Below are 115,343 nucleotides of genomic sequence, written 5' to 3'. Positions count from 1 at the left end.
AAGACCGAAGAAAACGGCTGCTCTGTCTGCACGCAGTGGCGGAACAGATATTTGGTATTGTCCATGAAGCGCCCGCCTATGCGCCCGATGAACACTGCAAGATTTTCCTTGGGTGCACGCTGCGATAGCGCCGTAAACAGGCTGCCGATATCGGTTCCCATCTGTTTCCCCGCAATTACGCGTCAGTTACGGGCAGAACGTCACGCACCTTCGTTAAAAAGACGGCGCGCCTCGTCCAGATCCCCTTTAAAGTCCACCTCAATGCACCGGTAATCGGAAATATCAACGGCCCGGTAAGGCGTTTTTTCCACCAGCATTTCCAACGCCCGTTCAAAGTAATCGTCGGGGCGGCAGGATTCCAGCGCCGCAACCAGATCGGGCAGGCTTCCGCGCGAAACAAGATTAAGTCCCACGGCCTCACCTTCCGGATTCTCGACCTGCTTTGAAATGGCGGTTATGAAGCCTGCGGCATCCGTGCGGTACTTCACTTCCTCTTCTCCGCATTTTTTGCGGTCCACCGCCACGGCATTGCCCCCGGCCTGCATCAGACGCAGCGCCACCTCGGGGTCAAAAACCACATCACCGTTGGCCCACAGAATATCATCGTCCAGATCTTCTATGCCCGCAAGCAGACTCTTGGAAGTGTTGGTGATGTAAAACACCGGATTGTAGCGGAAGCACACATTGGGAAATTCTTCCATGAGCAGCGACTTTTTAAAGCCCACGACCACATGCACTTCTCTGATGCCTATCTCGCGCAGAATGCGTATCTGTCTGCCCAGAATGCACTCGCCCGAAGGCAGACGGGACAACGATTTGGGAAACGGTCTGCCAAGACGGCTTCCGACGCCGGCGGCAAGGATGACTGCTTTCATGTCATACGCCCCTGTGGCTAAAGGTAAGAAAAACGGCCCGGCCTGCGCAGTACCAAGCAAGTTACATGCCACGTCCGGGCACAGTCTGCCCGGCACGACCTGACACAGCCTGAAACTGCCAGAAACTGCCGGGAACTGCCCGCCGTGCGGCCCGTGACTGACTGACCGGCATCTGATATACAACCGGCAGACGGGAGTCGCTGTCAAAACCCCGTCAGACCTCATACACCGGCCGCGGGCGGCTTGTTCCGCAGCGCGGCAGCAAGGAGCATCATGATAACCGTCACCGTACACATACCCGTCAAACCGCAGCATGCGGCGGACTTCATCAGCCATATGCATGCGCTGGCACCGGTGGTACGCGCCGAACAGGGCTGTCTGACGTACAACCTGTACACCGACCCGTACCGGCCTGATATGCTTTTCATGTACGAAGAATGGCAGGACATGGATGCGCTGCGCGCCCACCTTGAACAGCCCCACATGAACGAGCACCGCCGCACCACAAAAGACTGGCTTGCCGGCGATGTAACCCTGCACACAACCCGGAGCACTCCGGTAACGCTGTAGCCGGCGCGGCGCCTTCAGGCGGCAGTCTGCCTGCCGGAGCGGTTCCGGCAGACTGCGTCCGTGCTGTCCCTGCCACTGTCATGCACCGCGGCGGCATGCTGCGGCGTGCAGTGTCACAGCCAGCGGCGCCAGCGGAAATACACCAGCATGCCCCCCGCGACAGCCACCATGACGCCCAGCAGCACAAAATAGGCATACTCCACGTGCAGTTCGGGCATCACGTCAAAGTTCATTCCGTACACACCGGCAAGAAACGACAGCGGAATGAATACCGTGGAAAAAATGGTCAGAAACTTCATGATGTCGTTCAGTCTGTTGCCCACCGCCATGTTATAACTGTTCTGATGGTCGTTCAGCAGTTCGCGGTACACCTCCACGGCATCGGCGGTCATCTCGGCCATATCGGCAAGGTCGCGCAGAAAAGGCTGAATGCCCTCGCCCACAAGGCCGTTTTCCACCCGCGCCATGCGCAACGCGATTTCCCTCGCGGGGCGCACCGCCTTGCGTATGTAGGCCATCTCGCGGCGATAATGCGTTATCTCCTGCAGCAGTTCAGGCGTGGGGTCTTCAAAAATTTCGTCGTCCAGCTCTTCTATGCGCTCGCCCAGTGCCTCAATGGTTTTCAGATACCCCTCAAACACGCAATCCAGCAGCGCGTACAGCAGATAATCCGGCCCGTACCGCCGCAGTCTTCCTGTCTGCCCTTTCAACCGCTCGCGCACCGGCTCAAAAACCATTCCCGGACGTTCCTGAAAAGTAAGCAGACAGCCGTCGCTGAGCACGGCACTCAACTGGTCTGTCGTCACTGCCGAACGGTCCTGACTGAGTGAAGGCATTTTGATGGAAACAAAGACAATGCCGGGAAACTCTTCAAGCTTGGGGCGCTGGCCTGTGTTCATGATGTCTTCAAGCACCAGCGCCGGTATGCCGAACAGCCCGCCCAGCGTTTCCATCAGTCCGGCATCGTGCACGCCGTCCACGTTGCACCACAGCACGGTATCGGGCCGCGTACGGCCGGCAAGCTGACCGGGGTGCTGCACAAAATCGTCGCGTGCCATGTCCGCATCGTATTCGATGACACGCAGACGCGGCGTATCTATTTTCTGTCTGCCTACAAAAACCAGAGCACCCGGCGGACGCCCCGCCCTTGTGTCCATCTTTTTCAGAAAACGGGCCATGATTCCTCCGTGGCAGGGCCGCCGGTGTTCACCGTGCGGGTGTGCCTGCGCCTGTGCCCTTCAGCATACACAACGATGCAGAAAAAAACAGTCCGCGCGGAAAACCGCGCGGACTGAGCACTCTCTGTTCTGCAGTACCGCTAACCCCGCCCGTCCGGCACCAGCCGCTGGGGCATGTCCGTGATGATGCAGCGCGCTCCGGCATCATGAAAACCGCGGGCTGCGGCGGCGTCATTCACCGTCCACACATTGACGGTTATGCCCAGCGCCGCCAGCTCGCGCACCAGCCCGGCATCGGTTACCGTATGGTCGGGATGGTACGACTGCGCCCCTATTCCCCGCAGGTATCCGGCTATGCCGCTGGCAGTGCCGTCCGCCGGGTGGGTTTCTTCGGGCGTTGCGCCTTCGCTCAGCAGCGCCAGAGGCACCTCGGGCCACTGGCGGCGGACTTCGCGCAGATACTCATGGCTGAACGAAGACAGCAGCAGTCCGGCGCAGTCTTCGGCCTGTATGATGTCAAGCACCTCTGTGATGATGCGCATGTCACCCGGGGAATGCACCTGTTCCTTTATCTCTATGTTGACGGGAAAACTATGTTCACGGGTGAAGCGCAGTGCTTCCGCCAGCGAGGGCACGGGCTGTCCTTCCATGGCTGCCAGCGCTCCGCGGGTCACTTCGCCCGACGCCACCGTACCGAAAGGATCCTTGCGGCCGAACCAGCTGCCCGCGTCAAGACTGCGCAGCTGCGCAAAATCATGCAGCGCCGTTTGCAGCACCGGGGCAGAACCGCCGTGCGAAAACAACCGCGCCGCATCGGTGGTGCGCGACAGGTCGTGGTCGTGAAAGACCACCGGCACACCGTCGCGCGAACGCTGCACATCCAGTTCCCAGCAGTGCGCGCCGCATGCAAGAGCCTTATGTGCGGCCAGCATGGTATTTTCCGGCGCAAGAGAACGTGCGCCGCGATGTGCGCACACAGCGTGCGCGGGAATCAGTTCATAAAACATGGTCACCCTCTGGCCTGATTTCCGGCATGGCAGTACGCCGCGCAACAGCCGACAACCGGCCGGTTTGCGGCAGCGCAGCCCGCCGGTGATTCTTTGTAACCGCCGCATATGCGGGGGCTGTTTCAGTGTATGGCCCCCTTCCGGTAAAAACAAGGGCTTATCGCGTAAAACGCCGTATACGGCATTCATGTGTTGTAAAAATCATGGGGGCGGAAGGCCTGTCCTGTTTACAGTATACAGCACCCTGATTTTTTACAGGGTCATATCTGCCACCGGCAACCGCGAGGGAACGATGTCTTTTTACACACGCATGAACACCGTTTTACTGACAGCCGGAATCTGCATTGTGCTTTTTCCGGTGTGCTCATGGCTCATCCTGCCCGTACAGGCGCACACAGGCACGTTTATAACCGTGTACGGCGTACTGACTCTCACGGGCTGCGGTTTCATTGCCGCGGGGCTGTATCAGCTGCATGCGGGGTTCAGCCGCCCCCTTGAAAAGCTGCACGCCTATACGGCCGCCCTGCGTGACAGCCCCGCCACTGTAACGCCACAGCTTGCAGGCGCGGCGGAACTGCACGCGCTGGCAGAGGAAATACACCGCACGGCAACGGCGCTGGTGCAGAATGCCGACAGCTACAGCCCCGCAGCGCAGGCTGCCGGCACCCTGTCGGAAAAATTCGAACAAAGTACCCGTGAGGCACAGGCCTACCGCACCGATGTGGAAATTATGCTCTCTTCGCTGCACAAAGCCACACAGAAGGCCGGCGACATATCCGGAGAACTTACCGGTTCGCTCAGAACCGTGACGGCGGACATAGACCATGTGACCGGCGGCATAAGCGTGCAGAACAGTAAAACACAACAGATAGCCATTGCCATGAACGAAATGAACACGGCGGTGCTTGAAGTGGCACGCAACGCGGCATCTGCGGCATCACAGGCTGCCCGGTCGCAGGAAAAGGCGCAGGCCGGATCGCGCGAGGTGCACAAGGCACTGGAGCTTATAACCGATGTCGAGGAAAACATAGGCGCCCTGAAAACAACCATGGACGAACTGGGCGCGCAGGCCGAATCCATAGGTGTGGTGCTTAATGTCATCAACGATATTGCAGACCAGACCAATCTGCTGGCGCTTAATGCGGCCATAGAGTCGGCCCGCGCAGGTGAAGCGGGACGCGGTTTTGCCGTGGTGGCCGACGAAGTGCGCAAGCTGGCGGAAAAAACGGTATCCGCCACCAAGGAAGTGAACGAGGTGGTGCACGGCATCCGGCGCGTGGCCAGAAACAGCATGGATGCCGTGGACGAAGCTGCCGGCAAGATAGGCCATTCCGCCACAGCCGCGGCCGAATCAGAACGCTACATGACCGATCTTATCGATATTATCTCTCAGGCATCCTACATGGTGCAGAACATGGCCGCAGCATCCGAGGAACAATCAGCCACGTCGGACCAGATCAACGCGGCCATCGCCGGAATAAAAGACACGGCAGAAGAAACGACCGCAGGCATGACCCGTTCGGCAGAAGCTCTGGCACGCATTACAGGGCTCATCGCGGAGCTGGAATCCATTCTGGCAGCTCTGGCAAAAGCCGAAACCGGCAAAACCGTATCAACGGGCGACGGGCAGTTCCTCAACTGGACGGACGACCTTTCCGTCAATATAGGGCATCTGGACAGCCAGCATAAAAATCTGGTGGCGCTCATCAACGAGCTGGCCGCCGCCATGAAGGCCGGTAAGGCAAAAAGCGTCATGCTGGATACACTGGGCAGGCTGAAGGAATACACGCTGACCCATTTCAAGGAAGAAGAGGATCTTTTTGACAGATACGATGTGCCCGGTGCCAGAGATCACAAAAAAATACACCAGAGTCTGCGTGAAAAAGTGCTCAGCGTGGAGCAGGACATTGTTTCAGGCCGAATAACCGTCTCGCTGGAACTGCTGGAATTTCTCAAGGAATGGATACTGAACCACATTCAGGTGGTGGATAAGCAGTACTCCGCGTTTCTGAACAGCAAAGGGGTGCGCTGACGTCCCGCGCCTGCCCCCCGGCACTCCCGCACAGCCGCATGCCGCCTGAACAGCCTTGCCGCCGCATACGCCCGCAGATGCCGCTCCGGACACCGGTGCGGCATTTTTCTGGCGCACGGCATCCCTGACGGAACCGCCCGTATTGCGCGGGTATGCATCATGCCGCAGTACCGGCATATATCCCGCTGCGGCATTCTTTATGCTATTGTCACGGTGGCAACTACGTTGTATGTCCAGAACCTGACAATACCGCATAAAAAGCAACACAAACTTTCCGGAACGTCATGAAAAAAGCACTCATCACAGGCATCACCGGACAGGACGGTGCCTATCTTGCCGAATTTCTGCTGAACAAAGGCTACGAGGTGCACGGTATCAAGCGCCGCGCTTCCTCGTTCAACACCGACCGCATCGACCACCTGTATCAGGACCCGCATGTGGACGGGCGGAAGTTCATTCTGCACTACGGCGACCTGACCGATTCCACAAACCTGATACGGATCATTCAGGAAGTGCGGCCGCATGAAATATACAATCTGGCCGCACAGAGCCATGTAAAGGTCTCATTCGACTCTCCGGAATACACGGCCAACACCGATGCGCTGGGTACTCTGCGCATTCTCGAAGCCATCCGCATACTGGGACTGGAAAAGCATACCCGTTTCTATCAGGCTTCCACTTCAGAACTATTCGGGCAGGTTCAGGAAATTCCGCAAAAGGAAACAACGCCGTTCTACCCCCGTTCTCCCTACGCCTGCGCCAAGCTGTACGCATACTGGATTACCGTTAACTACCGTGAAGCATACGGCATTTACGGATGCAACGGCATTCTGTTCAACCATGAATCGCCCGTACGCGGCGAAACATTTGTCACCCGCAAGATAACCCGTGCTCTGGCCCGCATAGCGCTGGGACTGCAGCAAAAGGTCTATCTGGGCAACATGAACGCCAAACGCGACTGGGGCCATGCCCGCGACTATGTGGAAATGCAGTGGCTCATGCTGCAGCAGGAACACCCCGAGGACTTTGTCATCGCCACGGGCAGACAGCATTCCGTTCGTGATTTTGTCAATATTTCTGCAGCTGAAGTCGGTATTTTTCTGGACTGGCAGGGCAGCGGTGCCGAAGAAAAAGGTGTGGTACGGGCCGTGGACGAAACCCGGCTTGCCGCATGCCTGAACGGTAAAAGCGGCACGGCACGCATGCCGTCGCCCGGTGATGTCATAGTTGAAGTAGACCGGCGTTATTTCCGCCCGACGGAAGTGGAAACACTGCTGGGCGACCCCTCGCGGGCCAAGGAAAAACTCGGCTGGACGCCGCGCATCAGCTTTGAAGAGATGGTCCGTGAAATGGTGCAGACAGATGTGAACATCGCCGCGCGCGACCGCGTTTGTCTGGACAGCGGCTTCACCGTTTTTGAATACAACGACTAGACGCGCCGCAACGTACGCCCGGCGCACGCTGAAGACACATCCGCAACTTTTTTCTGTTTTTCCGGCACGGCCGCATGCAACGACGGGCAGGATGCACCGCATCCTGCCCGCTTTTTTACATCCGCTTTTTTACATCCGCCTCATGCATCAGGCCGCCGCAAAGGCCTGCACATTGCCTGCACCGCGCCTGCAATCACGAACGGGCGGTTATGGCGTCAAACACCCTGCGGCAGCTGCCGCCGTCCCTCAGGGTAAAAAACTCACCGGCACGCTTCTCGTATTCTGCGGTCCGGACACACCCCCGGTGTATGGCCGTCTCCAGCTCGTGCGCCAGCATTTCAAAGCTGTCCGCCTGCGGGCCGAAGCCGTCACGCGCATAGTCAAAGTATCCTTTTGTGTACACATGCCCGCTGAATATCGAACGCTTTTCCGGAAAATGATAATACAGCAGGCTTCTGCCCAGAAAAGCCGCCTCCGCCGCCAGCGAGGAATAATCCGTCACCAGCATGCGGCTGCTCAGCAGAATATCCTGCACGGAAGCAAGGTCGGCATAACTCATGAACGTAAACGCTTCCGTTTTTTCAAACAGCGGCAGATACCGCGACACTTCGGGATGGGGCAGAAAAATGAAGCGGTAGCGATGCTCCGCAGCCAGCCGTTCCAACCGCCTGCTGCCGGTCACGGCATTCCACGCCCTGAAGTAGCAGCTTGCTGTAAAAATCCGGCCTTCCTCCGTCGTCAGGGGGCTTGTCAGGTCGGCGGTCTGCCGCAGATGCATACGCCATGTGGGACAGAACAGCACTACCCTGCCCGGCCTGCGCTGACGGGCACGATGCAGCAGGGTGTCATGGCGGGGCAGACCGGTAAGCACCACTTCACGGGGGGTGAATTTGTAATCACCCTCCACTATGGAATCATATTCCCTGCGGCATGATGTCACAAAAAGATCAAGCTGCTTTTTATTAAGCCAGCGGGACAGGTCCTGCGTAATGATACCATGCTGCAGAAAAGCCACTTTGTATGCAGGTACGCCGAAATTTTCGCGCACTTCCAGCGGGTCCACCACCGGCGGGTCCACCTGAGAACTGACAAGCCATGCGGCACCCGCCAGCGCACTGAAATGCGCCTCGCTGCCGTATGCAAGCAGGCGCACTCCGGCGTGCGCCAGACGCGTCCAGTCCGCACAGCGGCGCGACAGCACAAAGTAGACGGGAATATGGGGGGCGTGTTCGCGCAGCCAGAAATAAAAATGTTCGGCGTTATCATCCGCCTTGTGCACGCGGTCCATCAGCAGCCAGCAGCCTGCATATTCCTGCGCACCGGCACAGGCGCGGTCGTAACGGGCACGCAGCGGTTCCGGCATGGCAGACAGCGGCAGATACCGGGCGGCGGCCACCGACGCTGCAGAGACCTCATCGGACAACTGCCCGCCGCACAGCACCTGCACGGGGTTGCCGTTTACCGTAAACCGCAGCTTCCGCCCATGCTCCGGCCGGAACCAGACGCGCTTTTCCACCAGCATGTCTTCGCCGCCGCAGGCATGGCGGATAACCGCGGACCATGCAGGCTCCAGCGTCCGGCCCGCTTCTTGCCCTGCCGTTTCGGCAGACACGGCACTGATAACGGCCGAAGCTCCTCCGTAACAGGACACGGCAAATGCACCGCGGTCCGCGGCCACTTCCTGCACCACCAGCGGAAACGAAGACAGATCGAGCGACTTGAGTGCATGCAGCATGACCAGCCGCTCAAAAAGGGGAATCATGGGCAGCGGGCTGTGCAGCATGGTCTGCACGTCCACAAAACGGAACGCCGTGCGCAGCAGACCGAACATCTGCGCGGCCTCGCCGTCGGAAAAAGCATACTCCAGCGTACTGTCCAGCATTTTACGGAAATACCAGTACACATCGTAAAAAACCGTATTCTGGATAAATTCCGGCACGGTCCCTGTTTTTGCAGCGTATGCCCGCAGCAGGTCCAGATAACCGAACACTATCTGATCACGATATTTTTCCGGCCGTTTCCAGCCGCTGTCCACCAGACTGTCCTGTGTGCCCCGCTTGCGGTAAAAATACACGGCGTCACGCAGAAAACACACCGTGCTCATGCCGGTATGCAGAAAGTATCTGTTAAGAAAATGGGCATCTTCAAAGGAAGGCCTGACCCGGCTGTCAAAAAGCACACCCGACTGCGCCAGACGCTGCCTGTCCAGAAATACCGCATTGACCGCCAGCTGAATGTATTCCGGCTGTTTCTGCAGGTTCACGACGGCCGCAGACCGGGCATATTTATACCGCAGCGGGTGGGTGTCGTGCAGGGTGTTGTCGTCAAACAGATACACCGGACGGCAGGACACCGCCGCCAGACCGTCCTCATTGTTTTTCAGCGCTTCCCGCACGGCGGCGAAATAGTTTTCGCTCACGCAGTCGTCGGCGTCTATAAAAGTCACCCACCGGCCCCGCGCATGGGGCAGCCCCGTATTGCGTGCGGCAGCCACACCGCCGTTTTCCGTACGCAGCACCAGAATATTATCCGGATACCGCGCGGCCCAGCGTCCGGCAACAGCTGCCGTGCCGTCCTGCGAACCGTCATCCACCAGCACCAGCTGGATGTGCTCTTCAAACCCCAGTGACTGGGAAGCAAGCGAAGCAATACAGGCATCCAGCCACGGTTCACAGTTATACGCGGCCGTCACCACGCTGAACAGAAAGTCCCGTGCACCGCCGCCGACAGCACATGAACAGATGTCAGCAGTCTGCCCGCAGTCATGCAGGCCGGGACTGCCGTCGCAGGTCTGCAGCGGTACAATCTGCTGAGCCACCTCTTGCCAGCGGCTGCGCAACCCAGCAGGCATGGACAGGTCTGCGGCCGGTTCGCGCCCCTGCACCAGATCCATGAATACCGGAAACGAACGCGCCCACGTAAAGCAGCGCTGCCAGTGTTCGCGCCCCAGCGCCGCCAGCAGACGGGCTTTGTGCGGCCCGCGGAGCAGGGCCTGCATGGCGGCGGGAAAAGAATCCAGCGGAACAATGAGCCCGCCCGCCTCGTCCTGTACGGAATTGCACTGCGGTGTGGCTATCCAGGGTGTCCCCATGGCCATGGCCTGCAGCACCACCAGCGGGCCTGCACTTTCTCCCAGCGAGGGAAGCAGCAGAACATCCGCCTCGTAAATCAGAGCGGCCGCCTCCTCTCTGGGCAGCGTCCCCGTCATGCGGACTCTGGGATCGCGCTCCGCAGCCGCGCAGCATTGCATAAAATACTCACGCAACGAAGGCCACGGCGCGGGCCCTCCGGCCAGCACAAGCTGCCAGCGTCCCTGCGCCGCCGTCATGGTGCGCAGCAGCTCCAGCTGATTTTTCACCGGCCAGAAATTTCCTACACAGACCGCCAACGGCACGTCCTCATCCAGACCCAGACGCTGCCGCATGTTTATATCGGCCCGCCGCGTGTCCACGGCATGGGGAATAAACGTGTGCGTCAGCCCCAGACCATCCAGCACCTCCGCATCCACTCCCCGTTCCGACACGCTCACATGCCTGTCTGCCGCACGCAGCACGTCATGGATGCTGTCCATTTCGTTCTGCTGCCGCCATGTACGCAGGTTATCGGCGTTCATGCTGGGCATCATGATAATGCGCGGACGGCCTTTGCTCGGTAAGCCGCGCAGCAGACAGCAGACCCAGCTGTCAGGATGGGCCAGCGCTATGACGGCATCGTAGCCCCCCTGCATCACCAGCGTGCGGTACGCCGGAGCATCAGGCCCCATGTCATCGCGAAACCCCTTCCAGCAGTGCAGAGGAATAATGCGCATGCCCTTATGCGTCAGCGCGGGACGGGTATCCATGTGCCGGCAGGCCACATCCACAGCATAACCGGCCGCCACAAACTGCTCACCCAGCTCTTCCACCACCACTTCGGTGCCGCCCACCATGGGCCAGAAATAATTGCAGGCCAGCAGAATTCTGCCCTGCTGCGCGGTCTGCATGGCAGGGGCGGCGGCAGAGTCTCCGGATTCTGCCAGCGCACCGCAGGCGGAAAGGTGCATGACCTCATGCAGCCGCCGTAACAGGTACATGGCGGAAAACCAGTCGGCAGACACATTCCGGCCGGTCCCGCACGCACCGCCGACATTCAGGACAAACGCATCCAGTCCGGTACGGGCATTTTCAAGCAGTGCCAGCACATCGCGCGTGCGCAGGGCGGCCAGCCCTTCTGCATGACAGGAAACCGCCTGCTGCGACAGCATGTGCGCAAAAGAAGGCAACGGGCATATCTGCCGCTCCAGTCCTTCCAGCACGGCAGTCATCTCTTCCACGGCACGCAGCAGCCGCGCAGGGGGCTTGGCCCAGTACGCCCTGTCCGCGGTGCTGAAGTGCTCCTGCCGCAGAAAAGGCCTGACATCATCGCCGGCGGCTCCCTGCACAAAATCACGCGCCCCGCCGTTCTGCCGACGGCGGATGCGGCACCCGTCCAGATAGACCACTCCCGCAGGCAGCGACTCAAGATGGGCCGCCAGCGCACCGGCAGCTGCACCCGCAGAATCTCCGGACAACGGCAGTGCCGCCAGCAGGGTTCTGCGCGGCAGGCTGAAGTTGACGGCGGAAACACCCTGCGCGCCGTACAGCCTGCCGGTTTCAAACGGCCCGCCGCGCTGCACCGCGTTCCAGCGCGCAAGCATATGACACCAGACAGTATCCTGCGGACCGCACACGGCATCCACCCTGCCGAACACACCGAATTCCTCATCGGGAACCGAATCATGCGCACGCACATGCAGCAGCAGACAGGCAGGGTCTGCCACCGCATCCGGCGGCAGAAAAAGCACTATACGCCCCGCCGCTGCCTGCACGGCCGCCGTCAAGGCTCTGCCACATCCGGCCATGTCCGCACCGCGCAGCACACGCAGCCGCAGTCCGGCCGTTTCAGCCAGTCCGGCCGGATTCTCATCGGGCAGATCGCCGGCCAGCAAAACTTCATAATGCTCCGCAGCCAGCCGCTGCGCCTGAAGACTGCGCAGACAATCCGCCAGCTCCGGCGTAAAACGCCGTGCCGGAATAATTACGGAAATATGCGGAATGCCGGTTCGTTCCGGCGCGGTAGTGGTCATGGTCATACCTGTGTTTCTGGTCCGGACGCCTGCGGCTCCTCAGCGGGGCGGAGTTTCGGGACACATGTTCCGCGGCAGCAGCGCCTGCAGGTCCAGTTCGCGATATCCGCTGAACAGCGGAGCCAGTTCGGGACGGCGCAGAACGGCCTGCACCGCGGCGCCGTGCGCCGCTTTTTTCCGGCCCAGCCGCAGATTGCACATAAAAAGACGCAGATGCGGCTGCCACTGCGCATACGGGGCATGCGCGGCGGCATGCATGTACCCTGCAACGGCTTCCGCCGTACGGCCCGCGGCCTCGTGCACCAGCCCCTGCCAGAAGGCGGGCATGGCCGCACGGGGATGCCGTGTGCGTATGTCCGCTATGACACCGGCCGTATCCGCATCCATACCGGCCACAAGGGTATGGTCCTGCAGCAGTGCCGCGGCAGGATACAGGGCGGGCAGCAGAGTGCGCAGACAGGCGCGCACCACATCCCACCGTTCCATCATGCGGGTGTACATGGAACCGTGCGGATGGGTACGGTACAGAAAAAGCGGCTCTTCTATTCTGTGCGGGCACAACCCGAACGGTGCACAGGAAAGCCAGAAAAGCCAGTCTTCGGCCCCCCACGGCATGGAAGGGTCATACCCGCCGCTCTGTTCCCACAGCTCTTTCCGGTACAGCGAAGCGTACGGAAAGGTATTGCGCCGCATGAGTTCCTGCAGAGAGTACGGTTCAGGATTCCAGCGCCCCTGACGGGCTCCGAATTCCTGCATATTGGCGAATACCAGATTCACCCCGGGCCGCTGCGATATTATTTCAGCCGCCCGGCCCACAAATTCCGGCGCAAAACAATCATCGCAGTCCAGCGGCAGTATCCAGCCGCCTCCGGCCTGACCTATACCGGCATTGCGGGCCGATGCCAGCCCGCCGTTATCCTTGTCCGCCACCCGTATGCGCAGGGCGGGATACTGCGCTGCCAGCGCCGCGCCGACGGCAGAAGAATCGTCTGTGCTGCCGTCGTTGACTATGATGACTTCCATGGGTTCGTAGCGCTGCCGGTGAAGGCTGCGCACGGCATCGGGCAAAAACGACGCCCCGTTGTACACAGGGATGACCGCGGAAATAAACGGCCTGTCCGTAACTGACAGATGCTCCGGCTCTGCGGGCACAGACCGCAGCCGCAAAGGCATTTCGTAATGTGCCGCGTCAGGCAGGGCGTCACCGTATGCCGCCACATCCAGCATCTGTCCGCGCGCGTACAGCTGCGCCAGCGCCTGCGCGTCCACCGGCTCGTCCGCAACCCGGTTTGCAAAGGTATCCTGCACCCTGTTCAACGGGTTGCAGAAAGTCACTGACCTGTCGAAAAACAGCAGCTGCGGAAACGAATCTTCCACCGCACCCGTCCGGCGCGAGAGCCCCGCTTCCAGCAGGTTGGGGTTGGTGAACGGCATATCATGCAGCAAAGCCAGCATGTGCGCTGTACGGTACACCGAGCTGGAAACTTCGAGCGGATACCCGAAGTCATGGTCGGCCCCGCGCCACCGGCAGCAGAGCACGTTGTCACGCAGTACCGTACAGCCGGGAACGCGCTGAGGTGCATCCTGCGTGTGGCAGTAGGTGGTGTTGCGCCCCAGCCGCAATGAAAACCCCACAGCCCCGGGGGCGGCTTCCAGACATTCCAGCACGCCGCCCAGTGAAAAATCGCGGTAAAAAATATTGTCATCCACCAGAAACAGCACGTACGGCGTGTCCGCCAGCAGACGCAGCAGCTGGATGCGGAAATCCGTCTCGGCCACAAATTCCACCTGCGGAAAGCTCTCTTTGAGACTGTTGTACTGCCGCCTGTGCATCTCGCCGCAAGCCTTGTACAGCACACGCACACGCAGTTCCTCCGCGGCATCAGTGCACCGCAGCAGCAGCGATTCGAGGGTGGCGCGCAACTGCAGCGCCCTGTCCTTGCTGAATACGACGGCCTGCGTCCTCACGCTTTCACTCCTTCCACAAAATATCCCACAGTGAAATCTTCCAGCATGTATCTGTCATCCATCCCTGCAAGATAACGGGGCAGCATTTCGCCGAAAAACGCACGCAGTTCTTCTGCCCGCCCGTCGGCAAGTTCCGGTTTTTTATCGAGCAGCCACGATACTCTGGCGCATTCCTGCGCAAGATGACGGAAAAAACCGCCGTTGGGCCGCAGCTCCGTTATCCTGATGCCCAGAGGCGGCAAAAATTTTTCATAAAAATGCCTAGTGAATCCGCCATAATAGTGGAACGGCTCCTGATGCAGCCCCGACCCGAGAGGGGCCGTAAGCAGCAGCCTGCCGCCCGGACGCAGCAGCCGGACCATCTCGCGCAGGGCTGCTGCCGGATCAGGAACATGCTCCAGAACCTCCGTGCACAGCACCACGTCAAACGACGCATCGGGAGCCGGTATGGCGGTAATGTCGCCCACCAGATCAATATCGCCGTAGTCCGTGCCGCCACCCAGCTTTTCGCCCTGATACTCTTTGAAATCATGAGCCACATAACGGCAGTGTGAAAAAAGCGGACGGTACGGACACGTTCCCGCCCCCACGTCCAGCACGCGGGCGCCGTCCGGTACCGCGGCCGCCTTTGCCGCCATCCAGCTGTCGCGCCCGCGCTGATTGAAATCATGTATGTCCTTCAGCGGGGCGGCGCAAAGCGGCGGCAGCACAGTACCGGCAGTCTGCTGCTGTGCAGGCTGTCCGGCAGCAGGGTGCACAGGGCGGTAGGCCATAAATTCGCGCAGCTGTTTTTTCCACACCTCATAGGTGGGAATTTCCGCCGGAGCCACGGTACTCAGCCACAGCAGTTCATCAGCAGCCTGCAGCAGTTTTTCCAGCGGTATATCAGCCTGTTTGACAGCCACGGCGGTAACATTGGCAAGGTGCGGAGGCTTCTTCCACCGATCTGCTGTTATACGCAGTTCACCATACCCCAGATGACTGAGCGTGGTCTGAAACCGCTGAGGAAACCAGTGATCGATGTGATACGCCCATGTCTCTGTCTGATCGCCCGCCAGATGCCGCACCGCGGCGGTTTTTTCCTTCAGGGGCACGTCCGACAGCACCGTGCGGGCGCTTCCTTCAAGGTCAGGCGTTTCGATGTGCAGCACTCCGCCCGTACGCAGCCACCGGTGCCAGCGCACCAGAAGTCCCAGCGCCTCCACACGGTTAAAGTGCTCAAACACATGATGCAGCCTGATTTCATCCACACTGTTGTCGGGAAAACGCAGCTGCTTTATCTCCGCGCAGATGTCGGCCTTTGTCCGCATCACGGCATGCCTGTCCTGCGGGTAATCTATATTCACATACCCCTCAAGATGCGTCTCGCCGCATCCGAGATGCAGCCTGAGCGGAGTACCCGCCCTGTACAGACCTGCCTGATGCAGTGCCCACAGTGCGTCGCTTTCTGCGGGTATCAGCAAAGAGCCGTCCGTCTGCTGCTCCGGCGCAAGCGCACGCCCCCGGGGCATCAAAGGTTCGGAATCTGCATCGGCAGCAAACAGCCGTTTGACACGCTGCACGTCATAGTAACTGCCTGTCCAGGCAGCACGGTATGCAGCAATATCCTGTTCTGCCAGATTATTATTATTTTGTTTTGACACATCCAGAACATTATCATGCAGAACGTGTGCTTCCGGACATGCAACTATTTCGTATCCGGCCTGCAAGATACGTAGGCAAATGTCGCCATCTGCGCAGTAAAACCGGTACGCGTCTGAAAAGCCCCCCAGTGATTTCACCAGAGGAGTGCTAAGCAATCCGTAATTGACCAGTACCTGATCGCCAAGAGTCAGATCGACACCATATTGTTCCCACTCTGGCTGAGCAGCGTGCACATTGCGATATCCCATGGCCACCCCCGCAGCCAGTCCCTGCCTGTCCTGCAGAGCCTTCAGGGCCAGCAGTACAGCATCAGGTGCAAAAACAATATCGTCAGAGGCATACATAAACCACGGGGCATCCGTCTGCCGGAGCAAAAACTGCATCATGGACGGCCATGACGGTCTGCCCGGCAAAAAATGCTCTGCCTGATCATACACTTGCACCTGTGGAAACCGCTGCCGCAATGCCGCCGCTTTCTGCGCCACGTCTTCACCCGCGTACAATACTCTTGCCTCCCATGGAATACGGCCTGCGGCCTTTTCCATGGAGGCAAGCATGCGCACCAGCATTTCATGCCGGTCCTTTGTCGGCAAAAGCAAAGAAATCACAGGCGACGCATCTGGTGCAGTCTGCTGCAGAATGTTCATATATTCCTCGGAAGGTTATAACGTTCCGCACGGCGCTAGCGCATGCGCACTGCAAAGCCCACACCGTATCCCACTTCGGAAAAGGTGAAGCCGCTCATTTCCGGACGCGAAAGCACCACGTCCTGCCATACCTGCATGAGTTCGGGATGGGCGGGATGAGCCACGTCGTCAAAAACAATGGCTCCGCCCACACGCAGATGCGGCAGCACATCCGTAATATCCTGCTCCGCGCCCTGCGGGGTATGGTCGCCGTCCACGGTTATCAGATCAAACGCCGCCTGCGGGTTGCGGGCAAAATATGCGGGCAGAGTCTCGTGCGAGTTTCCGTCCACAAACTCCAGCTTTCCCGTATGTCCCAGCGCCTGCATCCGTGCGCGCACAAAGTCGGGGCCGGGATTGTCCATGCCCGCATAACCGGCGCACCACATATCAAATGCGGCTATGTCGACCTGAGGCCGGCGCGCGGCCACCATGGCCATGCTGCGGCCCTGACGCACACCTATTTCCAGATAATGTCCGGCACCCAGCATGCCGGCAAGCGTGTACAGCACGGTGCAGATATCGGCATATTTCCAGTGCGGGCCGAAACGGCGCATACCGCTGGACATGAATCCCTTGAGATAGCGCAGATAGTCGTCCTGCGGCAGCCTGCGCAGCACCTCCAGTGTGCCCTCGTAAACCGGGGCCTCGAACAAGGCCGCCGCAAACGTGGCCGCACCGGCAAGCGGCGGCGCATACCACTGGGTGCCTTTCACCCGGTAGCTGTTTCTGCCCGAAACCTCGTCCGTCACGGAGACTCCCCCGCGAACCGCTGCGTCCTGCCGCTGTGCCGGACCTGCGCACACGGCGGCAGACCCTGCGGCGGCTTTCTGCGCCTGTTCCATCATACCGGCCACCTCCAGACCGAAACGCACGCGGGTTTCATACGAATCCTGCAGCGCTTTTTCTTCCACCTCGGTACCGGCAGCTGCATGCCAGCTTTGCCAGTGAGTACCCAGCACATCGGCCAGCGCGGCGGCATCTCCCGCACGGAAGGGAATGCCCGCGGGCACGGCCTGTTCCAGATGTACGGGAATGTCGGAATAAACCACACTGGTACCCAGCAGACGGCAGTCTTCAATGACGGTGCTCCAGCCTTCAAACTGCGACGGCTGCACCACTGCTCTGGCGCCGCGCAGCAGCTGTATCTGATCGCTGCGGGGGATAAGCCCCAGTATGGCGACCTGACCGGAAAGTCCGTTATCTTCCAGCATACCGCGCAGCGAAGCCATATACTCCGGATGACGGGAATCTTCGGCGGCTCCCGTGCACACCAGCGGCAGTTCCACCCCCTGCCGCCGCAACAGGGCAAGAGCGGCAAACAGGGTTTTATGATCCTTGTGCACCCAGAACTGGTTGCAGCACATCAGATACGGGCCGCTGATACCGTAACGGGCCTGCACCGCCCGCGGGTTTCCGGAAAACCAGTCCGGTTCCGGCGATGTGGCAAAGCGCAGCACATGGGTGGGGCACCGGACATCAAAATAACGGCAAAAATCATCCAGCGCCGCACGGCTGCTCAGCACCACCATGTCGGAACCGGCAGCCAGCGCGGCAAAATGCCTGTTACGCCACGCAAGATCCGCTTCGGAAAAAAGATGCGGCAGGTGGCAGTGCTGAAAATCAGGAATCCAGTGCACCCGCGTGACTCCGGCGGGGGCTTGTCCCTTGCCGGGAAAAGGATACAGCACATCGATATCGTCCATCTGTGCGGCAGGATCGAACACACGCACGTCATGAGCCAGCGGAATGATGTTCCTGTACTGCTCAAGATGGTCCACCTGATCGGGGCTGACAAAAAAAACCATGCGGGGGCGCCGGGCCTGCGGCACGGAAGCCACGGCAAGCGCGAGGTTTTTAAGATAATTGGGACCGCCCTGCCAGCCGTCACTGCCCCATTGAATGACAAGTCCGAGTGTGGACACTGCCGCCTCCTTGAATCGTGTTGCGTATTGCGCGGCGCGCACGCCGTCAGCTGCCGTTGCGGCGGGCCCCTTGCTGCCTGAACCAGCGGGCAAAGCGGCGCACACCTTCTTCCAGAGAAATATGCGGCTCAAAACCAAGCGACTGCATGCGCGCAACATCGGCCTGCCAGCGCAGCGGGTCGCCCTGCCGCTGTGCGCCGCTGAACAGCACAGGCACATCGGCCTCGAGCCCGCGCATCAGCAGACCGGCCAGCTCTTTTACAGAAACCTGTCTGCCGCTTGCGGCGTTGAGCGTAACGCACGACACATCACGCAGCATCAGCAGTTCAGCCAGCCGGGCCAGATCGTGCACATGAATGAAATCGCGTGTTTCTTCGCCGGTGCCGCTCAGTTCCACCCTGCCGGCACAGGCCTTCACCGCCGCATCCCACAACAGCTGTTTTGAAAGCCCCTCGCCGTAGCAGGAAAACACCCGCAGAACCACGTACTCAATGCCGTACAGGCTGTGATACTGGCTGATAAGTTTTTCGCTGAGGACCTTGTGACAACCGTAGGGCGAAACAGGGCACAGCGGGGCGTCCTCGGATACGGGCAGGCGCTCCGGATTACCGTACACCGCAGCGCTGGAAGGAAAAAAGAACCGCGCAGGCACTGCCGCACGGCGCATGCTGTCCAGCACATGGGCAACAAGACGCGGTCCCGCGTCAAAGTCCTCTGCAGGATGGTTGACGGAAAACGGTATGGAGCCGCGACCGGCACAATGGACGACCACATCGGGCCGCACCTGACGCATGAACGCGGCCAGCTGCGGGTCGGGCAGAACCATCTGCCTGTATCCGGCCAGCGGCACGGAACAGGCAGGCGCGCCGCCCGTGCCGTATACACGGTGACTTTTGCCCAGCAGCGCGGCCACATGGCTGCCGATAAAGCCGTTGACCCCTGTCACCAGAACCGTTTTAACCATCATGTCTCCTGCCGCCCGGCCGGGGATTCCTGATTCTGCGCCGCTGCGCACAAGGACTGTCCCGCCTGTCTCGAAGCCTGACGCTCGGCCTTGCGGGCCGCGTATTCGTCAATCCACGGCGAACGGGAAATGCCCACAGTGTCGTACCGCCATTTAAGAAAAGAGCACACCTGATACAGCGCGCCCATATCGCCGGCGGAAAGTTCTCTGCTTTTCAGCAGCGGCACCATATCCGCCAGTGCCTGCTGCGCCTCGCGCTCCACGGCGCGCGGCGGCATGCGCCACTGGTCATGCGCGCTGTACCGCAGCGGCACGCCCCGCCACGGAATGTCCTGCGGCGCCACATCTTCGCCTACGGCAGCACGCCGGTGCAACGCGTGTACGGCATCTTTCAGACGCAGCACCGCATCCTCGGCCCTGTGCAGCCCCCTGCGCAGCCGTTCCAGCGCGGCTGTGTCCATGTCATCGTAATGAAACACCTGACTGAAATCATTCATGCAGCGCACCACTCCGCCGCCGCCTCTGCCTATCTGCGAACGGCAGAAGTCATGCACGGTAAGTCTGTGCTCGTGCACGGCAACGCATTTATCCAGATACACCACCATATTGCCCAGCTTCGCCAGCCTGTCGCCCAGTTCCATGTCTTCGGCACCGGCACCGGCGTATCCTTCATCAAAATACCCTGCTTCGGCCACGGCTTCGGCATAAATGCCAAGATTGCAGGAATAAAACGCGTTGGCACCGTAAAAGTTACCCGGCGTGAACAGCGGAAAACGGAAAGACAGGTCTGTATGTTCCAGCAGACAGCCGAAAGGCGTGCGCTGGTAATCGGCAGGAAAGGAAAAACGACCCAGCACCGCTATGCGCTCGCCTCTGGTCATTTCAAGCGCCGCCGCGTGCATGGCCAGTCCGGCAGGTGTCAGCAGCGCATCATCGTTAAGGATAACCAGCGCTTCTGCGCGCGCCTCGCGGATAAGCAGATTTCTGGCCCTGCCCGGCCCCCCGCATTGCGGCAGGCGGAACAGACGCAGCGCATACGGGGTGGACAGCGACTGAAGCGCTTCCCATGTGCCGTCCGTCGATGCATCGTCACAGACCAGCACCTCAAAGCTGTCCGCCGGCAGCGTCTGCCGTGCAAGGCACAGCAAATTTTTCACCACGATATCCATGCGGTTATGCGTGGGAATAATTACTGACAGCTTCAGCCCGCCGTATTCCTGTGTCATCGGATTCTCCGTTGCGGCCTGCACGGCAGCCCGTCTGCGGCATGCCTCATGCCGCGCTTTCCAGCCGGTCAAGATACCAGCGGTACACCTGTGCAATGCCCTGACGCAGCCCGATGGAAGGCCGCCAGCCCAGCGAATGCATCCGCGAGACGTCAAGCACCTTGCGCGGTGTGCCGTCGGGTTTTGCAGCATCAAAAACCAGCGGCGCATCCACACCCACCACACTGCGGACAAGTTCCGCCAGTTCACGGATGGTAAGGTCTTCGCCCGTACCTATGTTCACAAGGTCCGTTTCCTGCGTGCGGAACACCAGATGCACGCACGCCGCCGCCAGATCATCCACATGCAGAAACTCACGAAGCGCATTGCCCGATCCCCACACGGCGATGCGCGGCGCAGTCCCCGCAGCGTCCAGCCCCAGATGCGTCCGCACGTCGACGGGCAGCGGACCGAACACCTGCTCATCCCGTTCCACGGCCTGTATATCGCCCTGCATGACCATCCGCGCCAGATGGCATTTGCGCAGCAGCGCAGGCAGCACATGCGACGACTCAAGACTGAAGGAATCGCCCGGCCCGTAAAGGTTTGTCGGCATGACAGGCACAAATGACGTACCATATTGCCGGTTATAGGCGCGGCACATTTCAATGCCCGCTATTTTGGCCACGGCATAGGCGGAATTGGTCTGCTCCAGCGGTCCGGTCATCAGGCTTTCTTCGCGCAGCGGCTGCGGAGCAAGCCGCGGGTAAATGCACGAACTGCCCAGAAAAAGCAGCCTGCGCGCCCCGTGCACATACGCCTGATGCAGCACATTGTTCTGAATTGCCAGATTGATGTGTATAAAGTCAGCAGGATATGTATCGTTTGCCAGAATGCCGCCCACTCTGGCCGCCGCCAGAAACACCACCTGAGGCCGGTGACGTGCAAAAAAACCGGCAACGGCATGCTGGTCGGTCAGGTCCAGCTCGGCATGAGTCTTCAGCAGCAGATTGCGTGCACCGTGCCCCTGCAGACAGCGGACAATGGCGCTGCCCACAAGTCCCCGGTGGCCGGCTACAAAAATCGAAGCATCCATATCAATGGTCATGACATACCCTTACATATACAAAAGCCCAAAAAAATGACGTCCGCACACCCGGCGCCGCGGCTGCGTCGGCCGCACCCCTGTGGCAAGCAAAAACCGGTCCAGCAGCAAACACGGCAAACCGCTTCCGGTGTGTCCGCCGCAGCATCCTGATACCGCAGCCCCCGCAACCCTGCATCAGTACGCAGCAAAAAACAATAAACCACGGCGTGTTCCATGCAAGATGCAAAAGCAGGAGGTACACAGACGCCATGCCCCCTGTTGCTTTTTCCCAAGACACGGTAAGAGAATCTGCACCGCGCACGGCGCGCCGCCGCACCGCACCGGCGTGCATAAACACACGCCCCCGTCAGCACGGTGACGGTATGGCGCAACAGCCGCAAAGCCGGAGATACCACATGCAGCCGTATTTCATTGCAGAAGTTTCCAGTAACCACAACCGCGATCTGGACCGTTGTCTGGCATTTATCGAAACAGCCGCAGGCTGCGGATGCGATGCAGTCAAATTCCAGCTCTTCCGGCTGGACGAGCTGTTTGCGCCGGAAGTCTTTGCCGCCATGCCGCAGGTAACCGGACGCAGAGCATGGGAACTGCCTGAAGACTACCTGCCCGTGCTGGCGCAGTCCTGCCGCAGACACGGTGTGGCATTCAGCGCCACCCCTTTTTCGCTTCAGGCGGTACATGCACTGCAACCTCATGTCGATTTTTATAAAATTGCATCCTACGAACTGCTCTGGGATGCCCTGCTGCACGCCTGTGCCGGCACGGGCAAGCCCGTTGTGCTTTCCACCGGCATGGCAGCTCTGCAGGAAGTGGCCCATGCCGCGGACGTGCTGCGCACCGCCGGCTGCCGTGATATGACGCTGCTGCACTGCACGTCCGGCTATCCCGCCCCGCCGGAACAATGCAATCTTGCGGCGGTGGAGACCCTGCGCAGGCAGTTCGGCTGCGCCGCAGGCTGGTCCGACCATACCGTGCATGCCGGTGTCATTCACCGCGCCGTGCACCGCTGGGGTGCTCAGGTTGTGGAATTTCATCTTGATCTTGACGGCGACGGTGCGGAATACGCCAGCGGCCACTGCTGGCTGCCCCATCAGATAGCACCGGTCATCAGCCAGATACGGCAGGCTTTCAGCGCCGACGGCAACGGTGTGAAAGAGCCTGCGCCATGCGAGGAGCAGGAGCGCAACTGGCGCGCCGACCCGCAGGACGGTCTGCGTCCGCTGCGCGCAGTGCGCGCCGGTCTGGAGGCGGAACATGCATGACAGCCCGTTTGCCGTCCGTCTGCTGGCGGACGAGCCGGCCTTCGGCCCTCTGGCCCTGCAATGGATTTATGAACAATGGGGGGCCGCCCCCGGCGTGACGCTGGAAGAAGCCTGCGGCAGAACAGCCCGGTACGCAGGCAGAACAACGCTGCCCATGATGCTGCTGGCATTTGCCGCAGGCACACCGGCAGGCTGTGTGGTGCTGCGCACCTGCGACTGCCCCGCGCGGCCGGAACTCACCCCGTGGCTGGCCAGCCTGTATGTGCATCCTGCCCGCAGAGGCAGGGGCGCAGGCACCGCGCTGGTCTGCGCCGCACAACGCAACGCCGCACGGCTGGGCTATTCCCGCCTCTACCTTGTCACGGAGACCGCTGCACCTTTTTACCGGCGGCTGGGCTGGGCAACGCTGGAAGAAACACCCGATACGGGGGAAATCATCATGTATGCAGACCTGCGGCAGGAGGCAGCCCTTGGCAAACGCTGAGACAGGCCGGACCATAGCCGTGGTTCAGGCCCGCATGGGTTCTGCGCGGCTGAAGGGCAAAATGCTGCTGCCTCTGTGCGGTCGTCCGCTGGTGGATTATGTGCTCTGTCACCTCACGGCGCTGCTGCGCGGCAGGCGCCCGACGGAACAGGCCGTGCTGGACGGTGTGGTGCTGGCCACATCGGACCGGCCGCAGGATGATCCGCTGGCCGCGCACATACGCAGACACTGGCCTGCGGTACACCTCGTGCGGGGGCAGGAAGACGATGTTCTGGGCCGGTTTGTGACCGCGCTGGATTCCATGCCTGCTGAAAACGTCATCCGCGTCACGGCGGACTGTCCGGTCATCAATGCCGGCGGGCTGCGCCGCATGCTGCACGAGCTGCAGCATACCGGCTGCGACATCGTCAACTACCGTCCGGGAGCGGAATACGCCGATAAAGGCGTTGAAGCGGTTAGCGCAGAGGCGCTGCGGCGGGCGTGGCATCATCCTTCAGCCACGGCGCATGACAAAGAGCATGTCACCGCGCTGATGTACCGCCTGCCCGCAGAATTTGCCGTACGGTACATAGACGGCGATCCCCTGCTGAAAAAAGGCGGGGTACGGCTTACCGTGGATACCCCCGCAGACATGGAATTTTTCACGGGGCTCTGCGCTTCCATGGGGCGCACGCCGGACAGCCTCACCGTGCACGACATCATGCGGCACCTGCAGCGGCACCCGCAGCTTGCCGCCGTCAATGCCTGTGCCGGAGCCAAGACAACCCTGCACGAATCGTTGCGGGCCGCTTTTGTATGTCACGGCAATGGCCGGACAGGGTACGGGCACATATCCGGTGCCCTGCGGCTTGCCCGTGTGATGACACAGGACCTCGGTGCCGGAGTGGAATTCATCATGCGTCCCGATGAGCGTTCGCAGCGCCTTGTGACAGAAGCGGGATTTGCCGTTTCCCTGCTGCCGCAGGATGCCGCACCGGAAGATGAACTGCGCTTTGCCGCCCGCCGCTATGCGCTGGCTGACCATTCCTGTCTGGTATTCAATTGCTGCAAGGCAGACCTTAAACGGTATCAGGACGGCTTTGCCGCTCTGAAAAAAGAAGGCTGCCGGCTGATATTTCAGGATAACCCCCTGCCGCCCGGATGGCGGCAGGGGGACCTGCTGCTTAATGCGCTGCCCCATCCTGATTATCAGGGATACTCACCCCATGAACACCCCGCCTGTTACGACGGGCTGCAATACCTGCCGCTGCCCTCCGGATTCGCCCGTGCGGGAGCACGCAGAATCATATCGCCGTCTCTCAGGCGGGTGCTTGTGGCGCTGGGCGGCGGAGACCGCGGCACAGTGCTTGAACCGGTGCTGCTGGCCCTGCACGCAGCAGGCTGCACGGCGGCCGTACAGGTGATATGCGGCACGCGGCAGCAGGCACGCACCGCACAGCACATCATGAAACACTGCGGGCTGCGCGGCAGTGCCCTGTGGGATGTGCGCCGCATGGACAAAGCCATGGCACAGGCCGATGCAGGCATTTCCGCGCTGGGTGTGACCACGTATGAAATGGCCGCCACCGGCCTGCCGGTACTGCTGGTGACGGACAACGACCTGAACAGTGCCGCTGCGGCACAATTTGCCCGCATCGCAGGCAGCCTGCCGGCCGGAGATGTCCGTTCCATACGCGGCGGGCATGTGCTCGAAAGCCCGTTCTGCAGGCAGTTCATCAAATCTTTTCAAGAAGTTAGCAAAAGTGATGTACGCGCGGCCATGTCAGTTGCGCACAAACAGGCCGTAGACGGTAAAGGTGCGTTGCGTGTGGCCGGCATTTTGCACGATTTTTTCTCCGGAGGAAAAAAATCATGACCCCATGCCGCTGGAATGAACAGTGGACACGCAACGGCGTCACCGTGGTCCGCTGCGAAACATGCGGATTTATCCATCAGATACCGTTTCCCCCTGCGGCACACAGCACCCGGCTGTACCACGAAGGCTACTACGAAGAAATGAAACCGGACTACAGCCGCATTGTGCAGGAAGACGCCGGGCATTTCGCTTTCTGGGCGCGGGAAAAAATGGAACAGGCTGCGGCGCTGCTGTCCGCAGGCGGCACACATATCCCGGGCCGCGTACTGGACGTCGGGGCTTCGTTCGGCCAGTTTCTGCGTCACTGGGCAGCTGCCGGATGGCAGTGCGCAGGCATCGAGCCTTCGTCACTGGCTGCCGCGCAGGCCGCGCAGATTCCGGGCGTGCACGTGGTAAACGCCCTGCTGGAAGACACGTCCCCCCATACGCTGGGTGGCCCGTTTCATGTGGTGCACATGGGCGAGGTGCTCAACCACATGCGTTCCCCCCGTGAGGCACTCACCCTGATTCATGATGCGTTTATGGCATCGGGCGGCGTGCTGATAATTGAAACAAGCAACGACTTCAGTCAGCTGCAGTATGCTGCGCTGCAACAGACCCGTCAGGCTGTGCGGCAGCAGGACATGTGGTGGATAACGCCTGACCATGTAAGTTATTTTTCCATGGACAGCCTGTGCGCACTGCTGGAAAAGTGCGGCTTCCGCATTGCCGTGCGCGATGCCACGTTTCCCATGGAGCTTTTCATCATGCAGGGCGACAATTATCTGGACGCCCCGCAAACCGGCAGGCAATGCCATAAACGACGCGTGGCCGCCGACCTGAATCTGGGCCGCGGACCGCAGGGCGGACTGCGCAGGACGCTGTACCGTGCCCTTGCGGAACAGGGAGCGGGCCGCTCACTTCTTGTTTACGCGGTAAAAGGAACTACCGAATGACGCCCACCATTGTGTTTGACGGCGGCTACACCCTGTGGAGCGCCGGTGACGACGCGCCGCTTGCCTTTATGACCGACGGACTTGCCCGCCGTCTGGGCTCCCCCGTGTTCAAGGCGTTTGTCCGGCATCCCCATGCCTCTTTTGACAGACGGTTCGGCGTGCAGACACTGCCCAATCTGGAGCATGAATCCAAAGCCGGAGCCGCGGGACGCTGGTTCCGCGGGCTAAATTTTACCGATCCGCGCGGCGAACTTGCGGCTGTTGCCGACACCGTTGCACAGGCTGATCTTCTGATCATGGGAGCTGGCAACTTCATCACCGAAGTGGGTATGGACGTGCTGCGCGGCCATCTTCCGCGGTTCTGCACCATGGCTCTCATGGCCCAGATGGCCGGAACGCCGTATATGCTCTTCGGACTGAGCGCCAATGTGCTGCACAATCCGTGGGCCGTCCGCGCAGCAGGCTGGCTGCTGCGGGGTGCCGCCGCTGTCACCTTCCGCGAGCGCATGGCCGTGGAAAATCTGCGCTCCTGCGGCGTGGCCCTGCCGGAGCATACGCTGCTGCCCGATGCCGCTCTGGGCGCACCCCGTGCACCGCAGGGACGCGGAGACGAAATACTGCGGCAGGAACAAATTCCTTCCCGTACTGCTGGACTCAGACTGGCACTGGCCGTACGCGACCTGTCGTGGATGGGCAGCCATGCCGCCGCACTGTACGAATGGCATCAGACAGAACTGATAAACCTGTGGTGCGCCCGCAAGGACAACGACGTGCTGCTGGTGCCGCAGTGCTGCTACCATGCCGATTCCGGCATCACCGACGACAGAGTTCTGGGCCGCACCCTGCGCGGACGCAGCCGGTTTTCTGACAAAGTGCATGTAATTGAGGGCTGTTACCATTACGACGACATAGAATCGCTGTACACACAGGCTGACTGTGCCGTGGCCACGCGCCTGCACGGCAGCGTGTTTGCCGCACGCATGGGCATACCCGTTGTGGGGCTGGCATACGAAGACAAGGTGCGCGGATTTTTCGGACAGCTGCAGGCGGAAGACCAGTGCCTGCCGTGGGATGCACCGGCAACGGATATTCTGGCCCTGCTGGACAGCCTGATGCTACGGGCGCAGGCCGTGCGCGACCACATGCTGCACCGTATAGAACAGCTGCAACAGCAGCTTGCAGGCTACATCGACATTGCGGCAGCACTTGCCGCCCCTGCCGGAGACCACACTCCATGAAACCCTGCATACTGATAGTGGGCGCGGGCCCCAACCAGCTGCCCGCCATAGAAAAAGCCCTTGAGCGCGGATACGAGGTGGCCGCGACGGACATGAATCCGCAGGCACCGGGGCTGCGCAAAGCCACATATGCAGGCATCGCCGACACACGCAGTCCGCAACAGACCGTGGCGTTCGCCCTCAGCCTGCATGACCGCAGACCGCTGAACGGCGTGATGACCATCGCATCGGAAAGCGCCGTCACCGTGGCCGCCGTGGCCGAAGCCCTCGGCCTGCCCGGCACAGGTACCGCGGCCGCCATGAAGGCCACCAACAAAGTACTGCGGCAGGAAGCTTTTGCCGCGGCGGGCGTACCCGCCCCCTTGTACGCGCGGGCACAAAACGCCGCACAGGCATGCGCTGCCGCGCAAAGACTGGGCTGGCCCGTGGTGGTCAAACCGGCCGACAGTGCCGGAGCACGCGGCGTGCGCAAAGTGCCGCACCCGGATGCCATGGACGATGCCGTGGCGGAGATACGCCGCATTTCGCAACGGCCTGAATTTCTGGTGGAAGAATTTCTTACCGGCACCGAACACAGCATCGAAGGCATTGTACTGGACGGACGCATACGCTGGACGGGTTTTTCTGACAGAAACTATGACCGCAAGGAACTGTATCCGCCCTATTTTCTGGAAGACGGAGACACCCTGCCGACCATTCTTGCCCCGCAGACTCTGGCAGCGGTGCACCGCGCCGCAGACATGGCGGTACGCGCACTGGGTATCACCTGCGGCCCTGTCAAAGGCGATATTCTTGTCGATGCCGCGGGTCCGCGTGTTCTGGAAATGGCTGCACGTCTTTCCGGTGATTATTTCTGCAGCGAAACCGTGCCGCTGCACAACGGAGTCCGCCTGCTGGACATGGTGATGGATCAGGCGCTGGGGCTGCCGGTGGATTCCGCACGCCTGATACCGGACCGCTGCAACGGCGTGGCCCTGCGGTATGTCTGGCCGCGTCCGGGCAGAGTGACCGCGGTGACAGGTCTGGAAGAGGCCCGGAGCATGCCGGGCGTATACGCCGTGCGCTTTGAACCGCACTGGCAGAACCTGACCACCGGCACTGTGATTTCTCCCGCCACATGCATGGGAGAGCGTGTTGCCTCCGTCATGGCCACGGGCGATACACGGCAGCAGGCCGTCAGCCGCGCCGAAGCGGCCGTGCGGTGCATCCGCATTGAAACAGAACCGGTGTGACCGGACGCAGAATCCCGCACCGCAGCACCACACTTTTTTTGAACAACGGACGGTACCGCTGCCGTCCTCAGGAGAACATATGGCCCCGCAATTCTGCACAACCCCTGTGCCGGTACCGCCTGTACACACAGGCTACAGACATATCGCCACACCGCTGCCGGTGCCGGAATCCCTTGCACTGCTGGAAGAAATGCGCGCCTGCGAACCCCGTTCGGTTGACTGCCAGCCGCCGCTGGTCTGGCACGGCGCACAGGGCGTGCAGGTATACGACCCCTACGGCAACATCTGGCTTGATTTCACCTCGGGCGTGCTTGTGACCAACATCGGCCACTGCCAGCCCGAAATGGTGCAGGCCGCCCGGGCAGAACTGGATGCACACCGTTTTTTTTCGTACTGCTTTGCCACTGAACCGCGTATCCGGCTGGCCCGCAGACTGGTGGACATGCTGCAACCGCACATAGGTACGGCATGCAAAGCCTTCATCATGAGCACCGGTTCCGAGGCAACGGAAAACGCCCTGAAACTCGCACGGGCGCACGGCCTCAGCCTGCATCCCGAAAAAAACGTCATCGTCAGCTTTGACCGCGCCTTTCACGGACGCACGCTGGGCGCGCAGCAGATGGGCGGGTACCCCGCAGCCAAAAGCTGGATAGGCAACCTTGATCCGGCATTTGTACAGGTGCCCTTTCCCGACGGACTGCACTGCACGGACACGTCATTCAACCTTTTCAGCCGGCGGCTGGCGCAGCTGGGCATCGCCCCGCAACGCGTTGCCGGTGTTATCATGGAAAGCTATCAGGGCGGCGGGGCCAGTTTTGCCCCCGAAGAATACATACGCGAACTGCGCAGTTTCTGCTCCCGCCACGAGGCACTGCTCATCATGGATGAAGTGCAGTCCGGATTCGGCCGTACCGGCAGGTTGTTCGCCTTTGAACATTACGGCATCGCGCCGGACCTTGTCTGTCTGGGCAAGGCCGTAAGCGGCGGGCTGCCCGTTTCCGCCGTGGCAGGCAGGGCCGATGTGCTGGACATGCATGCCCCCGGTTCCATGACCAGCACGCACGGCGGCAACCCCGTCGCCTGCGCATCGGCAGCGGCCAATCTGGAGGTGCTGCTGCGTGACGGACTGACAGAAGCTGCCGCCGCCACAGGGCACATTCTGCGGCAGGGTCTGGAAGGTCTGCGGCAGCGGCATGCGGGGCACATAATGGCCATACACGGCAGGGGCATGGTACAGGGCATCCACGTGGGCCGGACAGAACCGGACGGCACCCCCTGTCCGGACGGGGCGATGGCTTTTGACGTGACAGAGCGGGCATTCCGCAAGGGCCTGCTGCTGTTCGCTCCCGTGGGCACAGGCGGCGCAACCATCAAAATATGCCCCCCGCTGATCATGCAGCCGGACGCCGTGCTCGAGGGGATCGACGTACTGACACAATGCTTTGATGAAGCCCTGTCCGCCGGGACAGACCGCTGAGGAACATTCATGCATCCACAGACAGAAAACAGCGGCAGTTTGCTGTACCGCGGCTGCGGGCGTGCGGGTCTGCACTGGGCCGTCACTCCGCAGAACGCGCAGCTGGAATTTATCAGCGCGGGCACCGCAGTGCTGGCGCGGCAGGAAACATTATCTGCCGGCAGCCCTGAAGACGAGTGGGCAGTCATACCGCACAGCGGCCGGTTGCTGGTTTCGTGCACGGGGCTGCCGCAAGGAACCGTCATTGGCGGCAGGAAAGACGTCTTTGCAGGGCAGGCCCACGCGCTGTATCTGCCCCCCGGACACACCGCCGTGCTGACAGCGCTGGATGCGGCGGAATGCGCCGTGGTACGCGTGCCTGCCCATGCCGACCGCTGCAGTCCGGTGCCGGTGGTCATCTCTCCTCAGGACAACGGACGCCGCATAGTGGGCCGTGAACAATGGCTGCGCAACGTCTATGATGTCATTCCGCCGGATTTTCCCGCACACCGGCTGGTGCTGGGAGAAACGTACAACCTGCCCGGCAGGTGGTCCAGTTATCCGCCCCACAAGCACGATACCGACGCCCCGCCGCATGAAACGCAGCACGAAGAGGTCTATCTGTTCCGGCTGGACAAGCCTCAGGGGTTCGGAGTGCAGCATGTGTACGCTCCCGCGGGCATCCGCGGGCCGCAGCTGGACGAATGTTACGCCGTGCGTGACTTTGATGTGACAGTGCTGCCCCGCGGCTATCATCCCGTGGCGGCAGCTCCGGGGTACAGCCTGTATTATCTGTGGGTGCTGTGCGGTACGCAGCGGTGCAGCATCATTGCCGACGACCCCGCCCACGCCTGGATACACGGGCTGACCTGATCGCCGCCATGAACGTCTACATTTTTTTCCACATGAATCTCATGTTCTCTTCCGTACCCGAATCCATGCGTACGGAGCTGGTCAGGCGATGCTATACGCCGCTGCTTGATCTGGCGGAAGAGGGCTGCTTTCCGCTGGGCATCGAAGCTTCCGGGCTGACCCTTGAGCTGCTGCACGACTGCTGCCCCCGATGGGTCAGCCGGTTGGCGGGACTGGTCCGCGACGGCGCGTGCGAATTCATCGGCTCCGGCTATGCCCAGATCATCGGCCCCCTTAATCCGGCCAGTGTCAACATGCACAACCTGCGTCTGGGCAACAGCGTCTACAGCTCGCTGCTGGGCGTAACGCCGCGGCTGGCGCTGGTCAACGAACAGGCCTTTTCTCCGGGGCTTGTGCCTTTGTACCGTGCAGCCGGCTACACGGGCATCATCATGGAATGGGAAAACGCACGGCAGGCGCACCCGCACTGGGAGCACCATCTGCAGGCCGCCCCCCAGCGGGTTGCGGGCACGCGGGGTGAAAGCATGGATCTGCTGTGGAATCATTCACTGCCCTTTCAGCAGTTTCAGCGCGCCGTGCACGACGAAGTCACGCCGGAAGAATATCTGGAGGGCCTGCGAAACCGGACCGGTACGGACGCCGCCTTGTGTCTGTACGGCAATGATGCGGAAATTTTCGACTTCCGTCCGGGAAGGTTCTGCACCGAACCCGAACTGACCGGACGCAGCGAATGGCAGACCATCCGGGACCTGCTGTGCGCCGTGCGCGCCCTGCCGGGCGTCCGGCCCGTGCTGCCCTCGCAGGCGCTGAAAAACACCATGCCGCAGCGTCCGGCACTGCTGCATCTGGAAAGCCCCGCACAACCCGTCCCTGTAAAAAAGCAGGCCAAATACAACATCACCCGCTGGGGTGTGACCGGCGTGGACGACACCGGAGCAAACACGCTGTGCAGACGCCTTGCACGGCATTTCGCCGCCTGCGAAGGCAAAAACGCATCAGAACGGCCGGACAGCCCTGCACAAAGCGGGCATGACAGCCTCTGGAAAGAGCTTGTCTACCTGTGCTCAAGCGACTTCCGCACGCACATCGTACCGGAACGGTGGCAGGCATTCCGCCAGCGGCTGCTGGCATTTTATGAGACCCACATGCCGCATATGCCCGCCGGAGACGCGCTGCCCGCCACCTGTGCCGTGCCCCCCCAGCGCGTGCCCGCCGCCAACCGCCTGCTGAAACTGGAAACACCCCATACAGCCATCACGCTCAACCGCAACCGCGGGCTGGCCGTACAGGCGCTGCGGTTCGGCGACGTAAATACACTGCCCGCAGCGGGCACGCTGGCACTGGGCACATATGACGACATGGCGCTGGGGGCTGATTTCTATTCGGGACATGTGACCTTTGAAATGCCCGGCGAACCCAAAGCCACTGATCTTGTGCCCGTGGTGCCCCGCATAACTGAAACAGCGCGGACAATCCGCGTGGAAACGCAGATCAGCCGCGCTCCGCTGCTCCTGCATAAAAGCATCACGCTGTATAAAGACACCCCCCGTGCGGACATACGCTACCGCTTCGGCGCTCCACTGCCTGCGGGCAGCCTGCGGCTGGGGTACATCACCCTTACGCCGCAGTCCTATGACCGGCGCACGCTGCGTTATGCCACCCACAACGGCGGAACCGAACCGGAAGAACATCTTTTGTACGGCAGCAGCACAGACCACGGCAGAGCTGTATCGTTTCTGGTTTCGGCGTCATGCGCCGCCGGTATGACAGAAGGTACGGCGGAATTCGGCGACGCCCGCCACGGACTGCGCATCACACTGACCGGAGATTCGGCCGCTGCGCTGTGCATGGTGACCTACCGCGAAGCTTCTCCGTCTTTTTTTGCCAGAATCATGTTCTCGCTGCAGGAAGTGGATGACACGTCACGTTTCGGCAACGGTGTGCGCAAGGTCATACCAGCTCCCTGTTTTTCATTCAGCATAACCCCTTACAACCGCTGAACAGCACAAGCCCACCGCTGCGCCGCAAAAAAACAGGCATCAACAGCGCCCGCAGCACACCGGAAAGCAGGTCGGCAGTCACACGAGGATCACACGAAATCAGCGGGCAACCGGAGCAAACACGCCACCCGTCAGTGCGCACAGGTCTGACGGTGCCAGCTCGATATCAAGCCCTCTGCGTCCTCCGCTGACAAAAACACTGGCATGTTCCGCCGCGGAAGCGTCCACCACGGTGGGCAACCGCTTTTTCTGTCCCAGCGGGCTCACGCCCCCGAGCACATAGCCTGTAGCTCTCTCCACCTGTTTCACATCAGCCATGGCCGCTTTTTTCACACCCAGCGCCTTTGCCGCCAGCTTCAGATCCAGCTGGTGCAGCACAGGCACCACCATCACGGCCAGATCACGCTCCGAAACAGCAACCACCAGCGTTTTAAACACCCTCGCAGGGTCCGTTTCCAGCTTTTCCGCGGCTTCCTTACCGAACGACTCCGCGGCGGGGTCATGCTCGTATTCGTGCACCGCAAACCATATTTTCGCTTTTTTTGCTGCTGCAATAGCCGGTGTCATACTTCTTCATCCAGATTGTTGCAGTTACCGGAAAACACGGGCCCGCGCCCGCTGACATGGCGCATGGTCTACCGCCGGCCGGGCGCATATGCAAGAACCATGAGCCGGAGGGACGGCCCTGCACAGCACAAATCCGCCGAAGGGTAAAAAAACGGACTTTTTTCTGCTTTTTTACCGGCTGGCCAATAACCTGCCGGAGATTCTGAACATATCCTGACACACAAACAGAAAAAAACAGCTGCCCCGTTATCTGACCGTTATCTGCCGGATGCTGTTTATCTTCTGTTTTTCAAAGTGTTACCGGACTCAAAACATTTTGAAACACCATCCTTTTTTTCATTGCGCTCAGCCTCATGGCTGTTACGGTGCGCTCGTCGTAGGGTTTTTACAGCGATTACGTATTGCGCCAAATGCAATACGACATATGCATAACTGCATTAAATCGCCTTGTTCCGTGAACCTGAATTCCTGTTATACGGGAAAGGATGTCAGTTTCCATGAAAAATTACGCTATCGGATTCGGAGTTATGTACGCTACTGTTTTTGCTTCTTCTTTCTACATCTGCACTTTGTGGTAGATAAAAAGAAAAAAAACATAAAAGGCGGTCTCAAGACCGCCTTTTTTATTTATCATACACATTATACAACGCTGAAACACTGTATAACAGTCACCATGCTGTGCATCCGCATGCAGAGCAGCGGCCCTTTATCCTGTGCAGAAAGCCACAGCCGCCGGAGAGCACGACACAACAATCCCTGCTATAAATCCCGCAGCGCTGAAAGCACATGGGGCAGCATTTTTTCCACAATCACCTGCACGCCCTGCGCATCGGGATGTATGCCGTCCGGCTGGTTCAATGCAGGATCAAGAGCCACGCCTTCAAGAAAAAAAGGGTACAGCGGCACATCATACTGCTGCGCCAGTTCCGGATACACCGCATCGAACTGTGCGGCATAATCTGTTCCCATATTGCGCGGTGCCTGCATACCTGCCAGCAACACCCGCGCCCCTGCATCCAGACACTGTTCCAGTATCCGGGCCAGGTTGGTGCGCATCATTGCCGGATCAAGCCCCCGCAGCGCGTCATTGGCCCCCAGCGCCACAATGACCAGATCCGGCCTGCCGCCGGGCACGGCGTCCATTGCCCAGCCGAGACGCGCCAGCCCGCCTGCGGAGGTATCACCTGACACACCGGCGTTGATCACCCGGACAGAAAGGCCCGCCCCGCGCAGTCTTTTTTCCAGCACGGCGGGAAAGCTATCCGCGGATTCGAGGCCGTATCCCGCAGTCAGGCTGTCGCCTAATGCCAGAATATACGTTACTCTGGCTGCTGACCCTGCAGAACCGTTGCCAGCCGGCGCAGGCTGCTTACCATCTGAAGCAGGGGCCGCCGTTACGGCGGCCAGCACAAAACACCAGCACAGCAGCACCGGCAGATACCGCAAACCGGACATTGCCGGACGCATAAGGACCTCGACCATGGATAACCTCATGACAGACAACCTCATGATTGAACTTTCGGACATACATCTGACTCTAGAAGGCGGTTCGGGCAAGGTCAATATACTGCGGGGTGTCAACCTGCAGGTGGACAAGGCAGAGACCCTCGCCGTGGTGGGGCCTTCCGGCTCGGGCAAAACCACAACGCTTATGATCATGGCCGGTCTGGAAAGGCCGTCATCAGGCTTTGTGCGCGTTGCGGGGCAGAATCTTACCGGCATGCACGAAGACGCGCTGGCCCGTTTCCGTCGCAGCAATCTGGGCATTGTGTTCCAGTCGTTTCATCTGGTGCCCACCATGACCGCACTGGAAAACACCGCACTGCCGCTGGAGTTTGCCCACCGCCCCGATGCACGCGACAGGGCCATGCACGCACTGGCCGCCGTGGGACTGCAGGGCCGGGCCGGTCACTACCCCGCGCAGCTTTCCGGCGGCGAGCAGCAGCGGGTGGCGCTGGCCAGAGCCTTTGCCGGTGAACCGCGGGTCATTCTGGCCGACGAACCCACCGGCAACCTTGATTCCGAAACAGGGCGCCGCGTCATGGAACATCTTTTCAGCATGCAGCAGAAGCTGGATACCACGCTGGTGCTGATAACCCACGACAAAACGCTTGCAGCCAACTGCTCGCGGCAGGTGCACATGGAAGACGGCATGCTGCACGACGGCTGCCCCCGGTGTTCCGCCGCGCCGGAACCCGCAGACAGCGCAGAGACCGCCCCCGCACGCTGACCCTGCGCAGCACGGCGTTACAAAGGCCCCATACCCACCGGAAAGCAGCACCACCGGAGCCGCATATGACATACCGCGACCTGCATCTGGCGTTCACACTGGCAATACGCGAACTGCGATCAGGCAAACGCAGATTCACCGTTTTTCTGTCCTGCCTCTTTCTGGGCGTTTTCGCCATAGCCGCCGTGGGATCCATTTCCGAAGCGGCACGTTCGGCCATATCACGCGACGCCCGCATGCTCATGGGCGGCGACGCCAGCATCAGACTGCCCGCGCCCTTTATCGAGGCAGATGAACGCAACTGGCTGGAAACCCGCGGCGCAGTCAGCCACACCATAACGCTGCGCGGCATAGCCCGTAGCTCTGCGGGCGAATCGGCGCTGGTCTCAGTCAAAGGCGTGGACGCGGCATACCCGTTATACGGCACTGTGGAGACCAGTCCGGCGGTCCCCCGTGAAACATCTTTTGCAGCCATGCTTGAAGAACCGGACAACGGACATCCGCCTCTGGTGGCGGACGGGCTGCTGCTGACCCGTCTTGGCATCGGTAACGGCGACACGCTGCGCATCGGCAACCAGACGTTCACCGTGCGGGCCGCGCTGCTGCGCGAACCGGACAGGGCGTTTCAGGGGGTGACCTTCGGGCCGCGGGTAATCATGAGTCTGTCTTCGCTGCGCAAAACAGGCCTGATACTGCCGGGCAGCCTGCTGCACAGCCGCATGCACATCAGGTTGCATACCGACACCGGACGTCCGGCACCGGAAGCGCAGGTCAACGCGTTCACAGCTCTTGCGGGCGAACGGTTCGACGGACAGGGCTGGCGGGCGGAACCTTATACCAAAGCCGCACCGCGCATCCGTTCCATTCTCGACAGGCTGGACATGGATCTGATGCTCATAGGGCTTGCCGCGCTGCTGGTTGGGGGGCTGGGCATAGCCGAAGCCGTGCGCGGGTATATGACAAGCCGCATCCGGCACATGGCCACCATGAAATGTCTGGGCGGCAGCGTGGGCACGGTGCTGTGGACCTATTATTTCCAGATACTCATCATCGGCGCCGCCGGCATAGCCGCCGGATGTCTGGCAGGAGCGCTGGTGCCGCCGGCCGCCGGCCGCCTGCTGGAAACGCTGCTGCCCGTCCCGCTGGACACGGCGGTGCATCCGGCGCCTCTGCTGCGTGCGGCACTGCTGGGCTTTGCCATCATCACGGCATTTTCGCTGCGGCCTCTGCTGCAGGCCGGCGGTGTTTCTCCCGCAGTGCTTTTCCGCGGCTACACTGCAGACAGCACGGCGGGCAGCGGCACGGCAGGCAGGCTGCTCACCGTTGCGGCGTTTGGCGTTCTGGCCGGGCTGGTACTGCTGTATACACCGGACAAACGCATGGCCTGGGGGTTTCTGGGCCTGACAGTGCTTTGCGCACTGATATTCAGAGGTGTGGCGCTGGGGCTGCAGCATATCGCCCGCAGACTGCCTGTTGCGGGTCATCCCAGCATACGGCTTGGCCTGTCGGCCGTTCACAGACCGGGGGCGCCCACCGTGCATCTTGTGCTGGCGCTGGGGCTTGGGCTTACCGCACTGGTGGCCATCGCCCAGATAGAACAGAATCTCAGCGCCACGCTGGAACGCGACCTGTCCCGCGACGCTCCGGCCTTCTTTTTTGTCAACGTGCTGCAGAACCAGCTGGAGCCGGTAACAACGCTCGGAACCGCCAGTGGTGTGACCCGCATGGAAAAAGGCCCCATGGTGCGCGGCCGCATTGTGCGCATTGCCGGTGTTCCCGTCGGGCAGGCCGAGGTGGCGCAGGACGTGCGCTGGGCTGTCCGGGGTGACAGGGGGCTCAGTCAGGCTGCGGCCCGTCCTGAAGATACTGAAATCATTGCAGGTGAATGGTGGCCCGAAGATTATGACGGCCCTCCGCTCATCTCGCTGACGGCTGATCTGGCGCGCGGTTTCGGGGTGTCTGTGGGCGACACGCTGACCTTCAACATTCTGGGCCGCGAAACCGAAGCCACCATTGCCAACATCCGCAATGTGGACTGGATGACCTTTCAGCTGCAGTTCGCCGTACTGTTTGCTCCGGGGCTGCTGGACAAGGCCCCTGTCACGTGGATCATGACCGCATACGGCAAAGGCGAGGCCATGGACAGGCTGTACCGCACGGTAACATCGGAATATCCCAACATCACGGTATTCAGCATGCGCGAGATACTGGCCGATGTGCGCGGCATCATGGAGCGCATGGGCACTGTCTTCCGCGCCATGGCCGGAGTGCTGCTGGCAACCGGCCTGCTGGTGCTGGCGGGTGCCATACTGGCAGACAGACACCAGCGTATCTACGACGCCGTCATTTACAAGGTCTGCGGCGCCACCCGTACCGACATAGTGCTGGCGCTGGTGACGGAATTCGCTGTTTCCGGCACAGCCACAGGCATCTTCAGCGCGGCCACGGGCACACTGGCCGCCTTTGTGGCCGTTGAAGGGCTGCTGGGGCTGCATTTTACCGTGCAGCCGGACGCCGTGGCCGCCACCATCGCCGCAGGCACCCTGTTTTCACTGTGTTTCGGACTGGCAGGCACAGTCTCGGCACTGGGCAAAAAACCGGCACCCTACCTGCGGGATGAATAACCCCAATAATACGGCACCCCCGCCCTGTTGCGGACGGGGGTGCCTGCACTTTCATGGCACGCCGCTGCGGACGCACCGTATGGTCATATCAGTACGCGGCGGTTAGTCTTCCGCCCACTCCTTGGAACGTTCCACGGCGCGCTTCCAGTTGTAGACCAGCTTTTCACGCACTTCGGCGCTCATGTTCGGCTCAAAACGACGGTCAAGCTGCCACATGGCGGTGATTTCGTCTTCGCTCTTCCAGAAGCCCACGGCAAGACCTGCCAGATACGCAGCGCCCAGCGCGGTGGTTTCCGTCACTTTGGGACGCTCGACAGGCACACCGAGCACATCTGCCTGGAACTGCATGAGCAGGTTGTTGCGGGTGGCACCGCCGTCCGCACGCAGGGCAGCCAGATTGATTCCGGCGTCCTTCTGCATGCAGTCCATGATATCCAGCGTCTGCAGTGCTATGGATTCCAGCGCGGCACGGGCTATATGCGCCTTGGTGGTACCGCGGGTGACGCCCACCATGGTGCCGCGTGCGTACTGGTCCCAGTGCGGTGCACCCAGACCGGCAAATGCAGGCACAAGCACCACACCGCCGTTGTCCGGCACACTCAGTGCCAGCTGTTCCACTTCGGGAGCGCTCTGGATAATCCCCAGACCGTCACGCAGCCACTGCACCACGGCACCGGCGATGAACACGCTGCCTTCAAGGCAGTAGTAACGGCCGGAAGGCGTGTTCCAACCGGTGGTGGTCAGCAGGTTGTTTTTGCTGATGTGAGCCTGCTTGCCGGTGTTCAGCAGCATGAAGCAGCCTGTACCGTAGGTGTTTTTGGCCATCCCTTCGGTAAGGCAGGCGTTGCCGAAGGTGGCAGCCTGCTGGTCGCCGGCGATGCCGGAAACCGGCACAGCCTTGCCGAGGAACTCGGGATGCGTTTCGGCCACCACTTCGGAAGAACCGGCCACGCGGGGCAGCATGGAACGCGGAACATCCAGAATCTTGAGTAGTTCTTCATCCCAGTCACCGGTGTGGATGTTGAACAGCATGGTACGGCTGGCGTTGGATTCGTCGGTGACGTGTTCCTTGCCTTTGGTCAGGTTCCAGATAACCCACGTGTCGATGGTGCCGAAGCACAGTTCGCCGCGTTCCGCCTTTGCACGGGCGCCGGGCACGTTATCCAGAATCCATTTGACCTTGGTGCCCGAAAAGTAGGCGTCGATGACAAGGCCGGTTTTTTCGCGGATGGTTTCCGCCAGTCCGCGTTTTTTCATTTCATCGCAGATGGAGGCGGTACGGCGATCCTGCCACACAATGGCGTTGTGCACGGGAGCGCCGCTTTTTCTGTCCCACACCACGGTGGTTTCACGCTGGTTGGTGATGCCTATGGCGGCCACTTCGCTGGCGTTGACGCCGGCACGCTGCAGGCATTCGGTCATCACCCACGACTGGGTGTCGAATATTTCGTTGGCATTATGCTCAACCCAGCCGGGCTGGGGGTATATCTGCGTGAACTCTTTCTGGGCGATCTGCTTGATGTCGCCCTCGCGGGTGAACAGAATGGCGCGGGAGCTGGTTGTGCCCTGATCGAGTGCCAGAATGTATTTGCTCATTTCGTCCTCCTTGCGGGAGATTACACGTTGTTAGTTCTGAGCCTTATGCACGGCGCCGGTGGTCCAGTCGTACACCACGGCACCCACGGCACCGCCGATGAAAGGACCGATGATGGGCGTGAGCACGATGGAAATATCCATCAGGTTTGCCTGCGTGAATCCGGCAACCAGCGCGAAAAGACGCGGACCGAAATCACGGGCGGGGTTGATGGCGTACCCGTTCATGGCGCCCAGAGCCATACCGATGACGGTAACCAGCAGAGCAACGATGAAAGGCACGGACCAGCCGGCATTATTTTTTGCGGCAAAGTCACCGGCAGCCAGAATGCCGAAAAGCAGAATGGCGGTGCCGATTATCTGGTCGATGAAGCCGGGCATGAACGAATCGGGAATGGCGGGGAAGGTGCAGAAAATACCGGCAGTACTGGCCAGATTGGGGTCCACGAGCAGCCACTTGGCCTTGAAGTCGATAAAAACCAGAGCCGCACCCACAAATGCGCCTGCGGTCTGGGCAAGGGTGAAGGGCACCACTTTGCGCCAGGGGAATCGGCCCGTCACAGCCAGCCCCAGAGTGACCGCAGGGTTGATGTGTGCACCGGAAGGCAGACCGGCCATGACGCCCAGAAGCACCGCAAGACCCCACCCGAGGGTGATGTTTGCCCAGGTGATGTTAAGGGCTTCGCCGAACAGCACGGTCATGGCTACCGTACCGGTACCGAAAAGAATGAGCACCAGTGTGCCCATGAACTCGGAAACGAGTTCCTTACCCAGAGACAGTTCCTTCATACATCCTCCGCAATCCTTGAATCATGTTGGTGCGCCGCCCATTGCGCCGCATTTTCCGAGTCACAGATACAATCCCCGTTGCTACCCTTCGCTGCCCTGCGGCATATGCCAGCTGTGCAGCATGGCTATGGCGGCATCCGATTCCTCCTTGCACCGGGCCGGGTCCCAACTCAGCTCGCTGCCCATGATTTCCGCCACAACGGGGGCGACTTCGACGGCATGGGCAATATTCACAAGTCCCAACGGCAGGCGCCGCACCAGCACATCGCTCACATGCGAGGCCATTTCGTGCCGCACCTGATACACAACCTCCGCCCCGATATACGGGTGGTCGGGATGCAGAGGTTCGGTGAATCCAGTTTCGCGGGCCACCTGCAGCACCGCGCAGGCTTCATCGCCGTATGTGGTGTACAGCGCTGCTGCCAGCTCTTCTGACACCGCGTATTCTCGGGCCAGTTCGGCATGGGCGCCGGGCACATACCCGCGTGATCCCAGCACCTTCAGCTTTTCCGTCACGCACGGACGCCGCAGATTGAAACCGAACAGCGAATCGGCCCTGTCCACGGTGTCTTCGGCCATACGCCGGTAGCTGGTCCACTTGCCGCCGGTAATGGTCAGCAGCCCGCCGGGTGATACCTCGATGACATGCGTACGGGCCAGTTCCTGCGTGCTTGATTTGCCCGATGCAAACACCAGCGGCCGCAGCCCGCTCCACACGGAAAGCACATCACTGCGGTCCACGGGGCGGTTCAGATATCTGCGCGCATATTCCAGCAGGTATTCCACATCCTTTTCAACGGGTACCGGGCTGTATTCCGGCGTGGCGGGTTCATCTGTGGTGCCGAACACCACATGTCCCATCCACGGAATCATAAAGAGCACACGCCCGTCCTCTGTTCTGGGAATCATCAATGAAAGATCGGGGGGAGTGAATCCGGCATCCAGCATGATGTGGATACCCGAGCTCACTTTAAGGATATCGGGCAGCCGGGTGTCGTCCATATGTCTGAGCCTGTCTGCCATGGGGCCGGTGGCATTGACCACACCGCGCGCCCTGATGGTCCATTCGTCACCTGTCAGGTTGTCGCGCACCACGGCTCCGCGTATTTTACCGTGCTCGCGCACAAGGGCGGTCACTTCCACATGGTTGGCGCAGGTGGCACCGTGCAGGTTGGCCGTACGGGCCAGAGTAACGGCCATACGGGCATCATTGAACTGACCGTCATAATATATGACCGCCGCCTTGTAGCCATCCAGATTAAGCGTGGGAAAAAGCTGCTGCGCCTTTTTACGCGTCACAAGCCTGCTGCGCCCCAGCCCCAGCCTGCCGGCCAGCAGGTCATACATCACCAGTCCGGCATACATGTACCCGGCCTCGCGTGCCGTGTGCACCGGTGTGATAAGCCGCAGCGGATGCGCCAGATGAGGAGCGTTCTTCAACAGCAGCCCGCGTTCCTTCAGCCCTTCGCGCACCAGATCAAACTGTTCCTTATCCAGCTTGAGCACAGCCTTTTCAAGATAGCGTACGCCGCCGTGCACCAGCTTTGTACTTTTGCTGCTTGTCCCCTCGGCAAAGTCAGCCCGTTCCACCAGCGCCACATCCAGTCCGCGGGTGGCTGCGTCCAGCGCAACGCCGCAGCCGGTGGCTCCGCCGCCGACAACAAGCAGGTCGAATTCCTTATCGGCCTTCAGGCGGTCCAGTAATTCTTCTCTTTTCATGATTCACCTCCGGTTTCTGCCATAAGCAGCGTCCCTGCCGTGGTTTCGTCCGTCACAAGCACATCTGCAAAGCCGCCCACCAGAGCAGCTCTGAGGATGGCCGTTTTGCTGGGACCGCCCGCCGCGGCAATGCGCAACGGAATGCTGCGCACCTCTTCCAGAGTGGGCCCCATGAAACAATGGTTCTTGGGATGATCCACCGGTTGGCCTGCGGCATCCACAAACGCACCGAACACTTCGCCCACGGCACCGGCATCCACCAGCGAGCGGAAGTCTTCGCGGGTGATGGCGCCCAGAACGATGTTGGTCGCGTTCACCGCCAGTTCACCCAGACCGATGAGGGCGATATCAACCTGTATGGCGCGTGCATAGACAGAGCGGAACAGTTCCTGTGATTTCAGGAGCCGGCAGGACTCTGGACTGGGCGCAAACATGGGCGCCGCGATATAGTAGGTTTGCGAGGCTTTCAGCCTGCGCGAAAACGTTGTCACGATTTCATAAGGATTGACCACAATGCTGTAGGGCAGCCCGCCGTACATGGAAACGACGGTAAGCCCCTGCGCCGGCTCCACCGGCACGGATGAGGCCGCAGCGGCCACGGTGGTGCCCCAGCCCAGTCCCAGCGAATTACCGTCGCGCAGCGCGCCCGAAAGATAATGCGCCGCCGCCTGTCCCAGATTATGGTTAAGCTGCCGCGGATTGGCAGGGGCAGGAATGACGATGGCCCGCCGGAGACCGAATGCAGCCTCGAGCTGCCGCTCCAGTTCATTGCACACGGCTCTGTCCGTATTGACGATAATCTGGACAAACCCCTCGTCGCGGCAGACCTGCAGCAGCCGGACAACCCGTGCTCTGCTCACGCCCAGCCAGTCGGCCACCTCGGCCTGCGTCATGCCGTTCACATGGTACGCCCATGCAATCCTGCTCAGCAGTTCGCGTTCTTCATGCGAATATCCGGACATCGTCCACCAGCCTTATGCGTATGCCGGCCGCAAGGCATGCCTTACGACCTGCAACAGACATTGAGTGAGTGTACAAACGGCATGAAAAAAGCCCTTGGTTCCGCAACAGGCGGCTTCAGGGCTGTTCTGCATTACTCCTGCATGTGAGCATATGCCGGGAGGAGAAAGATACACACCGGCAGGCCGGAATGCGGAGAGCTTTTTCCATAGCCCGGCAGGCAGCGGGACACGGCAGCCGCACACGCCGGAGCGACAGAAACATGCTGCCTCTGCCTGACTGACTATGCTATGGTGCTGCCTTACTGCGTACATTGCTGTGACCGCCGCGTTTAACATATGTTCACAGTATGAACATATGTCACCCCGTGTGAATTATGCAATACAAAAGTCACATTTTCTTGACAAGAATTCATAATACACCGCCATAAAAAACTTTTTATCTGCAAAGGCCCGTTTGCGCACGCAGCCGCAACGGCTGTCTGTCGGAACTCATTACACGCCCCTTATCCTGCTGCCTGCATACATCACGCTGAAACAATTATTTTTTACTGCATGGAATGGCATTCAGGCCGGAATCCTGCCTGATTTGTCGACTTATCTGACAGCGGATTACCCCCCTCAGGCAAAGCAGTTTTTTTAATATCTTGATATATAAAATTTATTTTCTTCGGCACACCTAATGCATCACGACAGGCAAATGAAGTGGCACCACCTTTGCCACCATCAAAGGCTACTGCCGAGGAGGATACCTCTATGGCAACCCGAATCTCCCGCATTATCGCAACCGCACTGGTTCTGGTAGCAACGCTGGCTTTCAACGCCTCGGCTGCCATTGTCACTGACTGGACCTATACCGTGGACGGCGCCTTCATCAGCTGGGACACCACGGTAGGCACCACAGGCACGGCTGACGCCCCTGCTCTGGGCATCACAGGGGCAGATCCGGTCGCTCTTTCGTGGGTGTTCGAGGGCGGAGTCTTTTCGCCCGGCATCCAGAACGCTTACAGAAACATCTCGTGGGGCAACATCGCGGACGGAACCGGATTCGGTGAAGATCTGGGTGATGTTCTGCCCGGAGCAACAACCAGCTCGCTGTTTATCACCCCTGCCGGCGGCACGCTGACCACCAACGGTCCCGCCGAAGACGGGCTTGTGCTCAACCATAACAATCAGGCCATCGACGCAGGCAGCATCCAGCTGGAGCGCGGCGTGGTGCGGGCGGTGCTCACGCTCACTCCCGCAGGCGATCCTTCGCTGCCGCCGTTCTCCACCACTCTCGACTTTGTCTTCTATGAAACTCCCAACTCGGGCAGCATGCCGGATGACCTGTTTGTACTGCTCAATCCCGAAGCGACAACTGAATCTTTCGTCTATGGCGGTCAGGAATACAGATTCTCGTTCGAGGGCGGATTTGATCCCATCCCGGCGGGCTATCAGCAGTTCCTTGCCAACGACCCTGACTACTTCGGTGACCCGTCGCTGGCAGTGGGCTGGATAACCGGTGAAGGCGGCCTTAACTCGCGGCTGACACAGGTGGCCATTGTGGCCACGCCGGAACCTTCCACCCTGCTGCTGCTCGGCGCAGGACTGGGCCTGCTGGGCGTAGCCGGACGTCTGCGCCGCCGTTCTGCATAGCCACAAAACTCCAAAGAACAAGGCGGGCATCTGCCCGCCTTATTTTTTTGTGGAAATTTTAAATACAATCATGCATGTTATAGCGCCCGCAGCCATAAACATACACCAGTGTCGAATTATGTGTATTGACATTATTTGAAAACAGACATACTTCGCTCCATCGAATTATTTATTTTACAGGAGCCTGATCATGAGCAACCTCCAACGCCATCCCATCTGGAAGCGCCATTTCAAATCCGCTGCCGCACTGGGCGATTACAGCACCCGTGAGCTTTCGCGCAGACTGGGCAACGACCCCATAAGCAACCTTACCCAAAGACAGATACGTATGGTAATGATCATCCGTGACCATACCGAATCGGGCCGTCCGGGCATGCTGCTTAAAGAACTGGCCGAAAAAGCGGAGGTTTCCCCTTCTTCCGCCTCCACCATGGTGAACGCGCTGGTAAGAAAAGGCATCCTTGAACGCCGGAACTGTCCGGAAGACAGACGGGCGGTACGCATCTCGCTTTCCGGCCCGCTGCAAAGTTATTTACTGGCATCCGATCAGCTGCTTAATGAAAAGCTTGCCGGCATTTCATCCATCATCGGAGAAGAACGCATGCGCTGCTGGTCAGAAGTGGTGGATATCATCATCAGAGAACTGGAAACGACCCGATAGACGGGCACTCGTCGGGATTCCACAAACTTTTTTTATGGATTTACGTATGCATAACCATTGTCATCTGCGATCCGGTCATCCTGCACCGGCAACATCGCGCACAGTTCACGTCTCCGCGGTATTCACGGCATCGGTACTGCTGTGGTTCACCGTGCTGGCCACCTTTGCCTATGCGGCGCCCGGCGCCGGAGCACAAGGCCCTGCCCCCGCCGTCACCGTGGAAAAAGTTCAGGTGAAGGACGCCAACCCCCCGCAGGCATATGTGGGCAGGGTTGAAGCCATTCAGGCAGTGGACCTGCAGCCGAGAGTCGAAGGATATCTCACGGCAGTAAACGTCACCGAAGGCGGCATGGTAAACGCCGGTGACGTTCTTTTTGTCATCGAGCAGACAACCTACCGTGCCCGTGTCAACGCCGACGCCGCCGCCGTGGACAAGGCACAGGCTTCGCTGGACAGGGCCGAAAAATACTTAAAGCGCCTGCGTTCCACCCGTAAAAGCGGTGTGGCCGCGGCAGACATGGACGCGGCAGTCAGCGACCAGCTGCAGGCAAAGGCCCAGCTGCAGGAAGCCATGGCCGCGCTTGAGCAGTCCAGACTTAATCTGGGGTACACCACCATCACTGCTCCCATTCACGGACGCATCGGTCGTGTTCAGGTGACCAAGGGCAACCTTGTGACTCCCTCCACGGGAGCGCTGGCACGCATCGTACAGGTAGACCCCATCCGTGTGGTCTTTTCGCTGAACGAGCAGGATTATCTGGCCATGAGCCGGCAAGTGTCTCCGCTGCCTTCGGGCGAGGTTTCATTTTCCGACGTGGTTGTGCCGCGCCTGCGCCTTTCCGACGGAACGGTCTACCCCGCACAGGGACGCATAGATTTTGTGGATAACGAAATAGATGCCCGTACCGGCACCATTGCCGTGCGCGCGGTGTTTGACAACCCGGGCCAGCTGCTGCTGCCGGGCGGTTATGTAACCGTGGAACTGACCAAGGCCGCCGCAAAGCCGCGCCCGGTGGTACCGCAGGCAGCCGTGCAGGAAGACAAGGACGGCCGGTTTGTACTGGTAGTGGGAGAAGGCAACGTGGTGAGTGTACGCCGCATCGTCACCGGAGCAACCGTCGGCGCCAGCTGGGTTGTGGAAGACGGACTGCAGGGCGGCGAAACCATCATTGTGCACGGACTGCAGAAAGCCCGCGTGGGCCAGCCCGTGGAACCCAAGCTTGACGCCACCCGCGGTCAGGAGTAGCCCATGATCGCCAAACTGTTTGTAAGCCGCCCGCGGCTGGCGATGGTCATATCACTGGTCATCACCATTGCCGGTCTGGTGACCATGTTCACCATTCCCGTGGCGCAGTACCCTCAGATCAACCCTCCGGAAATCGTGGTTTCGGCCGCGTATCCGGGTGCCAGCGCACAGGTTCTGGCCGATACCGTGGCAGCGCCCATCGAGTCGCAGGTCAACGGCGTCGAAGGCATGGTCTACATGTCGTCCAGCAGCGATAACAGCGGCAACTACTCACTTACCGTGACCTTCGGGCCTGATGTGGACCCCGATATAGCACAGGTCAACGTGCAGAACCGCGTCGCGCTGGCAGAACCTGTTCTGCCCACGGAAGTCAAGCAGCAGGGGGTTTCCATCCGTTCGAAATCCTCAAACATGCTTGCTGTATACTCGTTTATCTCCCCTCAGGGATCGCATGACTCGCTCTATCTGAGCAACTACGTCAGCATAAACATCAAAGACGCGCTTACCCGCGTGAACGGCGTCAGCGACGTCACGGTGTTCGGTGCCAAAGACTACAGCATGCGCATCTGGCTTGATCCGGACAGAATGGCCGCGCTCAAGGTAAGCCCCGAGGAAGTCATTGAAGCCGTCGGCTCGCAGAACATTCAGGCTGCCGCGGGCAGTGTGGGCTCCGCCCCGTCTTCGCCCGACCAGCAGCTCACGTTCACCGTACGCGCCAAAGGCCGTCTGACCACGGTGGAAGAGTTCCGCAACATTGTCATCCGCAGCAACGACACAGGCGGCCTGCTGCGTCTGGGCGATGTGGCGCGCGTGGAGCTGGGCGCCAAGGACTACGGCACAGAGGCCACATTCAACGGACACCCCGCCATTGCGCTGGGCGTGTACCAGAGCCCCACAGCCAACGCTCTGGATACCGTTGAAAACCTGAACAAAGAACTCGACCGGCTTTCCAGATTCTTTCCCGAAGACGTGGAATACCGGCTGATGTACGACACCACGGACTATGTGCGTGCCGCGCTGTGGGAAATAATCCTCACCCTGCTCATCACCTTTGCGCTGGTCATGGGCGTGACATACATCTTCCTGCAGGACCTGCGGGCGACGCTCATTCCCACGCTGACCATCCCTGTTTCGCTGCTGGGCACATTTGCGGTGCTCATGGCGCTGGGGTACAGCGCAAACACGTTCACCCTGTTTGCGCTCATTCTGGCCATCGGCGTGGTGGTGGACGATGCCATTGTGGTGGTGGAAAACGTACAGCGCATCATGTACGAGGAAAAACTGCCCGCGCCTCAGGCCACCATCAAGGCCATGGAACAGGTGACCGGGCCGGTCATCGCCACCACGCTGGTGCTGCTGGCCGTTTTTGTGCCCATTGGCTTCATCTCGGGCATCACCGGCAACATATTCCGGCAGTTTGCGGTCACCATATCCACGTCGGTGCTGCTGTCTTCGGTCAACGCGCTGACGCTCAGCCCCGCGCTGTGCGCCATTCTGCTGCGGCCGGTGCGCATGCATCAGCACGGACCTCTGGCCGTGTTCAACACGGTGCTCAACAAGTGCCGCAACAGCTTTGTTTCCGGCACGGCATGGCTCATCCGCAAGATGGTCATCTCCGGCGTGCTCTTTCTGGCAGTGGCCGCGGGCACGTACTACATGATGAACAGCATCCACACCAGTTTTGTTCCCGATGAAGATCAGGGCGCTCTGTTTGTGGATGTGCAGTTGCCCGACGGAGCCGCAAAGCCCAGAACAGGCAATGTGATTGACGAAATCGGCGCACAGATGGAAACCATGGACGGCATGCAGGAAGTGCTGGGCATCAACGGCTTCAGCTTTCTGAGCGGCCGCGGGGCAAACTCCGGTCTGCTCATCGCCAACCTGCTCCCGTGGGACGAACGCAGCGATGCTTCGCTGCACGCAACGGCCCTGCAGGCCAAAATGACCGTGGCCTTCAACGCCATCCCTTACGCCAACACCCGCGTACTGCTGCCGCCGGCCATTCCCGGTCTGGGCATGGCGGGCGGCATAGACTTCCGCGTGCTGGCCACGCAGGGTCAAAGCCCTCAGGAACTGGCCGCCGCAGTGCGCTCCATGCTCATCGCGGCCAACAGCGACCCCAGAATAATGGCCGCGTTCAGCTCTTATTCCGCCAACGTGCCGCAGGTGTTCATCAAGCTGGACAGGGCAAAGGCGGAAAGCATGGGTGTGGCCGTCAGCAACGTATTCGCCACGTTGCAGACACAGCTCGGTTCGCGGTATATAAACGACTTCAACATGTTGGGCCGCGCGTTTCAGGTCAACATTCAGGCCGAAAACGACTACCGCAATGCGGTGGACGACATCAGCCGCCTGCACGTGCGCAGCGGTGACGGACACATGGTGCCGCTGGGCAGCATAGCAACCATAGAGACAGTGCTTGGACCGCAAAGCTACTCGCGCTACAACCAGTTCCCCTCGGCGCAGATAATGGCCATACCTGTTCCGGGCTTCAGCTCCGGTCAGGCCATGGACCTGTTCGAGGAACTGGCGGACAAAACACTGCCCGAAGGCTACACCTATGAATGGTCCGGCCAGAGCTATCAGGAAAAGCAGACGCAGGGACAGACCGGCATTCTTGTGGGACTGGCACTGCTGTTCGGCTACCTGTTCCTTGTGGCACAGTACGAAAGCTGGACAACGCCGCTGCCTGTCATGCTCTCCATTCTGTTCGCCTCCGGCGGCGCGCTGGCGGGGCTGATGATAGCAGGCATGCCGCTGAGCATATACGCCCAGATAGGGCTTGTGCTGCTGGTGGGGCTGGCGGCCAAAAACGCCATCCTCATCGTGGAATTCTCGCGCGACAAACGGCTTGAGGGCGCCTCCATCATGGAAGCCGCCACCACCGGCGCGCGTATCAGATTCCGTGCGGTGCTCATGACGGCGTTCTCGTTCATTCTGGGCGTGTTCCCCATGGTCATCGCCCAGGGTGCCGGTGCAGGCAGCCGTCAGTCCATCGGCACCACGGTGTTCGCGGGCATGCTGGCATCCACCATGGTGGGGATATTCTTCATCCCGCCGCTGTATGCCGCCTTTGAAACCATGCGCACCAGAACCATGGACTGGGTACACCGCAGGCGCGACGCCGCGCACGCAGAACTGACCGATACGGGGAGCAACAATGACGCATAACAAGGCATACGCCACGCCGCGCAGAAACGGGCTGCTGGCCTCCGCTCTGCTGACCATAGTGTTTGCAGGCGGCTGCGCCGTGGGGCCGGATTATACCGCACCGGAACTGGATTCGCCCGCCGCATGGCGCACGGAGGACGTTTCCGGCCTGCGGCAGACCAGAAACGCCACCACCGCGCTGTCGCAATGGTGGAAAGTGCTGGAAGATCCCATGCTGGACAGCCTGATGCAGCGCGCCGTGACCGGCAACCTTGACCTGAAGGAAGCCCGGGCCCGCGTCCGCGCCGCACGGGCCCGTCTGGGCATCAGCGAGGCGGACCTGTACCCCACGCTGGATGCCTCGGGCAGCCTGTCCACCGGCCAACAGTCTGAAAACGCGGGATACGACGGCAAGGAACGTGACCTGTACAAAGCCGGATTTGATGCCGGATGGGAAATAGACATCTTCGGCGGCACGCGCCGTGCCGTTGAAGCCGCCGGAGCCGAACTGGAAGCCAGCGAAGCCGACCTGCGCGATGTATACGTATCCATGCTGGCGGAAATAGCATCCACCTACGTGGACGTGCGCACCTACCAGACCCGGCTTTCCGTGGCTCAGGCCAACCTTGAAGAACAGAAAGAAACCTATGAAATCGTCGCCTCGCGCTACGATTCCGGCCTGAGCGATGCGCTGGGTGTGCAGCAGGCGCGCTACAGCCTTGAAAGCACCCGCGCCGAGATTCCCGCACTGCAGTCCAAGCTGGATGCCGCCATCAACCGGCTGGCATTGCTGCTGGGGCAGCAGCCCGACACGCTGCATGCCGAGCTTATCACCCGGCGCCCCATACCCATGCCACCGGTCAGTGTGGCCGTGGGCATACCTGCAGACGCGCTGCGCAACCGGCCCGACATCCGCATGGCGGAACGCACGCTGGCAGCCAGAACCGCTGAAGTGGGGGTGGCCACGGCTGAACTGTACCCCAAATTCCGGCTGGTCGGCTCCATCGGGCTGGAATCGTTTGCCCAGAGCAGCCTGTTTGAAAGCGGCAGTCAGGTCTACAGTTTCGGGCCGGGCATCAGCTGGCCCATTTTCCGCGCCGGAGCCATACGCCGTAATATAGATGTGGCTGAAGCCGTGCAGGAACAGTACCTGCACCGTTACCAGCACACGGTGCTGGCCGCGCTGAATGAAGCCCAGACGGCCATGACGGACTACGCCAAAGAACAGAACCGCCGTGACGCGCTGCAGGCAGCCACACTGGCAGCCCGCGAAGCGCTTGAACTGGCGCAGGACAAGTACCTGAACGGCCTTGTGGACTTCAGCGACGTGCTGGAAGCCCGCCGGTCGCTGCTCTCGTACGAAGACCAGCTGGCAGTAAGCAAGGGCGCCGTGGTGGACAGCCTGGTACGCATCTACAAATCCATGGGCGGCGGATGGCAGACCATGGAAGCACTGCAGCAGACGGCGCAGGACGCCGGAAGCAGTCAGCGCTGACCGTTGCAGGCAGTCTCAGACGCACAGACACAGAAAGGGCCGGAATATTCCGGCCCTTTTTCTGTCATGCACCCCGCAACGGCATCCGGCCGCACAGCGTCACGAAACCGGTTCAGAAACCGCAGGCCGCTCATACACCGCATCACCGGTTTCCCACGCGGCAACACAGGATTCCAGACGGGCAAAAGCAGCTCCGTCAGCCGGAAAAGGACGCACTTCGCTCACGTCCTGCAGTTTGGCCGCCTGCCTGATCATCTGCTCCAGACGGGCATCATCGTGTACCAGCAGCCATATGCGGCTTATGGAACCATCGTCCACCGGCGTGCACAGAATGCCTTCCACGTTGAACGCGCGGCGGGCAAAAAGACCGCACACATGCGACATGACACCGGGGTGGTTACGCACGGTAAGGCGCAGGGCAATAAGCCCCGCGGCGCTGTCAGGCTGCTGCTTCTGTACGGTCATGGCCGTCTCCTTCTATCATTTCTGTGTTGGCGGCGCCGGGGGGCACCATGGGAAAAACACTTTCCGAAACCGCCACGGGAATGTTCACAAGACAAGGCCCCGCCGTGGTCAGTGCGGCCTCCAGCATGCCCAGCGGATCACGGCTGGCGCCCAGATCAACGGCAGGCATGCCGAATCCTTCCGCAATACGCACAAAATCAACCTGTACCGAATAATCCGTGGCGAAAACCCGCCGCTCGAAAAACAGGTTCTGCAACTGCTGCACCAGTCCCAGAGCGTTGTTATTGGCAAGAATTATTTTGATGTTGCAGCGCTGCTCCACGGCGGTGGCCAGTTCCTGAATATTCATCTGCAGGCTGCCGTCACCCGTGAAGCAGACCACCGTTCTTTCCGGACAGGCAAGCGCGGCCCCGATGGCGGCGGGCAGACCGAACCCCATGGTGCCCAGCCCGCCGGAGGTAAGCCACTGCCGGGGTCTGCTGAAAGGATATGCCTGTGCCGTGCGCATCTGATGCTGGCCCACATCGGTGGTCACCACGGCTTCCGGACCCACTATTTCCGCCGTCCGTAAAATCATGCCGTAAGGACTTACGGGGTCGTCGGTGCGCGGCAAATCCAGTCCCCAGCCGTTGCGCAGCTCTTCCACGCGGTGCAGCCAGTTTTCGCGGGCGCACGGGGCAACCAGCGGCTCCAGCGCCTCCAGAGTTGCCCGCACATCGCCCTGAATACCCAGATGGGCAGAGCGGATTTTATCCAGTTCGCTTGCATCGATGTCGATATGAATCACCCGCGCCCGCGGGCAGAAGCTGTCCACACGCCCTGTGGCCCTGTCGTCAAAACGGGCACCCGCCACAATAAGCAGGTCGCACTCTTCCATAGCCATGTTGGTGCAGCGCGCGGCGTGCATGCCCAGCATGCCGAGTGAAAGAGGATGCTCCGAAGGAACGGCCCCGAGTCCCATAAGCGTCATGGCCACCGGTATGCCCGCCTTTTCGGCTATGCGCCTTGCCGCCGGTGCGGCACCGGAACTGATGACCCCGCCGCCCAGATACATCAGCGGACGCTCCGCCTCGTCTATCATGGCGGCGGCACCCACCACGTCTTCCATATCCGGCATCAGGGGAGCATCGGGCAGCCCCGGTCCGGGCCAGCTGTCTATCTCCAGCGTGGCCAGCTGCACATCACGCGGAATATCCACAAGCACCGGCCCCGGACGGCCGGAAGCCGCAATGCGGAATGCTTCGGGAATGACCGTGAGCAGTTCCTGCGCCGTGCGGACCAGAAAATTATGTTTGGTCACAGGAATGCTCATGCCATAGGTATCCACCTCCTGAAAGGCATCGGTACCTATGAGTGTGGTGGGTACCTGCCCCGTGATGCAGACAACCGGAACCGAATCAAGCTTGGCATCGGCCAGTGCGGTAAGGATATTGGTGGCGCCGGGACCGGAAGTGGCAAGACATACGGCAGGAACACCTGTGGCACGGGCCATGCCCTGCGCAATGAAGCCGGCAGCCTGTTCATGACGGGTGAGAATGTGCCGGATGCTGCCGCGTGCTGCCAGTGCATCGTACAGCGGCAGGCTGGCACCGCCCGGAATGCCGGCCACATGCCGCACCCCCTGTCGCTCAAGCATCCGCACAACGGCTGCTGCACCTGTCATGCGCTCCGGCCGGGCGGCAGGCTGCTGTTTTTCCGGCGCCGGACACTGCGTTTTGCTGCCGTGCATGGCAGCCTTTCCGGCAGACGGCCGCGCTTCGGCGGCATGGTCGCGTGATCGGGAACGGCTCATGGAGACTCCTCCTTCGCTTTCCCCGGGCGGCTTCCGGCGACCGGCTGCAACAAGACAACCCCCGCCGGCTTGCGCCGGCGGGGGTTGGACTGAATACTGTGTATGTGCTCCTCCGCTACGGCGCGCTTATAACGACGCGAACGACGACGACTACGACAGAGACGACGACGGAAACAACGGCGCAGAGACCCAGTAGGGTCTGGGAAGAAGCAGCGTTGTCAGCGTAACCGTAAGTCATTCGTAATCTCTTTTTTTCGCGTTGCCGCGTTCACGGAGCAGTGAAGCTGAAAAACCCTAATCCCGGCTTGACGTTTTCGTCAACAGGTTATTTGGAGCCGCATACAGTCTGTGAAAGACTGTACAGCACCCTTTCATCACCTGCCGGAATGCAGATGACGCCCCGCCGCAGATACGTTATCCGACATGCCGCGCCCGTACCGTGCCGCGGCCGGGCCGCTGCCGCAGAAATACCGGAAGAGCGTTCTGCCGGCAGCCGTAACGGCATGCCACGGCCAACGCCGCTGCTGTCCGCCGGGAAGGCCCGCCATACGCGGGTGGCGGATATGCCCTGCCGTCCCACTGCCCGCCGCGCGGTGCGGGTGTCTGCACACTCAGCCACCGCACCGCGGGGGGCATTGCCGCACCGCGGGTCTGCGCATCTACAACCTTACAGGCCCGCAGCCCCGCCGCCGTTCCAGCCCCCTGATGCACAGCGAAAGACCAATGGTCATCACCAGATACAAAAAAGCCACAACATTGTACGTTTCAAAAAACATGAATGTGGATGCGGAATACACCTTGCCCAGCTGCGTGATATCCTGAACGCCCAGAGCCGAAACCAGAGCCGAATCCTTGAGCATGGCCACAAAGTCATTAGCCAGAGGCGGCAGCACATTGCGCAGCGCCTGCGGCAGAACTACCTTGCGCATGGCCTGCCAGCGGCTCAGTCCCAGAGAACGCGCCGCTTCCATCTGCCCTGCGGCCACAGACTCAACACCTGCGCGCACTATTTCGGCAATAAATGCAGAATACCCCACCGTAAGCGCCAGGATGGCCCGCCATGTAAAATCCAGCGAGCGCACACTGATGCGGGCGGTCAGACCGGCTTCAATCAGCGGCGAAAGCAGCCAGTTGAGTGCATCCACCAGACCGGGGGCACCCACAAAGGCAATGTAGTACAGAATGACCAGCATGGGGATGCCGCGCACTATTTCAATATAAAACGTGGCCGCCTCGCGCAGCAGCCTGCAGCGCGAAACGCGCCACAGCCCGAGCACCAGCCCTGCCAGCAGAGACAGCGCATATGCGATGAATGATACATAAAGGGTAACGGCCACGCCTTTGCGGACCGTCACGAAAATAGCGGTGTAGTCTGCATCGGCGGCCATGTTCCAGCATATCAGCACGGCAATGAACAAGGCGGCCAGCAGCCACAGAGGCAGGCGTTCAAACAGGCCCCCGCGGCGGCCTGCGGCAGTACGGGATGATGACATCGTTCTCTTACGGATACAGCGGAACGGCTTTGCCCGGGCAGAACCGGCCGCTGCACGTTGCGTTACCTGTATTCGTAAAACCACCGCCGGCTCAGAGCGTCCAGCGTGCCGTCCTTCTTCATGCTGCCTATGGCGGCGTTGAACGGTTCCACAAGATCCGAGCCCGGCGTCATGATAAAGCCGAACTGCTCCGAACCAAGCGGACCACCCACAACCTTGAGCTTGCCGGGGCGTGCGCCTATGTAGCCGCGTGTGGACGAGGCATCCATCAGCACCATATCCACATCGCCGTGGATGAGGGCCTGCACGGCCGGTCCGAAGGTTTCAAAAAGCTTGATACGGGGGTTGGCCTCGTCGCCGTCCAGCACATCGTACACGGCCACATAAAAATTGGTGGTGCCCGGCTGCGAGCCGATGAGCAACCGCTCGTCGGCGCGGAAGGTCTGCGCATCGGCAAAACGCTGCTCGTCGGCGCGCACCAGCATAAACTGCTCACTGGTCAGGTAGGGTTCGGTGAACTCAACCTGCTTTCGGCGTTCATCATTGATGGTTATGCCGTCCATGCCCACGTCGTACTGTCCGCCGCGCACGGCGGAAATCATGGTATCCCAGGATGTGACGTGCCACTGCACCGTACAGTTGAGGCGACGGCATATTTCATTCACCGCATCATACTCAAACCCGATGCCGTTGCCGGTCTGCGGATCGATGAAATTGAGCGGCCGGTAGTCGTTGCCGGTCACGGCATGCACCGTGCGCCCTGCGAGATCGGGCAGCCCCTGTGCCGCACATACGCCGGCTGTCCCCGTCAGCACGGCGCACAGCAGCACCAGAACAGTCTTCAGCTTCCGGATGGCTGTCTGCATACAAGCGTCCTCCTGCGCGTTGATGGTCTGATGAAGTATGCGGGCGCCGCCATGCTTGTCAATGCCGTGCCGCCATGCATGTCAAAGCCATACCGCAGGATACACGCCGCGGCGTTATACTATGCACGGCCGCATGAATGCTGCTATCGTCGGTCATGCGCATCGCCCTGCTTGACAATGCCGCGGGCTGCCCGCCGCATACCGCCCCCTGTACGGGCCCCATGCCCGCGCTGGCTGATGCCTTGCGGCAGATGGGTCATGCCGTGGCGCTGTATGACAGTCAGGGGGTGCTGCACCAACCCTCCGCAGAACCGCCCCGCAGAGCAGACCCCGGCGCATGTCCGTGCCCGCCCGACACACAGGCCGCCGCAACGCCTGCACCAGAACAACCTGCCGCAAAGCCCGCCGGAGAGGCCTGCTCCTGCGTACTCTCCGAAAGCACCCGCTTCCTGCCGCCACAGCAGGCAGAAGACATGCTGCGTCTGCCGGACGGCGCCGATGTGATACACGCACTGCAACCCTTTGCACCGGTGCAGGGCAGCATCTGTCTGCACCACGTCATGTCCTGCACCACGCACCCCGCGGCACAAAGCGAACCGGTATACGCCAGCGCCGCGCTGGGCCGTTTTTGCAACCATCCTGCAGGGGCCGTGGTACACTGCGGCATTGATCCGCAGCAGTACTTTTTCAGGGCGGATAATGACGGGTACCTGCTCTATGCCGGTACCCGCGGCACGGGGCAGACGGCACAGGAGCACATGCAGGACTGCCTTTTGCCGCAGCACAGTTTTCTGCTGGCCGCCGGTCTGGCCCGCGCAGCAGGACTGCCGCTGGTGGTTGCAGCTCCCGCAGAGCAGTTTGCCAACACTGCCGGCAACGCGCACGTCAGCTTTGCCGGCAGTCTGACACACGCAGAGTATGCACAACTGCTGGCGGGAGCCAAAGCGCTGATTCACCCTGCGCTCACCCCCGACTGGACCGGCATGGCCGTTCTTGAGGCGCTGGTTTCCGGCACTCCTGTGCTGTGCACGGCCACCGGCGCATTGCCCGAAGTATGCAGCCACGGGGTGACGGGATTTTTTTTCCGCTGCATGGACGACGCCCGCGTGCAGCTGCGGCACATGGACAGCATAAACCCCTATGACTGCCGGATGCATGTGCTGTGCGGGTTCACGCACAGACATATGGCAGAACGCTGCCTGAGCCTGTATGCACAGCGTTTCCGGCAGGCATGCGAACGCGCCCGCGATGCCGCACTTTCCGCAAGTACAGGGCGGCCATCCTGCACCGGCAGCTTTGCCGTTTAGCCCGTTTTCCTCCCCTGCCGCGCCTTCCGCGCCGCATTGACGAACCCGCCTTCGTAGGCCTAGAAGAGTCTTTCACCCGCGCTGCACACAGGCAGCGCATTTCAGTTTTACGAACCCGAGACATACTCACATGGAACCGTCCGAGAATACCACAGAGGCCCTTGTCAGGCAGCTGACAGGGAGCATCCGGCCCGCAGGCTTTTTTTCCAGTGCAGGCAACAAAAACACGCAGAACGGCGCCGCCGCCGCATCGCCGCGAGCTATTCTGTGGGCTGCGCGTACACTTGACGGCGGAGCCGTGGAAGTGACTCCGCTGTTCAACGGCCTTCCGGCAGACCCGGCGCTCAAACTTGCCAAGCGCGTGGAGCGCATGCGCTTTCTTGCCCAGTACTGGCCGGAACCGGCCCTGTACCAACGCGATGCCATGCCCACAGTGGCCCTTCAGGGCGCAGCCACGGGCTATCCGCAAAACAAAGCCGAAAACATGCGTGCCTATCTGCCGCTTATTCCCGCCTATCTGGCCACAGGGCAACGCCCGAAAGCGGAAACCGTGGTGGAGTATCTGGTGCAGAACGGCGCGGGGCTGAATGAAAAGCTGCGCATGCTGCTGAACAAGGTGGCTGTTTCGCTGCGTAAAGGCGGCGAACCGCAGAATGCGCTGGACTGTTACATGGTGCTGCGCAAATTTCACGGCGAAGACGAACATCTCGACTTCAACATCGCCCGCACACTGTTTGATATGAAGCGATACAAAGAATGCCAGGCGGTGCTGCAAAAAGCTGTCAGCACCAACCCCGGTTTCCGGCCCGCAGCCGTGTTCCTGCAAAAACTGGAACGGATTCCTGCTCTGCGGGGCTGACCCCCGTCAGGATAACCGCCTCCGGGCGGTTTTTTTCATCTGCCGCTTGCCACCTGCGGCTTCAGCTGTCAGGCTGCGGATATCCATGCCACGCAACCGCCGCTGACCGTCACTGACTGCCTGCAACAGCCGCCCGAGCCCGGCCCCCCGCGAGCCACGCCGCAGACGATTTTCCGGTACGGATGCAAAAACACCCGAGGGCATCATGCCACATTTTTCCTGCCAGCATGGCACCGCACCGGCAGAATTCGACTCCTGCCAGCCGCGTCCGGCGGCATTTCATGAATTCGCGGCACCGGCGCCCGCCGTTTCCACCCGCGCCTGCACTCCCTGCAACGGCTGCGGGTGGTGCTGTCTTGATCATCCCTGTGATGAATCCGTTTACCTGCACGGCTACACAGACCGCTGCCCCGAACTTTGCTGGAGCAAAAGCCGGAACCGGTACCTGTGCCGGCTGGCGGCCGATGCGGTGCGCGGCCGGAGGTTCCGCGACAATCTGCGCATGGGCGAAGGCTGCTGCGCCCCCCAGAACCCGTGGCGGCAGAACGTGCGGCAACGCTAGCCCGCCATATGCATAAAAAACACCCCCGCGGCTGCCGGAAGCAACTGCGGGGGCGTGTGAAAGACAATGTTCCGAATTGTTATTCCGTGCCGATGGCCTCGATAAGTGCCTGTGCACGGCGGGCGAGGTGTGTCACCTCAGGCTTGGAAATCTGGTCGTCGGCCCCCACCGAAGTGCCCTTGTGCCGCAGCTTGTCTGTAATCAGCGATGAGAACAGAATAACAGGCAGCATGCGCAGCGCGGGGTCATCCTTCACGCGTTTGCACAGATTGTGTCCGTCCATGCTGGGCATTTCAATGTCGGTGACAAGCACCTGCACATAGTCGGTGACAGGACGGCCCTCTTCTTCGCCTTTTGCTTTCAGTTCCACCAGCCGGTCCCATGCCTCGCGGCCGTTGTTCACGGCCTCCACCTCAAATTTAGCTTTTTGCAGCAGGTCCTTGAGCATCTCGCGGATCAGACCGGAATCATCGGCGATGAGGGCTCTGTAGCCGGTGTTCGCCTCCCAGTCCACGGCTTCATCAAGCTTCAGGGCAAGATCGGGGTTCATGCTGGCCACAATACGCTCAAGATCAAGAATGAAGATGATGCGCCCTTCCATCTTGACCACGCCGGTAATGGAATTGTTGGACAGGCTGGCCACATACCTGTTGGGCGGTTCCACCTCTTCCCAGCTGATGCGGTGAATGCGGTTCACCCCTGAAACCTGAAATGCCGTGGTGACATTATTGAATTCCGTCACCACAACCTTGGGGGGTTCTTCTCCCGCACGCTGTTTACCCAGCCACATGCTCAGGTCCACCAGCGGAATGATCTGGTTACGCAGGTTGAATGCCCCCAGCACCGAACGATGCTGCACCTCGGGCATTTCCGTCACCTTGGGCATACGGATTATTTCCAGCACTTTGGCAACGTTTACACCGTAATACCCCCTGTAAGGCGGCTCATCCGGATTGTTCGTCACTTCATCCAGATAGAATTCGACGATTTCCAGTTCATTGGTGCCCGCCTCAAGCAGGATATTTGTCTGCGACATGGTTTCCTCCGGATGAAATCAGCAGCGGGGCTGTCAGCCCTTTTACAAAGACTCCAACAATTTCTGGGTCTCGTCAATAATACTCTTGGGTGTGGAAGCCCCGGCAGTAAGTCCGGCCGCACCATACCCGCGTATGGCGTCCAGAGGCAACTGGTCCGGCGTTTCCACATGGTATGTGGGCACACCCTGAGCCTGTGCCACCTCGGCCAGCCGCCGCGTGTTACCGCTGGCAAATCCGCCCACCACCACCATCACATCCACACTGCGCGCAATGGCTATGGCTTCGTCCTGCCGTTCGCGGGTGGCATCGCAGATGGTGTCCAGCACGGGCACATGGTCGCCGAAACGGCGGCGCACCCATTCTATCACACTTGTAAAGGCATGTTTATCCTGCGTGGTCTGGGCTGCCAGAAAATAATGCCGGTCATCTTCCAGCGGACCGTTCTGCAGTTCCTCCAGCGAACCGAAAACCACGGCGCCCTCTCCGGCGTAGCTCAGCAGTCCCTGAACTTCAGGATGGTCATGCTCGCCGAACAACAACAGCGTACGGCCTTTTTCCCGCTGTCTTGCTATGCCCAGCTGCGCACGCTTGACCTTGGGACAGGTGGCGTCCACCAGATCGACCCCCGCCGCGGCAAGCGCTCTTTCCGTTTCTTCGGGAATACCGTGCGCCCGTATGACGACCCGCTGCCCGGAACGGGCTTCCGCAGGGTCGGTATAACAGCGCACGCCCTTTTGCTCGTAGCGTCTGAGCACCTGTGGATTATGAATGATAGGGCCGAGCGTGGCTATATCTTTCGCGTTATTATCAAGTTCCCTGTCCAGTTTTTTCAGGGCAAGTCCCACGCCCATGCAAAAACCGGCAGTGGCCGCACGTTTTACATGCATTGATCGTCTCCCGCGGGGGCGGTCTGAACACGGCATGCACCGTCATCCAGCATGGGCGCGCCCTGCGCCCGCCACCGCTCAAAAAAAGTATCCAGCAGATGGTCCAGCCCTTCCCATGTCAGGCACGAGGCCAGATGGTTGCGCAGCGCACGCGCTCCGGGAAACTGCCGTACATAGCGGGGCACAAAAGTCCGCATTTTGAACAGCGCTGTTTTGTCGGCGCACAGCGCCCTTGCCAGCGCCACATGCCGACGTATGATGCGCACAGTCCTTTCAGGGTCGGGCTGCGGCTGCTCACCGCCGGACATCATGGCGGAAAAATCTTCGAACACGGCAGGATTGGCCAGTGCCCCGCGGGCAAACATGACTCCGTCCACCCCGCTGGCACGCATGCAGCGCACAGCATCTCCGGCGGTAAACAGGTCGCCGCTGGCAATGACGGGAATAGTCACATGCTCCTTGAGACGCGCCAGCGCATCCCAGTCCGCCGTCCCGCTGAATCCCTGCCGGGCAAACCGCGGATGCAGGGTAAGCCAGCCAGCTCCGGCGTCCTCCAGCCTGCGGGCAAGGTCCATGCAGACCTGTGCCCCCTGTTCCCAGCCCAGCCGGAACTTGAACCCCACACGGCCCGCCCCCGCCACGGCCGTCATGGCACGGGCCACGCGGACAGCATTGGGCACATCGCGCAGCATACCCGCGCCGCAGCCGGTTTTGACCACCTTGCGCACAGAGCAGCCCATGTTGAGGTCAAACCAGCGGTATCCCTTGTCCACCAGTTCGCGCATGGCCGCATCCATGATGGGCACCTCGTTGCCGAACAGCTGCAGCACCATGGGTGCGTCCTGCGGACAGGTTTCCAGCAGAGCATGCGTACCCGGACTCCGGTATACCAGCCCCTTGGCGCTGACCATCTCGGAACAGACAACACGCGCGCCGAATTCACGGCACAGCAGGCGAAACGCCAGATCGGTGAATCCGGCAAGCGGGGCAAGCCACGGGGCATCACCGCCGGCGGGCAGCACCGTCAGCCCGTCAGAAACCACGGGCTGTGCAAAACCGGACGGCACGCCGGGCACCACTGATGCCGCATCAAAACAAGACTCGCGGGAAACCTTCATCATGTTCATTCCACAAAATATCAGATGCGGCCCCGCGGGGCAGTATAGCCCGCATTGCCGCCCTGCATCAGAAAAGCGGGGACGTCCCCCGGAAAAAATGTCAGGCGTTCCACCCCGATGCAACGGGCTTCGGCGGCAAATCCGCCCGTAAGCGCCACCATATCCACATGACCCAGCACGGACGGATGCTCCGCATACAGTTTAAACGAAACAAGCCCGCCACCGGCGCGCACGTCCGCCAGTACCTGCCCCGCACCGGAAGAAAAACCCGCCGGTCTGAAAGCGGCCAGCATTCTGGTCATGGCAGCAGAAGGCGCCTGTGTTCCGTACACAAAAATTTCCACCGCATCAGCACGGGGCAGCCGCCACGGCGCCAACCACAGCGCGCCCTGCCGCATGACGGGCAAAGCACGGACAGCGCCCAGTGCGTGGACCGCCTCCATAAAAGCCAGCGCCAGTTCCGGAAACCGGCACAGCCTGTCACGGAACAGATCGCGGGAATCCTTCTGCGCGCAGGGCTGCGTATCAGCCGTTTCCGTTTCGCGCAAGCGCAGCCAGAACGCATCACGCGCCGCCCTGTACCGTGCCGCCAGCTCGCTGTCGCCTGCCCCGCCGCCCTGTCCTCCGGCCCGGCCCTGTATCGTGCGCAGCACTATTTCAGGATGCAGGCTGGTTATGACAAATTCCAGGGTATCGCCCGGCGCGGCCGCCACTTCCAGACGCGCCAGCAGGCGCTGTCCGTCCACCTCGACCCAGGCATGGCCGCCGTCCGCGGCGGAAACAACCGTCCCGCACAGCCGGTCACCCACACGACGCCCCTGACGGAAGACAGCGGCTCTGCCTCCGCGCGCGCCGGCGCCGCCACTACCCCCGCGGCCTCCGTATTGTCCGATACGCACCATGCGCTTCTCTCCGCGTCATCAGCCGCGCGGCGGGCGCAGCATCGTGCCGGTAAAAAAAAGCGGCTTGCGCCGCTGCAAAAACTGCATCATCACCGCCTGATCACCCCGCGGAACCGTTGCCCAGAATCAGCTCCACCTCGTCTGCGGAAAGCCCCGTGGAACGGGCCAGCTGATCCACAGTACGCCCCTTGCGCCTGCCGTTCATAATTATCTCACGCAGAAACTGCGGACTGCGGCTTATGCCTTCGGCCTGCTCCATCAGTCTGCGCAGGTCGGCCGCCCGCTGTTCCAGCCTGATATCCAGCTGACGCAGCTCTTCCTGACGCTGTGCAAACGACTCCACAAGCTCCTGTTCAAGCTCGGCATTAAAATGCAGACGGGCCAGCAGTTTTTCATGGTTGGCCTGCAGCTGGCTGAGCACGTTTTCCGAGCGGCGCAGACGGAAAAAAAAGATCACCAGCAGGCCGAGGAGAAGAATTTCCGCCACGGTGACAAGAACAAGCGCCAGAAGTGATAACTGCATGACAAAGCTTTCCGGAAAAATCAGACTTCAGGGTGCACGGAACAACAACGCCCGCCTCTGGCCGCCGCGTTTGTGAAACGCGCCGCAGTGGCGGGCCGTATCAGACCTTCACGTTGACAATGTTTCCTGTCCAGGGGCTTTTCTTCTGCTCCTGCTCCGGTGACTGTTCGCCGGAAGCAGTCTCCTGCCGCTCCTGCTGTTCTGCCGCGGCCTGATTGCCGCTTTTGCCGCCGCCATCCGGTTCGATCCTGCCTTTACCGGACTTCTGCGTTTTTTCCACCTGGCTCTGGCCGCGCTTGAGCGTTTCCGCAACCGACTGCTGTGCAACGGCCTGCTGCGTTTCCGGATGTGCCTGCTCGTTGTGCGTTATCTTCTGCACATGTCCCATCTGGACGAGCAGCACCGGAAGGCTGCTTTGCAACGACATATTATTTCACCAGATAGTTTTCTATAAGCAAGTCCTGAAGCTGACCATTGTCCAGATACTGGTTGATTACGGCAAGCAGATCGCTTTTCAGCGTTTCCACGTTGTTTTTTTCCGTCAGGAACAGAAGCGATTTGTTGCGCAGGTAATAAAAGATTGCATCGCGCAGAACGACTTTCTTTGTGCCGATTTCCCACGAAAGCCTTTCGCTTTCGGTAACGGCGGCAAACTTGCAGACCAGAAAACGGATATTTCCCTGCTGGTCTGCCTGTTCAACCCAGAAAGGCTCCCACGCAACCACATACTCCGGCTTTGCAGGTTCTTCTTCTTTCGGGGGGGGCAGCTCACCCGCCTTGCGGACAATCTTTTTTTTGACCACGGGCTGCGCCTGCTTTTCTGCGGGCGGTTCGCCCGATGGCCATAACAGAAAGATAAGCAGCCCGACGAGCAGAAGCAAGACGGCACCGCCGCCTATCTGCACACGCCTGTCGCGCAGCAGCGCAGCAGCGCTGAATCCGCTTTTTCTTTTTCCGCCGCCGTCCGCGTCGATATCCAGCGAACCGTCACCGCCGTCATCGGAAGGGGGCTCTTCCACCGGCTCCTCTTCTTCTTCCAGAAAAGGAGCATCCTCAAGGTCAAGTTCAACCTTTTCGTCACCGCCCGCAGACGCATCCACAGGCTGCAGCTCTTCGGTGTCAAGCTGGGTGCTGTCGCCGGCCTCGCCGCCCAAAGGGTCGTCGTCTAACATCAGCAACATGCATCGCGCCCTCTACCCCATGTCCGTTCCGCCGTCCGGCAGGCGGGGCCTTACGGGAAAATCTTGTCGATTTTCTGCTTCATGGTTTCCGCAGTGAACGGCTTGACGATATAGTTGGAAACCTTGGCCTGAACAGCCTCGATGATGTTTTCCTGCTGTGCTTCTGCCGTTACCATAAGAAAAGGCAGGTCAGCGAATTCTTCACTGGAGCGGACTTTGCGCAGCAGGTCGATGCCGGTCATCTGCGGCATATTCCAGTCGGAGATGATGAAATCGATTTTATCTTTGTTCAGAACATCCCATGCGGTTGTTCCGTCATCGGCTTCCACCACGTTGTTGAACCCGAGCTGACGCAGGATGTTTTTGATGATTCTGCGCATGGTCGAAAAATCGTCTACCACCAGCACACGCATATTCGGATCATAAGGCATGCTCGTATCTCCTTGGTATTAAACGGCGCCCTGAGTTCCAAACTGTTCATGAAACTGTTTGCGGAGCCGGTTGAGAGCCTGAGAATGAAGCTGCGACACTCTGCCTTCGGTAACACCCATTACTTCGGCAGTTTCCCGCATGTTCAGTTCATCACTATAATATAGCGACAATACCAGCTTTTCCCTTGGTGTCAATTGATCTATAAGCGAAGCTATGCGCTCGATCAGCTCTTGTGTGGCTGTAGAATGGAAGGGCTCGCCCTCAAGATGGTCTCTGCCGTCTGCGGCAAAGGTCTCCTGAATGGCATCAAGACTGATACAAAGATGATTCTGCAATGCTTCCAGGCCACTACGCAGGTCTTTTTCCTCAAGCCCCGTGGCCTTCTGCAGTTCTTCTTCCGAAGGACGCCGCCCTTTTTCGTGCTCCAGACGGTTTATAGTGTCTTCCAGCAGCCGCACGCGCTGCCGCAGACTTCGCGGAAACCAGTCCAGCCTGCGCAGCTCGTCAAGCATGGCCCCGCGAATGCGGTTTTCGGCATAGGTGTCAAACTTGATGCCGAGCTTGGGCTGGAATTTGCCGAAGGCTTCCATAAGCCCCAGCGTTCCGGCACTGATCAGCTCGTTCAGTTCGACACTCTTCGGCAGTTTGCCCTTGAGCCGCAAAGCCAGAAACTTGATCTTGGGCGCATAGTGCCTGACCACCTGTTCCTGTTCCGCGGGGGTGAAGTCGGGCCACGCGGTGGCACCGGACTCCAGCCGTTCCCAGGGCTGATTACCTGAAGAGGAGCTTTTTCCAGAAGAACTTGATATTGCCATCTAAGCTCGCCGATACGTCCCATGTTTGCACTGTTTCAGCCACTTTCTGCACGGCAAGACTCGCCGGACTCCGGCTGTCGAGGACGCAGAACGGCGTCTGCTCCACCACTGCCCGCCGCACGGTTCTGTCGCGGGGCACATACCCCAGCAGATCCAGCGACACACCGCTGAGAAAATGATCGCAGGCCTTGTACAGCCGGGAAAAAACCTCGCGCGCGGCCTTCATGTCGCCCGCCATGTTCACCAGCACCTTGAAATGTTCCACGCCGTGATTGAGCTTCATCACCTTGATAAGCGCATAGGCATCGGTCAGCGATGTGGGCTCCGGCGTCAGCACGACAATGCGTTCCTGCGCGGCGATATTGAAATACAGTACATTATCGTTGATACCTGCTCCAGTGTCCACTAGCAGATAATCAACAGAATCTTCAAGAACGTCCATGGCCTCCAGCAGGTCAAGCTTTTGACCGGTGGAAAGCGAAAGCATTTCGCCCACGCCCGACGAAGCCGGCAGAATGCGGAACCCGTAAGGCGTCTCGCACAGAATGCTGCCCAGATCCGCCCCTTCGTGAAACAGGTGAAACAGGTTTCTGGGCGGCGCAAGCCCCAGCACCACGTCCACGTTGGCCAGCCCGAGGTCGGCATCCAGCAGGACCACGCGCTTGCCCATGCGGCTCAGGCAGCAGGCTATGTTCACAGACATATTGGTTTTACCCACCCCGCCCTTGCCGGAGGTGACGGAAAAAACCAGAGGTAGTTCAGCACTCATCAGCTATGCTCCAACAGGTTCACGTTCGCCTGCCACAAAAAATCAGCGTTACAGAAAAATGCCGTCAGCGTGCGGCCACATCGCCCGGCAGCTGTTTTTTAAACACCAGCCGCCAGATCATGGTTCCGCGCGCGGACGCCAGAGAATTCTTCAGGCCGGAACCGAATGAAAGCGCCGTCACCGGCAGGCCCGAAGCCGCCGGAACATTTATCAGCGCTCCGAAGTTACAGGCTTCGTCCAGCTTCGTCCAGACAAGGCCGCACGGCAGTCCGCACGCGTACTGCCGCAGAAAGAAACTTATCTGGGCATCGCCGTACAGCGGCGACATCACCAGCTGCACCGCTGCGGGCACCTGTTGCTCCAGCACATCCAGACCGGTCTCTTCCAGCAGACTGCGCAGCGTTGCGCCGCGTCCGGGAACAGGAGTATCCACAAGAATCTTGTCGTATCCGTCCAGTTCACCCAGCAAGGCAGCGGCGTCTGCCGGGCCGGAAATTTCATGATAACCCATGCCGCACAGTTCGGCATAATGGCGCAGCACCATGCGGCCGCTGCCGCGCTGGCTGTCCGCATTCAGCACACAGATGCGCACCCCCGCATTCTGCCGCCGGAGTGCCAGCGCCATGCGCACCACGGCACTGGTTTTACCCACGCCGGAAGGCCCGCATACTATCTGCATTTTCTGCGGCCAGTCCGCCCCGCCCCAGCCTTTCACCGGCACCACGGCGGACAGCGGCTCAAGTACAGACAGCGAGGGCGCACCGCGCAGCCTTCTGTACAGGGCCAGAATCACATTATCCTCAACGCCTTCGCGTTCCAGATATTCCAGCGCCACCCGCTGGCGGGGGGCAAGCTCGTCAAGGCGCAGGGCGGGCTTCATCAACGCCATGATGTGCCCTTTTATCTCGTCCCATTCCCTGTGCCACTCATCCCATCCGGCCGGAGGCGTATGATCACCGGCTGCGGGTTCGTCCCGGCCCATGCGGGGTGCGGCTGTGGCTTCACGCTCCACCCCCACGGTCATTTCGCACCATGTGACCCCGTCACCGGAACAGTCGCGTGACGACAGAATGACCGCCTCGGGGCCGATCTCCGCCTTGATCATATCCAGCACTGTTTTGGCGCTGGGGCCTTTGAATGTTCTCACCTGCATCAGTCAAGCACCACGTTTGCCACGGCGGTCAGCCGTATGTCAGCAGGAATTTCCGCCTGCGAAATAACAGGAACTGTGGGCAGAAACCTCTGGAGCAGCTGCGCCAGATGCGGCCGCACCACCGGAGACGACAGCAGCACAGGCTGCCCGTCGGTACCCACGGCTCCTTCCACGGCGGCATTCACCCGCTGGATGAGCTGATGCGCCCTGCCGGGGTCCATGGCCAGATACGCCCCCCCGTCGGTATGACGGATGGCCTCCTGCAAAGTTTTCTCCACGCCGGGGTCCAGTGTCACGATGGGCAGCTGCCCCTGGCTGTCCATGTAGGGCTTCACGATGGTCCGCGCAAGCCGTTCGCGCACGTATTCCGTCAGCGTATCGGCGTCCTTTACGCCCGGGCCGTAGTCTGCCAGCGCTTCCACAATGCTGAGCAGATCGCGTATGGATACGTTTTCGCGCAGCAGATTCTGCAGCACTTTCTGCACCACACCCAGCGACAGGATGCCCGGCACCAGTTCTTCCACCGCCTTGGGCGAATGTTTGGCAAGGTTGTCCAGCAGGTTCTGCACTTCCTGACGGCCGAGGAACGAACCGAGATTGCGCCGGAACACTTCGGTCAGGTGCGTGGCAATGACGGTTGCGGGGTCCACCACGGTGTAACCGGCCAGCATGGCCTCTTCCTTCTGCGACTCGGGAATCCACAGCGCAGGCAGATTGAATGCCGGTTCGCGCGTTTCGATACCCTTGATGCGGTGCCGCGCGTCGCCCGGGTCCATGGCCAGATAATGGTCGATGAGAATCTCTGCCGAGGCAACCTCGTTGCCCTTGATAAGCAGCGTGTACTGACCGGGCTTGAGCTGCAGGTTGTCGCGCAGGTGCAGCGAGGGGATGACAACCCCCATATCCAGAGCGAACTGCCGGCGGATGGAGCGGATGCGCGAGAGCAGGTTGCCGTCCTGTTCCTCGTCCACAAGCGGAATAAGTCCGTAGCCCACTTCCAGTTCCAGCACGTCCAGCGGCAGCAGAGCCTGCACCTCTTCCGGGCTGTCCAGCGCACCGCCGGGGGCGCCGCCCTTGACACCGGCCTTGCCCGCAGCACCGCTGCGCTCGGCCACATCGTCGCTGGCACCGCCCACCACTCTGGAGATAAAAAACAGCAGCGAAGCAAAAATGACAAACGGGATGAACGGCATGCCCGGTACCAGCGCAAAAACAAGCAGCACGCCGGAAACCAGTTTGAGCGCGCGGGAGTTGAACGTCAGCTGGCCTATGAATTCCTCGCCCATTTTGGCTTCGGAAGCGGCACGCGAAACAATGATACCCGCAGAGGTGGAAATGATGATGGAGGGAATGGTGGAGACCAGACCGTCACCGATGGTCAGCAGCGTGTACACGGTCATGGCGTCCTGCCATGTCATGTCCTTCTGCAGCACGCCGATGAGAATACCCCCGATGATGTTCACCATGGTGATGAACATGCCCGCGCTCACATCGCCCTGAACAAACTTGCCGGCACCGTCCATGGCGCCGTAGAAATCAGCCTCCTTGCGGATATTCTCACGCCGCCGCGTGGCTTCCGTCTCGTCTATGAGTCCGGCGTTCAGGTCGGCTTCGATGGCCATCTGCTTGCCGGGCATGGCATCAAGGGTAAAACGTGCCGCCACTTCCGCGATACGCGTGGTACCGCTGGTGATAACCATTTTGTTCAGAATGAACAGAATAAGAAAAATCACGATACCGATGATATAACTGCCGCCGACAACAAATTCGCCGAAGGACTGGATAACGGAACCGGCCGCATCTGTGCCTTCGTCACCGTGCAGCAGAATAAGACGGGTACTTGCCACGTTAAGAGCAAGACGCAGCAGCGTGGTAACCAGCAGAAGCGAAGGAAAAATGGAAAATTCAAGCGGGGAAAGCATGAACATGGAAGTCACAAGCACCAGCAGCGCCAGCGAAATGCTGAGCGACAGCATGATGTCCATGACAATGGTGGGCATGGGAATGAGCATGACGAACAGAATCACCACCACGCCGCCGGCGAGCAGGACATCGCCGTGCTTGGAGAAGCGCTCGTAATCTATTCTGGGTGCTGTTCCTACATCCGCCATTGTTTTGACGCTCCGTTCCGTTTACCGCCCCTGCGGGCGGGCCTTGAATTTCATCAGTGAAGCCAGCAGCGAAGCCACTGCCTGATAGAGTTCCTCAGGGATCATGTCCCCCACCTCCACCTGCCTATACAAGGCCCGTGCCAGCGGCACGTTCTCCCGGATGGGCACCCGGTGCTCGCGGGCCACTTCCTTGATGCGCTCGGCCAGATGATCCACCCCTTTTGCCAGCACCACAGGCGCAGGAGCTTCCACGGCATCGTAGCGCAGCGCCACGGCATAGTGCGTGGGGTTGGTCACCACAACGTCCGCTTTGGGCACATTCTCCAGCATGCGCTGGGCCATGACCTCCATCATCTTCTGACGCTGCTGCGCTTTCACCGCGGGGTCGCCTTCGGCCTGCTTGCGTTCGTCCTTCACCTCATCCTTGGTCATTTTCAGATTTTCTTCATAATCCCACCTGGTGTACCACAGGTCGGCGATGGCTATAACCAGCATGGGCAGCATGGCGTACTTGACCATTTTCATGCCCATTTCCAGCATGTACACCCCTATGGCGGTGGGTGTGGCGTAAAACAGCGGCAGAAAGTGATGCATCTCGTTGCGGATGACAATGTACGGCGCAATACCGATGACCGCAGCCATCAGTATGCTTTTGCCCAGCCGGATCAGTGTCTGCGGCGATATGAAAAGACGTTTCAACCCCTTGATAAGGTTGAACCGCGCAAATTTTGGTTTGAAAACTTTGGGCGCCCACAGTTTGCCCACCTGCAGACGGATGACCACATACGCCACAAGCGCGAGAAACAGCATGATGGGCAGCAGCATGAGCGCCAGCTTGCCCGAAATCCAGAGCAGCAGATCATAAACGGCCTGCGGTGTTGCCTCGAACATCACGGCATTGCGGAAAAAATGTTCGTACAGCCCCATCATCTCGCTGGCGATATGGTCCATGTACACATACAGCGCTATGGTGCCCGCCATGGTCACAAAGGTGTTGGGCACCTCCTGCGATTTGGGCACATTACCTTCACCCCGCGCTTTACGCCTGCGTTTCGGGGTGGCTTGTTCTGTTCTGCTCGGGTCTTGCTGCGGCATGGTGTCCGGCTCCTACAGCGGGCTGATCAGTTTGAGCATGTTGGTCATCTGCGGGCCCAGCCCCAGAATGAAATCCTGAACCTGATGCCGCATGATCGTGAACAGCAGCCCCATGAACAGAAACCCCACTCCGATCTTCAGCGGAAACCCGATCATCAGCAGGTTCATCTGCGGTGCCGCGCGCCCCATGAGTGCCAGCGCCAGTTCCACCAGAAACAACGCGGCCATGACCGGCGCGGCAATATGCACGGCCATGACAAACATGCCCCCCGCCAGCGTCAGCATGTTGTGCAGCGAGGCGTGTCTGAAAACCAGCTGACCGGGCGGCACCAGCGCAAAGCTGTCCGTAAGGCCTTTGAGCATCACCAGATGCCCGTCAAGCACCAGAAAAATAAGCAGACTGACCATATACATGAAATGTGAACTGATGCTGGTGCTCTGCCCCGAAAGAGGGTCTGCCACACTGACCATGGTAAACCCCATCTGAAACCCGAGCAGTTCGCCGCCGGTCTGGATACCCGCAAAGAAAAAACGCACCAGCAGCCCCAGCATGATGCCCATGATGATTTCACCCGCAAGCATAAGCGCAATGCCGAACGGATGCCCCGGCAACAGGCTTCCGGAAAAGGAAAGATGCGGCCACAGCGCCAGCGTAAGCACCATGCACAGCGCACCTTTTACCAGCCGGGGTGCCGAATTGCCCCCGAATACCGGCAGCAGAAAAACCACAAGGCTGATGCGCATGAGGGTAAGCAGAAAGCTGAGGAAAGAGGCTTCATCAAAATTGAAGAGATCCATGCCGTCTCAAAAAGCAAAAAACAGACCATCGCACCGCAGCCGGACGCAAAAGCCCGCGCAAGGCCGGTAAATGCCGCGTACGGCCTTTTGGCAAAGGCGGCAGGGCAAGGCCGTGTCAGCCTTTCGACGGCACCGGCACAAACACGTTGCCCCTGCCGTCAGGTGCGGATACTGTTGCCAAGGGCCGATGTTTCTGGCACTGCCTCAAAAAACCGAATACGGAGGCGATATGGATTTTCTGCCCATACGGCGAGCGCTGCTGAGCGTGACCGACAAAAGCGGGCTTGTGGAATTTGCCACGTTTCTCACACAGAACGGCGTGGAACTGGTTTCCACCGGCGGCACCCAGCGGACGCTGACCGAAGCGGGACTGGACGTCACCCCTGTGAGCAAGGTCACCGGTTTTCCTGAAATAATGGGCGGCCGCGTCAAGACCCTGCACCCGCACATCCACGGCGGCATTCTGGCCGACAAGGACAACCCCGAACACCTTGCCACTCTCAAGGAGCTGGGAATCCGCACGTTCGACCTCATCTGTGTCAACCTGTACAACTTTGCGGATGCCGCCGCCCGCGGTCTTGACCTGCGCGGTGCCGTGGAGGAAGTGGACATCGGCGGGCCGTGCATGCTGCGCGCCACCGCCAAAAACTTCCATTCCATGCTTGTACTGCCCGACCCTGCCGATTATCAGGCAGCCATGCAGGAAATGCGCGACAACGACATGCGGGTGGGACTTGCCATGCGTCAGGCCATGGCTGTCAAAACATTCCGCGCCACTTCCGCCTATGACGGCATGATTGCCGATTATCTGGGCAGCAAAACGGCTTAAACGCCGGACGGAGACCCGCCATAGCAACCAAGGTTCTCGGCAATACTCAGGGGCTGAAGCCCAGTCAGGTCAAGGCGCTTTCGCGTCTGTACACACGCCGCTACCCTGCCGAGGGCGGCTACACCACGGAACAGGCAAGAGAACTGGCCGCCCTGAGCCGCAGCATAGGCCGTCAGATAGGGCTGATGCTCGACAGACAGGGCAGGGTTTCTCTGGTTATTGTGGGCGATACGGGCTCCATCTATATTCCCGAGCTTCCCCGCGCCCGAACGGGCGCGGGCAGGCTGCGGGGGCTCAGGCTGCTGCACACCCACCTGACTGACTCCCTGCTTTCGCAGGAAGACCTCATGGACATGCTGTTTCTGCGTCTTGACGACGTGGGCGTGCTCACCGTGGACCAGCACGGCGGGCCGGCCAGCTTTCAGCATGCGCATCTGCTGCCCGGCGGCACACAGCCCTACATGGTGCACGACCCGCAGGGGTGGGACAGGGTAATAACAGATTTCACCGCACAGGCGCAGGCGCTGGAAGAAGAACTTTCGCGCATCACCGCCGATGCCCGCGAAACCGGCAGCGAATCCGGCAGGGCAGTGCTGGTGAGTGTTTCTCCCGACCCGCGTTCCGTGCAGGAATCGTCGCTGGCCGAACTGGCCGAACTGGCCGATACCGCCGGGCTGACCGTGGCGGGCACCATGGTGCAGCGCGTACGGCAGCTCAACTACAAATTCATTCTGGGCAAGGGCAAACTGGCCGAACTTGAAGTGCTTGCGCTTACGGCAAACGCCGGAGTCATCCTTTTTGACGGAGAACTGTCGCCCGCGCAGCTGCACAACCTTGCCGATATCACCGAACGCAAGGTTATAGACCGCACCCAGCTTATTCTGGATATTTTCGCCCAGCGCGCTTCCACGCGTGCGGGCAAACTGCAGGTGGAACTGGCCCAGCTGCAATACACACAGCCCCGCCTGACCGGAAAAAACCGCGCCATGGACAGGCTGGCAGGCGGCATTGGCGGCCGCGGCCCCGGTGAAACCAAACTGGAAACCGACCGCCGCAAGGTGCGCGAACGCATAGCCCGCATCAAGCAGGACCTCAAAGCTCTGCGCACCCAGCGCGGTTTCACCCGCGGCCGCAGAGCCAAGGCGCGTGTGCCTGTGGCATCGCTGGTGGGGTACACCAACGCGGGCAAATCAACGCTGCTCAACACTCTGACCAATGCAGACGTGCTGGCCGAAGACAAGCTGTTTGCCACGCTGGACACCACCACCCGCAGACTGCGCTTTCCGCAGGAACGCGAACTCATCGTCACCGACACGGTGGGTTTCATCCGCTCGCTGCCCAAGGAACTCAAAGAGGCATTCCGGGCCACTCTTGAAGAACTGGAAGCCGCTGATCTGCTGCTGCATGTGGCCGATGCCGGACACCCCGAGCTGGAAATGCAGCTGCGCGCGGTGGAAGAGATTCTGGACGAGCTGGAACTGCAGGATATTCCGCGGCTTCTGGTGCTCAACAAATGGGAAACGCTGGACGATGAAACCCGTCTGGCCCTTGCCGCCCTGTACCCTGCCGCCATCCGCGTTTCCGCCAGAACACGGCTTGGCCTTGATGACCTCACCGCAGAAATCATCAGACGCATAGACTGGGAGCGGATGCTGTAGCCGGCCCCTGAAGCCTCCGCGTATTCACCGCCGCACACAACCGTAAGCCGGGGCCTGCACGGCAGAACACGCTGCGGCCTATTCCGCACAGGCCGCAGGCCCCCGCAAGCGGAGCTAACACGCCGCTGGCGCTGCACTATTTTATTTTCACATTTTTATTCTTTTTTTACAGCACGTTAAAAAACCATACTGTAAAAACACATCGTTACAACTGCAAATACCCTATGGACACAGTAACAACACTGTCATAAAGTACTACCAAAGGCATCCGGATCCGCGGCAGTGGTTATGGCCGCGCACAGGAATAAGACCTTTTGCAATATACAAACGGCAAATTGAGTTGCCAGTGTATTGAACCGTGCCTTCAGGTTCGTCGATGCACAAGGCGCTGCATCAGAACCACGCCGTTGTACGGCCCGACGCACAAACCAGGCTGGAACCCGGACTTGCCCAACTGCAACGGGAGGGTGCTTCTGGAAGAGATGCAAACACATAACGGCAAAGTGAGTTGCCCATAATGGAAACCAACGACGCAAGTCAGTATACGAAGCGTGTGCAAACCCCCTGAACAGCATTGAAATGTCAGGGCCTTCCGGTCATCGGAACGCACACGCTTCTTCTTTTTGATACTTCCGGTCTGACTCCTTAACCGCTCCGTTTTTCGCGTTTTCACGCTCTGTCCCGCTTTTTCACACCTGCACAATGGCTCCCTCAGCCTTCCCGCCCGCCGCCACGGGCAGAATTTCCGGGCTGCAGCATTGTCTGCGGCATTATCTGCGCCCATCGCCCCATACCCTGCATCGCCGTAACGGCACATATACCCTTATGGGGTATTGTCAAAAACAGGAAACAGTCTTATTTTCTGTGCCTTGCATCATGCTGCGGTAAGTGCGCACACACCTTGCCAATGCATAAAAAAAAGCCTAAGTCCTACCTGAAAAGTAGGCTTACTCCGGCACACAGTGCCTTTTTTTGAACAGTTTTGCCGCAAGGATACAGGCGACAGACGGTATGCGGTCATCATGCCGCGGCAGCAGGATTCCTGTTGCGCCGCTGCCGTTCAATTCACGCAGACCGGAGGAATTCATGCCCCAGAATATCGTCGTTATCGGCGCCGTTGCGCTAGGTCCCAAAGCCGCATGCCGTTTCAAGCGGCTGTGCCCCGAAGACAACGTCATCATGATCGACCAGTCCGACCGCATCTCTTACGGCGGCTGCGGTATTCCCTACTATGTTTCGGGCGAGGTCAACACGCTTGAAGAGCTGCAGATGACCCCCTACCACACCATCCGCGACGCCGAATTTTTCCGGGTGAACAAAGACGTCAAGGTGCTGGCCCGCACCAAGGTCGAATCCATCGACCGGCAGGCCAAAAAAGTACTCATCAGAGACCTGACCACAGGTGAGACAGCAGAACTGCCCTACGACAAGCTGGTGCTGGCCATGGGCAGCGCACCCAACCGTCCCCCGTTTGAAGGCATTGACCTTGAAGGCGTGCATACCTGCACCACGCTGGACGACGCGCAGGCCATCCGCGAAGCCGTGGCCGCCGGTTCCGTAAGCGGTGCCGTGGTTGTGGGCGGCGGTTTCATAGGCCTTGAAGTGGCTGTCTCGCTGGCCGACATGTGGGGCATCAAAACCTCTGTGGTGGAAATAGCCGACCAGATTCTGCCCGGTTTTCTGAGCGGCAACATGGTCAAGATTGCCACACACGATCTGCGTAAAAATGACGTGGACGTCTTCTGCGGCGAAAAAGTCATCCGCATCGAAGGCGAAAACGGCAAGGTTGCCCGTGTGGTCACCGACAAACGCACCATTGACGCCGAACTGGTAGTCATGGCGGCAGGCATCCGACCCAACACCGAAATTGCCCGTGCAGCCGGTATCGAGCTGAATGAACGCGGCGCCATTATCGTCAATGACCGCATGCAGACGTCCGACCCCGACATCTATGCCGGCGGCGACTGCGTAACCGTGCCCAATCTGGTTACCGGCAAACCCGGCTTCTTCCCTCTCGGCTCCATGGCCAACAGACAGGGACGCGTCATCGGCACCAACCTTGCCGGCGGCGATGCCCGGTTCCCCGGCGGCGTGGGCACCTGGGCCGTCAAACTGTTTGAACAGAACGCGGCCGGTGCTGGTCTGACCATCGAGTCGGCCCTGCGCGAAGGATTTGATGCGGTCAACGTGCACGTGGAAGGCTTCGACCGCGCTCACTTCTACCCCGAACACACCGTCATGGCACTGGATCTGGTTGTGGAACGCCCCACCCGCCGCGTACTGGGCATTCAGGGCACCAGCAGTCTGGGCGACGCGCTTGTGGCCCGCATCAATGCCGTGGCGCCGCTGCTGCAGAACAAACCCAAGCTGGAAGACATATCCAACCTTGAAGTGGCTTACTCGCCGCCTTTCGCCTCTGCCATGGACATCATCAACACCGTGGCCAACGTGGCGGAAAACGTGCTTGAGGGCCGCAACCACACGCTGGACCCCGATGAATTCGCCGTCATGTGGCAGAACCGCGAGTCGGGCAGCTGCACCTTTGTGGACACGCGTCTGGCCTCCAACGCTGAATCGCTGGTGGAAAAATACCCCGGTCAGTGGCTTTCCATTCCGCTGGAAGAAATGGAGCAGCGCCTCGACGAAATACCCGAAGACAAGACCGTGGTGCTTATCTGCAACACCGGTCTGCGTTCCTTTGAATCGCAGCTGATCATGAACCGTCACGGCCGCAAAAGCCTGAGCGTTCAGGGCGGCATGGCTTCGGTGACCAAGCAGGGCAACGAAATCTGATCCGCCCATCCGGCATCACCGCGGCGCGGCCATACGGCCGCGCCGCTTTTTTTCATGCCTTCCGCCGCTTGCCTGTACAAAAGCATACGGCTACAGTGCGCGCACAGAAAATTTCAGGAGAACTCATGCCGTTTGCCACACCATCATGGGATGCACAGCTGTTCACGGTGCTCAACAATGACTGGCGCACACCGTTTCTTGATGTGTTCATGCCGCTTGTTTCAAACAGTGCCCTGTTGTGGGGCATAGCGGCTGTCATTGCTCTGGGAGCGGCTTTCAGAAGCACCCCGCAGGGACGCCGCCGCATTCTGGCGGGCCTGCTGCTGGTGGCGGCCACGGCAGGCATATCAGACCTGAGCTGCGGAGTGGTAAAAGACACCTTCGGGCGGGTACGGCCGCTCAACGCCCTGCCGTCGGTTCATTTTGTGGAGCACGGCCAGTGGACACAGCGCCCCGCCGGTTTTGTACAGACCAAACCCCGCGGAGCCTCGTTTGTTTCAGCCCATGCAGCCAACAGCATGGCCGCCGTGCTTGCCGGATGCGCCGTATGGCCCGCCCTGCGCTGGCTCATGCTGCCCCTGCCGCTGCTTATCGGCTGGTCTCGTGTTTATCTGGGCAAACACTACCCCAGTGATGTCATCGGCGGATGGCTGACCGGCATAGCCGTGGCGCTGGTGGTGCTTCAGTGTCTGCGCATGGCGCAGAGCGCCCTTACGAAACGGCGTCAAGCCTGACCAGCGCCTGACCAGCCAGAGCGCCCGCGGTGGTGCACAACAGCCGCCGGTCTTCAAACAGCTCGACAGACGATGCATCACCCTGCAAAGACAGCAGCCGCGCCCGTGCCTGGCTGATTTCGTCCGGTGTGCAGTGTTCCGCCAGATTTCCCAGCGCCCATGCGGCCAGTCCGCGGCCTTCACCGTCCTCGTCATCCAGCGCGCGTACCAGTGCAGGCACCGCCAGCCGCATGCGCGCCGGCTCCGCCTGTGCCAGTCTGCCTATACCCCAGTATACCCCGCGCCGCAGGGGCGGATGGTCAAGAAAGTTGTCGTCGTCGCCGGTCTCGCGCACATACGAAACAAGCATTCTGTCATATTCCGCAGCCAGACGGGCGTGACAGGCCATAATTTCCCCCATGGCCTCGGCAATGCCCCAGCCTATGTTTCCGGACTCCTCATTCATGTGCCACAGCAACCGGCGCATGAACACGCGGGCGTCTTCCATGCCCTCGTCCGCCATACGTGAAACGACAATGCCCAGCGCCGTCACGGCGCGCCATTTCATCTCACCGCCCGACAGCAGAAAAGAAAGCAGCGGCCCCACAACCTCCGCCGGCGGCAGTGCCGTTATCTGGTCCAGATTCCCTTCCCAGCCGTCATCCGCCAGCAGACAGCGGATACGGGTTTTCAACGCGCGAAACTTTGCCATAGAGCGGCCCTCCTGACGCAAATCGTAATCATTCCCTTGTGATTGACAACAGGGTAGCATGTATCCTTGCAAGGCTTATCCGCTTTCTATATAGTCCTTCAAATGTGAAAAAGAGCACAAGGAGCTGCTTTGTTCCGGTCTCAGGCGTCAGCAAGTGCCCGAAGCGTTCTGCCCGCTCCCCGTTCATACGGGGGGACTCTTGCGGCCGTGGCTTTTGCCTGCGTGCTCGTGTTTTCCGCTCACGGCGCAGCGGCTGCGGCAACCACAGCCGGGCAGACAGTCACCGTGGCCATGTTCCAGCGCATTGCCAGTCTGGACCCGGCACACAGCAGCCTGTACGAACCCCACAGCATCGCTGCCAATGTTTTTGAAACACTGGTCACCGTTTCGCGCAACGGCACCGTGCAGCCCGCTGTGGCGGAATCGTGGAATGTGACGCCCGACGGCAGGCGCTGGACCTTTACCCTGCATGAAGGCCGCAGCTTTCACGACGGTTCTCCCCTGAACGCCTATGCCGTGGAATACAGCTTTCAGCGGCTCATGGATCCGGCGCACCCGCAGTACACCCCCTATCCCGACTGGAAGCGGCTGCTGTTCGGTCAGGTCAATTCCATACGTGCTCTGGATGACAACACGCTGGAAATAGAACTGGACAACCCCTATGCCCCGCTGCTGCATAATCTGGCAACGCCCGGTGCCAGCATAGTCTCGCCGCGCTCGCTGCAGGAGATGCACGACGGCAGAACCGCCATCCCTGCCGGTTCAGGGCCGTTCCGCGTGGCGTCATATTCGCCCGAGGCAGTCACCCTGATACCCGCCGCAGGGCATACCCCGCCGCCGCGCTGCAATGTCCGCTACGAATACTATGCCTCCAGCAGCAGCGCTCTGGAAGCGCTGCTTTCCGGCAGGGCCGACATTGTACCCGGCCTGACAGAACAGGATGAAAAAACGGCTCAGCGGCTGGGTGCCTACACCATCATCAGACACCCGCAGCTTTCGGTCATTTTTCTGGCCTGCAACGGTGCCAGTGAAAAAATGCGCTCCCCCGAAATCCGCCGCGCCGTATCATTGAGCATCAACAGAAACAGTCTGGCCACCGTGGTGCTGGGCGCCAACGGCATGCCCGCCACAGGGCTGCTGCCGCCGGAAATGTGGGCCAAAGACCATTCGCTGCCTCCGTACGAATACGCGCCGGATAAAGCCCGGCAACTTCTGCTTCGCAGCGGCTACCCGCAGGGCATCAGCCTTACGGCGCTGCAGCTCGACGCCTCACGGCCTTTCATGCCTTCGCCGCGGCTTTTCGCCGTCACGCTCAAATATCTCATGGCCGGAGCCGGCATAACGCTTTCCATAGAAACCCTGCCCCCCGATGCTCTGCGGGAACGCCGTGCACAGGGCGACTATGATCTGTTCATCAACGCATGGGTTGCCGATACGGCAGACCCCGACAATCTGTACAGCACGCACCTGTATGCAGGACCTGACAACCCGCTGCACAGGGTACACATACCCGAGCTGGACCGGCTGATAGAAGAAAGTGTTTCCACCCCCGTACGCGGCGAAAGGGCGCGGGCCTACCGCCGCATACAGCGTATAGAACGTGAACAGATGCCGTGCATACCCGTCATGCACAGCAGCCTGCCGGTCATACTGCGCCGCGGAATTTCCGGCATGCGCATTACCACGGGCTCGTACCTGATCTTTCGCAACACCGTAAAAACAGCGCCTGCAGACCGCGCTCAGCAACGGCCGGCACCATGAAGATCAGCCTCAGCATTTCATCCATCAGACTACGGGTCATTCTTGTAACCCTGCTTGTGGCGCTTGTGCCTGTCTGCACCATGACCGTGGCGGGGCTGCTGGTCAGCATGCAGCAGACGGCATCCGCCCTGAGTCTGCAAAGCCGCACGGCGCTGGATAAAGTCAGCGCCGCCATATCCAGAACCACGCGCGAAGCGGAAAACGTCTCGCGTCTGGTTGCCGGATTCAACACGCTGCAGGGCAACCCCGAGCCTGACTCCCTGCGCGACATGCTGTTCTCGCGTCAGCACTTCTGGGACAAGGGCTTTGTGGAGGTTTTTGACGCACAGGGGCGGATACTTGCGCGCAGTGTTCCGCTGCGCACGGCCAACCGCCAGTGGATGACCCCGCCGGAAGACCCGCTGGTCATGCAGGGCATTCTGCTGCACACGGCATCGGACATTGTACGCACTCCGGCGGGTCTGGCCGCGCGGGCCGTCGCCCCCGTATACCGGCCGTCGTCTCTGCAGGCCATCGGCGCCGTGGTTACCACCTTTCCGCTGGACCGCAGCATGCTCCAGCACATCAAAGAACAGACACAGGCCGACATTACCCTGCATTACCCCGACCTCCGGGTGGAAAGCACTCTGCACGACGCAAGCAAGCTGCCGGTGACACATGACTGGGACAACACCTACGATGTCATGCGCAATGCCGAAGGCCCTGCACAGTACGAGGCGCAGATAGCCGGTTCGACTTATGCGCTCAGCAGCATTCCGCTGCGCAACAACGCCGGCGTGACACAGGCGGTGCTTTCCGTGGCGCTCAACCGCAACATGCTGCGGCAGTATCTGCACGACGCCGTGCAGACACTGGTGCTCACCCTTGTTCTTGCCCTTGTCATGGCAGCGGGGCTGGGCATGTGGACAGCGGAAAAACTGACCCGCCCCCTGCATGAAATGGTGCAGGCCATCCGGCGCATGGCAGGCGGCAACCTGAGTGTACGCGTGTCCGAAGGCGGCTCCGACGAGCTGGGAGAACTGGCGCAGTCGTTCAATAAAATGGCCGGACGTCTGGAAGAGCAGCGCGCGCACCTGCTAGACGCCCTGCACGAGCACGAAGAAACCACCCTGCGGCTGGCCAATGCCAACAAAGGGCTGGAATACGCCAACCGCGAACTGCTGTCAGCACGTGAAGAATACCGCAAAATATTTGAAGGCTCCGTACAGGGTATTTACCAGACCACGCTGGAAGGCAGGTTCATCAAGGCCAACAGAGCACTGGCCAGAATGCTGGGCTATGGTTCCGCCGAAGAACTCATCGGCACGGTGACCGATATCGGGTCGCAGCTGTATGTGAACCCCGCAGACAGACAGCGGTTGAAATCACTGCTTTCCACACGCAGCAGTCTTTCCGATTTTGAAACCCGCTTTTACCGCCGCGACGGCAGTCAGGTACCTGTGTCCATTTCCGTCAGGCTTGTGTATGACGAAAATGACCTGCCGCAGTATCTTGAAGGCGCACTGCAGATATTACAGAACGCGAACGGCGCCGCGAGGCCGAACAGCAGCGTGAAGCGGCAGAAGCCGCCAGCAAGGCCAAAAGTGAATTTCTTGCCCGCATGAGCCACGAAGTGCGCACCCCTCTGAATGCAGTGGTGGGCATGGCCGATCTGCTCTGGGAGTCGGACCTGACGCCGGACCAGCGGCTGTATGTGGACATTTTCCGCAAGTCAGGCCAGACCCTGCTCGCTCTTCTCAACGACATCCTTGACTACTCAAGGTTGGAGGCAGGACGCCTGACGCTGGAACGTCTGCCGTTTTCTCTCCGGGACACCCTGACCATGACCGTAAACATGCATGCGGCGCAGGCCGAAAGCAGACAGCTGTCTCTCTCGCTGCATGTGGACGAAACACTGCCCGACAATTACTGCGGTGATTCGCTGCGGCTGCGTCAGATTCTGGGCAACTTGCTCAGCAACTCCATAAAGTTCACCCGGGAAGGCTCGGTGGAAGTACATGTCGGCCCTGCCCCCGGACAGCAGGAGCTGACAGCGGGTGAACCGGTCATGGTGCGCATCTGCGTGCGCGATACGGGTATCGGCATTCCGGAAAACGTGCAGCAGACCATTTTTGAAAGCTTCACGCAGGCTGATTCTTCCATCACGCGGCAGTTCGGCGGTACAGGGCTGGGGCTTTCCATCTGCCGTATGCTCACTACCATGATGGGCGGGCGCATCTGGCTGGAAAGCACACAGGGACAGGGCACAGCCGTGTATGTGGAAATGCGGCTCGACCTCCATGACCGTTCCGCCGCGGAAACGCAGCCCGAAGAATGTGCCATGCCGGTACAGGCCGCACCGCTGCGCATACTGTGTGTGGAAGACAGCGCCAACAACCGCCTGCTGTTCAGAATGTATCTGAAAAACACCGGCCACGAGGTGGACGAAGCGGAGAACGGTGAAGAAGGGCTGCGCCTTTTCATGCTCAACAGCTACGACATCATATTCATGGATCTGGAAATGCCCGTCATGGACGGCTACATGGCCACCACCGCCATACGCGACTATGAACAGCGCCACCGTATGCCCGCCGTTCCTGTGGTGGCGCTTACCGCTCATGCGCTGGAAGACTTTAAACAGCGTTGTCTTGCCATGGGCTTTACCGATTATCTGACCAAACCCTTCCGTAAGCAGCAGCTGCTTGCCATGCTGGAACGCAATACGGGAGCCCCCGCACCGCAGTATCAGGCAGACGGTGCAAAGCTGCCTGCCCCCGAAGAGCACACGGCGGGGCAAAATGCGGAAAAATTGGCGGAACAGACTGCCGGAGAACAAGCTACCGGCGAACAGACTGCCGAAGAACAGGCTGCCGAAAAACAAGCTGCCCGAAAACAGCCCCCTGCAGCTGCGCAGCACACCACAGAACACATGACAGACAGGCAGGCCGACAAATCCGCCACAACGGTAGCGACGGACAGGCAGGCAGAGCAGACATCCGGGCAGCCGCCGGCAGCTGCGGCAGGCGACACCGCAACCACCGGTCAGTCCGGACAGGGCACCGCCGCTGCGGACGCCGCACAGGAAGTCACCATGCTGGAAAACCAGCGCACCGGCCATACCGTCATCCCCCAGACAGGCAGGCAGCAGACAGAAGGCACGACGGACAACGACGATACGGAGCCGCACCGCGAAGCCCGAAAAACGTAGCGGGAACCATCACAGTCCCCCGCACACAAAACATAATGCCGGAGGTCATCCCCCTCGCCTGCGCATGCACCGGCACATACAGGCTGCTGACCCGTCCTAAAATGAGTTGACGTTTTTTAGATTGTTCAAGTTTGGGCTGTGAGGGCAACCTCACAGCCCATTTTATGTACATACTCCGGCGTCTTCATATTCAGGCTAAGATGAGGACGCTCCGTATTATAGATTCCGATCGACTCGTCCACAACTGCCTTCAACTCATCGTAACTTTTGCATGGCACAAATAGAAACTCTTGCTTCAGGATGCCATTCACCCGTTCAGCCAAAGCGTTCTGATAGCAATCGTATCCATCAGTCATGGAACAAAGCATCCCTGCCTTACTCAACTTGTCTTGGTAGATGGTCGATGCGTACTGAAGCCCCCTGTCAGAGTGGTGGATTGCCTCTTTGGTAGTCAAACGGTTCCTGGCAGCTTTTTCCAGTGCCTTGGACACCCCTTCAGCTCCAAGATCCCGATTGAGGCTATGTCCCATGATCTTTCTACTATAAGCATCCGTCACCAAGGTGAGGTAGTAGGTCTGCTCTCTTGTCGAAAGATATGTGATGTCACTAACAAAAACCTGCTCCGGACTTGATGGTCGGATATCTTTAAACAAGTTCGGGTGCTTCTTGAGCCAATGCTTTGAATTTGTTGTTTTTGTGTAGTTTCGTTTGCGCCTTATGAGCATGTGCTCCTTTCGTAACAACGCGAACAAAGCATCGCGACCAAGCTTGATTCCCTTTGCGCTGATAGCATCGCACAGCAGCGAATACAGCTTTCTGGTTCCAAGCCGAGGCATTCTGGCTCTGACGGCAAGCACCAGCTCTTTCACAACTTGAAGCTGGATAGCTCGGAATTCAAAACGCTTTTCGGCCTGATAAACAGATTGGCGGCTCACCCCGAGCTGCCTGCAACAAGCCGCCAAGCTTACTTTGGCTTTTTGTTGAAGATTTCGTGCAGCTCGGGGGTAAACTTTTTTCTTATGGCAGTCCCGTATTCGCGGTCTGAAATGTCAATCATTTCGTTGAGAAGCATGTTCTTCAGCCTCTCGTCCCTCAGCTCCCGTTCCAATCTTCTGATTTGCTGCGCGGGAGTCTCTTTAGCTTTTGGCGATTTACTCGAATGTACCACAGGCTTGCTCCAATCAAGAGTTCCGTGCTTTCTAAGCCAGATAAGCACAGTGCTGCGCCCTTGAATACCATACATCTTCTGAGCCTGCTTGTATGTCATTTCGCCTTGTTCCACTTGAGTCACGACGGATATTTTAAAGGCCATCGTGTAGTCTCGTTGGGTGCGCTTTACATGCTGATTCTTTTCACTTTCCATGAAATAGGCTCCTTACTTGTCAACCTATTTCAGGACGGGACATGCAAAAACAAAAAGGCTTCCCCCGACGGGGAAGCCTTTTTCATACGCATACGCCGCACTGCGGGCCACGGCGCATACACCGGAAGAATCTATGGCAACCCGTGCATGAACATCATGCTGCGGAACCGTCACTGATTTTATCCGTCAGACCGTGCAGTTCGGCAGTCAGCGCGGCGATATTGCGGATACGCTGCACGGATCGGGAAATGCCTTCAGAAGTCTGCGCGCAGATTCTGTTCACCGCTGCAGTGGCTTCATTCACTTCCTCGCAGGCGGCAGACTGCTGTTCCGCGGCCGTGGCAATGGAAGTCACCTGCACGGCCGACTCTCCCACCAGTGCGGTGATGGCTTCCAGTGCGGCACCCGCCTCGTTGGTCAGCGCATTGTTGTGGGCCACGGCTTCCGAAACCTTGTTCATGCTCTCCACGTTGGCTCCGGCTCCGGCCTGAATACCTTTGATGGCCTCGCCCACCTCGCGGGTTGCCTGCATGGTTTTTTCGGCCAGTTTACGCACTTCGTCAGCCACCACGGCAAAACCGCGTCCGGCGTCACCTGCGCGTGCGGCCTCGATGGCGGCGTTCAGCGCCAGCAGATTTGTCTGGTCGGCGATATCGGTAATCACGCCCATAATGTCTCCGATGCCTTCCACGCGGTGGCTCAATTCGCCCAGAGTCTCTTGCATACGCGTGGTCTGCACATGGACGTCGTTGGTGGCAGTGATAACCTGCTGCACCACGGCAAAACCGCTTTCTGCATCGGCTTTGCTCTGCGTGACATTACGCGCCGCCAGCGAAGCATTGCGCGCCACTTCCGCTATGGTGGCAGTCATCTCCTCCATGGCGGTGGCCGTTTCCTGCGAACGGGCATGCTGGGACTGCGCCCCTGCCGCAATCTCGTTGGAATCACTTTCAAGCCCCGCCGCTTCCACATTCAGCTCGTCAACAATGGCAGCCACCTGCGACGTAAGATCATGCATCATGTTAAGCAGCGATGTAATGCGTGTCCGTTCCTCTTCGGCTTCAAGAGTCGCCTTCCTTGCCTGCTCCGCCTTTTCATCTGCCTGCGCGCTGTGTTCCTCGGCTTCCGTCATGCTGCGCCGCAAACTGTCCACCATGGTATGCACCGAAACAGCCGTTTCGCCCAGTTCGCCGGAAAAACGTGTGGAATCAATGCTGCAGCTGTAGTCTCCTGCGGCCACTGCACCGGTGTAGGCTGTCAGTTCGCCCAGCGGGCGGATAATGGAACGCATAAGCAGCAGACACAATGTGACTATAAGCACAATGATTCCTGCTGAAACACCGATGATGCACCACTTGAGAAACGCTATGGTGTCCTTGAAACGATAGACTTCGTTATCGTAGGCTTTGTCTTTTATTGTAGTCAGTTCGCCGAAATATTTACGCGACTGCTGCGCCAGCGGTGTGGCGGACTGACCGTATTCCGCATACTGCAGATGCCGCATTCCCTCAGGAATGGACTGCATTTTTGTGGCAAAGCGCAATCCGTCCTGTACAAAAGCAAGCGCAGCTCTCTTTGCCTTGGCAACAAGCTGTCGCTCTTCTGCACCCACAGCGCCGCCTTCAAGTATCACAAAGTTTTTTTCTATGGCTTCAATGCGCTTTTGCAGCTTATCTATATCTTTATCTGCGTCACTACCAAGCATTATATTCCGGGTAAGACGGCTTACATAGTTAATGTCTCTGTTTATGGCCGTTGTGGCAACTTTACCATCCAGTGTATTTTCCTTCATGCTGACAAAAGATCCGTGCAGCTTGGCCAGCGTACCCACAGACAAACCGAGAATGCAGAGCATGGAGACTATACAGATAACAATGATACCTGTTATCTTGCCTTTAATGGTCTTGAAACAATTCACGATGCCTCCCCCTTTGAAAGCATGAAAGAATACCCGCCACAGTGCGGAAGAACAAATCCGTATATCAAGCAAATTAAATGCCACCGGCACTGAACACCACAGACGTTCGTCTTTACAACGGTTATGTGCTGTGGACGTTTTTCTGCCGGCAGAATAAATGCAAACAAAAGTTTACACTATGCAAACTGCGGGCTACACACGCATGCAGCAATGCGCTGGTGTGCGCCATGCGCGCGGCTGCGGCACCCCGCAGACACTAAAAAAGCTGCCAACCGGAGATAACACCGGCGGCAGCCTGAAGCTGTGCGTAAACCGAAAATGCAGGTCAGCTGCGGATAATTTCCGCCACGGTTTCAGCGGCCATGCGGGCACCGCCGCGGCGCTTTTCAACATATCCGGCAAACCGTGCCGCCACTCTTGTCTTGGGGGCCGGACGTCTGAGCAGACGCAGCAGTTCCTGCGCTGCCTCCTCCGGCCCGCCGGTACGCTGCACAAGTCCCTGCTCCATTATATCGTCGCCCACCCAGTAAAAATTACTCCAGTGCGGCCCGATAACAGGCACGATGCCGTGTGCCAGCGGTTCAAGAAAATTCTGTCCGCCCAGCGGGCGCAGACTGCCGCCCACAAAGACACCGCGGGCCAGTGCGTACACATGGTCCAGTTCGCCGAAAGCATCCCACAGAACCACCGTACCGGGCGCCACGGGTTCACGCACGGCAGAACGCAGCACCCACGGCATCCCCGCCTCGTCAAGCCGGATGCGCCAGCGGGCCACCCGCTCCAGATGGCGCGGCACCAGCGCGATGCAGGTGCGCGGACGTTCTCCGGCCACCGCCCGCAGCAGATATTCCGCATCCTCTTCTTCCTCGCGGCGCACAGAAGCCAGCACGGCAACTGATGTTCCGGGCCTGAACACCGTACCCAGCAGCGGGTTGGGTCCCTGCGCTGCGCCCTGCGGAACTCTGTCGAACTTGATGTTGGGCATCACGCGCACCCGCCCGTGGCCGAACAGCACCGCATAACGGGCCGCATCGTGCTCCGACATGGCCAGCACGGCAGCCGGAGGCACCGCGCGCAGAAATCCGTCAAAATTGAGATAGCCCGCAAGACTTCCCGGCGTCATGCGTCCGTTGACAACAACATAGGGTACACCGGCCTGCGCACAGGCCGCCATCAGCGCAGGCCACAGCTCCGTTTCAAGCAGCACCACGGCACGGGCGCCCGTAAGCTGCAGCGCGCGGCGCATCACGGCGGGTTCGTCTAAAGGAAAAAAGCGCACTTCCACACGCATGTCCGGCCGGTGCTCCGCACACCAGGCCGCGGCAGAATCAAGAATACCGCGCCCCTGCACCGTGCATGTGGTCAGCAGCACGCTGCCTGCACTGCCCTGCGGCAGATGGCGCAGCAGCTGCCACGCAAGATACGATTCACCGACCGATGCCGACTGGATCCACAGATCTGCCTGCGGGGTGCGCCCGCGGGGTGCCAGCCGCTCGTCAAAACCGTGCCGCAGCCGGCGGTGACGTGCCAGCAGGGGGCGGCACAACCGCCATGCCGCGCCATACAGCGAAAGCAGCAGACGGTGTCTTGTGCTCAGGGTCATGCCTTCTCCTGTTGTTTGCCGTGGGCGGCCAGTCCCAGCTCGATAAGCCGCCCGATCAACCCGTCAAAGGAAATGCCCACGGCAGCCGCTTCCTGCGGCAGCAGGCTTGTGGCCGTCATGCCCGGCAGCGTGTTCACTTCCAGCAGGGACAATGCTCCGGCAGGCGTCAGAATAAAATCTGAACGGCTGTAACCGCGCAGCCCCAGTGCGCGGTGCGCCCGCAGCGCGTATTCGCGCACCTTGGCCGTAACTTCTCCGGGCAGCGGCGCGGGACACAGTTCTTCCGCCTGCCCCGGAGTGTATTTGCTGGCATAATCAAAAAATCCGGAGCCCAGCGGACGGATGAGAATGGGCGGCAAGGCTTCGTCGCCCAGCACACCGCAAGTCACCTCCACGCCTTCCACGGCGGGTTCTATAATGGCCTCGCCGCCGCGGGTGAAAAGCTCGTCAAGCGCGCGGGCAAGCTCGCCCGGGCAGCTGACGCGGTGCAGAGCAAGGCTTGATCCGCCGTTGTTGGACTTGATAAATGCCGGAAAAGCGAAAGGCGGCTCCCAGTCCGCTCCCGGATGCGCCGGCAGAAAAACCCATTCCGGTGTGGGCAGGCCGTTTCTGACAAACACTTCCTTTGCCGCGGCCTTGTTCAGCGCCAGAAAAGACCCCGCAGGGCCGGACCCCTGATACGGCACGCCGGCCGTTTCCAGCAGCGCCTGCACAAGGCCGTCTTCTCCCGGTTGCCCGTGCAGGTTTAAAAAGGCGAAATCATGGGCCTGTGCAGCCTCCAGAAGGCCCGCAAGCGTCCGGCAGGGGTCAAAAAGAGTAACCTGATGCCCCAGCCGCTCCAGCGCGGCGTGAATGCCCCGCGCACCGGAAAGCGATACGTCCCGTTCCTCAGACCAGCCCCCGGCTATCAAAAGAATACGCATTGAAATCTATCTCCAGTCGCTCTGCAAGAGCGCGCTCAATATCTGCAGCCTGTTCCAGCGACAGGGTTATGTACTGCCTGCTTTTTTCCGTTCTGCCGTAACGCACCATAAGGTCGTCATACCGTTCGGCAAGCGACACGATACGCTCGTGGCGTACGCGTTTATCGGCATATATGATGACGCACGGCAGAAAATGCCTGTCAAGCGAGATGCTCCACGGCCACCACACATGGTGCACGACACCCTGTGCTATGGCGGGGTTGCCGGTTTCTTTCAGCACCCATGCAGCCCCCAGCTGTGCGTGATTGCCGCCGTGCAGTATGGTATATATTTTCGCCAGATCATGCAGCAGGGCGCTGGCAAGCACCGTGTCGGCGCAGACATTCATACCGCTGCGCCGCGCATGCAGGGCTATGGTGTGCGCCACCTGCGCCACGGCCTCGCTGTGCTGCCGGATGTGGTCCGGCATGGCGTATTTATTCCACAGCAGCCGGCAGGCTGCCGGTTCCGGCACGTTCCAGCGCGCATCCGCGGCAAAAAACCGCGGCGGGGTTTCTTCTTCCCGCAGCGGTCTGCGTTCCGCGGCCTGTGTGCCCGTTTTCATAACTGCAATACCTCGCTCGGCAGCCCGTGCTGCATCTTGCTTTATTCCGGTGTACCAACACGCAGATAAAAAAGCAAAGCCGCCGCCCCCCGTGCGGGCTGTCTGTATGCCCAAATCATCACGAATCCCGCCAAGTTGACAGGTAAAGGTTCTTGAGCGTAGCTACTAGACTGTCACGCGTACCGGTGCCGCGGCGTCGGGCCCGCCGCACCGCGGCCCTGCCGCAACGCGCGGAAAAAACGCCCTTCTGCCGCTCCGTGCTTCTGCGGCCCCCGCACCTCTAGAGGAAGGAAGGATACCACGTGAACTTTTCCAATGCGTTCAAAGATCCTGTGCTGTGCCGCGGGCTGCTGGACCGGCTTCGTGCCGAGACAGACGCCCCGCTGCGTTTCATGGAAGTGTGCGGCACACATACCGTGGCCATATTCCAGAGCGGTCTGCGCCCGCTGCTGCCGGAACAGGTCGTCCATGTGTCCGGCCCCGGGTGTCCGGTCTGTGTGACCCACGAAAGCGAGATAGCCGCCTATCTGGAACTGGCGGAACGCGACAAGGTGATCATCGCCACGTTCGGCGACCTTATGCGTGTTCCCGGCCCCGGTGGCAAAACACTTAAAAGCGCACAGGCCGCCGGTGCCCGCATCGAAGTGGTCTATTCACCCGTGGACGCACTGTCACTTGCCGCTGCCCACCCGCAGTCCACGGTGGTTTTTCTGGGCATCGGTTTTGAAACCACCACCCCCGCCGTGGCCGCCACCATCAAAACCGCAGACCGGCAGGGGCTGAAGAATTTTCAGGTACTTTCCTTTCACAAACTGGTGCCCCCCGCTCTGGGCGCGCTGCTTTCCGACCCTGACTGTGCAGTGGATGCTTTTCTGCTGCCGGGACATGTTTCCACCATTCTGGGCACGGCCCCGTACAACTTTGTGGCCGAACAGTTTCACACCCCCGGCGTGGTGGCCGGTTTTGACCCTGCCGACATTCTGCAGGCGCTGCTGCTGATGGTGCAGATGCGCCGCCGAGGCGAATACGCCATCACCAACCAGTACAGCCGCGCGGTAAGCGACAACGGCAACCCCAAGGCGCGCAGCATCATGTACGAGGTATTCCGTCCTGCAGACGCGCTGTGGCGCGGCATCGGCACCATACCCGACAGCGGGCTGGTGTTCACCGACGCCTACAGACAATTCGACGCCATGGAACAGCAGGAACTGACCCTGCGGGACGTGCCCAACACACCCGGATGCAGATGCGGCGACGTGCTCAAGGGCAAAATGCAGCCCGACAACTGTCCGCTGTTTGCCAAGGCCTGCACACCCGCCCGCCCCGTGGGACCGTGCATGGTTTCCACCGAAGGAAGCTGCGCCGCCTATTTCAAATACAATATCGGGAGCTGACCCCATGACTGCAGAAACTCTGCTGCTCGATTACGGAAGCGGCGGCCGCGCCTCGCAGAGGCTTATCGCCGAGCTGTTCTTCAAGCATTTTGACAACCCCTATCTGACGGCCATGAACGACGGTGCCGTGCTGGACATCCGCGGCCCCGTGGCCATGTCCACAGACAGCTATACCGTTGACCCGCTGTTTTTTCCCGGCGGAGACATAGGCACACTGGCCGTGCACGGCACAGTCAACGACGTGGCCATGATGGGCGCGCGTCCGGCATACCTCAGCTGCGGCTTCATTCTGGAAGAAGGTCTGCCCATGGAAACACTGGAACGCATTGTCACTTCCATGGGGCTTGCCGCGCGCGAATCCGGCGTACTTATCGTTACCGGCGACACAAAGGTTGTTCCCCGCGGCTGCGTGGATAAAATTTTTATCAACACCACGGGCGTGGGCGAGATAATCGCCGACCCCGCCCCTGCCGGCGACAAAGCCCGCCCCGGAGACGTCATACTGGTTTCGGGCACCATGGGTGACCACGGACTGACCATCCTTTCGCATCGCGAAGGCCTTTCCTTTGCCACCGACGTGGCCAGCGACTCCGCACCGCTGGCGCGCATGGTCGAGCGGCTGACATACGAAACAGGCAGCATACATGTGCTGCGCGACCCCACCCGCGGGGGGCTGGCCACCACACTCAACGAAATCGCCGCACAGTCTGGCATGGTCTTCACCATTCGCGAAGAGGATATCCCCGTGCGCGAATCGGTACGCAGCGGGTGCTCGTTTCTCGGTCTCGACCCGCTGTATCTGGCCAACGAAGGAAAACTCATCTGCATACTGCCCGCCGATAAAGCACAGCAGGCGCTGGAAATCATGCGCCAGACCCAGTTCGGCGGCGACGCTGCCGTTATCGGACAGGTGCTTGCCCCCGGCGACGGCCCGGGCAAAGCCGGTCAGGTGGTGATGCAGACCCCGCTGGGCGGCCACAGACTGCTGAACATGCTGGAGGGCGAACAGCTGCCCCGCATCTGCTGACAGCCGTCTGCGGTGCACCACGGCACCTGTTGACGTACCGCCTTTTTTGATGTGTACAGGCGGTGCCGTCGGCACGACATAAACAATTTACAGAACGCCGGACGGTCCTGTCCGGCGTTCTCAATTATGGTGCAGCATGCGAACCAAAATCCTTCTGGCGGGCAACTATGCTCCCGCCCTGCTGCTCTTCAGGGGCGAATTCATCCGTGATCTGGTGCGCGCCGGTCACGAAGTGGTGTGCACCGCGCCGGAAGACGACGAAAAAACCCGCGACGCACTGGCACAGATGGGGGTGCGTTACCGGACGGTTCCGCTGAAGCGCACCGGTATGAACCCGCTGCGCGACTGCATCACATTCCTTTGCTATCTGTGGACTTTTCTTGAAGAACGTCCCGATGTGGTGCTCACCAGCTCCATCAAGCCGGTCATCTACGGCGGACTGGCGGCGTGGCTTGCCCGCGTGCCCCGCCGTTTCGGCATGATCACCGGACTGGGGTACGCATTTTCGCACAGGCAGGGCCTGCGGGGACTGCTCAACAGGCTTGTCAGGGGGCTTTATGCTCTTGTCATGCCCCGGTATCAGGCCGTTTTTTTTCTTAATCCGGACGACAAAGCCCTGTTCGACGCTGAAAAGCTGACCCGCAGCACCACGGCCGTGGTGCTGAACGGTGAAGGCGTGAACCTTGACCATTATGCCTGCCGCCCGCCGCAGCAGGACCCTGTGGAATTCCTGCTGGTGGCGCGGCTGCTCAGGGCCAAGGGCGTGCCGGAATTCTGCGAGGCCGCACTGATGCTCGCCCCGCGTTATCCTCAGGCACGGTTCCGCCTTGTGGGCTGGCACGACAAAGGGCCCGATTCCGTCTCGGAGGCTGATATCGCCCGCTGGACGGCAGGCGGCGTGCAGTATGACGGCCCCGCGGACGATGTGCGCCCCGCGCTGCACAGCGCCTCGGTGTATGTGCTGCCCTCTCACCGCGAAGGCACTCCGCGCTCCACCATGGAAGCCATGAGCACCGGCCGTCCTGTCATCACCACAGATGCACCCGGCTGCCGTGAGACCGTAAAACACGGCGAAAACGGCTTTCTGGTACCCGCAGGTGACACTGCGGCACTGGCTGCCGCCATGGAAAAATTTATCACACAGCCGCAGCTCATCGCGCCCATGGGCGCCCGCAGCCGCGCCATGGCCGAAGAACGGTACGACGTACGCGAAGTGAACCGCATCATATTCCGTACCATGCGCCTGCCCGAAGCAGCCAACGGCCCCCGCCCGCGCAGGGTGACGCCTCCCGCGCTCAAACGGGCCTTTGATCTCGGGCTGGCTGTCCCCGCTTTCATCCTGCTGCTGCCGGTCATGGCCGCCGTTGCGGTTGCCGTGCGGCGCAAGCTGTCCAGAGACGTGTTCTTCCGGCAGATACGCCCCGGTAAAAACGGCAGGCCCTTCACCATCATCAAATTCCGCACCATGACCGATGCGCGAGACTCCCGCGGCAACCTGCTGCCCGACGGCGAACGCCTGACAGACTTCGGCCGGTTTCTGCGCGCAAGCTCGCTTGATGAACTGCCTGAGTTGTGGAACGTGATACGGGGCGACATGAGTCTGGTCGGCCCGCGGCCGCTGCTGATGCAGTATCTGCCGCTGTACACACCCAGACAGGCGTCACGCATGGATGTACTGCCCGGCATAACCGGCTGGGCGCAGGTCAACGGCCGCAATGCCGTGGACTGGGACGACAAGCTGGAAATGGATGCATGGTATGTGGACAACCACACGCTCTGCCTTGACATCCGCATCATCTTAATGACCGTCATAAAAGTCTTCCGCCGTGAAGGTGTGGCCAAACAGGGGCACGCCACCACGGATACATTCACCGGCAGTGCACGGCACGATGACGGACGCTCTGCCAGATACGGCCGCAACCATGAACAGTAACCTGTGCTTCATGCGGCGCCGCGCTACCGGCAGCTACGCAGGCCGCATATCCGCCGTTTTATCCGGTGCCCTGCGCAGGATGCCGCGCCGCACCCGCCTGAGCGTGCCGCAGGCACGTCTTCCTTCCGCGTCGTAACCTTCCTACGGCACACAGACTGCCATATCTGTTACTCAGCACAGAACATTCTCAGACATGCTGCATAATTTACAACAGGCATTGTAACAACTGCCCTGATAGACTATAACAGCACCGCTGTTGCGTTCCATATCACCCTCACAGGGGAGAATTTTATGACACAGACACAAAAACGCATATTCCTCTCGCCGCCGCATATGGGCGGCAGCGAGCTTGATTTCATACATACCGCATTTGAAAGTAATTATGTCGCACCGCTCGGCCCCATGGTAGATGCCTTTGAACGCAATTTCAGTACGTTCACCGGTATTCCCCACTGCGCCGCCCTCAGCAGCGGCACCGCCGCCCTGCACCTTGCCCTGCGCACTCTGGGCACGGGTCCCGGCGATATCGTGCTGGCGTCCACACTGACGTTCATCGGCAGCGTAAGCCCCATCACCTTCACCGGAGCGCAGCCTGTTTTCATCGACAGCGACACCGAAACATGGAACATGAACCCCGACCTGCTGGCCGAAGCCGTGGCCGGATACGCAGCTGCCGGTCGCATTCCCCGTGCGGTCATAGTTACCGACCTGTACGGACAATGCGCCGACTATGACAGGCTGCTTGAAATATGCGCCCCTCACGGCATTCCCCTGATCATCGATGCAGCGGAATCGGCCGGTGCGCGCTACAGAAACCGTCATGCCGGCACAGGCGGCTACTGCTCTGTCTTCTCATTCAACGGCAATAAAATCATCACCACTTCCGGCGGCGGCATGCTGTGCACGGACAATCCGGCCGTGGCCGAAAAAACCCGCTGGCTTGCCCAGCAGGCACGCGACCCCGCCCCCTATTACGAACACAGCGAGATAGGCTACAATTACCGCATGAGTAACATCTGCGCCGCCATAGGGTGCGGTCAGCTGGAAGTGCTGGCACGGCGCGTGGCCCAGAAAAGAGCCATATGCGAACATTACCGCAGGGTTCTGGAGCCGCGCGAGGGCATCGCCTTCATGCCTGAAGCGCCCTACGGCCAGAGCTCGCGCTGGCTTACGGTCATAACGCTGGATCCGGCCCGCTGCCGGTGCACGCCAGAAGGACTGCGCCGGGCACTGGAAGACTGCAACATCGAATCGCGCCCCGTATGGAAACCCATGCACATGCAGCCGGTATTCAAAGACTGCAGGGTGTTCGGCGGCAGCGTGAGCGAACGTCTCTTCCACACCGGTCTGTGCCTGCCTTCGGGTACCGCCATGACCGGACAAGACCTGACCCGCGTAACGGATGCCATCCTGCGCGCGCTTGACGGACAGCCATGCGAATAGCACTGCGCACCGCCAACTTCTACATCATGATGTGCGTGGACCTGCTGTGCTTTGCAGCCGCGCTGTACGCCGCCTATATGCTGCGGTTCGACTTTTCCATTCCCTATCTGCATGTCGAACGCATGAAAGGACTGCTGCCATGGGTACTGCCCATGAAGCTCGCCGTGTTCGTGGTATTTTCCATGTACCGCGGCATGTGGCGCTACACCAGCCTGCGCGACTCCATACTGCTGCTGCGCGCCGCAAGCGTGCAGAGCCTGCTTGTCATCGCAGGGGTGGCATACCTTACCGGATTTGCGGGCTATTCACGCGCCGTCTTCGGCATGGACTTTCTGCTTACCTTTCTGTTCACCGGCGGCGCGCGTCTGGGTATCCGCATTCTGTTCTCCCTGCGCGAGACAGGGCGCTTCTGGCTGCCCATGACGGGCCGCACCGCGCGCAAGGGAGCCAGAAGGGTCATCATAATCGGCGCCGGCAGAGCCGGAGAACGGCTGGTCAGCGAACTGAACCGTGATGTGTCGCTGGGCTACTTCCCCGTGGGGTTCGTGGACAACAACCCCGCCCTGAAAGGCAGAACCATCCACGGCCGTCCCGTCATGGGCACGCTGGACCGCCTGCCCGAAGCCATTGTCTCCACCCGTGCCGAAGAACTGCTCATCGCCCTTACGGAAGCTTCTTCCGAGCAGGTGCGCCACATAGTGCAGGCCTGTTCGGAAACGGGTCTGCCCTGCAAAATACTGCCGCCCATGAACGAAATTCTGGATTTCAAACGCGGCATAAAAAACATGCGCGAGGTCAACTACCTCGACCTGCTGGGCCGGTCGCCGGTGGAACTGGATACCGGAGCCATCAGCCGCTACCTGCAGGGCAAATGCATTCTGGTCACCGGCTGCGGCGGCTCCATAGGATCAGAGCTGGTCAGGCAGATTATCCGGTATGCTCCCGCCCGTCTGGTGCTGGTGGATGCCAGCGAATTCAATCTGTATAAAATACAGATGGATCTTGAACACGTACACGGCTTTCACGACTATGTGGCCATACTGGGCAATATCCGCGATGCCCACCTGATGCGCACCACATTTGCCGCACACAAACCAGAGGCTGTCTTCCACGCCGCGGCGTACAAGCATGTGCCCATGCTTGAGCGTAACCCGTGGCAGGCCGTGCAGAACAATATTCTGGGCACCCAGACACTCATGCAGGCCGCCCACGATGCCGGAGTGCAGCGTTTTGTGGTGGTCTCCACCGACAAGGCGGTACGCCCCACCAACGTCATGGGGGCTTCCAAGCGGGTAACAGAACTGCTCATGCGCAGGTTCTCCGGCAGTTCCACACGGTTTATGGCCGTGCGCTTCGGCAATGTGGTCGGGTCGTCCGGCTCCGTTGTGCCGCTGTTTCTCGACCAGATTGCCAGAGGCGGCCCCGTCACGGTCACGCATCCCGAAGTAACCCGATACTTCATGTCCATTGCCGAAGCCGCGCAGCTTATTCTGCAGGCGGGCACCATGGCGCAGGGCGGCGAGATATTTGTGCTGGATATGGGGGTACCTGTCAAAATAGCAGATATGGCCAAAGACCTTATCCGCCTTGCCGGACTGGAACCCGAAGTGGATATTCCCATTGTCTTCACCGGCCTGCGCGAAGGTGAAAAACTGTACGAAGAGCTGATTACCGCTGACGAAGGCGTGGTGCGCACCGAGCATGACAAGATTATGGTGCTGCGCTGCTGTGACAGCGCCCAGATATCTGAAAGCGCCCTGCAGACTCTGGAACAGGGCCTGCAACAGGCCGTGCAGGCAGCACAGGCGCACGACGGTGCAGCAGTGCGCAGAGCGCTGCATGTGCTGGTGCCCGAATACACCGAAGTTGAACATACGCACACAGAGACCGGCGCGTCTGGCGCGCCGGAACCTGCCGCACTCCGGCCGGAACCTGCGTGACGTTCGCTGCCCCGCAGATAAAACAAACGGCCCCGGCATGACGCCGGGGCCGCTTTTTTATGATCATGAAATATAAAAAAATATCACACTTTGCCCGCAAGGGGTATGGCCGGAGTGCCCGCCACCACACTGCCTGCGGACACATGGCGCAGAACAGTGGCCCCCGCGCCTATGACCGCACCGTCGCCTATGCTGACCCCCGGAACAACGGTGGCTCCGGCTCCCACAAAAACACCGCTGCCCAGCCGCACCCCGCCGCACAGCGTGACTCCGGGCGCCACATGGCAATGTTCGCCCACCACGCAATCATGGTCGACAACCGCACGGTGATTAATGATGGAATTCACCCCCACTCTGACCGACGGCGCCACCACAGCGCCTGCAAGCACCTGCACGCCATCCGCCAGCACGGCATCCTGCGCTATGACGGCCGCCGGATGACACACCGTCGCAAAACGCCAGCCCCCGGCTGTCAGACGGGCATGGACATGTGCCCGCACATTGCGGCCGCCCACATACCCGATGCCGTTCAGCAGTGCGACGTTGCCGCAATTGCAAAAACTGCCCAGCTGCGCGGCCGGTTTCACTTCCAGACCGCAGAAAACCGTTCCGGCACGTGCCGCATCATCGTCCGCGCAGAAAAGCACACGCCCGCCGCCGGCACGCGCCGCATCAAGCAGCACTTTGCCGTGGCCGCCCGCACCAAAAAGAACAAGTGAATCCATGATAATCCAACCGCCAGTACAGAAAATGCAGTGAATGGACGCAGCGCCCGTAATGGTGTATCAGTCGCCGGAACAAGACCGTGCTTCCCTCCGGCGCTCAAGGACGCGGAAGGAGGCAGCCGGAAGATACAGCAGAGTCCGCAGCATACGCCCTGCGGCAGGTGTCCGCAACTCCGGCACATCACACGTCCGACAGGAGACAACGCATGTCCAGATATACCGAACTGCTCCGTCAATTGCAGGAGGCTCCCCGCACATGGCTCATAACCGGCGTGGCGGGCTTCATAGGCTCCAACCTGCTTGAAACCCTGCTCAGCCACGGCCAGACCGTCACCGGTCTTGATAATTTCATGACCGGACACAGAAAAAACCTCGACATGGTGCGCGACGCTGTCACTCCGGAACAGTGGAGCCGCTTCCGGTTCATCGAAGGTGACATCCGCTCGCTGGAAACCTGCCGCGAAGCGTGCGCCGGCGCGGACTACGTTCTGCATCAGGCTGCGCTCGGTTCGGTACCGCGTTCCATTGATGACCCGCTGCTGACCAATACCTGTAACATCGACGGCTTTGTAAACATGCTGGTGGCCGCACGCGATGCGGATGTCCGCAGATTTGTCTACGCCGCTTCCAGCTCGACCTACGGTGACGAGCCCAACCTGCCCAAGCAGGAAGACCGCATCGGCAGGCCGCTTTCGCCGTATGCCGTTACAAAGTATGTCAACGAACTGTATGCAGACGTCTTTGCCAGAACCTACGGCATGGAATGCACCGGACTGCGCTATTTCAACGTATTCGGCAAACGTCAGGATCCTGAAGGCGCCTATGCCGCGGTCATCCCGCTGTGGTTTGCCGGTCTGCTGCGCGACCAGCCAGTATTCATAAACGGTGACGGCGAAACCAGCCGCGACTTCTGTCACATAGACAACACTGTGCAGGCCAACCTGCTGGCGGCCACCGCTCCCGATCCCGAAGCAACCAATACTGTATACAACGTGGCCTTCGGAGAACGCACATCGCTGACCGAACTGTACGGCCTCATCCGCGAGGAAGTGGCGCGCCACAATCCGCATGCGTCAGAAAAAGAAGCACAGTACCGCGATTTCCGCGCGGGCGACGTGCGCCACTCTCTGGCTGATATCAGCCGTGCCCGCACCCTGCTGGGCTATGATCCGCAGATTTCCGTCCGTCAGGGGCTGCGCATTTCCGGCGACTGGTACGCAGCAAACCTGTAGCAGCCTGCCTGCATAACAAGAACAAAGCCACGCACGGTGCCCATAGGCCCGTGCGTGGCTTTGTTCTTATTTTCCTCTTCCCGCAAAAAGGTGATTTTCCGGCCCGTTGCGCCAGCGTCAGGGCCGGAAAATCAATGGGGAGGGGAGATTTTTCATCCGGCAAAGCCGGAAACAAGAACCATACGCCGCTAACGGTGCAGCGTGGCGTACAGTTCCTGCGCGGCCGTGTTGGCAGGGTCGCGGCGCAGCAGTTCTTCAAGCTGCCCTGCGGCGTCCTCTGTACGGCCGACGGAAATATAACAACCCGCCAGAGAAACGCGCACTGCGTCCTTTGCAGGGTCCACTTCAAGAAAAGCATGCAGTCTGGGAATGACATCGTCGATACGGCCCAGCACATAGCCAAGCTGCACCAGACCGTGCACGGCGATCATATTGGCCGGATTCATATCCAGCGCCTGCGCGAAATGGCTGAAAGCGGGTTCATTTTCGCCGCGTTCCATTTCAATCAGGCCCATGCCGGCCAGTGCCTTGTCGCCGGGTTCGATATCGGCGGCTTTTTTGTACAGCACCAGCGCATCGTCAAACAACCCGCGCTGCACGGCAATGGTAGCCAGCCCCAGATACGGGTCAGGATGCACACCGTTACTGCCCGCAGCCTTGCGGTAGTATTCCTCGGCTTTATCCAGCTCACCCATAAACAGGTAGCACTCGCCCAGTTCCTTGTTGATCTCGTAATCAAGATGATTGCTCATGGTTCCCCTCCGTTCGAAAACGGCAACCTGTTCCCTTTTTTCTGCCGCTGCAAGAGTTAAGCAAATTCCGGGCCGACACGACCCCGCGGAGTTCAGGGAACTTTTTTCCTTTGCCACGGAACAAGCAGGAACCGTGCCACCCTGCAGAATCACAGGCAGATACGCCCCGTGCGCCAAAAGAGCAACCCCTCTGCCGCCGGCGACGGTCACCAGTGACCAAATATTGACACCATGGCCGCAAAACTGCGCAGAAATCATATTTAAAATATATTTTTCAAACAGTTAACAATCATGGAACACACCTTGCTTTGTGCAGATGGCAGCGTCCGGCTTTCCGGCGCATGGCTTCATCGGAGGCAGACACCATGAAAACACTTTTCGGACAGCACATGGAAGTGACCGCCAAGGTCATGGACATGCAGCTCAAGCGCCAGAACGTCATCATGAGCAATATGGCGAACGTGCGCACGCCCGGGTACAAGGCCCGCGAACTGGACTTTGAAAAAGACCTGCAGGCAGCACTTTCGCTGGGTACGGAAGGCAAGATAGCCCGTACCCATGAAAAGCACGTACCGGCGACCTTTGACCCCGAGACTTTCGGCCCGGAATGGACCAAGGCGTTCAGACCGCGTGTCGTCCACGGCGAAGATCAGGTCGATCTGGACAAGGAAATGGCCAAGATGGCCAAGAACACCCTGCAGTACAACACGCTTTCCACCATCATCAAAGGCAACTTTCAGGGCCTTAAAGACGTCATCATGACAGGGCAGAAATAATGGATTTCATGACAGCACTCGACATCGGCGCATCGGCACTCAGTGCGGAACGCACGAGCATGAACATAACCTCCATGAACCTGGCTAACGCAAAGACGACCAGAACCATAGGCGGCGGGCCATACCGCCGCAAGGCCGTTGTCATGGCTGCCACAGAGGTGGACGACCCCTTCAGCAAGCATATGCAGAGCGCGCTTGACCGCGAACTGCGCGGGGTGCGCGTACAACACATCGTGCGCGACAACCGCCCTTTCCGTCAGGTGTACGAACCCGGACACCCCGACGCCGATGCCAACGGCTACGTTAAATACCCGGACATCAACGTGGTGGAGGAAATGGCCAACCTGATGACCTCGCAGCGCGGGTATCAGGCCAGCGTGTCCACCATCGAGGCTGTCAAAAGCATGTACACCAAGGCACTGGAAATAGGCCGTTCATAGGCGGGGTAACGCATCATGACCATTCAGAGTGTCGGCCTGAAGGCCTACAGCAACGCGCTGTCAAACTTTACCAAGGCAGAACGCAGCATCCAGTCGGGCAAACTGACGCCGGAACCGAGAGTGGAGCGCTCCTTCAGCGACACCATCAACTCTTCGGTAAAAAAAGTGAACGACATGCAGAGTGAAAAAAGCACCATGATCCAGTCGTTCGCCTCCGGCGAAACACAGAACGTGCACGAACTGATGATAACGCTGCAAAAGGCCAGTGTTGCCGTAAAAATGACATCCGCAGTACGCAACAAAGTGATGGAAGCGTACCGCGAACTGAGCAAAATGCAGTTCTAAAACCGGCTGATTCCCGCTACTTATTTTTCCGGAGAAACACATGACCGCGCTCAATTCCGCCGTGGATAAGGCAAAAACTTTCTGGACCCGCATCAGCATGTCGCAGCGGGTATTCATCGTCGGCCTGACTGTGGTCGTGGTGGGCATATTTTTCGGCCTTATCTTCTGGATAAATCAGCCCGACTACAGGGTGCTGTATTCCAAGCTTACCCCGGAAGACGCCAACAGGGTGGTCACCGTGCTGCAGGCGCAGAAGGTCAGGTACCGGCTGGATAACGGCGGCAGCACCATAATGGTACCCGCCGACCGCGTGTACGACATGCGGCTTATGGTTGCCGGTGAAGGTTCAGTGGTGGGACAGGGTGTCGGCTTTGAAATTTTTGACCAGATCAAGGTCGGTCAGACTGATTTTGTTCAGAAAATCAATTACCAGCGCGCCCTGCAGGGCGAGCTTTCGCGTACCATAGCTGAATTTCCCGCTGTGGAGAGCGCCCGCGTACATCTGGTCATTCCGCACCGCAGCCTGTTCATCGAAGAGCAGATGCAGCCTTCCGCTTCTGTGGTGCTGAAGCTGCAGGACGGCAAAAAGATGGACGAAAAGGACGTGCAGGCCGTCGTCAATCTGGTCACCATGTCTGTGGAAGGGCTGGACCAGGGCAAAATTTCCGTGGCGGACACTTCGGGCAAGATTCTGTACTACCCCAAAGACGAACAGTCGCTTGACGGCATGACCTCCACCCAGCTGGAACACAAGCTGACCATGCAGCAGAATTTCGAACGCCGGATCGAAGAGCTGCTCTACCCTGTCATCGGCCCGGGCAAAGTCATTGCCAAGGTCAATGCCGATCTTGATTTTTCGCAGAAAACCATCCGCAAAAAGCTGTTTGACCCCGAAAGCTCTGTGGTACGCAGCGAAATACGTACCGAAGAGGCCCGCAAAGGCACATCAAACGTCAATGCCGGCGTGCCGGAAGCGAACTTCCGCGGCGACGGCATGTCCGGCGGCACCAGCACGGAAGACTCCAACCGTGAAACCCGCAACACCAACTACGAAATAAACGAAGAAGAACAGAATATCATCGCTCCCGTGGGGCAGCTTGACCGGCTGAGTGTTGCGGTTATCGTCGACGGCACGTATGAAAAGAACGAAGAAACGGGCGAATGGACATATGTGCCGCGCAGCGACGAAGAGGTGGCGCGCATCCGCCAGCTGGTGGCCAGTGCCGTCGGGTTCGACCGTGCCCGCGGCGATGTGCTGGAAGTCAGCAGCATATCCTTTGGCGGGCCGGAAGCCGACACCTACATGTCGCTGGCCGAAGTCATCATGGACTACGCGCTGCGACTGGGTAAACCCCTGCTGAACGCGCTGCTGGTCTTCCTCTTCCTCGTCATGGTGGTGCGGCCCGTGGTTCTGGCCCTCATACGGCCCAAGGTCGAAGGTGAAGTGGTCGAAGGCCTGGAAGGTCTGCCCACCGGCGAAGAGCGTCTGGCCCTTATCGAGGGCGAAGAAGACATGGACGCCATGGACGCCCTGAAAAAAATCGACGATATCAAAGCCCATGCGCTGCAGCTTTCCGAACAGAACATGGAACAGGCAGTGGGTATTCTGAAAAGCTGGCTGAAGGACAGCGAAGGAGCCAAAGTTGGCGGAGCAGCTTAAGGGTCCCCGTAAGACCGCGATTCTCCTCCTTGCCATGGGGGACAAGTTCACCTCTGAAGTCTTCAAAAGGCTGGACCGGTCTGAGATCACGGCCATATCCAAGGCCATGGTCGAACTGGACACCGTGCCCAAGGAAGAGGTTGAAGAGGTGCTGCGCGAATTCCATTACGCCCTTGTCACCGGCAAGGAGCTGATAATGGGCGGCGAAGACGCGGTAAAACGCATGCTGATGAAAAACCTCGACAGCGATACGGCCAAGTACATCATGGACGCGCTGTCGCTGGATACCGGCCCGGCTCCTTTCAGAGAACTGGAAAACGTCAGCCCGCGTATTCTGGCCCAGATACTGCGCAACGAACACCCGCAGACGCTGGCGCTCATTCTGGGACACCTGCATGCCGAACAGGCCGCCGAGCTTATCAGCAACCTGCCGGCAGGTGTGCGCCCCGAAGTGCTGATGCGCCTTGCCAAACTGGAAGCAGTGCCCGAAGACATGCTGATGGAAGTGGACAAGGTGCTGCAGACCCAGCTTATCGCCATGGGCGGCAAAGAAGGCAAAAAAGTGGGCGGTGTCCAGTCCGTTGCCGAAATACTCAACGCCGTGGACCGTGCCACGGAAGAAGAAGTGCTTTCGGAAATCGAGGAAGAATCCTCCCAGATGGCAGAAGATATCCGCAACCTCATGTTCGTGTTCGAGGATGTCAATTCGCTGGACGACAGAGCCATCCGCGAACTGATGAAGGAAATATCCAACGAGGACATGACCATGGCTCTGCGCGGCGCCTCCGACGACCTGAAGGAAAAATTCTTCAAGAACATGTCGGAACGCGCGGCCACCATGATCAGAGAAGATCTGGAAATCATGGGCCCCACCCGCCTTGCCGATGTGGAAGGCGCACAGCAGAACATAGTGAAAACCGTGCGCAGGCTGGAGACGGAAGGCCGTATAGCCATCGGACGCGGAGGCGGAGATGTCTTCATCTGACGAATCACCGGCAAAACGCTGGGGCACCATATATATGGGGCCGGGCTCCATGAGAGAACGCACCCTGAGCCAGCTGGAAAGCGGGCGCAATTCTCCGCGCTGGGACGAAGATACCGAAGCGGAATATCTTGCCCGTGTTCGCGCCCGCGCGGAAGAGAAAGCGCGCATCATACTGGAAACAGCACATTCCGACGCCGCACGGCTGCGTGAAGAAGCCCGGCGGCAGGGATACCAGCAGGGCATAGAACAGGCACAGCAGGAACTGGAAGAGTTCCGCGCAACCATGGGCGATTCGGTTTCCGCCGTGCTGGGAGCCATTCAGGCCCAGTGCACTTCCGTATTCAACGCATGGCGTCAGGATCTTGTCACCCTGTTGCGTGCCTGTGTACAGCGCAGCGTCGCCATGCAGCTTTCGCAGCAGCGCGAAGCCGTGCTTGAGGCCATGTTCACAAAAGCTGCCGAAGCTCTTGATTCGCGCCGCGTGCTGGTTATCCGCTGCAATCCGGAAGACACCCCCGCGGTGGAGGATATTGTGGACACCGCCAAAGAGCGCATGGCGGAACTGGAACGCTGGACTGTGAAGCCCGACGATTCCGTTCAGCCCGGCGGACTGGTCATCGACAACAACGAAGGCATGGCAAGCTGCACAGTGGAAAGCAGGCTTGCCGTTGTGGATGAAATACTCTCGCAGCTGGAACTGCCCGCGGACGACCCCGGTCAGGCGTGACCCGCCGTGCGGCCGGCATACATCTTTTTTTCCGGAACAGATTCATGCACCCCAAAGCCTGTCTTGAACTTCTGCACGATGTGCAACTGGTGGACACCTACGGCAAGGTAAACAAGATTGTCGGCCTTGTGGCCGAAGGCTGCGGTGTAAAAGCGCCTCTGGGCGCCGTGTGCCACATCATCCCGGAAGACGGTTCCGCCCCGCTGCCTGCGGAAGTCGTAGGCTTCCGCGACGGCAATATTCTGTTCATGCCGTACGGTGACATGCGCGGCGTACAGTCGGGCAGCCTCATACGCAACACCAGCATGCCGCCGTTGTTTCCTGTGGGCGAATCCATGCTGGGGCGGGCGTTCGATGCTTTCGGGGCACCGATGGACGGCAGCACCATGCCGCCGGTGGCCGGACACAACCCCATTTATGCACAGCCACCCAATCCGCTTTCGCGGCCGCGCATAGACGAACCCCTTGATGTGGGCGTGCGCTGCATCAACAGCCTGATAACACTCGGCAAAGGCCAGCGTGTCGGCATCATGGCCGGTTCTGGCGTCGGCAAATCAACTCTGATGGGCATGATGGCCCGTTACACATCGGCTGATGTCAACGTCATTGCCCTCATTGGCGAACGTGGCCGCGAAGTTGTCGAATTTATGGAAAAAGATCTTGGTCCTGAGGGCATGGCACGCTCGGTGCTCATCATTGCCACCAGTGACCAGTCGCCGCTGGTGCGCATGCGCGCAGCCTACGCCGCCACAGCCGTGGCGGAATTTTTCCGCGATCAGGGTAAAGACGTGCTGCTGATGATGGATTCCGTAACACGTTTTGCCATGGCTGCGCGTGAAGTGGGACTGGCCGTGGGAGAACCGCCCACCACAAAAGGCTACACCCCCACCGTCTTCGCCCAGCTGCCCAAGCTGCTCGAACGTGCCGGAAGAAACCGGCACGGCACCATCACCGGCATCTACACAGTGCTGGTTGACGGCGACGACTTCAACGAACCCATAGCAGACGCGGTGCGTTCCATTCTGGACGGGCACATTGTGCTCACCCGCGATCTGGCGGACATGGGGCACTATCCGGCCATTGATGTGCTCCGCTCCATCAGCCGTCTGCGTACCGACATCTGCCCTCAGGAAGTCATCGCCGCAGGCCGCACCCTCACGCGTCATCTGGCCACTTTCCGCAAGGTCGAAGACATGATCAACATCGGTGCCTACGCACAGGGTTCCAATCCGGACATTGATCAGGCCATCGGCATGGTACCGCGCATCAACCAGTTTCTGCAGCAGCAGGTGCAGGACAAGCAGACCATTGACGCCTGCTATGCCCAGATGCTGGAGCTGGCAGGCCAGCCCGCGGCAGCATCATAACCCGCGCCGCCTGCGCATGCTCAGCACGGACTGCATGCTTGCGTTATGCCATGACTGTGCAGCCTGTACACATCCGCCCGAGCACTCGCGGGCGCACTTGCCCGATCACTCACGGGCGCACTCGCCCGGGCACTTGCGGGCGCACTTGCGCTGCCCCTTGCGCGCAGACTTACTCTTCAAGCCGCAGCCCTTCCAGTTCCTTGCGCAGCCATATACCGGCAACGCCCTGTGCCGCTCCCGGACGCCGGACCACAAACACCGGAGCCGCAAACTTCACCGCATGAAAATCAAGCGGCAGCACCACAAGCCGTCCTGCGCGCACGTGCCTGTCCACCAGATGGCCCGGCAGCGACGCCCAGCCCGCATGCCGCAACACCAGCTGCAATGTGGCATATGTGGATTCCTGCAACCACACCGGCCCGCCGTGCCCCGCCCAGTCGGGCTCTCTGTCACCTGTACGGCTGGCAACAACAATGTGCCGGTACCGCATAAGGTCACGCCGCCCCACCGCAGGCAGTGCGGCAAGAGGATGATGCGCTGCCGCCACCGGCACATAAGGCATATGCCCCACCAGTACGGCATCTATGGCGGCCGGAGTGCCGCTGACCGGCATCACGATGCCCAGATCGGCGCGTCCTTCGCCCACCATCTGGGCCACATCGCCCATGGCGCCGTAATAGGTTTCCAGCTGCACAAAAGGAAAACGCTCGCCAAAGGCCGCCAGCACGTCCACAAACCAGTCCACCGGCACGGCGTCGTCCACAGCCAGACTCAGTCTGGCCTCTTCACCGCCGGCAATGGCCACGGCACGTTCCAGCAGACGGTCGCATTCGCCCAGTACGGTCCACGCCTCACGCAGCAGAGTTTCTCCCGCCGGAGTAAGCACCGCCTTGTGCCCCTTGCGGTCAAAAAGCTCTACCCCCAGATCGATTTCCAGATTGGAAACCGCGGTGCTGACGGCAGACTGCACCTTGCCCAGTCTGCGGGCCGCAGCGGAAAAAGAACCGGTTTCCGCCGCCGCGCGGAAAGCCTCAAGCTGATCAAGAGAAAACACGTCGCCTCCATTTTCTATCACAAAATTAGATAGACTCTATCTTTACACCCTCACTCAATGTGATAGTTCATACCCACATTCTGGGCAAGCGGCACTGCCGGTATTCATCGCTGTTTCGTTCTGATCTGCCCTGATTTCCCGTCCGGTCCCCGTACATGGCTATGCCATGCGGACAGGAAACTCCTGATCAGACTTTCTCCCGAAACTGAAGAATTCCGGCAGGCCCCGTTGCCCTGTATTTTTGTGTCCGGAGGTCAAAATGCGCACACGCATGGATCGAATTCGTCATACCCTGCTGTTTGAAGCAGTTCTCATGGTTCTGCTCATTCTCATTCTCCCCCCGCTGCTCGGTGTTTCCGTACAGAAAATCGGCGGGTTGAGCGTGATTATGAGCATGCTGGCGATGGGATCCAACTTCGCCTACAACGTGATGTTCGACAAAATACTGCTGGCACTGGGCAAACCCCTGCTGCCGCGTCCTTTCATCACCCGTGCCGTTCACGCTGTATGCTTTGAACTGCTGTTCGCGGCGCTCACCATTCCCGTCATCATGTGGTGGCTCAATTTCACCTTTATCGAAGCCATCATCTACGATGCCGGTTTTCTGGTGGGTATCCCTGTGTACGCTTTTCTTTTCAATCTGACGTACGACACGGTTTTTCCGCTGCCGCAGCCCCCTGTGCCGGCTGAACAGAACAGCTAGCGGACCCTGTACACGCTGCCCGACAGCCCGTGCCCATGCACGGGCTTTTTTTTCGCCTGCCGTACCGAACCCACATTTTCCGGCCGCAGGCAACCGTAAAAAGCACTGCCGCAACGGGAACGGGAACGGGAACGGGAACGGGAACGGGAACGGGAACGGGAACGGGAACGGGAACGGGAACGGGAACGGGAACGGGAACGGGAACGGGAACGGGAACGGGAACGGGAACGGGAACGGGAACGGGAACGGGAACGGGAACGGCCCGCCTTGCGGCGGGCCGTTTGTTCAGCAGTTACTCTCAGAAAGCGTTATTTTCTGCTGTTCAGCTCATCAATCAGTTCTTCAAGCCGGGCAGCAAGCTCTGCCAGACGTGCCACTGCGCCTGCGGCCTGATCCATGCCTTCCGCCGTATCCGTAGCCACAGCACTTATTTCATCCACGGCTCTGTTAATTTCTTCACTGGTCGCGGACTGCTGCTCCGCAGCTGTGGCGATGGAACGCACCTGATCGGACGTATGCTCTGCCAGCCGCACTATTTCCTTCAGTGCGGCACCGGCTTCGCGCGCTTTGCCTGTGGCTTCATCAGCGGCACCGGCTGCGTTTTCCACATGCTCCACATTATCATGTGCACTTTTCTGAATAGTCCCTATGGCATCACCAACTTCTTTGGTGGCATGCATGGTCTTTTCGGCAAGCTTGCGCACCTCATCGGCCACCACGGCAAAACCGCGACCGGCATCGCCCGCTCTGGCCGCCTCAATGGCTGCATTAAGGGCCAGCAGGTTTGTCTGGTCGGCAATATCGCTGATAACGTCCATAATTCTGCTGATGTCTTCCGTCTGTTTGCCCAGACCGGCCATTTCGCCGCGCAATGTCTGCGCCCGGCTGTTCACACGGGCGATGGACGCTACCACCTGCTCCACCACATTCTCGCCTGCCGCCGCCTTATGGCGGGTTTCGTCAGCAGTGGCGGCGGACTCTGCAGAATTACGCGCCACTTCCAGCACCGTGGCATTCATTTCCTCCATGGCCACAGCCGTCTCCTGCGAGCGGGCAGACTGAATTCCGGCACCGGATGCAACCTCGTCCACCTGCGCCGAAAGCGCCTGCGCAGCCAGCGACACCTGCTCGGCTATCTCTTTGGCCTCCGAAGCAATACGGGCCATGCTTTCCAGCAGGGCAGACACCTTCGCCTCCTGCTCTTTGGCTTCGCCCATGGCCGCTTCAGCCCGCTGTGTCTGTTGCGCTGCCTCTTCGGTGCGCGCAGCAGATTCGGCCATTTTATCACGCAGATCGCCCACCATGGATGCAATGGAATCACGCAGCAGGGCAAGTTCCGCCTCGTATTTACCCTCGGGGCGGGCCTTCAGATCGCCACCGGCCACCGCACCTGCATACGCGCGCAGACGCTCCAGAGGCGAAAGCAGACTGCGCCCCAGAAAATACCGGGCAAGCAGCCCCAGCACCAGCAGGACGCCGACGGTGGTAATTCCTACCCCGATGGCCGCGCTGCGCACGCGGGCATGCACGCCTTCCAGCGAACTGATCACCTGAAACGCCCCGTGGATGCTGCCGACCTTCCAGCCTTCACGTATGCCTCCGGTAGGATCTTTGGATCCTTTGGGATCGCCGTGGCAGAACATGCAGTCCTGCGTCAGCCTGACGGGTCTGAAATAACGTATGGCATCGGCTTCTCGCACAACATACTCATCAAGCTGTTCTTTTTTAAGCTTGGCAAGAACTTCCTGCTCAAGAGGCGTGGGCGTGTTTGCCGGATTTCTGGGGCTTACCTTGGGTACGCGGAATTCATAGCCGGCTTTTTCGGCATTTTCCGCTGCGGCGCGCATGGCAGTAACAACCGGAACAGCCGATACGACCTTGTCAGACGGCAATTCATCCAGCGGACGAACCACGCCGTCCTTCAGCTTTACCGCCATCTGGTGGCGTGTGGCTTCTGCCATCAGCACTATGCTGCGGCTTTTTTCCAGTATGGCTTCCTCGGCACCGTGCCGGATATCCCTTACCCAGCTGACAGCCATCAGCAATGCAACAACCAGAGGGCCCAGCAGCGCAACAGCCAGCACTTTCCACTTTATGCTCATGTTCTTCCCCTGATGAAATCGAATAAGATACGGCCATGCGGCAAAGCTCACTTTATTCTATCGGCAGGACAAGGGAAAGCATAACCTCAGAACAAGTTTTCTGCAGAGGATAATAAAAAAGGGCACACATGGTGCCCTGTCTGCAGTAAAGCCGATTATTTCTGTGTTCTGCGTTCCCACAGCTTCATGTCTTTCATTTTTTTACGGCGCTCACGTTGCAGCGACTTGCATACAAGGGGAGTTCCTTTTTTATAACCACATTTCGCTCTGTACTCGTCCGGCGTCAGACCATGCGTTGCAAGGTGTTTTTTTGTCAGAATCTTGAACGATTTGCCGCACTCGACGCAGGTGATTGTCTTTTCCTTGATGGCTTTTTTGGCGTCAACGGCATCAACAGCGGCGTCTTCGGCTGTGACGGAGCACTCACTGATGTTCTTGATGCCTTCTGCCAGCGTTTTTACCATGGTAGTTATCTCTTCTTCTGTCATGGTGCGTACACTGGCCTGAGCCTTAACTATTTCCAGAGCTTCTTTAAGATATGCTTCCATTACATCGCTCCTGTAGTAGAAAAAAATTGCAAGTTCCGTATCACACGCACATACCGGTGTTGGTGTAGGATATTCATACAACAACGGTCAATACTGAAAACATCGGCAACAACTGTCTTTTGTCCGGAAATCCGGCACCCGGCTGAAAATGCTGCATGGCGGTCGCCTGTTCTCACTGCATTCACATTTTATATCTTCTTTCGTTCTGATACATTGCGCATATACGCAAGACAGATACATAAAAACAGGCTTCCGCATCATGTTATGCCGGTAACACATCTGCCCTGTGACGGAACCGGACGTGATGCGCATATGCGGTGCCTGCCCGTATGCCGGACGGACTCCCTGCACACCGATACTCTATGCATCCGGCGCTGTTCCGGTTATGCTGCACAGGTACAGTCAGCGGCTGAACGCGCCGGACACACCCAAAATACCGTGAGGTCGAACCATCATGAAATACATCCTCTTTGAAGATTTTTCCGGCATGCCGGTTCCTTTCATTTTTCCCGACAGAGTCGACCATGCCGACATGCGCGAACAGATGCCCTATACTCTCGTGCTGGCAGCAGGGTATGTCCACATGAGGCAAGGACAGTTTTACTGCCACGGCGGAGCACCGGAACTGGAAGCAACCGCACGCGCGGAAGACGCGGCAATCATCCGCGACTTTTTTCTGCGTGACGAAGCGGAGTAACGCACGGTTTCATGCATCCGCTCATCACCATTGCCGGAACCCACAGCGGGTGCGGCAAAACAACAGTCAGTCTGGCACTTATGGCTGCCTTGCGCCGCGCCGGATTTGCCGTGCAGCCGTTCAAGGCAGGGCCGGACTTTATTGATACGGGGCACCACGGCACCGTAACCGGACGGCAGGGCCAGAATATTGACGGCTGGATAATGGGCCGTCAGGCGTGCTGTGAACTGGTATCACGCGCCATGAGCAATCCCGCGGGGCATCCTGCGGACATCGGTGTCATTGAAGGCGTTATGGGCCTTTTTGACGGCGCGTCCGGCTCGTGCGACAGCGGCTCCACCGCGCAACTGGCCTCATGGCTGCAAGCCCCCGTGGTGCTTGTTGCGGATGCACGCTCCATGGCCCGTTCCGCCGCGGCGCTGGTGTCCGGTTATGTCCGGTTTGACCCGCATCTGCCGTTTGCAGGCGTTATCTTCAACAGGGTGGGCAGCAGCAACCACCGCAGTCTCATTGCCGAAGCCATGCGCACGGCATGTCCGGACATCCCCGTGCTGGGCTTTCTGCCACGCGATGAATCGCTGGAAATACCGGCCCGCCATCTGGGACTGAACACCGCGGCGGAATCTCCGCTGACAGCCGGAGTGCAGGACAGGCTTGCCCGCTGGTTCACGGCCGGAGTCAGTCTGAACAGCATTCTGACAGCAGCGCGTCGGGCAGCAGCGTCTCGGGCAGCAACGCGTCAGACCGCAGGATGTCAGGCAGCAGAACGTGCCGGACAATGTGTTACGCGGCAGTCCGGTTCAGCACCCGACGGCATTGTACAGTCCCGCAGCACTGCACAAACGCCTGTCCGCATCGGCGTTTCAGCCGATGAAGCATTCTGCTTTGTCTATGCTGAAAACCTGCGGTTGCTCCAATCAGCCGGAGCCGAACTGGTCTTTTTTTCACCGCTGCATGATGCGCACCTGCCTGCCGGCCTGCATGGGGTGTATCTGACTGGAGGCTATCCGGAACTTCACGCGGACAGACTGTATGAAAACACCCTGATGCGTACCGCTGTATATGATTTTTCTCTCGCCGGAGGCATAGTGTATGCCGAGTGCGGCGGTTTCATGTATCTGATGCAGCAGCTGTACGACCAGCAGGGAGCATCGTGGCCCATGTGCGGCTGCCTGCCTTTTTCATGCGCCATGGGCACACGCTTCAGGGCGCTGGGCTACCGGCAGGTACGCACCACTGCGGATTCGCCTCTCGGCGCAGCAGGCACAGTCCTGCGCGGGCACGAATTTCATTACTCGCACCTGTGCGCGCCGCCCGCCGGAGACGATACAATGAATATTACCAACATCTATGACGCCACAGACCGCAACGGCACGCCCCTGAACAGCGGTACCGGCGACGCCCCCGCAGCGGCAGGCCACCTGCAGCGCAACACACTGGGGTCTTACGTGCACCTGCACTTTGCATCCTGCCCCGACGCGGCCCGCGCTTTTGTCGGCGCATGCCGCCGTTCATCCGTAACCACGCCCTGACAGCGCAACATCCGCAGTGCCGGAGGAAAATATATGGATACCCCCGTTCTTCAGCAATGCTTCGCACCTCAGGCCATCGAGGCGCGCTCCTTTGCCATTATCGATTCGGAAGTGCCCGAGCCGCGCCCCTTCTGCGGTGCCCACTGGCACATAGCGCGCAGACTGGTGCATACCACCGCCGATTTTGACCTGCTGAACCACATACGGTTTCATCCGCAGGCAGTGGAGGCGGGTATACGCGCCCTGCAAAACGGCTGCACCATATTCACAGACACGGAGATGGCCCGCTCCGGCATACCCCTGCGCCGCATGACACCGCTGGGCTGCACGGTAACGTGTCTGCTGAACCGCCCCGATGTGGTACACGCGGCGCAGCGCGACAACACAACCCGCGCCCATGCCGCCATGAACGCCGCCAGCAGCGAACTGGCAGGAGCCATAGTGGCCATAGGCAACGCACCCACGGCGCTCATCCGGCTGGCCGGACACCTGGAACAGGGCTGCCCTGCGCCCGCACTGGTCATCGCCATGCCCGTGGGCTTTGTAAACGCGGCGGAATCCAAGGCGCTGTTCATACAGCAAAACCGTGTACCATGGATTACCATAGAGGGCAGAAAAGGCGGGTCTGCACTGGCGGCAGCCACCGTGAACGCACTGGCCGTGATGGCGCTGGAATCTTCACCCGCCGCCCCGTGATACCGCACTGCGTGCGCCTTGCGCATCTATGCCGCGGTTGCTATGATAGCAGATTATGTGCGCCGCACGAACATTGTCTGTTCACACTGCCGCAGTGCACCCACGCGCCCCGAGGCGCTTTTCATACGCCCCTGTACACTGCATGCACTGTGTCGGCGGCACCAGAGAAGGAAGTTATATGACGGATGAAACCAACCGGAATTCCGGTTTTGGAGACGAGCTGCAGAACGACCCCGCAGCACGCATGGCCAGCGAACTGACCGGCGTGGACGAGCCGGAGAACGCGCTGCCCGCTCTGACTTTTGAAGAAGTACCCGACACCATCAGGCAGGCCGCCGCACGCGCCGGCTGGCAGAGCCTGATGCCCGTGCAGCTGCACACCATGCCCTATTTTCTCCAGCGCCGCGATCTTATGGTTCAGTCGCGCACGGGCAGCGGCAAAACCGGTGCCTACCTGCTGCCGTTGATTGACCGCATCGACCCGCACAAAAACGAATGTCAGGCTCTGGTGCTGGTGCCCACCCGCGAACTGGCCCTGCAGGTCGTGCATGAAGCCGAAGTGCTGTATCAGGAGCTGGGCATAAACATTGCCGCCGTGTACGGCGGTGTGGGCTACGGCAAACAGACCGACGCCCTCAAGGCCGGAGCCCAGCTGGTGGTGGGCACTCCCGGTCGTGTGCTGGACCACCTTCTGCGCCGCACGCTCACGCTGGACGCGCTGCGTGTGCTCCTGTTCGACGAAGCGGACCGCATGCTTTCCATCGGTTTCTACCCCGATATGAAAGAAGTGCAGCGGTACCTGCCGCGCAGACGCATCAGCACCTATCTTTTTTCCGCCACATATCCGCCGCATGTTGTCCGGCTTGCCGGGGAATTTCTGCACGATCCTCAGATGCTCAGCCTCAGTCATTCTCAGGTGCACATCACGCAGACCCCGCACGTTTTTTACGAATGCAAGCCCATGGAAAAAGACCGTGTGCTTGTACGCATCATTGAAATAGAAAATCCCGCGTCGGCCATCATCTTCTGCAACACCAAGTCCAACGTGCACTATGTGACGGCCGTGCTGCAGGGCTTCGGATACAATGCCGACGAACTGTCTGCCGATCTTTCGCAGGCCAAACGGGAACAGGTGCTCAAAAAACTGCGTAACGGACAGGTGCGTTTTCTGGTAGCCACCGATGTGGCGGCCCGCGGCATCGACATTCCCGATCTTTCACATGTGGTGCTGTACGAACCGCCGGAAGACCACGAATCGTACATCCACCGCGCAGGACGCACCGGACGTGCCGGAGCCAGCGGCGAAGTGATATCGCTGGTGGACATCATGC

At 59.9% G+C, this 115,343-nt stretch carries 93 protein-coding genes (2 of these 93 running past the window's edge); 47 read left to right on the top strand and 46 right to left on the bottom strand.

Features of this window, described 5'->3' with window-relative positions; all coding sequences use genetic code 11:
- Together ACZ5D1_RS02210 and ACZ5D1_RS02205 are read right to left on the bottom strand one after the other, a co-directional pair.
- Window positions 1–161, bottom strand: partial view of a CDP-glycerol glycerophosphotransferase family protein gene (locus ACZ5D1_RS02210; RefSeq protein ID WP_273195052.1) — the start only. 1,024 nt of this gene lie to the left of the window's left edge; only the first 161 of its 1,185 coding nucleotides appear in the window; the start codon lies at window positions 159–161; its stop codon lies off the left edge, out of view.
- A gap of 39 nt (window positions 162–200) precedes the next feature.
- Window positions 201–875, bottom strand: a complete 675-nt coding sequence (locus ACZ5D1_RS02205; RefSeq protein WP_011366570.1) for a phosphocholine cytidylyltransferase family protein — start codon at window positions 873–875, stop codon at window positions 201–203.
- A gap of 273 nt (window positions 876–1,148) precedes the next feature.
- Here ACZ5D1_RS02205 and ACZ5D1_RS02200 point away from each other — a divergent pair, with 273 nt between their 5' ends.
- Window positions 1,149–1,445: a putative quinol monooxygenase gene (locus ACZ5D1_RS02200; protein ID WP_011366569.1), complete on the top strand. Its 297-nt coding sequence runs from the start codon at window positions 1,149–1,151 to the stop codon at window positions 1,443–1,445.
- Between the two features lie 113 nt (window positions 1,446–1,558).
- On the opposite strand, the gene corA is transcribed toward ACZ5D1_RS02200, so the two are convergent.
- Both corA and ACZ5D1_RS02190 read right to left on the bottom strand, forming a co-directional pair.
- Entirely contained in the window at window positions 1,559–2,623 is a 1,065-nt protein-coding gene (corA, locus tag ACZ5D1_RS02195; RefSeq protein ID WP_011366568.1) for a magnesium/cobalt transporter CorA, read from the bottom strand.
- 140 nt (window positions 2,624–2,763) lie between these two features.
- A complete protein-coding gene (locus tag ACZ5D1_RS02190) occupies window positions 2,764–3,630 on the bottom strand; it encodes a glycerophosphodiester phosphodiesterase (RefSeq protein ID WP_464555760.1) in 867 nt (288 codons plus the stop codon).
- Between the two features lie 292 nt (window positions 3,631–3,922).
- Here ACZ5D1_RS02190 and ACZ5D1_RS02185 point away from each other — a divergent pair, with 292 nt between their 5' ends.
- On the top strand, window positions 3,923–5,662 hold the full coding sequence (locus ACZ5D1_RS02185; RefSeq protein WP_464555759.1) for a bacteriohemerythrin: 1,740 nt from the start codon (window positions 3,923–3,925) through the stop codon (window positions 5,660–5,662).
- Between the two features lie 284 nt (window positions 5,663–5,946).
- Window positions 5,947–7,095 carry a GDP-mannose 4,6-dehydratase gene (gene gmd / locus ACZ5D1_RS02180; RefSeq protein ID WP_011366565.1) on the top strand — a complete coding sequence of 383 codons (1,149 nt, stop codon included), beginning with the start codon at window positions 5,947–5,949 and terminating at the stop codon, window positions 7,093–7,095.
- 193 nt (window positions 7,096–7,288) lie between these two features.
- Here the strand turns inward: gmd and ACZ5D1_RS02175 are convergent, their stop codons facing one another.
- The 7 genes from ACZ5D1_RS02175 to ACZ5D1_RS02145 are packed head-to-tail and all read right to left on the bottom strand — an operon-like array spanning window position 7,289 to window position 21,699.
- Window positions 7,289–12,205 (bottom strand): glycosyltransferase, encoded by a 4,917-nt coding sequence (locus tag ACZ5D1_RS02175; RefSeq protein ID WP_464555757.1) that lies wholly within the window; start codon window positions 12,203–12,205, stop codon window positions 7,289–7,291.
- Window positions 12,206–12,238: 33 nt separating this feature from the next.
- Window positions 12,239–14,167, bottom strand: a complete 1,929-nt coding sequence (locus ACZ5D1_RS02170; protein ID WP_464555755.1) for a glycosyltransferase family A protein — start codon at window positions 14,165–14,167, stop codon at window positions 12,239–12,241.
- A complete protein-coding gene (locus ACZ5D1_RS02165; RefSeq protein ID WP_464555753.1) occupies window positions 14,164–16,458 on the bottom strand; it encodes a methyltransferase domain-containing protein in 2,295 nt (764 codons plus the stop codon). The genes ACZ5D1_RS02170 and ACZ5D1_RS02165 overlap by 4 nt, the downstream gene beginning before the upstream one ends.
- Window positions 16,459–16,493: 35 nt before the next feature.
- Complete coding sequence (locus ACZ5D1_RS02160; protein WP_011366561.1) at window positions 16,494–18,422, bottom strand: class I SAM-dependent methyltransferase; 1,929 nt, start codon at window positions 18,420–18,422, stop codon at window positions 16,494–16,496.
- 46 nt (window positions 18,423–18,468) lie between these two features.
- Window positions 18,469–19,389 carry an NAD-dependent epimerase/dehydratase family protein gene (locus tag ACZ5D1_RS02155; protein WP_081428059.1) on the bottom strand — a complete coding sequence of 307 codons (921 nt, stop codon included), beginning with the start codon at window positions 19,387–19,389 and terminating at the stop codon, window positions 18,469–18,471.
- Complete coding sequence (locus ACZ5D1_RS02150; protein ID WP_011366559.1) at window positions 19,386–20,612, bottom strand: glycosyltransferase family 2 protein; 1,227 nt, start codon at window positions 20,610–20,612, stop codon at window positions 19,386–19,388. The genes ACZ5D1_RS02155 and ACZ5D1_RS02150 overlap by 4 nt, the downstream gene beginning before the upstream one ends.
- A 46-nt stretch (window positions 20,613–20,658) precedes the next feature.
- Entirely contained in the window at window positions 20,659–21,699 is a 1,041-nt protein-coding gene (locus ACZ5D1_RS02145; protein WP_464555750.1) for a GDP-L-fucose synthase family protein, read from the bottom strand.
- A gap of 395 nt (window positions 21,700–22,094) precedes the next feature.
- Here ACZ5D1_RS02145 and ACZ5D1_RS02140 point away from each other — a divergent pair, with 395 nt between their 5' ends.
- The 9 genes from ACZ5D1_RS02140 (at window position 22,095) to ACZ5D1_RS02100 (ending at window position 33,034) form a co-directional block, all read left to right on the top strand.
- Window positions 22,095–22,961: an N-acetylneuraminate synthase family protein gene (locus ACZ5D1_RS02140; protein WP_011366557.1), complete on the top strand. Its 867-nt coding sequence runs from the start codon at window positions 22,095–22,097 to the stop codon at window positions 22,959–22,961.
- A complete protein-coding gene (locus tag ACZ5D1_RS02135) occupies window positions 22,954–23,445 on the top strand; it encodes a GNAT family N-acetyltransferase (protein ID WP_464555748.1) in 492 nt (163 codons plus the stop codon). The genes ACZ5D1_RS02140 and ACZ5D1_RS02135 overlap by 8 nt, the downstream gene beginning before the upstream one ends.
- The gene (locus tag ACZ5D1_RS02130; protein ID WP_464555747.1) at window positions 23,432–25,300 is read left to right on the top strand and encodes a cytidylyltransferase domain-containing protein; all 1,869 of its coding nucleotides are present in this window, start codon (window positions 23,432–23,434) and stop codon (window positions 25,298–25,300) included. Before ACZ5D1_RS02135 ends, ACZ5D1_RS02130 begins: the two co-directional genes overlap by 14 nt.
- Window positions 25,297–26,235, top strand: coding sequence for a class I SAM-dependent methyltransferase (locus ACZ5D1_RS02125; RefSeq protein WP_011366554.1), 939 nt, complete (start codon window positions 25,297–25,299; stop codon window positions 26,233–26,235). The genes ACZ5D1_RS02130 and ACZ5D1_RS02125 overlap by 4 nt, the downstream gene beginning before the upstream one ends.
- Window positions 26,232–27,473 (top strand): polysaccharide pyruvyl transferase family protein, encoded by a 1,242-nt coding sequence (locus ACZ5D1_RS02120; protein ID WP_464555745.1) that lies wholly within the window; start codon window positions 26,232–26,234, stop codon window positions 27,471–27,473. Before ACZ5D1_RS02125 ends, ACZ5D1_RS02120 begins: the two co-directional genes overlap by 4 nt.
- Window positions 27,470–28,705, top strand: coding sequence for an ATP-grasp domain-containing protein (locus ACZ5D1_RS02115; protein WP_464555743.1), 1,236 nt, complete (start codon window positions 27,470–27,472; stop codon window positions 28,703–28,705). Before ACZ5D1_RS02120 ends, ACZ5D1_RS02115 begins: the two co-directional genes overlap by 4 nt.
- A gap of 79 nt (window positions 28,706–28,784) precedes the next feature.
- Complete coding sequence (locus tag ACZ5D1_RS02110; protein WP_464555742.1) at window positions 28,785–30,182, top strand: aspartate aminotransferase family protein; 1,398 nt, start codon at window positions 28,785–28,787, stop codon at window positions 30,180–30,182.
- 9 nt (window positions 30,183–30,191) lie between these two features.
- Window positions 30,192–31,034 carry a 5-deoxy-glucuronate isomerase gene (iolB, locus tag ACZ5D1_RS02105; protein WP_011366550.1) on the top strand — a complete coding sequence of 281 codons (843 nt, stop codon included), beginning with the start codon at window positions 30,192–30,194 and terminating at the stop codon, window positions 31,032–31,034.
- A gap of 8 nt (window positions 31,035–31,042) precedes the next feature.
- On the top strand, window positions 31,043–33,034 hold the full coding sequence (locus ACZ5D1_RS02100) for an alpha-amylase (RefSeq protein WP_464555740.1): 1,992 nt from the start codon (window positions 31,043–31,045) through the stop codon (window positions 33,032–33,034).
- A 99-nt stretch (window positions 33,035–33,133) separates the two neighbouring features.
- On the opposite strand, the gene ybaK is transcribed toward ACZ5D1_RS02100, so the two are convergent.
- Window positions 33,134–33,601 carry a Cys-tRNA(Pro) deacylase gene (ybaK, locus tag ACZ5D1_RS02095; RefSeq protein WP_011366548.1) on the bottom strand — a complete coding sequence of 156 codons (468 nt, stop codon included), beginning with the start codon at window positions 33,599–33,601 and terminating at the stop codon, window positions 33,134–33,136.
- Between the two features lie 759 nt (window positions 33,602–34,360).
- Complete coding sequence (locus ACZ5D1_RS02090; protein ID WP_234702942.1) at window positions 34,361–35,083, bottom strand: arylesterase; 723 nt, start codon at window positions 35,081–35,083, stop codon at window positions 34,361–34,363.
- On the opposite strand from ACZ5D1_RS02090, the gene ACZ5D1_RS02085 reads away from it, so the two are divergent.
- Window positions 35,082–35,831: an ABC transporter ATP-binding protein gene (locus ACZ5D1_RS02085; protein ID WP_011366546.1), complete on the top strand. Its 750-nt coding sequence runs from the start codon at window positions 35,082–35,084 to the stop codon at window positions 35,829–35,831. The genes ACZ5D1_RS02090 and ACZ5D1_RS02085 overlap by 2 nt on opposite strands.
- Before the next feature lie 65 nt (window positions 35,832–35,896).
- Window positions 35,897–38,455 carry an ABC transporter permease gene (locus ACZ5D1_RS02080; protein WP_464555739.1) on the top strand — a complete coding sequence of 853 codons (2,559 nt, stop codon included), beginning with the start codon at window positions 35,897–35,899 and terminating at the stop codon, window positions 38,453–38,455.
- A 102-nt stretch (window positions 38,456–38,557) separates the two neighbouring features.
- On the opposite strand, the gene glpK is transcribed toward ACZ5D1_RS02080, so the two are convergent.
- The 4 genes from glpK to ACZ5D1_RS02060 all read right to left on the bottom strand — a co-directional run bounded on the left by glpK (window position 38,558) and on the right by ACZ5D1_RS02060 (window position 43,518).
- Window positions 38,558–40,051, bottom strand: coding sequence for a glycerol kinase GlpK (gene glpK / locus ACZ5D1_RS02075; RefSeq protein ID WP_011366544.1), 1,494 nt, complete (start codon window positions 40,049–40,051; stop codon window positions 38,558–38,560).
- Window positions 40,052–40,081: 30 nt separating this feature from the next.
- Window positions 40,082–40,837, bottom strand: coding sequence for an MIP/aquaporin family protein (locus ACZ5D1_RS02070; RefSeq protein ID WP_011366543.1), 756 nt, complete (start codon window positions 40,835–40,837; stop codon window positions 40,082–40,084).
- Between the two features lie 81 nt (window positions 40,838–40,918).
- On the bottom strand, window positions 40,919–42,556 hold the full coding sequence (locus tag ACZ5D1_RS02065; RefSeq protein ID WP_011366542.1) for a glycerol-3-phosphate dehydrogenase/oxidase: 1,638 nt from the start codon (window positions 42,554–42,556) through the stop codon (window positions 40,919–40,921).
- Window positions 42,553–43,518, bottom strand: coding sequence for a sugar-binding transcriptional regulator (locus ACZ5D1_RS02060; RefSeq protein ID WP_011366541.1), 966 nt, complete (start codon window positions 43,516–43,518; stop codon window positions 42,553–42,555). The genes ACZ5D1_RS02065 and ACZ5D1_RS02060 overlap by 4 nt, the downstream gene beginning before the upstream one ends.
- A gap of 753 nt (window positions 43,519–44,271) precedes the next feature.
- Here ACZ5D1_RS02060 and ACZ5D1_RS02055 point away from each other — a divergent pair.
- From ACZ5D1_RS02055 to ACZ5D1_RS02035, 5 genes are all read left to right on the top strand, one after another.
- Window positions 44,272–45,153: a THxN family PEP-CTERM protein gene (locus tag ACZ5D1_RS02055; RefSeq protein WP_011366540.1), complete on the top strand. Its 882-nt coding sequence runs from the start codon at window positions 44,272–44,274 to the stop codon at window positions 45,151–45,153.
- A 190-nt stretch (window positions 45,154–45,343) separates the two neighbouring features.
- Window positions 45,344–45,814 (top strand): MarR family transcriptional regulator, encoded by a 471-nt coding sequence (locus ACZ5D1_RS02050; RefSeq protein WP_011366539.1) that lies wholly within the window; start codon window positions 45,344–45,346, stop codon window positions 45,812–45,814.
- 46 nt (window positions 45,815–45,860) lie between these two features.
- Complete coding sequence (locus ACZ5D1_RS02045; protein WP_011366538.1) at window positions 45,861–47,060, top strand: efflux RND transporter periplasmic adaptor subunit; 1,200 nt, start codon at window positions 45,861–45,863, stop codon at window positions 47,058–47,060.
- Between the two features lie 3 nt (window positions 47,061–47,063).
- Window positions 47,064–50,231, top strand: a complete 3,168-nt coding sequence (locus tag ACZ5D1_RS02040) for an efflux RND transporter permease subunit (protein WP_027181686.1) — start codon at window positions 47,064–47,066, stop codon at window positions 50,229–50,231.
- The gene (locus tag ACZ5D1_RS02035; protein WP_011366536.1) at window positions 50,221–51,705 is read left to right on the top strand and encodes an efflux transporter outer membrane subunit; all 1,485 of its coding nucleotides are present in this window, start codon (window positions 50,221–50,223) and stop codon (window positions 51,703–51,705) included. Before ACZ5D1_RS02040 ends, ACZ5D1_RS02035 begins: the two co-directional genes overlap by 11 nt.
- A 99-nt stretch (window positions 51,706–51,804) precedes the next feature.
- On the opposite strand, the gene ilvN is transcribed toward ACZ5D1_RS02035, so the two are convergent.
- The 4 genes from ilvN to ACZ5D1_RS02015 all read right to left on the bottom strand — a co-directional run bounded on the left by ilvN (window position 51,805) and on the right by ACZ5D1_RS02015 (window position 56,321).
- Window positions 51,805–52,170, bottom strand: coding sequence for an acetolactate synthase small subunit (gene ilvN / locus ACZ5D1_RS02030; RefSeq protein ID WP_273194993.1), 366 nt, complete (start codon window positions 52,168–52,170; stop codon window positions 51,805–51,807).
- Window positions 52,145–53,962 (bottom strand): acetolactate synthase large subunit, encoded by a 1,818-nt coding sequence (gene ilvB, locus ACZ5D1_RS02025; protein WP_081701793.1) that lies wholly within the window; start codon window positions 53,960–53,962, stop codon window positions 52,145–52,147. The genes ilvN and ilvB overlap by 26 nt, the downstream gene beginning before the upstream one ends.
- 659 nt (window positions 53,963–54,621) lie before the next feature.
- Window positions 54,622–55,455, bottom strand: coding sequence for an amino acid ABC transporter permease (locus ACZ5D1_RS02020; protein WP_011366533.1), 834 nt, complete (start codon window positions 55,453–55,455; stop codon window positions 54,622–54,624).
- A 62-nt stretch (window positions 55,456–55,517) separates the two neighbouring features.
- Window positions 55,518–56,321, bottom strand: a complete 804-nt coding sequence (locus ACZ5D1_RS02015) for a transporter substrate-binding domain-containing protein (protein WP_211232559.1) — start codon at window positions 56,319–56,321, stop codon at window positions 55,518–55,520.
- A gap of 137 nt (window positions 56,322–56,458) precedes the next feature.
- Here ACZ5D1_RS02015 and ACZ5D1_RS02010 point away from each other — a divergent pair, with 137 nt between their 5' ends.
- From ACZ5D1_RS02010 to ACZ5D1_RS02000, 3 genes are all read left to right on the top strand, one after another.
- Complete coding sequence (locus ACZ5D1_RS02010; RefSeq protein WP_464555736.1) at window positions 56,459–57,628, top strand: glycosyltransferase; 1,170 nt, start codon at window positions 56,459–56,461, stop codon at window positions 57,626–57,628.
- A gap of 130 nt (window positions 57,629–57,758) precedes the next feature.
- Window positions 57,759–58,487, top strand: coding sequence for a tetratricopeptide repeat protein (locus ACZ5D1_RS02005; protein WP_011366530.1), 729 nt, complete (start codon window positions 57,759–57,761; stop codon window positions 58,485–58,487).
- Between the two features lie 205 nt (window positions 58,488–58,692).
- On the top strand, window positions 58,693–59,049 hold the full coding sequence (locus ACZ5D1_RS02000; protein WP_011366529.1) for a hypothetical protein: 357 nt from the start codon (window positions 58,693–58,695) through the stop codon (window positions 59,047–59,049).
- 79 nt (window positions 59,050–59,128) lie between these two features.
- Here ACZ5D1_RS02000 and ACZ5D1_RS01995 read toward each other — a convergent pair whose 3' ends face one another.
- The 14 genes from ACZ5D1_RS01995 to fliR all read right to left on the bottom strand — a co-directional run bounded on the left by ACZ5D1_RS01995 (window position 59,129) and on the right by fliR (window position 71,870).
- Entirely contained in the window at window positions 59,129–60,085 is a 957-nt protein-coding gene (locus ACZ5D1_RS01995) for a chemotaxis protein (RefSeq protein WP_011366528.1), read from the bottom strand.
- A 42-nt stretch (window positions 60,086–60,127) separates the two neighbouring features.
- The gene (gene ispH / locus ACZ5D1_RS01990) at window positions 60,128–60,973 is read right to left on the bottom strand and encodes a 4-hydroxy-3-methylbut-2-enyl diphosphate reductase (protein WP_027181680.1); all 846 of its coding nucleotides are present in this window, start codon (window positions 60,971–60,973) and stop codon (window positions 60,128–60,130) included.
- Window positions 60,964–62,094 carry a tRNA dihydrouridine synthase gene (locus ACZ5D1_RS01985; RefSeq protein ID WP_027181679.1) on the bottom strand — a complete coding sequence of 377 codons (1,131 nt, stop codon included), beginning with the start codon at window positions 62,092–62,094 and terminating at the stop codon, window positions 60,964–60,966. The genes ispH and ACZ5D1_RS01985 overlap by 10 nt, the downstream gene beginning before the upstream one ends.
- 17 nt (window positions 62,095–62,111) lie before the next feature.
- The gene (locus ACZ5D1_RS01980) at window positions 62,112–62,993 is read right to left on the bottom strand and encodes a hypothetical protein (RefSeq protein ID WP_464555734.1); all 882 of its coding nucleotides are present in this window, start codon (window positions 62,991–62,993) and stop codon (window positions 62,112–62,114) included.
- A 100-nt stretch (window positions 62,994–63,093) separates the two neighbouring features.
- Window positions 63,094–63,516, bottom strand: coding sequence for a hypothetical protein (locus ACZ5D1_RS01975; RefSeq protein WP_011366524.1), 423 nt, complete (start codon window positions 63,514–63,516; stop codon window positions 63,094–63,096).
- Between the two features lie 100 nt (window positions 63,517–63,616).
- A complete protein-coding gene (locus tag ACZ5D1_RS01970) occupies window positions 63,617–63,943 on the bottom strand; it encodes a hypothetical protein (RefSeq protein ID WP_011366523.1) in 327 nt (108 codons plus the stop codon).
- 1 nt (window position 63,944) lies between these two features.
- Entirely contained in the window at window positions 63,945–64,697 is a 753-nt protein-coding gene (locus ACZ5D1_RS01965; protein ID WP_464555733.1) for a flagellar basal body-associated FliL family protein, read from the bottom strand.
- A gap of 50 nt (window positions 64,698–64,747) precedes the next feature.
- Window positions 64,748–65,128, bottom strand: a complete 381-nt coding sequence (locus ACZ5D1_RS01960; RefSeq protein ID WP_011366521.1) for a chemotaxis response regulator CheY — start codon at window positions 65,126–65,128, stop codon at window positions 64,748–64,750.
- Between the two features lie 18 nt (window positions 65,129–65,146).
- A complete protein-coding gene (locus ACZ5D1_RS01955; RefSeq protein ID WP_011366520.1) occupies window positions 65,147–65,944 on the bottom strand; it encodes a FliA/WhiG family RNA polymerase sigma factor in 798 nt (265 codons plus the stop codon).
- A complete protein-coding gene (locus ACZ5D1_RS01950) occupies window positions 65,901–66,713 on the bottom strand; it encodes a MinD/ParA family protein (RefSeq protein ID WP_027181677.1) in 813 nt (270 codons plus the stop codon). Before ACZ5D1_RS01950 ends, ACZ5D1_RS01955 begins: the two co-directional genes overlap by 44 nt.
- 64 nt (window positions 66,714–66,777) lie before the next feature.
- Window positions 66,778–67,866, bottom strand: a complete 1,089-nt coding sequence (locus ACZ5D1_RS01945) for a flagellar biosynthesis protein FlhF (protein ID WP_464555731.1) — start codon at window positions 67,864–67,866, stop codon at window positions 66,778–66,780.
- Window positions 67,866–69,977 carry a flagellar biosynthesis protein FlhA gene (gene flhA / locus ACZ5D1_RS01940; RefSeq protein ID WP_027181675.1) on the bottom strand — a complete coding sequence of 704 codons (2,112 nt, stop codon included), beginning with the start codon at window positions 69,975–69,977 and terminating at the stop codon, window positions 67,866–67,868. Before flhA ends, ACZ5D1_RS01945 begins: the two co-directional genes overlap by 1 nt.
- Window positions 69,978–69,998: 21 nt before the next feature.
- Entirely contained in the window at window positions 69,999–71,072 is a 1,074-nt protein-coding gene (gene flhB / locus ACZ5D1_RS01935) for a flagellar biosynthesis protein FlhB (RefSeq protein ID WP_464555729.1), read from the bottom strand.
- 12 nt (window positions 71,073–71,084) lie between these two features.
- The gene (fliR, locus tag ACZ5D1_RS01930; protein WP_011366515.1) at window positions 71,085–71,870 is read right to left on the bottom strand and encodes a flagellar biosynthetic protein FliR; all 786 of its coding nucleotides are present in this window, start codon (window positions 71,868–71,870) and stop codon (window positions 71,085–71,087) included.
- A gap of 229 nt (window positions 71,871–72,099) precedes the next feature.
- Between fliR and ACZ5D1_RS01925 the strand changes: the two genes are divergently transcribed.
- From ACZ5D1_RS01925 to ACZ5D1_RS01910, 4 genes are all read left to right on the top strand, one after another.
- Window positions 72,100–72,699 (top strand): IMP cyclohydrolase, encoded by a 600-nt coding sequence (locus ACZ5D1_RS01925; protein WP_011366514.1) that lies wholly within the window; start codon window positions 72,100–72,102, stop codon window positions 72,697–72,699.
- Between the two features lie 185 nt (window positions 72,700–72,884).
- Window positions 72,885–74,357 (top strand): GTPase HflX, encoded by a 1,473-nt coding sequence (hflX, locus tag ACZ5D1_RS01920; RefSeq protein WP_011366513.1) that lies wholly within the window; start codon window positions 72,885–72,887, stop codon window positions 74,355–74,357.
- A 1,086-nt stretch (window positions 74,358–75,443) separates the two neighbouring features.
- Window positions 75,444–77,150, top strand: coding sequence for an FAD-dependent oxidoreductase (locus ACZ5D1_RS01915; RefSeq protein ID WP_011366512.1), 1,707 nt, complete (start codon window positions 75,444–75,446; stop codon window positions 77,148–77,150).
- Window positions 77,151–77,275: 125 nt separating this feature from the next.
- The gene (locus ACZ5D1_RS01910; RefSeq protein WP_011366511.1) at window positions 77,276–77,884 is read left to right on the top strand and encodes a phosphatase PAP2 family protein; all 609 of its coding nucleotides are present in this window, start codon (window positions 77,276–77,278) and stop codon (window positions 77,882–77,884) included.
- Here ACZ5D1_RS01910 and ACZ5D1_RS01905 read toward each other — a convergent pair.
- On the bottom strand, window positions 77,862–78,575 hold the full coding sequence (locus ACZ5D1_RS01905) for a DVU0298 family protein (RefSeq protein WP_464555727.1): 714 nt from the start codon (window positions 78,573–78,575) through the stop codon (window positions 77,862–77,864). The two genes, ACZ5D1_RS01910 and ACZ5D1_RS01905, sit on opposite strands and share 23 nt — an antisense overlap.
- A 129-nt stretch (window positions 78,576–78,704) precedes the next feature.
- Here ACZ5D1_RS01905 and ACZ5D1_RS01900 point away from each other — a divergent pair, with 129 nt between their 5' ends.
- Genes ACZ5D1_RS01900 through ACZ5D1_RS01890 form a run of 3 tightly spaced genes read left to right on the top strand, consistent with a single transcriptional unit; the run spans window position 78,705 to window position 83,523 of the window.
- Window positions 78,705–80,336, top strand: a complete 1,632-nt coding sequence (locus tag ACZ5D1_RS01900) for an ABC transporter substrate-binding protein (RefSeq protein WP_011366509.1) — start codon at window positions 78,705–78,707, stop codon at window positions 80,334–80,336.
- Window positions 80,333–81,940 (top strand): HAMP domain-containing protein, encoded by a 1,608-nt coding sequence (locus ACZ5D1_RS01895; RefSeq protein WP_464555726.1) that lies wholly within the window; start codon window positions 80,333–80,335, stop codon window positions 81,938–81,940. The genes ACZ5D1_RS01900 and ACZ5D1_RS01895 overlap by 4 nt, the downstream gene beginning before the upstream one ends.
- Entirely contained in the window at window positions 81,937–83,523 is a 1,587-nt protein-coding gene (locus ACZ5D1_RS01890; RefSeq protein ID WP_464555725.1) for an ATP-binding protein, read from the top strand. The genes ACZ5D1_RS01895 and ACZ5D1_RS01890 overlap by 4 nt, the downstream gene beginning before the upstream one ends.
- A gap of 125 nt (window positions 83,524–83,648) precedes the next feature.
- Here ACZ5D1_RS01890 and ACZ5D1_RS01885 read toward each other — a convergent pair.
- The 5 genes from ACZ5D1_RS01885 to ACZ5D1_RS01865 form a co-directional block, all read right to left on the bottom strand.
- Window positions 83,649–84,886, bottom strand: a protein-coding gene (locus ACZ5D1_RS01885) for an IS3-like element ISDde2 family transposase (protein WP_455697283.1) whose coding sequence is annotated in 2 segments (ribosomal slippage) — window positions 83,649–84,532 and window positions 84,532–84,886 — 1,239 coding nt in all. Because the reading frame shifts where the segments join, the coding sequence is not laid out codon by codon here.
- Between the two features lie 154 nt (window positions 84,887–85,040).
- On the bottom strand, window positions 85,041–86,804 hold the full coding sequence (locus ACZ5D1_RS01880; RefSeq protein ID WP_464555723.1) for a methyl-accepting chemotaxis protein: 1,764 nt from the start codon (window positions 86,802–86,804) through the stop codon (window positions 85,041–85,043).
- Between the two features lie 325 nt (window positions 86,805–87,129).
- Window positions 87,130–88,407: a 3-deoxy-D-manno-octulosonic acid transferase gene (locus tag ACZ5D1_RS01875; protein ID WP_464555722.1), complete on the bottom strand. Its 1,278-nt coding sequence runs from the start codon at window positions 88,405–88,407 to the stop codon at window positions 87,130–87,132.
- Complete coding sequence (locus ACZ5D1_RS01870; protein ID WP_464555720.1) at window positions 88,404–89,330, bottom strand: D-alanine--D-alanine ligase family protein; 927 nt, start codon at window positions 89,328–89,330, stop codon at window positions 88,404–88,406. Before ACZ5D1_RS01870 ends, ACZ5D1_RS01875 begins: the two co-directional genes overlap by 4 nt.
- Window positions 89,296–89,934: an HD domain-containing protein gene (locus tag ACZ5D1_RS01865; RefSeq protein ID WP_011366504.1), complete on the bottom strand. Its 639-nt coding sequence runs from the start codon at window positions 89,932–89,934 to the stop codon at window positions 89,296–89,298. Before ACZ5D1_RS01865 ends, ACZ5D1_RS01870 begins: the two co-directional genes overlap by 35 nt.
- A 302-nt stretch (window positions 89,935–90,236) precedes the next feature.
- Between ACZ5D1_RS01865 and hypD the strand changes: the two genes are divergently transcribed.
- From hypD to ACZ5D1_RS01840, 5 genes are all read left to right on the top strand, one after another.
- Window positions 90,237–91,328 carry a hydrogenase formation protein HypD gene (gene hypD, locus ACZ5D1_RS01860; RefSeq protein ID WP_011366503.1) on the top strand — a complete coding sequence of 364 codons (1,092 nt, stop codon included), beginning with the start codon at window positions 90,237–90,239 and terminating at the stop codon, window positions 91,326–91,328.
- A 4-nt stretch (window positions 91,329–91,332) separates the two neighbouring features.
- Window positions 91,333–92,355, top strand: a complete 1,023-nt coding sequence (hypE, locus tag ACZ5D1_RS01855) for a hydrogenase expression/formation protein HypE (protein ID WP_011366502.1) — start codon at window positions 91,333–91,335, stop codon at window positions 92,353–92,355.
- A 136-nt stretch (window positions 92,356–92,491) separates the two neighbouring features.
- Window positions 92,492–94,288, top strand: coding sequence for a sugar transferase (locus ACZ5D1_RS01850; protein ID WP_011366501.1), 1,797 nt, complete (start codon window positions 92,492–92,494; stop codon window positions 94,286–94,288).
- A gap of 291 nt (window positions 94,289–94,579) precedes the next feature.
- On the top strand, window positions 94,580–95,731 hold the full coding sequence (locus ACZ5D1_RS01845; RefSeq protein ID WP_011366500.1) for a DegT/DnrJ/EryC1/StrS family aminotransferase: 1,152 nt from the start codon (window positions 94,580–94,582) through the stop codon (window positions 95,729–95,731).
- On the top strand, window positions 95,722–97,671 hold the full coding sequence (locus ACZ5D1_RS01840) for a nucleoside-diphosphate sugar epimerase/dehydratase (RefSeq protein WP_011366499.1): 1,950 nt from the start codon (window positions 95,722–95,724) through the stop codon (window positions 97,669–97,671). The genes ACZ5D1_RS01845 and ACZ5D1_RS01840 overlap by 10 nt, the downstream gene beginning before the upstream one ends.
- Window positions 97,672–97,754: 83 nt before the next feature.
- Here the strand turns inward: ACZ5D1_RS01840 and ACZ5D1_RS01835 are convergent, their stop codons facing one another.
- Window positions 97,755–98,396 carry an acetyltransferase gene (locus tag ACZ5D1_RS01835; protein ID WP_011366498.1) on the bottom strand — a complete coding sequence of 214 codons (642 nt, stop codon included), beginning with the start codon at window positions 98,394–98,396 and terminating at the stop codon, window positions 97,755–97,757.
- A gap of 206 nt (window positions 98,397–98,602) precedes the next feature.
- Between ACZ5D1_RS01835 and ACZ5D1_RS01830 the strand changes: the two genes are divergently transcribed.
- A complete protein-coding gene (locus ACZ5D1_RS01830) occupies window positions 98,603–99,628 on the top strand; it encodes an NAD-dependent epimerase/dehydratase family protein (RefSeq protein WP_011366497.1) in 1,026 nt (341 codons plus the stop codon).
- A 188-nt stretch (window positions 99,629–99,816) separates the two neighbouring features.
- On the opposite strand, the gene ACZ5D1_RS01825 is transcribed toward ACZ5D1_RS01830, so the two are convergent.
- Complete coding sequence (locus ACZ5D1_RS01825; protein WP_011366496.1) at window positions 99,817–100,380, bottom strand: tetratricopeptide repeat protein; 564 nt, start codon at window positions 100,378–100,380, stop codon at window positions 99,817–99,819.
- A 365-nt stretch (window positions 100,381–100,745) separates the two neighbouring features.
- Here ACZ5D1_RS01825 and flgB point away from each other — a divergent pair, with 365 nt between their 5' ends.
- Genes flgB through ACZ5D1_RS01790 form a run of 7 tightly spaced genes read left to right on the top strand, consistent with a single transcriptional unit; the run spans window position 100,746 to window position 106,680 of the window.
- Complete coding sequence (gene flgB, locus ACZ5D1_RS01820; RefSeq protein ID WP_011366495.1) at window positions 100,746–101,156, top strand: flagellar basal body rod protein FlgB; 411 nt, start codon at window positions 100,746–100,748, stop codon at window positions 101,154–101,156.
- Window positions 101,156–101,596, top strand: coding sequence for a flagellar basal body rod protein FlgC (flgC, locus tag ACZ5D1_RS01815; protein WP_011366494.1), 441 nt, complete (start codon window positions 101,156–101,158; stop codon window positions 101,594–101,596). Before flgB ends, flgC begins: the two co-directional genes overlap by 1 nt.
- 15 nt (window positions 101,597–101,611) lie before the next feature.
- Window positions 101,612–101,941, top strand: coding sequence for a flagellar hook-basal body complex protein FliE (fliE, locus tag ACZ5D1_RS01810; protein ID WP_011366493.1), 330 nt, complete (start codon window positions 101,612–101,614; stop codon window positions 101,939–101,941).
- 40 nt (window positions 101,942–101,981) lie between these two features.
- Window positions 101,982–103,601 (top strand): flagellar basal-body MS-ring/collar protein FliF, encoded by a 1,620-nt coding sequence (gene fliF, locus ACZ5D1_RS01805; protein WP_011366492.1) that lies wholly within the window; start codon window positions 101,982–101,984, stop codon window positions 103,599–103,601.
- Window positions 103,602–103,635: 34 nt separating this feature from the next.
- Window positions 103,636–104,586, top strand: coding sequence for a flagellar motor switch protein FliG (fliG, locus tag ACZ5D1_RS01800; RefSeq protein WP_234702945.1), 951 nt, complete (start codon window positions 103,636–103,638; stop codon window positions 104,584–104,586).
- On the top strand, window positions 104,573–105,313 hold the full coding sequence (locus ACZ5D1_RS01795) for a FliH/SctL family protein (RefSeq protein WP_464555716.1): 741 nt from the start codon (window positions 104,573–104,575) through the stop codon (window positions 105,311–105,313). Before fliG ends, ACZ5D1_RS01795 begins: the two co-directional genes overlap by 14 nt.
- A 44-nt stretch (window positions 105,314–105,357) precedes the next feature.
- Window positions 105,358–106,680, top strand: coding sequence for a FliI/YscN family ATPase (locus ACZ5D1_RS01790; protein ID WP_464555714.1), 1,323 nt, complete (start codon window positions 105,358–105,360; stop codon window positions 106,678–106,680).
- 169 nt (window positions 106,681–106,849) lie between these two features.
- Here ACZ5D1_RS01790 and ACZ5D1_RS01785 read toward each other — a convergent pair whose 3' ends face one another.
- The gene (locus ACZ5D1_RS01785) at window positions 106,850–107,734 is read right to left on the bottom strand and encodes a LysR family transcriptional regulator (RefSeq protein ID WP_273194938.1); all 885 of its coding nucleotides are present in this window, start codon (window positions 107,732–107,734) and stop codon (window positions 106,850–106,852) included.
- Window positions 107,735–107,993: 259 nt separating this feature from the next.
- On the opposite strand from ACZ5D1_RS01785, the gene ACZ5D1_RS01780 reads away from it, so the two are divergent.
- Window positions 107,994–108,437: a PACE efflux transporter gene (locus tag ACZ5D1_RS01780; protein ID WP_455696526.1), complete on the top strand. Its 444-nt coding sequence runs from the start codon at window positions 107,994–107,996 to the stop codon at window positions 108,435–108,437.
- Between the two features lie 308 nt (window positions 108,438–108,745).
- Here the strand turns inward: ACZ5D1_RS01780 and ACZ5D1_RS01775 are convergent, their stop codons facing one another.
- Window positions 108,746–110,539 (bottom strand): methyl-accepting chemotaxis protein, encoded by a 1,794-nt coding sequence (locus ACZ5D1_RS01775; RefSeq protein WP_464555711.1) that lies wholly within the window; start codon window positions 110,537–110,539, stop codon window positions 108,746–108,748.
- A 155-nt stretch (window positions 110,540–110,694) separates the two neighbouring features.
- A complete protein-coding gene (locus ACZ5D1_RS01770) occupies window positions 110,695–111,087 on the bottom strand; it encodes a Ros/MucR family transcriptional regulator (RefSeq protein WP_011366485.1) in 393 nt (130 codons plus the stop codon).
- 454 nt (window positions 111,088–111,541) lie between these two features.
- On the opposite strand from ACZ5D1_RS01770, the gene ACZ5D1_RS01765 reads away from it, so the two are divergent.
- From ACZ5D1_RS01765 to ACZ5D1_RS01750, 4 genes are all read left to right on the top strand, one after another.
- The gene (locus ACZ5D1_RS01765) at window positions 111,542–111,784 is read left to right on the top strand and encodes a hypothetical protein (RefSeq protein WP_273194927.1); all 243 of its coding nucleotides are present in this window, start codon (window positions 111,542–111,544) and stop codon (window positions 111,782–111,784) included.
- 11 nt (window positions 111,785–111,795) lie between these two features.
- Window positions 111,796–113,316, top strand: a complete 1,521-nt coding sequence (locus ACZ5D1_RS01760; RefSeq protein ID WP_464555708.1) for a cobyrinate a,c-diamide synthase — start codon at window positions 111,796–111,798, stop codon at window positions 113,314–113,316.
- A gap of 33 nt (window positions 113,317–113,349) precedes the next feature.
- Window positions 113,350–114,012: a precorrin-8X methylmutase gene (locus ACZ5D1_RS01755; RefSeq protein WP_011366482.1), complete on the top strand. Its 663-nt coding sequence runs from the start codon at window positions 113,350–113,352 to the stop codon at window positions 114,010–114,012.
- A gap of 178 nt (window positions 114,013–114,190) precedes the next feature.
- A protein-coding gene (locus tag ACZ5D1_RS01750) for a DEAD/DEAH box helicase (RefSeq protein WP_011366481.1) crosses the window boundary here: on the top strand, window positions 114,191–115,343 show its 5' portion. Its footprint extends 437 nt past the window's final position; 1,153 of the gene's 1,590 nt are visible here — the first part of the coding sequence; it begins with the start codon at window positions 114,191–114,193; its stop codon lies beyond the right edge, outside the window.

The sequence above is a fragment of the Oleidesulfovibrio vietnamensis genome, assembly GCF_055388115.1.
Note: the sequence above shows the minus strand (reverse complement) of the source record. Positions and strands in the feature narration are given on the sequence as shown.

What these genes read in the sequence shown, in the direction of transcription:
- ACZ5D1_RS02080 (WP_464555739.1), top strand. Translation starts at nt 35,897, where the DNA reads ATGACATACCGCGACCTGCATCTGGCGTTCACACTGGCAATACGCGAA.
- ACZ5D1_RS02035 (WP_011366536.1), top strand. Translation starts at nt 50,221, where the DNA reads ATGACGCATAACAAGGCATACGCCACGCCGCGCAGAAACGGGCTGCTG.
- fliE (WP_011366493.1), top strand. Translation starts at nt 101,612, where the DNA reads ATGACCATTCAGAGTGTCGGCCTGAAGGCCTACAGCAACGCGCTGTCA.
- ACZ5D1_RS02125 (WP_011366554.1), top strand. Translation starts at nt 25,297, where the DNA reads ATGACCCCATGCCGCTGGAATGAACAGTGGACACGCAACGGCGTCACC.
- hflX (WP_011366513.1), top strand. Translation starts at nt 72,885, where the DNA reads ATGCTCGACAGACAGGGCAGGGTTTCTCTGGTTATTGTGGGCGATACG.
- ACZ5D1_RS01975 (WP_011366524.1), bottom strand. Translation starts at nt 63,516, where the DNA reads ATGCAGTTATCACTTCTGGCGCTTGTTCTTGTCACCGTGGCGGAAATT.
- ACZ5D1_RS01960 (WP_011366521.1), bottom strand. Translation starts at nt 65,128, where the DNA reads ATGCCTTATGATCCGAATATGCGTGTGCTGGTGGTAGACGATTTTTCG.
- ACZ5D1_RS01970 (WP_011366523.1), bottom strand. Translation starts at nt 63,943, where the DNA reads ATGTCGTTGCAAAGCAGCCTTCCGGTGCTGCTCGTCCAGATGGGACAT.
- ACZ5D1_RS02175 (WP_464555757.1), bottom strand. Translation starts at nt 12,205, where the DNA reads ATGACCATGACCACTACCGCGCCGGAACGAACCGGCATTCCGCATATT.
- ACZ5D1_RS01760 (WP_464555708.1), top strand. Translation starts at nt 111,796, where the DNA reads ATGCATCCGCTCATCACCATTGCCGGAACCCACAGCGGGTGCGGCAAA.
- fliF (WP_011366492.1), top strand. Translation starts at nt 101,982, where the DNA reads ATGACCGCGCTCAATTCCGCCGTGGATAAGGCAAAAACTTTCTGGACC.
- ilvB (WP_081701793.1), bottom strand. Translation starts at nt 53,962, where the DNA reads ATGAGCCGTTCCCGATCACGCGACCATGCCGCCGAAGCGCGGCCGTCT.
- iolB (WP_011366550.1), top strand. Translation starts at nt 30,192, where the DNA reads ATGCATCCACAGACAGAAAACAGCGGCAGTTTGCTGTACCGCGGCTGC.
- ybaK (WP_011366548.1), bottom strand. Translation starts at nt 33,601, where the DNA reads ATGACACCGGCTATTGCAGCAGCAAAAAAAGCGAAAATATGGTTTGCG.
- ACZ5D1_RS02000 (WP_011366529.1), top strand. Translation starts at nt 58,693, where the DNA reads ATGCCACATTTTTCCTGCCAGCATGGCACCGCACCGGCAGAATTCGAC.
- hypE (WP_011366502.1), top strand. Translation starts at nt 91,333, where the DNA reads ATGACTGCAGAAACTCTGCTGCTCGATTACGGAAGCGGCGGCCGCGCC.
- ACZ5D1_RS02070 (WP_011366543.1), bottom strand. Translation starts at nt 40,837, where the DNA reads ATGAAGGAACTGTCTCTGGGTAAGGAACTCGTTTCCGAGTTCATGGGC.
- ACZ5D1_RS01780 (WP_455696526.1), top strand. Translation starts at nt 107,994, where the DNA reads ATGCGCACACGCATGGATCGAATTCGTCATACCCTGCTGTTTGAAGCA.
- ACZ5D1_RS02050 (WP_011366539.1), top strand. Translation starts at nt 45,344, where the DNA reads ATGAGCAACCTCCAACGCCATCCCATCTGGAAGCGCCATTTCAAATCC.
- flhA (WP_027181675.1), bottom strand. Translation starts at nt 69,977, where the DNA reads ATGGCGGATGTAGGAACAGCACCCAGAATAGATTACGAGCGCTTCTCC.
- ACZ5D1_RS01775 (WP_464555711.1), bottom strand. Translation starts at nt 110,539, where the DNA reads ATGAGCATAAAGTGGAAAGTGCTGGCTGTTGCGCTGCTGGGCCCTCTG.
- ACZ5D1_RS02120 (WP_464555745.1), top strand. Translation starts at nt 26,232, where the DNA reads ATGACGCCCACCATTGTGTTTGACGGCGGCTACACCCTGTGGAGCGCC.
- ACZ5D1_RS02100 (WP_464555740.1), top strand. Translation starts at nt 31,043, where the DNA reads ATGAACGTCTACATTTTTTTCCACATGAATCTCATGTTCTCTTCCGTA.
- ACZ5D1_RS01755 (WP_011366482.1), top strand. Translation starts at nt 113,350, where the DNA reads ATGGATACCCCCGTTCTTCAGCAATGCTTCGCACCTCAGGCCATCGAG.
- fliG (WP_234702945.1), top strand. Translation starts at nt 103,636, where the DNA reads ATGGGGGACAAGTTCACCTCTGAAGTCTTCAAAAGGCTGGACCGGTCT.
- ACZ5D1_RS01980 (WP_464555734.1), bottom strand. Translation starts at nt 62,993, where the DNA reads ATGGTGCGTATCGGACAATACGGAGGCCGCGGGGGTAGTGGCGGCGCC.
- corA (WP_011366568.1), bottom strand. Translation starts at nt 2,623, where the DNA reads ATGGCCCGTTTTCTGAAAAAGATGGACACAAGGGCGGGGCGTCCGCCG.
- ACZ5D1_RS01955 (WP_011366520.1), bottom strand. Translation starts at nt 65,944, where the DNA reads ATGGCAATATCAAGTTCTTCTGGAAAAAGCTCCTCTTCAGGTAATCAG.
- ACZ5D1_RS01910 (WP_011366511.1), top strand. Translation starts at nt 77,276, where the DNA reads ATGCCGTTTGCCACACCATCATGGGATGCACAGCTGTTCACGGTGCTC.
- ACZ5D1_RS01925 (WP_011366514.1), top strand. Translation starts at nt 72,100, where the DNA reads ATGGATTTTCTGCCCATACGGCGAGCGCTGCTGAGCGTGACCGACAAA.
- flhB (WP_464555729.1), bottom strand. Translation starts at nt 71,072, where the DNA reads ATGCCGCAGCAAGACCCGAGCAGAACAGAACAAGCCACCCCGAAACGC.
- ACZ5D1_RS02005 (WP_011366530.1), top strand. Translation starts at nt 57,759, where the DNA reads ATGGAACCGTCCGAGAATACCACAGAGGCCCTTGTCAGGCAGCTGACA.
- ACZ5D1_RS02205 (WP_011366570.1), bottom strand. Translation starts at nt 875, where the DNA reads ATGAAAGCAGTCATCCTTGCCGCCGGCGTCGGAAGCCGTCTTGGCAGA.
- ACZ5D1_RS02055 (WP_011366540.1), top strand. Translation starts at nt 44,272, where the DNA reads ATGGCAACCCGAATCTCCCGCATTATCGCAACCGCACTGGTTCTGGTA.
- ACZ5D1_RS02150 (WP_011366559.1), bottom strand. Translation starts at nt 20,612, where the DNA reads ATGACACAGGAATACGGCGGGCTGAAGCTGTCAGTAATTATTCCCACG.
- ACZ5D1_RS01905 (WP_464555727.1), bottom strand. Translation starts at nt 78,575, where the DNA reads ATGGCAAAGTTTCGCGCGTTGAAAACCCGTATCCGCTGTCTGCTGGCG.
- ACZ5D1_RS02010 (WP_464555736.1), top strand. Translation starts at nt 56,459, where the DNA reads ATGCTGCTATCGTCGGTCATGCGCATCGCCCTGCTTGACAATGCCGCG.
- ACZ5D1_RS02185 (WP_464555759.1), top strand. Translation starts at nt 3,923, where the DNA reads ATGTCTTTTTACACACGCATGAACACCGTTTTACTGACAGCCGGAATC.
- ACZ5D1_RS02015 (WP_211232559.1), bottom strand. Translation starts at nt 56,321, where the DNA reads ATGCAGACAGCCATCCGGAAGCTGAAGACTGTTCTGGTGCTGCTGTGC.
- ACZ5D1_RS01995 (WP_011366528.1), bottom strand. Translation starts at nt 60,085, where the DNA reads ATGTCGCAGACAAATATCCTGCTTGAGGCGGGCACCAATGAACTGGAA.
- ACZ5D1_RS01845 (WP_011366500.1), top strand. Translation starts at nt 94,580, where the DNA reads ATGACACAGACACAAAAACGCATATTCCTCTCGCCGCCGCATATGGGC.
- ACZ5D1_RS02090 (WP_234702942.1), bottom strand. Translation starts at nt 35,083, where the DNA reads ATGGTCGAGGTCCTTATGCGTCCGGCAATGTCCGGTTTGCGGTATCTG.
- ACZ5D1_RS01915 (WP_011366512.1), top strand. Translation starts at nt 75,444, where the DNA reads ATGCCCCAGAATATCGTCGTTATCGGCGCCGTTGCGCTAGGTCCCAAA.
- ACZ5D1_RS01865 (WP_011366504.1), bottom strand. Translation starts at nt 89,934, where the DNA reads ATGAAAACGGGCACACAGGCCGCGGAACGCAGACCGCTGCGGGAAGAA.
- ilvN (WP_273194993.1), bottom strand. Translation starts at nt 52,170, where the DNA reads ATGACCGTACAGAAGCAGCAGCCTGACAGCGCCGCGGGGCTTATTGCC.
- flgB (WP_011366495.1), top strand. Translation starts at nt 100,746, where the DNA reads ATGAAAACACTTTTCGGACAGCACATGGAAGTGACCGCCAAGGTCATG.
- ACZ5D1_RS01890 (WP_464555725.1), top strand. Translation starts at nt 81,937, where the DNA reads ATGAGCCACGAAGTGCGCACCCCTCTGAATGCAGTGGTGGGCATGGCC.
- ACZ5D1_RS02045 (WP_011366538.1), top strand. Translation starts at nt 45,861, where the DNA reads ATGCATAACCATTGTCATCTGCGATCCGGTCATCCTGCACCGGCAACA.
- ACZ5D1_RS02165 (WP_464555753.1), bottom strand. Translation starts at nt 16,458, where the DNA reads ATGAACATTCTGCAGCAGACTGCACCAGATGCGTCGCCTGTGATTTCT.
- ACZ5D1_RS02145 (WP_464555750.1), bottom strand. Translation starts at nt 21,699, where the DNA reads ATGACCATTGATATGGATGCTTCGATTTTTGTAGCCGGCCACCGGGGA.
- ispH (WP_027181680.1), bottom strand. Translation starts at nt 60,973, where the DNA reads ATGCATGTAAAACGTGCGGCCACTGCCGGTTTTTGCATGGGCGTGGGA.
- ACZ5D1_RS02155 (WP_081428059.1), bottom strand. Translation starts at nt 19,389, where the DNA reads ATGATGGTTAAAACGGTTCTGGTGACAGGGGTCAACGGCTTTATCGGC.
- ACZ5D1_RS02200 (WP_011366569.1), top strand. Translation starts at nt 1,149, where the DNA reads ATGATAACCGTCACCGTACACATACCCGTCAAACCGCAGCATGCGGCG.
- fliR (WP_011366515.1), bottom strand. Translation starts at nt 71,870, where the DNA reads ATGGATCTCTTCAATTTTGATGAAGCCTCTTTCCTCAGCTTTCTGCTT.
- ACZ5D1_RS01950 (WP_027181677.1), bottom strand. Translation starts at nt 66,713, where the DNA reads ATGAGTGCTGAACTACCTCTGGTTTTTTCCGTCACCTCCGGCAAGGGC.
- ACZ5D1_RS02040 (WP_027181686.1), top strand. Translation starts at nt 47,064, where the DNA reads ATGATCGCCAAACTGTTTGTAAGCCGCCCGCGGCTGGCGATGGTCATA.
- ACZ5D1_RS01895 (WP_464555726.1), top strand. Translation starts at nt 80,333, where the DNA reads ATGAAGATCAGCCTCAGCATTTCATCCATCAGACTACGGGTCATTCTT.
- ACZ5D1_RS02140 (WP_011366557.1), top strand. Translation starts at nt 22,095, where the DNA reads ATGCAGCCGTATTTCATTGCAGAAGTTTCCAGTAACCACAACCGCGAT.
- ACZ5D1_RS02085 (WP_011366546.1), top strand. Translation starts at nt 35,082, where the DNA reads ATGGATAACCTCATGACAGACAACCTCATGATTGAACTTTCGGACATA.
- ACZ5D1_RS01795 (WP_464555716.1), top strand. Translation starts at nt 104,573, where the DNA reads ATGTCTTCATCTGACGAATCACCGGCAAAACGCTGGGGCACCATATAT.
- ACZ5D1_RS01830 (WP_011366497.1), top strand. Translation starts at nt 98,603, where the DNA reads ATGTCCAGATATACCGAACTGCTCCGTCAATTGCAGGAGGCTCCCCGC.
- ACZ5D1_RS01945 (WP_464555731.1), bottom strand. Translation starts at nt 67,866, where the DNA reads ATGCAGGTGAGAACATTCAAAGGCCCCAGCGCCAAAACAGTGCTGGAT.
- gmd (WP_011366565.1), top strand. Translation starts at nt 5,947, where the DNA reads ATGAAAAAAGCACTCATCACAGGCATCACCGGACAGGACGGTGCCTAT.
- ACZ5D1_RS02065 (WP_011366542.1), bottom strand. Translation starts at nt 42,556, where the DNA reads ATGAAAAGAGAAGAATTACTGGACCGCCTGAAGGCCGATAAGGAATTC.
- flgC (WP_011366494.1), top strand. Translation starts at nt 101,156, where the DNA reads ATGGATTTCATGACAGCACTCGACATCGGCGCATCGGCACTCAGTGCG.
- ACZ5D1_RS01965 (WP_464555733.1), bottom strand. Translation starts at nt 64,697, where the DNA reads ATGTTGCTGATGTTAGACGACGACCCTTTGGGCGGCGAGGCCGGCGAC.
- ACZ5D1_RS01875 (WP_464555722.1), bottom strand. Translation starts at nt 88,407, where the DNA reads ATGACCCTGAGCACAAGACACCGTCTGCTGCTTTCGCTGTATGGCGCG.
- ACZ5D1_RS02060 (WP_011366541.1), bottom strand. Translation starts at nt 43,518, where the DNA reads ATGTCCGGATATTCGCATGAAGAACGCGAACTGCTGAGCAGGATTGCA.
- ACZ5D1_RS01835 (WP_011366498.1), bottom strand. Translation starts at nt 98,396, where the DNA reads ATGGATTCACTTGTTCTTTTTGGTGCGGGCGGCCACGGCAAAGTGCTG.
- ACZ5D1_RS01850 (WP_011366501.1), top strand. Translation starts at nt 92,492, where the DNA reads ATGCGAACCAAAATCCTTCTGGCGGGCAACTATGCTCCCGCCCTGCTG.
- ACZ5D1_RS01985 (WP_027181679.1), bottom strand. Translation starts at nt 62,094, where the DNA reads ATGATGAAGGTTTCCCGCGAGTCTTGTTTTGATGCGGCATCAGTGGTG.
- ACZ5D1_RS01825 (WP_011366496.1), bottom strand. Translation starts at nt 100,380, where the DNA reads ATGAGCAATCATCTTGATTACGAGATCAACAAGGAACTGGGCGAGTGC.
- ACZ5D1_RS01765 (WP_273194927.1), top strand. Translation starts at nt 111,542, where the DNA reads ATGAAATACATCCTCTTTGAAGATTTTTCCGGCATGCCGGTTCCTTTC.
- ACZ5D1_RS01840 (WP_011366499.1), top strand. Translation starts at nt 95,722, where the DNA reads ATGCGAATAGCACTGCGCACCGCCAACTTCTACATCATGATGTGCGTG.
- ACZ5D1_RS02020 (WP_011366533.1), bottom strand. Translation starts at nt 55,455, where the DNA reads ATGTCATCATCCCGTACTGCCGCAGGCCGCCGCGGGGGCCTGTTTGAA.
- ACZ5D1_RS02135 (WP_464555748.1), top strand. Translation starts at nt 22,954, where the DNA reads ATGCATGACAGCCCGTTTGCCGTCCGTCTGCTGGCGGACGAGCCGGCC.
- ACZ5D1_RS01790 (WP_464555714.1), top strand. Translation starts at nt 105,358, where the DNA reads ATGCACCCCAAAGCCTGTCTTGAACTTCTGCACGATGTGCAACTGGTG.
- ACZ5D1_RS02110 (WP_464555742.1), top strand. Translation starts at nt 28,785, where the DNA reads ATGGCCCCGCAATTCTGCACAACCCCTGTGCCGGTACCGCCTGTACAC.
- ACZ5D1_RS01770 (WP_011366485.1), bottom strand. Translation starts at nt 111,087, where the DNA reads ATGGAAGCATATCTTAAAGAAGCTCTGGAAATAGTTAAGGCTCAGGCC.
- ACZ5D1_RS02190 (WP_464555760.1), bottom strand. Translation starts at nt 3,630, where the DNA reads ATGTTTTATGAACTGATTCCCGCGCACGCTGTGTGCGCACATCGCGGC.
- ACZ5D1_RS01870 (WP_464555720.1), bottom strand. Translation starts at nt 89,330, where the DNA reads ATGCGTATTCTTTTGATAGCCGGGGGCTGGTCTGAGGAACGGGACGTA.
- glpK (WP_011366544.1), bottom strand. Translation starts at nt 40,051, where the DNA reads ATGAGCAAATACATTCTGGCACTCGATCAGGGCACAACCAGCTCCCGC.
- ACZ5D1_RS02115 (WP_464555743.1), top strand. Translation starts at nt 27,470, where the DNA reads ATGAAACCCTGCATACTGATAGTGGGCGCGGGCCCCAACCAGCTGCCC.